At 63.0% G+C, this 108,553-nt stretch carries 122 protein-coding genes, 1 tRNA gene, 1 pseudogene and 2 riboswitches (1 of these 126 cut by a window edge); of the genes and pseudogenes, 72 read left to right on the top strand and 52 right to left on the bottom strand.

Features of this window, described 5'->3' with window-relative positions:
- On the top strand, positions 1-379 hold the 3' portion of the coding sequence (locus FHW92_RS21010) for an MAPEG family protein (protein ID WP_210428624.1). The gene continues 35 nt to the left of window position 1, outside the view; only the last 379 of its 414 coding nucleotides appear in the window; its start codon lies off the left edge, out of view; it ends in the stop codon at positions 377-379.
- A 28-nt stretch (positions 380-407) separates the two neighbouring features.
- On the opposite strand, the gene FHW92_RS21005 is transcribed toward FHW92_RS21010, so the two are convergent.
- Positions 408-1,094, bottom strand: coding sequence for an MBL fold metallo-hydrolase (locus FHW92_RS21005; protein WP_282599813.1), 687 nt, complete (start codon positions 1,092-1,094; stop codon positions 408-410).
- 94 nt (positions 1,095-1,188) lie between these two features.
- Between FHW92_RS21005 and FHW92_RS21000 the strand changes: the two genes are divergently transcribed.
- Positions 1,189-1,689 (top strand): thioredoxin family protein, encoded by a 501-nt coding sequence (locus tag FHW92_RS21000; protein ID WP_168605238.1) that lies wholly within the window; start codon positions 1,189-1,191, stop codon positions 1,687-1,689.
- A 19-nt stretch (positions 1,690-1,708) separates the two neighbouring features.
- Here FHW92_RS21000 and FHW92_RS26270 read toward each other — a convergent pair whose 3' ends face one another.
- The gene (locus FHW92_RS26270) at positions 1,709-2,119 is read right to left on the bottom strand and encodes a S24 family peptidase (protein WP_349237729.1); all 411 of its coding nucleotides are present in this window, start codon (positions 2,117-2,119) and stop codon (positions 1,709-1,711) included.
- Between the two features lie 353 nt (positions 2,120-2,472).
- Here FHW92_RS26270 and FHW92_RS20990 point away from each other — a divergent pair, with 353 nt between their 5' ends.
- Both FHW92_RS20990 and FHW92_RS20985 read left to right on the top strand, forming a co-directional pair.
- Complete coding sequence (locus tag FHW92_RS20990) at positions 2,473-2,661, top strand: hypothetical protein (RefSeq protein WP_168605236.1); 189 nt, start codon at positions 2,473-2,475, stop codon at positions 2,659-2,661.
- Complete coding sequence (locus tag FHW92_RS20985; RefSeq protein ID WP_246870328.1) at positions 2,651-3,076, top strand: hypothetical protein; 426 nt, start codon at positions 2,651-2,653, stop codon at positions 3,074-3,076. The genes FHW92_RS20990 and FHW92_RS20985 overlap by 11 nt, the downstream gene beginning before the upstream one ends.
- A 118-nt stretch (positions 3,077-3,194) precedes the next feature.
- Here FHW92_RS20985 and cysS read toward each other — a convergent pair whose 3' ends face one another.
- The 5 genes from cysS to fsa all read right to left on the bottom strand — a co-directional run bounded on the left by cysS (position 3,195) and on the right by fsa (position 8,405).
- On the bottom strand, positions 3,195-4,664 hold the full coding sequence (cysS, locus tag FHW92_RS20980) for a cysteine--tRNA ligase (RefSeq protein ID WP_168605235.1): 1,470 nt from the start codon (positions 4,662-4,664) through the stop codon (positions 3,195-3,197).
- A gap of 77 nt (positions 4,665-4,741) precedes the next feature.
- Positions 4,742-5,260 (bottom strand): DUF2846 domain-containing protein, encoded by a 519-nt coding sequence (locus FHW92_RS20975; RefSeq protein ID WP_168605234.1) that lies wholly within the window; start codon positions 5,258-5,260, stop codon positions 4,742-4,744.
- A gap of 44 nt (positions 5,261-5,304) precedes the next feature.
- Complete coding sequence (locus FHW92_RS20970) at positions 5,305-5,895, bottom strand: hypothetical protein (protein WP_168605233.1); 591 nt, start codon at positions 5,893-5,895, stop codon at positions 5,305-5,307.
- Between the two features lie 25 nt (positions 5,896-5,920).
- A complete protein-coding gene (gene cobT, locus FHW92_RS20965; RefSeq protein WP_168605232.1) occupies positions 5,921-7,735 on the bottom strand; it encodes a cobaltochelatase subunit CobT in 1,815 nt (604 codons plus the stop codon).
- 19 nt (positions 7,736-7,754) lie between these two features.
- The gene (gene fsa, locus FHW92_RS20960; protein WP_168605231.1) at positions 7,755-8,405 is read right to left on the bottom strand and encodes a fructose-6-phosphate aldolase; all 651 of its coding nucleotides are present in this window, start codon (positions 8,403-8,405) and stop codon (positions 7,755-7,757) included.
- 142 nt (positions 8,406-8,547) lie between these two features.
- Between fsa and FHW92_RS20955 the strand changes: the two genes are divergently transcribed.
- Positions 8,548-10,719 carry a primosomal protein N' gene (locus tag FHW92_RS20955; RefSeq protein WP_168605230.1) on the top strand — a complete coding sequence of 724 codons (2,172 nt, stop codon included), beginning with the start codon at positions 8,548-8,550 and terminating at the stop codon, positions 10,717-10,719.
- Here FHW92_RS20955 and ada read toward each other — a convergent pair.
- Positions 10,704-11,732 carry a bifunctional DNA-binding transcriptional regulator/O6-methylguanine-DNA methyltransferase Ada gene (gene ada / locus FHW92_RS20950; RefSeq protein ID WP_168605229.1) on the bottom strand — a complete coding sequence of 343 codons (1,029 nt, stop codon included), beginning with the start codon at positions 11,730-11,732 and terminating at the stop codon, positions 10,704-10,706. The genes FHW92_RS20955 and ada overlap by 16 nt on opposite strands.
- A gap of 286 nt (positions 11,733-12,018) precedes the next feature.
- Between ada and FHW92_RS20945 the strand changes: the two genes are divergently transcribed.
- From FHW92_RS20945 to FHW92_RS20925, 5 genes are all read left to right on the top strand, one after another.
- Positions 12,019-12,573 carry a F0F1 ATP synthase subunit delta gene (locus FHW92_RS20945; protein ID WP_168605228.1) on the top strand — a complete coding sequence of 185 codons (555 nt, stop codon included), beginning with the start codon at positions 12,019-12,021 and terminating at the stop codon, positions 12,571-12,573.
- Between the two features lie 66 nt (positions 12,574-12,639).
- A complete protein-coding gene (gene atpA / locus FHW92_RS20940) occupies positions 12,640-14,169 on the top strand; it encodes a F0F1 ATP synthase subunit alpha (protein ID WP_168605227.1) in 1,530 nt (509 codons plus the stop codon).
- A gap of 30 nt (positions 14,170-14,199) precedes the next feature.
- The gene (locus FHW92_RS20935; protein WP_168605226.1) at positions 14,200-15,072 is read left to right on the top strand and encodes a F0F1 ATP synthase subunit gamma; all 873 of its coding nucleotides are present in this window, start codon (positions 14,200-14,202) and stop codon (positions 15,070-15,072) included.
- Between the two features lie 29 nt (positions 15,073-15,101).
- Positions 15,102-16,538 (top strand): F0F1 ATP synthase subunit beta, encoded by a 1,437-nt coding sequence (gene atpD, locus FHW92_RS20930; RefSeq protein WP_168605225.1) that lies wholly within the window; start codon positions 15,102-15,104, stop codon positions 16,536-16,538.
- A gap of 3 nt (positions 16,539-16,541) precedes the next feature.
- Complete coding sequence (locus FHW92_RS20925) at positions 16,542-16,799, top strand: ATP synthase F1 subunit epsilon (protein WP_168605224.1); 258 nt, start codon at positions 16,542-16,544, stop codon at positions 16,797-16,799.
- 355 nt (positions 16,800-17,154) lie between these two features.
- Here FHW92_RS20925 and FHW92_RS20920 read toward each other — a convergent pair whose 3' ends face one another.
- Positions 17,155-17,493, bottom strand: a complete 339-nt coding sequence (locus FHW92_RS20920; RefSeq protein WP_168605223.1) for an HNH endonuclease — start codon at positions 17,491-17,493, stop codon at positions 17,155-17,157.
- A gap of 130 nt (positions 17,494-17,623) precedes the next feature.
- Here FHW92_RS20920 and FHW92_RS20915 point away from each other — a divergent pair, with 130 nt between their 5' ends.
- Entirely contained in the window at positions 17,624-19,141 is a 1,518-nt protein-coding gene (locus tag FHW92_RS20915; protein ID WP_168605222.1) for a CpaF family protein, read from the top strand.
- 79 nt (positions 19,142-19,220) lie between these two features.
- A complete protein-coding gene (locus tag FHW92_RS20910; protein WP_349237728.1) occupies positions 19,221-20,126 on the top strand; it encodes a DMT family transporter in 906 nt (301 codons plus the stop codon).
- A 51-nt stretch (positions 20,127-20,177) separates the two neighbouring features.
- Here the strand turns inward: FHW92_RS20910 and gcvPB are convergent, their stop codons facing one another.
- From gcvPB to FHW92_RS20860, 10 genes are all read right to left on the bottom strand, one after another.
- On the bottom strand, positions 20,178-21,731 hold the full coding sequence (gcvPB, locus tag FHW92_RS20905; RefSeq protein ID WP_168605221.1) for an aminomethyl-transferring glycine dehydrogenase subunit GcvPB: 1,554 nt from the start codon (positions 21,729-21,731) through the stop codon (positions 20,178-20,180).
- Complete coding sequence (gene gcvPA, locus FHW92_RS20900) at positions 21,731-23,086, bottom strand: aminomethyl-transferring glycine dehydrogenase subunit GcvPA (RefSeq protein WP_168605220.1); 1,356 nt, start codon at positions 23,084-23,086, stop codon at positions 21,731-21,733. The genes gcvPB and gcvPA overlap by 1 nt, the downstream gene beginning before the upstream one ends.
- A gap of 6 nt (positions 23,087-23,092) precedes the next feature.
- Positions 23,093-23,464, bottom strand: coding sequence for a glycine cleavage system protein GcvH (gene gcvH / locus FHW92_RS20895; RefSeq protein ID WP_168605219.1), 372 nt, complete (start codon positions 23,462-23,464; stop codon positions 23,093-23,095).
- Positions 23,461-24,648 carry a glycine cleavage system aminomethyltransferase GcvT gene (gcvT, locus tag FHW92_RS20890; RefSeq protein WP_168605218.1) on the bottom strand — a complete coding sequence of 396 codons (1,188 nt, stop codon included), beginning with the start codon at positions 24,646-24,648 and terminating at the stop codon, positions 23,461-23,463. Before gcvT ends, gcvH begins: the two co-directional genes overlap by 4 nt.
- Before the next feature lie 33 nt (positions 24,649-24,681).
- Positions 24,682-24,798, bottom strand: a riboswitch (glycine riboswitch).
- Positions 24,799-24,899: riboswitch (glycine riboswitch) on the bottom strand.
- Positions 24,900-25,002: 103 nt separating this feature from the next.
- A complete protein-coding gene (locus FHW92_RS20885) occupies positions 25,003-26,163 on the bottom strand; it encodes a deoxyguanosinetriphosphate triphosphohydrolase (protein ID WP_168605217.1) in 1,161 nt (386 codons plus the stop codon).
- Positions 26,164-26,435: 272 nt separating this feature from the next.
- On the bottom strand, positions 26,436-26,741 hold the full coding sequence (locus FHW92_RS20880; protein ID WP_168605216.1) for a hypothetical protein: 306 nt from the start codon (positions 26,739-26,741) through the stop codon (positions 26,436-26,438).
- Positions 26,742-26,753: 12 nt separating this feature from the next.
- Complete coding sequence (locus tag FHW92_RS20875) at positions 26,754-28,319, bottom strand: NAD(P)(+) transhydrogenase (Re/Si-specific) subunit beta (protein WP_168605215.1); 1,566 nt, start codon at positions 28,317-28,319, stop codon at positions 26,754-26,756.
- On the bottom strand, positions 28,319-28,615 hold the full coding sequence (locus FHW92_RS20870; protein WP_168605214.1) for a proton-translocating transhydrogenase family protein: 297 nt from the start codon (positions 28,613-28,615) through the stop codon (positions 28,319-28,321). The genes FHW92_RS20875 and FHW92_RS20870 overlap by 1 nt, the downstream gene beginning before the upstream one ends.
- 12 nt (positions 28,616-28,627) lie before the next feature.
- Positions 28,628-29,758: an NAD(P) transhydrogenase subunit alpha gene (locus FHW92_RS20865; RefSeq protein ID WP_168605213.1), complete on the bottom strand. Its 1,131-nt coding sequence runs from the start codon at positions 29,756-29,758 to the stop codon at positions 28,628-28,630.
- Positions 29,759-29,768: 10 nt separating this feature from the next.
- A complete protein-coding gene (locus FHW92_RS20860; RefSeq protein ID WP_168605212.1) occupies positions 29,769-29,894 on the bottom strand; it encodes an aa3-type cytochrome c oxidase subunit IV in 126 nt (41 codons plus the stop codon).
- Between the two features lie 234 nt (positions 29,895-30,128).
- Here FHW92_RS20860 and FHW92_RS20855 point away from each other — a divergent pair, with 234 nt between their 5' ends.
- Complete coding sequence (locus FHW92_RS20855) at positions 30,129-31,553, top strand: sigma-54 dependent transcriptional regulator (RefSeq protein ID WP_168605211.1); 1,425 nt, start codon at positions 30,129-30,131, stop codon at positions 31,551-31,553.
- A gap of 221 nt (positions 31,554-31,774) precedes the next feature.
- On the opposite strand, the gene folP is transcribed toward FHW92_RS20855, so the two are convergent.
- The 3 genes from folP to FHW92_RS20840 all read right to left on the bottom strand — a co-directional run bounded on the left by folP (position 31,775) and on the right by FHW92_RS20840 (position 34,870).
- Positions 31,775-32,860: a dihydropteroate synthase gene (gene folP, locus FHW92_RS20850; RefSeq protein WP_168605210.1), complete on the bottom strand. Its 1,086-nt coding sequence runs from the start codon at positions 32,858-32,860 to the stop codon at positions 31,775-31,777.
- Between the two features lie 20 nt (positions 32,861-32,880).
- Positions 32,881-34,074 (bottom strand): site-specific DNA-methyltransferase, encoded by a 1,194-nt coding sequence (locus tag FHW92_RS20845; RefSeq protein ID WP_168605209.1) that lies wholly within the window; start codon positions 34,072-34,074, stop codon positions 32,881-32,883.
- A gap of 217 nt (positions 34,075-34,291) precedes the next feature.
- Positions 34,292-34,870, bottom strand: coding sequence for a ribonuclease HII (locus FHW92_RS20840; RefSeq protein WP_168605208.1), 579 nt, complete (start codon positions 34,868-34,870; stop codon positions 34,292-34,294).
- Between the two features lie 96 nt (positions 34,871-34,966).
- On the opposite strand from FHW92_RS20840, the gene FHW92_RS20835 reads away from it, so the two are divergent.
- From FHW92_RS20835 to FHW92_RS20810, 6 genes are all read left to right on the top strand, one after another.
- Positions 34,967-35,482: an N-acetyltransferase gene (locus FHW92_RS20835; protein ID WP_168605207.1), complete on the top strand. Its 516-nt coding sequence runs from the start codon at positions 34,967-34,969 to the stop codon at positions 35,480-35,482.
- A gap of 59 nt (positions 35,483-35,541) precedes the next feature.
- On the top strand, positions 35,542-36,111 hold the full coding sequence (locus FHW92_RS20830; protein WP_168605206.1) for a DUF1285 domain-containing protein: 570 nt from the start codon (positions 35,542-35,544) through the stop codon (positions 36,109-36,111).
- Complete coding sequence (locus FHW92_RS20825) at positions 36,108-36,704, top strand: CoA pyrophosphatase (protein WP_168605205.1); 597 nt, start codon at positions 36,108-36,110, stop codon at positions 36,702-36,704. Before FHW92_RS20830 ends, FHW92_RS20825 begins: the two co-directional genes overlap by 4 nt.
- A 10-nt stretch (positions 36,705-36,714) precedes the next feature.
- The gene (locus FHW92_RS20820) at positions 36,715-37,881 is read left to right on the top strand and encodes a CCA tRNA nucleotidyltransferase (protein ID WP_168605304.1); all 1,167 of its coding nucleotides are present in this window, start codon (positions 36,715-36,717) and stop codon (positions 37,879-37,881) included.
- Positions 37,882-37,890: 9 nt separating this feature from the next.
- Positions 37,891-38,661: a TIGR02281 family clan AA aspartic protease gene (locus FHW92_RS20815; RefSeq protein WP_246870327.1), complete on the top strand. Its 771-nt coding sequence runs from the start codon at positions 37,891-37,893 to the stop codon at positions 38,659-38,661.
- A gap of 69 nt (positions 38,662-38,730) precedes the next feature.
- Positions 38,731-39,381 (top strand): TIGR02281 family clan AA aspartic protease, encoded by a 651-nt coding sequence (locus FHW92_RS20810; RefSeq protein WP_168605204.1) that lies wholly within the window; start codon positions 38,731-38,733, stop codon positions 39,379-39,381.
- Here FHW92_RS20810 and parC read toward each other — a convergent pair.
- From parC to FHW92_RS20790, 4 genes are read right to left on the bottom strand one after another with little or no spacing between them, the layout of a single operon-like run.
- Positions 39,372-41,663 carry a DNA topoisomerase IV subunit A gene (parC, locus tag FHW92_RS20805; RefSeq protein WP_168605203.1) on the bottom strand — a complete coding sequence of 764 codons (2,292 nt, stop codon included), beginning with the start codon at positions 41,661-41,663 and terminating at the stop codon, positions 39,372-39,374. The genes FHW92_RS20810 and parC overlap by 10 nt on opposite strands.
- Positions 41,664-41,704: 41 nt before the next feature.
- On the bottom strand, positions 41,705-42,037 hold the full coding sequence (locus tag FHW92_RS20800) for a 2Fe-2S iron-sulfur cluster-binding protein (protein ID WP_168605202.1): 333 nt from the start codon (positions 42,035-42,037) through the stop codon (positions 41,705-41,707).
- A gap of 35 nt (positions 42,038-42,072) precedes the next feature.
- Entirely contained in the window at positions 42,073-43,134 is a 1,062-nt protein-coding gene (locus FHW92_RS20795; protein ID WP_168605201.1) for a cysteine desulfurase family protein, read from the bottom strand.
- Complete coding sequence (locus FHW92_RS20790) at positions 43,131-44,159, bottom strand: aminotransferase class V-fold PLP-dependent enzyme (RefSeq protein ID WP_168605200.1); 1,029 nt, start codon at positions 44,157-44,159, stop codon at positions 43,131-43,133. Before FHW92_RS20790 ends, FHW92_RS20795 begins: the two co-directional genes overlap by 4 nt.
- Before the next feature lie 158 nt (positions 44,160-44,317).
- On the opposite strand from FHW92_RS20790, the gene FHW92_RS20785 reads away from it, so the two are divergent.
- On the top strand, positions 44,318-44,974 hold the full coding sequence (locus FHW92_RS20785) for an alpha/beta hydrolase (RefSeq protein WP_168605199.1): 657 nt from the start codon (positions 44,318-44,320) through the stop codon (positions 44,972-44,974).
- 53 nt (positions 44,975-45,027) lie between these two features.
- On the opposite strand, the gene FHW92_RS20780 is transcribed toward FHW92_RS20785, so the two are convergent.
- The gene (locus FHW92_RS20780) at positions 45,028-45,213 is read right to left on the bottom strand and encodes a hypothetical protein (protein ID WP_168605198.1); all 186 of its coding nucleotides are present in this window, start codon (positions 45,211-45,213) and stop codon (positions 45,028-45,030) included.
- Positions 45,214-45,216: 3 nt separating this feature from the next.
- On the bottom strand, positions 45,217-45,579 hold the full coding sequence (locus FHW92_RS20775; RefSeq protein WP_168605197.1) for a hypothetical protein: 363 nt from the start codon (positions 45,577-45,579) through the stop codon (positions 45,217-45,219).
- A gap of 493 nt (positions 45,580-46,072) precedes the next feature.
- Between FHW92_RS20775 and FHW92_RS20770 the strand changes: the two genes are divergently transcribed.
- The 7 genes from FHW92_RS20770 to FHW92_RS20740 all read left to right on the top strand — a co-directional run bounded on the left by FHW92_RS20770 (position 46,073) and on the right by FHW92_RS20740 (position 51,592).
- Positions 46,073-46,828 (top strand): response regulator transcription factor, encoded by a 756-nt coding sequence (locus FHW92_RS20770; RefSeq protein ID WP_210428622.1) that lies wholly within the window; start codon positions 46,073-46,075, stop codon positions 46,826-46,828.
- Complete coding sequence (locus tag FHW92_RS20765) at positions 46,825-48,414, top strand: ATP-binding protein (protein WP_168605195.1); 1,590 nt, start codon at positions 46,825-46,827, stop codon at positions 48,412-48,414. The genes FHW92_RS20770 and FHW92_RS20765 overlap by 4 nt, the downstream gene beginning before the upstream one ends.
- A complete protein-coding gene (locus tag FHW92_RS20760; protein ID WP_168605194.1) occupies positions 48,411-48,863 on the top strand; it encodes an HPr kinase/phosphatase C-terminal domain-containing protein in 453 nt (150 codons plus the stop codon). The genes FHW92_RS20765 and FHW92_RS20760 overlap by 4 nt, the downstream gene beginning before the upstream one ends.
- A gap of 67 nt (positions 48,864-48,930) precedes the next feature.
- Positions 48,931-49,905, top strand: coding sequence for an RNase adapter RapZ (gene rapZ / locus FHW92_RS20755; RefSeq protein WP_168605193.1), 975 nt, complete (start codon positions 48,931-48,933; stop codon positions 49,903-49,905).
- A 91-nt stretch (positions 49,906-49,996) separates the two neighbouring features.
- Positions 49,997-50,401: a PTS sugar transporter subunit IIA gene (locus FHW92_RS20750; RefSeq protein ID WP_168605192.1), complete on the top strand. Its 405-nt coding sequence runs from the start codon at positions 49,997-49,999 to the stop codon at positions 50,399-50,401.
- A 36-nt stretch (positions 50,402-50,437) separates the two neighbouring features.
- Positions 50,438-50,716 carry an HPr family phosphocarrier protein gene (locus FHW92_RS20745; RefSeq protein WP_168605191.1) on the top strand — a complete coding sequence of 93 codons (279 nt, stop codon included), beginning with the start codon at positions 50,438-50,440 and terminating at the stop codon, positions 50,714-50,716.
- Positions 50,717-50,791: 75 nt separating this feature from the next.
- Positions 50,792-51,592, top strand: a complete 801-nt coding sequence (locus FHW92_RS20740) for an RNA methyltransferase (protein WP_168605190.1) — start codon at positions 50,792-50,794, stop codon at positions 51,590-51,592.
- Between the two features lie 17 nt (positions 51,593-51,609).
- On the opposite strand, the gene rmuC is transcribed toward FHW92_RS20740, so the two are convergent.
- The 3 genes from rmuC to recR all read right to left on the bottom strand — a co-directional run bounded on the left by rmuC (position 51,610) and on the right by recR (position 54,322).
- Positions 51,610-53,013, bottom strand: a complete 1,404-nt coding sequence (gene rmuC / locus FHW92_RS20735; RefSeq protein ID WP_168605189.1) for a DNA recombination protein RmuC — start codon at positions 53,011-53,013, stop codon at positions 51,610-51,612.
- A gap of 52 nt (positions 53,014-53,065) precedes the next feature.
- Entirely contained in the window at positions 53,066-53,635 is a 570-nt protein-coding gene (locus FHW92_RS20730) for a peptide deformylase (RefSeq protein ID WP_168605188.1), read from the bottom strand.
- A gap of 90 nt (positions 53,636-53,725) precedes the next feature.
- Positions 53,726-54,322 (bottom strand): recombination mediator RecR, encoded by a 597-nt coding sequence (recR, locus tag FHW92_RS20725; RefSeq protein ID WP_168605187.1) that lies wholly within the window; start codon positions 54,320-54,322, stop codon positions 53,726-53,728.
- A gap of 53 nt (positions 54,323-54,375) precedes the next feature.
- On the opposite strand from recR, the gene fmt reads away from it, so the two are divergent.
- Together fmt and truA are read left to right on the top strand one after the other, a co-directional pair.
- Positions 54,376-55,308: a methionyl-tRNA formyltransferase gene (fmt, locus tag FHW92_RS20720; RefSeq protein WP_168605186.1), complete on the top strand. Its 933-nt coding sequence runs from the start codon at positions 54,376-54,378 to the stop codon at positions 55,306-55,308.
- Positions 55,305-56,051, top strand: a complete 747-nt coding sequence (gene truA / locus FHW92_RS20715; protein WP_168605185.1) for a tRNA pseudouridine(38-40) synthase TruA — start codon at positions 55,305-55,307, stop codon at positions 56,049-56,051. The genes fmt and truA overlap by 4 nt, the downstream gene beginning before the upstream one ends.
- A gap of 255 nt (positions 56,052-56,306) precedes the next feature.
- On the opposite strand, the gene FHW92_RS20710 is transcribed toward truA, so the two are convergent.
- Together FHW92_RS20710 and cobS are read right to left on the bottom strand one after the other, a co-directional pair.
- Entirely contained in the window at positions 56,307-56,564 is a 258-nt protein-coding gene (locus FHW92_RS20710; RefSeq protein WP_168605184.1) for a hypothetical protein, read from the bottom strand.
- Positions 56,565-56,804: 240 nt separating this feature from the next.
- Entirely contained in the window at positions 56,805-57,797 is a 993-nt protein-coding gene (gene cobS, locus FHW92_RS20705; RefSeq protein ID WP_168605183.1) for a cobaltochelatase subunit CobS, read from the bottom strand.
- 88 nt (positions 57,798-57,885) lie between these two features.
- Between cobS and FHW92_RS20700 the strand changes: the two genes are divergently transcribed.
- Positions 57,886-58,530 carry a glutathione S-transferase family protein gene (locus tag FHW92_RS20700; RefSeq protein WP_168605182.1) on the top strand — a complete coding sequence of 215 codons (645 nt, stop codon included), beginning with the start codon at positions 57,886-57,888 and terminating at the stop codon, positions 58,528-58,530.
- Here FHW92_RS20700 and FHW92_RS20695 read toward each other — a convergent pair.
- Positions 58,527-59,192 (bottom strand): helix-turn-helix domain-containing protein, encoded by a 666-nt coding sequence (locus tag FHW92_RS20695; RefSeq protein WP_168605181.1) that lies wholly within the window; start codon positions 59,190-59,192, stop codon positions 58,527-58,529. The genes FHW92_RS20700 and FHW92_RS20695 overlap by 4 nt on opposite strands.
- Before the next feature lie 89 nt (positions 59,193-59,281).
- On the opposite strand from FHW92_RS20695, the gene FHW92_RS20690 reads away from it, so the two are divergent.
- Genes FHW92_RS20690 through FHW92_RS20670 form a run of 5 tightly spaced genes read left to right on the top strand, consistent with a single transcriptional unit; the run spans position 59,282 to position 62,369 of the window.
- Positions 59,282-60,067 carry a VOC family protein gene (locus FHW92_RS20690; RefSeq protein WP_168605180.1) on the top strand — a complete coding sequence of 262 codons (786 nt, stop codon included), beginning with the start codon at positions 59,282-59,284 and terminating at the stop codon, positions 60,065-60,067.
- A gap of 52 nt (positions 60,068-60,119) precedes the next feature.
- The gene (locus tag FHW92_RS20685; RefSeq protein WP_168605179.1) at positions 60,120-60,770 is read left to right on the top strand and encodes a glutathione S-transferase N-terminal domain-containing protein; all 651 of its coding nucleotides are present in this window, start codon (positions 60,120-60,122) and stop codon (positions 60,768-60,770) included.
- A complete protein-coding gene (locus tag FHW92_RS20680; RefSeq protein ID WP_168605178.1) occupies positions 60,767-61,273 on the top strand; it encodes a VOC family protein in 507 nt (168 codons plus the stop codon). The genes FHW92_RS20685 and FHW92_RS20680 overlap by 4 nt, the downstream gene beginning before the upstream one ends.
- Positions 61,273-61,920, top strand: coding sequence for a glutathione S-transferase family protein (locus FHW92_RS20675; RefSeq protein WP_210428621.1), 648 nt, complete (start codon positions 61,273-61,275; stop codon positions 61,918-61,920). Before FHW92_RS20680 ends, FHW92_RS20675 begins: the two co-directional genes overlap by 1 nt.
- A gap of 11 nt (positions 61,921-61,931) precedes the next feature.
- Positions 61,932-62,369 carry an SRPBCC domain-containing protein gene (locus tag FHW92_RS20670; RefSeq protein WP_168605176.1) on the top strand — a complete coding sequence of 146 codons (438 nt, stop codon included), beginning with the start codon at positions 61,932-61,934 and terminating at the stop codon, positions 62,367-62,369.
- On the opposite strand, the gene FHW92_RS20665 is transcribed toward FHW92_RS20670, so the two are convergent.
- Positions 62,366-62,956: a DnaJ domain-containing protein gene (locus FHW92_RS20665; RefSeq protein ID WP_168605175.1), complete on the bottom strand. Its 591-nt coding sequence runs from the start codon at positions 62,954-62,956 to the stop codon at positions 62,366-62,368. The two genes, FHW92_RS20670 and FHW92_RS20665, sit on opposite strands and share 4 nt — an antisense overlap.
- A gap of 59 nt (positions 62,957-63,015) precedes the next feature.
- Here FHW92_RS20665 and FHW92_RS20660 point away from each other — a divergent pair, with 59 nt between their 5' ends.
- The 3 genes from FHW92_RS20660 to FHW92_RS20650 are packed head-to-tail and all read left to right on the top strand — an operon-like array spanning position 63,016 to position 64,533.
- Entirely contained in the window at positions 63,016-63,294 is a 279-nt protein-coding gene (locus FHW92_RS20660; protein WP_168605174.1) for a BolA family protein, read from the top strand.
- A complete protein-coding gene (locus tag FHW92_RS20655; RefSeq protein WP_168605173.1) occupies positions 63,291-63,734 on the top strand; it encodes an NUDIX domain-containing protein in 444 nt (147 codons plus the stop codon). Before FHW92_RS20660 ends, FHW92_RS20655 begins: the two co-directional genes overlap by 4 nt.
- A gap of 19 nt (positions 63,735-63,753) precedes the next feature.
- On the top strand, positions 63,754-64,533 hold the full coding sequence (locus FHW92_RS20650) for a slipin family protein (RefSeq protein WP_246870326.1): 780 nt from the start codon (positions 63,754-63,756) through the stop codon (positions 64,531-64,533).
- On the opposite strand, the gene FHW92_RS20645 is transcribed toward FHW92_RS20650, so the two are convergent.
- A complete protein-coding gene (locus tag FHW92_RS20645; RefSeq protein ID WP_168605172.1) occupies positions 64,517-65,581 on the bottom strand; it encodes a DUF2332 domain-containing protein in 1,065 nt (354 codons plus the stop codon). The genes FHW92_RS20650 and FHW92_RS20645 overlap by 17 nt on opposite strands.
- A gap of 41 nt (positions 65,582-65,622) precedes the next feature.
- Here FHW92_RS20645 and hisG point away from each other — a divergent pair, with 41 nt between their 5' ends.
- The 4 genes from hisG to thiL are packed head-to-tail and all read left to right on the top strand — an operon-like array spanning position 65,623 to position 68,942.
- Entirely contained in the window at positions 65,623-66,285 is a 663-nt protein-coding gene (gene hisG / locus FHW92_RS20640) for an ATP phosphoribosyltransferase (RefSeq protein WP_168605171.1), read from the top strand.
- Positions 66,282-67,577 (top strand): histidinol dehydrogenase, encoded by a 1,296-nt coding sequence (hisD, locus tag FHW92_RS20635; RefSeq protein WP_168605170.1) that lies wholly within the window; start codon positions 66,282-66,284, stop codon positions 67,575-67,577. The genes hisG and hisD overlap by 4 nt, the downstream gene beginning before the upstream one ends.
- Before the next feature lie 40 nt (positions 67,578-67,617).
- Positions 67,618-68,067 carry a transcription antitermination factor NusB gene (gene nusB, locus FHW92_RS20630; RefSeq protein ID WP_168605169.1) on the top strand — a complete coding sequence of 150 codons (450 nt, stop codon included), beginning with the start codon at positions 67,618-67,620 and terminating at the stop codon, positions 68,065-68,067.
- A 5-nt stretch (positions 68,068-68,072) separates the two neighbouring features.
- Positions 68,073-68,942 carry a thiamine-phosphate kinase gene (gene thiL / locus FHW92_RS20625; RefSeq protein ID WP_168605168.1) on the top strand — a complete coding sequence of 290 codons (870 nt, stop codon included), beginning with the start codon at positions 68,073-68,075 and terminating at the stop codon, positions 68,940-68,942.
- Positions 68,943-68,950: 8 nt separating this feature from the next.
- On the opposite strand, the gene FHW92_RS20620 is transcribed toward thiL, so the two are convergent.
- Both FHW92_RS20620 and FHW92_RS20615 read right to left on the bottom strand, forming a co-directional pair.
- The gene (locus FHW92_RS20620; RefSeq protein WP_168605167.1) at positions 68,951-69,145 is read right to left on the bottom strand and encodes a hypothetical protein; all 195 of its coding nucleotides are present in this window, start codon (positions 69,143-69,145) and stop codon (positions 68,951-68,953) included.
- A gap of 4 nt (positions 69,146-69,149) precedes the next feature.
- Positions 69,150-70,172, bottom strand: a complete 1,023-nt coding sequence (locus FHW92_RS20615; RefSeq protein WP_168605166.1) for a fatty acid desaturase — start codon at positions 70,170-70,172, stop codon at positions 69,150-69,152.
- 279 nt (positions 70,173-70,451) lie between these two features.
- On the opposite strand from FHW92_RS20615, the gene FHW92_RS20610 reads away from it, so the two are divergent.
- Both FHW92_RS20610 and FHW92_RS20605 read left to right on the top strand, forming a co-directional pair.
- The gene (locus FHW92_RS20610; protein WP_168605165.1) at positions 70,452-72,557 is read left to right on the top strand and encodes a sodium-translocating pyrophosphatase; all 2,106 of its coding nucleotides are present in this window, start codon (positions 70,452-70,454) and stop codon (positions 72,555-72,557) included.
- A 127-nt stretch (positions 72,558-72,684) separates the two neighbouring features.
- A complete protein-coding gene (locus tag FHW92_RS20605; protein ID WP_349237727.1) occupies positions 72,685-73,890 on the top strand; it encodes a GNAT family N-acetyltransferase in 1,206 nt (401 codons plus the stop codon).
- A 243-nt stretch (positions 73,891-74,133) separates the two neighbouring features.
- On the opposite strand, the gene uvrC is transcribed toward FHW92_RS20605, so the two are convergent.
- Both uvrC and FHW92_RS20595 read right to left on the bottom strand, forming a co-directional pair.
- Positions 74,134-76,071, bottom strand: coding sequence for an excinuclease ABC subunit UvrC (gene uvrC, locus FHW92_RS20600; protein ID WP_168605164.1), 1,938 nt, complete (start codon positions 76,069-76,071; stop codon positions 74,134-74,136).
- An 84-nt stretch (positions 76,072-76,155) separates the two neighbouring features.
- Positions 76,156-78,804, bottom strand: a complete 2,649-nt coding sequence (locus FHW92_RS20595) for a TonB-dependent receptor (RefSeq protein ID WP_168605163.1) — start codon at positions 78,802-78,804, stop codon at positions 76,156-76,158.
- Positions 78,805-79,043: 239 nt separating this feature from the next.
- Between FHW92_RS20595 and infA the strand changes: the two genes are divergently transcribed.
- From infA to FHW92_RS26125, 7 genes are all read left to right on the top strand, one after another.
- Entirely contained in the window at positions 79,044-79,289 is a 246-nt protein-coding gene (gene infA / locus FHW92_RS20590) for a translation initiation factor IF-1 (protein WP_168605162.1), read from the top strand.
- Positions 79,290-79,316: 27 nt separating this feature from the next.
- Entirely contained in the window at positions 79,317-79,907 is a 591-nt protein-coding gene (locus tag FHW92_RS20585; RefSeq protein ID WP_168605161.1) for a Maf family protein, read from the top strand.
- Positions 79,908-79,913: 6 nt separating this feature from the next.
- A complete protein-coding gene (locus FHW92_RS20580; protein WP_168605160.1) occupies positions 79,914-80,870 on the top strand; it encodes a ribonuclease E/G in 957 nt (318 codons plus the stop codon).
- Complete coding sequence (gene yacG / locus FHW92_RS20575; RefSeq protein ID WP_168605159.1) at positions 80,867-81,028, top strand: DNA gyrase inhibitor YacG; 162 nt, start codon at positions 80,867-80,869, stop codon at positions 81,026-81,028. Before FHW92_RS20580 ends, yacG begins: the two co-directional genes overlap by 4 nt.
- A gap of 114 nt (positions 81,029-81,142) precedes the next feature.
- A tRNA-Phe gene (locus FHW92_RS20570) sits at positions 81,143-81,218 on the top strand.
- Between the two features lie 172 nt (positions 81,219-81,390).
- Positions 81,391-81,828 carry an Arm DNA-binding domain-containing protein gene (locus tag FHW92_RS25880; protein WP_246870325.1) on the top strand — a complete coding sequence of 146 codons (438 nt, stop codon included), beginning with the start codon at positions 81,391-81,393 and terminating at the stop codon, positions 81,826-81,828.
- Between the two features lie 10 nt (positions 81,829-81,838).
- Positions 81,839-81,967, top strand: coding sequence for a hypothetical protein (locus tag FHW92_RS26125; protein ID WP_282599812.1), 129 nt, complete (start codon positions 81,839-81,841; stop codon positions 81,965-81,967).
- 497 nt (positions 81,968-82,464) lie between these two features.
- Here FHW92_RS26125 and FHW92_RS20560 read toward each other — a convergent pair whose 3' ends face one another.
- Positions 82,465-83,322 (bottom strand): TonB-dependent receptor, encoded by an 858-nt coding sequence (locus FHW92_RS20560; RefSeq protein WP_246870324.1) that lies wholly within the window; start codon positions 83,320-83,322, stop codon positions 82,465-82,467.
- On the opposite strand from FHW92_RS20560, the gene FHW92_RS20555 reads away from it, so the two are divergent.
- A complete protein-coding gene (locus FHW92_RS20555) occupies positions 83,240-83,812 on the top strand; it encodes a hypothetical protein (protein WP_168605157.1) in 573 nt (190 codons plus the stop codon). The genes FHW92_RS20560 and FHW92_RS20555 overlap by 83 nt on opposite strands.
- Positions 83,813-83,979: 167 nt before the next feature.
- Here the strand turns inward: FHW92_RS20555 and FHW92_RS20550 are convergent, their stop codons facing one another.
- Positions 83,980-84,321 carry a hypothetical protein gene (locus FHW92_RS20550; RefSeq protein ID WP_349237726.1) on the bottom strand — a complete coding sequence of 114 codons (342 nt, stop codon included), beginning with the start codon at positions 84,319-84,321 and terminating at the stop codon, positions 83,980-83,982.
- 107 nt (positions 84,322-84,428) lie between these two features.
- Positions 84,429-85,364, bottom strand: coding sequence for a LysR family transcriptional regulator (locus FHW92_RS20545; protein ID WP_210428620.1), 936 nt, complete (start codon positions 85,362-85,364; stop codon positions 84,429-84,431).
- Between the two features lie 38 nt (positions 85,365-85,402).
- Between FHW92_RS20545 and FHW92_RS20540 the strand changes: the two genes are divergently transcribed.
- From FHW92_RS20540 to FHW92_RS20530, 3 genes are read left to right on the top strand one after another with little or no spacing between them, the layout of a single operon-like run.
- Positions 85,403-86,401 (top strand): polysaccharide deacetylase family protein, encoded by a 999-nt coding sequence (locus tag FHW92_RS20540; protein ID WP_210428619.1) that lies wholly within the window; start codon positions 85,403-85,405, stop codon positions 86,399-86,401.
- Between the two features lie 22 nt (positions 86,402-86,423).
- Positions 86,424-87,134, top strand: coding sequence for an SDR family oxidoreductase (locus FHW92_RS20535; protein ID WP_168605156.1), 711 nt, complete (start codon positions 86,424-86,426; stop codon positions 87,132-87,134).
- 10 nt (positions 87,135-87,144) lie between these two features.
- On the top strand, positions 87,145-87,693 hold the full coding sequence (locus FHW92_RS20530; RefSeq protein ID WP_210428618.1) for an ester cyclase: 549 nt from the start codon (positions 87,145-87,147) through the stop codon (positions 87,691-87,693).
- A gap of 63 nt (positions 87,694-87,756) precedes the next feature.
- On the opposite strand, the gene FHW92_RS20525 is transcribed toward FHW92_RS20530, so the two are convergent.
- A complete protein-coding gene (locus FHW92_RS20525; protein ID WP_168605154.1) occupies positions 87,757-87,975 on the bottom strand; it encodes a hypothetical protein in 219 nt (72 codons plus the stop codon).
- Between the two features lie 192 nt (positions 87,976-88,167).
- Here FHW92_RS20525 and FHW92_RS20520 point away from each other — a divergent pair, with 192 nt between their 5' ends.
- Positions 88,168-88,434, top strand: coding sequence for a hypothetical protein (locus tag FHW92_RS20520; protein ID WP_168605153.1), 267 nt, complete (start codon positions 88,168-88,170; stop codon positions 88,432-88,434).
- A 180-nt stretch (positions 88,435-88,614) separates the two neighbouring features.
- Here the strand turns inward: FHW92_RS20520 and FHW92_RS20515 are convergent, their stop codons facing one another.
- Together FHW92_RS20515 and FHW92_RS20510 are read right to left on the bottom strand one after the other, a co-directional pair.
- Positions 88,615-88,872: a hypothetical protein gene (locus FHW92_RS20515; RefSeq protein WP_168605152.1), complete on the bottom strand. Its 258-nt coding sequence runs from the start codon at positions 88,870-88,872 to the stop codon at positions 88,615-88,617.
- On the bottom strand, positions 88,869-89,153 hold the full coding sequence (locus FHW92_RS20510; protein WP_168605151.1) for a hypothetical protein: 285 nt from the start codon (positions 89,151-89,153) through the stop codon (positions 88,869-88,871). Before FHW92_RS20510 ends, FHW92_RS20515 begins: the two co-directional genes overlap by 4 nt.
- A gap of 25 nt (positions 89,154-89,178) precedes the next feature.
- On the opposite strand from FHW92_RS20510, the gene FHW92_RS20505 reads away from it, so the two are divergent.
- The 3 genes from FHW92_RS20505 to FHW92_RS20495 all read left to right on the top strand — a co-directional run bounded on the left by FHW92_RS20505 (position 89,179) and on the right by FHW92_RS20495 (position 90,732).
- The gene (locus FHW92_RS20505; protein WP_210428617.1) at positions 89,179-89,733 is read left to right on the top strand and encodes a hypothetical protein; all 555 of its coding nucleotides are present in this window, start codon (positions 89,179-89,181) and stop codon (positions 89,731-89,733) included.
- Between the two features lie 67 nt (positions 89,734-89,800).
- Complete coding sequence (locus tag FHW92_RS20500) at positions 89,801-90,115, top strand: hypothetical protein (protein ID WP_210428616.1); 315 nt, start codon at positions 89,801-89,803, stop codon at positions 90,113-90,115.
- Positions 90,116-90,198: 83 nt separating this feature from the next.
- Positions 90,199-90,732 (top strand): SOS response-associated peptidase family protein, encoded by a 534-nt coding sequence (locus tag FHW92_RS20495; RefSeq protein ID WP_246870335.1) that lies wholly within the window; start codon positions 90,199-90,201, stop codon positions 90,730-90,732.
- A 149-nt stretch (positions 90,733-90,881) separates the two neighbouring features.
- Here FHW92_RS20495 and FHW92_RS20490 read toward each other — a convergent pair whose 3' ends face one another.
- Both FHW92_RS20490 and FHW92_RS20485 read right to left on the bottom strand, forming a co-directional pair.
- Complete coding sequence (locus FHW92_RS20490) at positions 90,882-91,472, bottom strand: PRC-barrel domain-containing protein (protein WP_246870323.1); 591 nt, start codon at positions 91,470-91,472, stop codon at positions 90,882-90,884.
- Between the two features lie 4 nt (positions 91,473-91,476).
- Positions 91,477-92,803, bottom strand: a pseudogene (locus tag FHW92_RS20485) (MFS transporter).
- A gap of 172 nt (positions 92,804-92,975) precedes the next feature.
- Between FHW92_RS20485 and cyoA the strand changes: the two are divergent.
- From cyoA to FHW92_RS20455, 6 genes are all read left to right on the top strand, one after another.
- Complete coding sequence (gene cyoA, locus FHW92_RS20480) at positions 92,976-94,046, top strand: ubiquinol oxidase subunit II (RefSeq protein WP_246870322.1); 1,071 nt, start codon at positions 92,976-92,978, stop codon at positions 94,044-94,046.
- A 29-nt stretch (positions 94,047-94,075) separates the two neighbouring features.
- Positions 94,076-96,049, top strand: a complete 1,974-nt coding sequence (gene cyoB / locus FHW92_RS20475) for a cytochrome o ubiquinol oxidase subunit I (RefSeq protein ID WP_168605296.1) — start codon at positions 94,076-94,078, stop codon at positions 96,047-96,049.
- Positions 96,046-96,678, top strand: coding sequence for a cytochrome o ubiquinol oxidase subunit III (gene cyoC, locus FHW92_RS20470; RefSeq protein ID WP_168605149.1), 633 nt, complete (start codon positions 96,046-96,048; stop codon positions 96,676-96,678). The genes cyoB and cyoC overlap by 4 nt, the downstream gene beginning before the upstream one ends.
- 5 nt (positions 96,679-96,683) lie before the next feature.
- Positions 96,684-97,031 carry a cytochrome o ubiquinol oxidase subunit IV gene (gene cyoD / locus FHW92_RS20465; protein WP_168605295.1) on the top strand — a complete coding sequence of 116 codons (348 nt, stop codon included), beginning with the start codon at positions 96,684-96,686 and terminating at the stop codon, positions 97,029-97,031.
- A gap of 147 nt (positions 97,032-97,178) precedes the next feature.
- Positions 97,179-97,928 (top strand): Crp/Fnr family transcriptional regulator, encoded by a 750-nt coding sequence (locus tag FHW92_RS26265; RefSeq protein ID WP_168605148.1) that lies wholly within the window; start codon positions 97,179-97,181, stop codon positions 97,926-97,928.
- Between the two features lie 151 nt (positions 97,929-98,079).
- Entirely contained in the window at positions 98,080-99,336 is a 1,257-nt protein-coding gene (locus FHW92_RS20455) for a carbohydrate porin (protein ID WP_282599811.1), read from the top strand.
- 212 nt (positions 99,337-99,548) lie between these two features.
- On the opposite strand, the gene FHW92_RS20450 is transcribed toward FHW92_RS20455, so the two are convergent.
- The 3 genes from FHW92_RS20450 to FHW92_RS20440 are packed head-to-tail and all read right to left on the bottom strand — an operon-like array spanning position 99,549 to position 101,636.
- On the bottom strand, positions 99,549-100,439 hold the full coding sequence (locus FHW92_RS20450) for an NAD(P)H-hydrate dehydratase (RefSeq protein WP_349237725.1): 891 nt from the start codon (positions 100,437-100,439) through the stop codon (positions 99,549-99,551).
- Entirely contained in the window at positions 100,432-101,190 is a 759-nt protein-coding gene (locus FHW92_RS20445; protein WP_168605145.1) for a histidine phosphatase family protein, read from the bottom strand. The genes FHW92_RS20450 and FHW92_RS20445 overlap by 8 nt, the downstream gene beginning before the upstream one ends.
- The gene (locus FHW92_RS20440) at positions 101,187-101,636 is read right to left on the bottom strand and encodes a hypothetical protein (protein ID WP_168605144.1); all 450 of its coding nucleotides are present in this window, start codon (positions 101,634-101,636) and stop codon (positions 101,187-101,189) included. Before FHW92_RS20440 ends, FHW92_RS20445 begins: the two co-directional genes overlap by 4 nt.
- 422 nt (positions 101,637-102,058) lie before the next feature.
- Here FHW92_RS20440 and tenA point away from each other — a divergent pair, with 422 nt between their 5' ends.
- Positions 102,059-102,721 (top strand): thiaminase II, encoded by a 663-nt coding sequence (gene tenA / locus FHW92_RS20435; RefSeq protein ID WP_168605143.1) that lies wholly within the window; start codon positions 102,059-102,061, stop codon positions 102,719-102,721.
- Positions 102,722-102,997: 276 nt separating this feature from the next.
- Here the strand turns inward: tenA and FHW92_RS20430 are convergent, their stop codons facing one another.
- Positions 102,998-103,912, bottom strand: coding sequence for a LysR substrate-binding domain-containing protein (locus FHW92_RS20430; protein ID WP_168605142.1), 915 nt, complete (start codon positions 103,910-103,912; stop codon positions 102,998-103,000).
- Between the two features lie 93 nt (positions 103,913-104,005).
- Here FHW92_RS20430 and FHW92_RS20425 point away from each other — a divergent pair, with 93 nt between their 5' ends.
- The 6 genes from FHW92_RS20425 to FHW92_RS20400 form a co-directional block, all read left to right on the top strand.
- Complete coding sequence (locus FHW92_RS20425; RefSeq protein WP_246870321.1) at positions 104,006-104,782, top strand: SDR family oxidoreductase; 777 nt, start codon at positions 104,006-104,008, stop codon at positions 104,780-104,782.
- A gap of 3 nt (positions 104,783-104,785) precedes the next feature.
- A complete protein-coding gene (locus FHW92_RS20420; RefSeq protein ID WP_168605141.1) occupies positions 104,786-105,439 on the top strand; it encodes a cupin domain-containing protein in 654 nt (217 codons plus the stop codon).
- Positions 105,436-105,927: a DUF2938 family protein gene (locus tag FHW92_RS20415; RefSeq protein ID WP_168605140.1), complete on the top strand. Its 492-nt coding sequence runs from the start codon at positions 105,436-105,438 to the stop codon at positions 105,925-105,927. The genes FHW92_RS20420 and FHW92_RS20415 overlap by 4 nt, the downstream gene beginning before the upstream one ends.
- Before the next feature lie 20 nt (positions 105,928-105,947).
- Positions 105,948-107,048, top strand: a complete 1,101-nt coding sequence (locus FHW92_RS20410; protein ID WP_168605139.1) for an NAD(P)/FAD-dependent oxidoreductase — start codon at positions 105,948-105,950, stop codon at positions 107,046-107,048.
- 305 nt (positions 107,049-107,353) lie between these two features.
- Positions 107,354-108,262 (top strand): tyrosine-type recombinase/integrase, encoded by a 909-nt coding sequence (locus tag FHW92_RS20405; RefSeq protein ID WP_168605138.1) that lies wholly within the window; start codon positions 107,354-107,356, stop codon positions 108,260-108,262.
- A 4-nt stretch (positions 108,263-108,266) separates the two neighbouring features.
- The coding region (locus tag FHW92_RS20400; RefSeq protein WP_172249361.1) for a transposase zinc-binding domain-containing protein at positions 108,267-108,553 on the top strand (287 nt) is incomplete at its 3' end.

The following is a 108,553-nucleotide window of genomic DNA, read 5'->3' as shown; positions in this document are numbered from 1 at the left end:
CACAACTCTGTGCCTTTGCGCGGCGGCGGCCGTCATCAATTTCTGGCTTGGGGTGCGCATCGGGCGCCTGCGCATGGCTCGAAAGATCGAAATGGGCGATGGCAACGACCCGCTTTTGTATGCCCGCATGCGTGCCCAATCGAACTTTATCGAAAACACGCCCATCACCCTGATTCTCGTTGCCGTGGTCGAACTGGCGGGCAAGGGCGGCTGGTGGCTGCCGGTGGCGGGCGCGGTGTTCATGGCCGGGCGCGTAATGCATGCCTTTGGCATGGACGGAAATTTCAAGCCCGGCCGCCCGTTCGGCACAGCCAGCGCCTATCTGGTGCAACTGGCCCTTGCCGTGGTGGCGGTGCTGACGGCGGTTCGCGTGATCTGAACCGCCGCCTGCCCATGATTAAACGATGTCATCCATAGATGCTGCCGACAAAGGGGTTGGTCAGCATCTCATGGCCGAATGTGCTGCATGGCCCATGGCCGGGGACAAAAGTGATGTCCTTGCCCAAGGGCCACAGCTTTTTGGTAATCGAATCGATCAGTTGCTGATGATTGCCGCGCGGGAAATCGGTGCGCCCGATGCTGCCCTGAAACAAAACATCGCCCACGATGGCCAGACGCGAAGGCTCGTGAAAAAACACCACATGGCCCGGCGTATGGCCTGGACAGTGGATCACCTGAAACACCAGTTCGCCCACCGTGACCGTATCGCCATCGACCAGCCAGCGGTCGGGCTCAAAACTTTTGCCCGCCAATCCCATCCGCATATTAGGATTGTCCAGCCCCTCGATCCAGAAGCGGTCATCCTCATGCGGCCCTTCGATGGGCAGCCCCAGATCCTGCGCCAGCACGCCCGCCAGCCCGCAGTGATCCATATGCCCATGCGTCACCAGCAGCTTTTCAAGGGTCACGCCACGCGCCGCAACCTCGGCCTTCAGCTTGTCCAGATCGCCGCCCGGATCGATCAGCGCCCCGCGCATGGTTTTCGTACACCACACCAGCGAGCAATTCTGCTGGAACGCGGTGACGGGGATGAGGTGGATGCGCAGCGGCGGTTCTCCGCTTGCACGCGTGTCAGTAGGTTTGCTTTCAGCCATGACGGAAATCCTAGGGCCAGTCGGCCGCGAAGGCCAGTAGAGATAGGCGCAGGCTTCGCTATATATACTCTATCGACTTAGTAAGGATTACCCGATGCGCCTTCTCCTCGCCGCCGCCGCGCTTGTTGCCGCCCCCGCCATGGCCGCCCCCGCCCCGCGCCTGCCCGAAGCCAGCTTTGCCGCCCTGCCCCAACCGCTGCCCCTGCCCTATGACGAGGCCGCCGATGCGCACAAGGATGTGGCCGCCGCAATCGCCCGCGCGAAAAAGGCGCATAAGCTGGTGATCGTCGATCTGGGCGGCAATTGGTGCGCCGACTGCCGCATTCTGGCCGCCACCATGGCTCTGCCCAGCCTGAACCCCTGGCTGAAGAAGCACTATGAACTGGTGACGGTCGATGTGGGCCGCTACACCAAGAATCTCGACATTGGCGCCACCTATGGCGTGACGCGGCCCAAGGGCGTGCCTGCATTATTCGTGGTCGATCCGCGCACCAACAAGCTGCTCAACCCCACCACCTCGGTGACGGCGCTCTCGGATGCACGCTCGATGACGCCTCAGGCGCTGGCCGACTGGCTGGCGCAATGGACCAGGTAAAAGAGGCTGGCGGGCGGTTTCAGAGCCGCCCGCCCTTCCACACCACACGGCCGATCACGGCCACGTCCTCGGGCGCCAGATCAATCGGATCATAGGCCGGATTGTCGCTTTTCAGCCGCACCCGCCCCGGATGCCCCATATCGATTCGCTTGACCAGCACATGGTCTCCCACGCGCACCACATGGATGCCATCGCGCAGGGCGCGGCGTGAGCGGTCGACCAGAATTTCATCGCCGTCATTGAGCACGGGATGCATCGAATCCCCGGCCACCGCGATCGTCGTCAGATCGGCCGAATTCAATCCCATGCTCCGCAGCCAGTCCTGCGAAAAGCGCAGCGCGCCAAAGGGCTGCTCGCCCCCGGCCGTCGCCCCCGGCCCGGCCGATGCATCAAGCGCAAGGCGCGGAACATCAACCCAATGCGCTCGCACAGGTTTTCCTATAGGGGCGACAGATTTTTCCTCCATCCCGCCCAGCCGTGATTCGTCCACGCCAAAGAACTGAGCCAGTTTCCGCCGGTCCCTCTCCTCCAGCCTGCGCGGACTTCTTTTCTTAACAAACTGCTGTAAATAGCTGGGATTACGCCCAATTAGTGACGACAGAGCCGCCAGGCTGACCCCTCGCTCGGTGGATAGAGCCATCAAAGTGGTTCGGGCATTTTCCTGTTCCATGTCCAAACTCTTAGCATAGGAAATTTCCTAGACAAGAGGGCGGAATAATGAGAACAAATGGACAACAGATTTGCCGAATCGGACGAATCACCAACGGAGTAAAGGGGGGTTTCATGCTGTTGCGAATGATTGAGGATTTCCTGCGCCGGACGGGCATGCCGTGGACCAAGTTCGGGCGCATTGTCGCCCATGATCCGCGCCTTGTCGGCGACATGCGCAATGGGCGAAGCCCGCGTCCCGATCTGGCCAATCGTATTGAAATTTATATCAACACCTATTCGGAGATGCCTCATGCGCTTTGATTTTCGCACCAGCAACGACATTGATGCCCAGCGCGTCGCCCTTTTCAGCCCCGCCGCCCGCCTGAACCCCGGCAAGGGCGTTGGCGCCCCCCGCGCCCGTGTCCGCCACCCTTCGGTGCAATTGCTCGATGCGGTGATGCGTCTGGCGGGCGAATATGGCGAACTGATTTCGCATGGCGAACGCCCTTGGGCCAGCGCCACTTTCCACGGGACGCGCCATACGATCACACTGCTTTTCAACGGCAAGGAGGGCGCGGCGGGGGCCGATGAATTCATCGCCGCCCTGCCCGAGCATGAATTCACCATCCGGGGGCAACTGGTCGCCGACGCGGTGGTGTCCGAAGTCACGCATGTGACACTGCCCACCGAACGGATGGTGGTGGAAGCCGAATTGCTGATGCTGGCGGACGACTGACGCGCAATTTAACAGCGCAACTCTCCGGCGGGCAAGGGGCGTGGCGCCCCTTGCATAGCCATCAGATCAAGCAGTTTTGACAATAAAACAAAGCCGATAGAACAAAGACTGCGGCGCTTCAGCCCAGCTTCCATTCCCATCCCAACGGGTCGCCATCCATTGCCTCCACGCCGCGCGCGGCCAGTTCATCACGCAAAGCGTCGGAACGGGCAAAATCCTTCTCCACCCGCGCTTCCTTGCGCTGGGTCAGCACCGCTTCGATCTCTCCCTCGGTGATCGTCGCGGATTTGGGCCGCAGCCGCAGATCGGCCCGCTCCAGCCCCAGCAGATTGAGGCCCAACACATTGTCCATCGCCGTGATCGCGCCCATCTTTTCCACCGCGGGCACCTTCTTCATCGATGCCACCTCTTCCAGCAGCGTCAGGGCTACCGAAGTGTTGAGATCATCGCTGATCGCGGCATCGAAACGCTCCATCAAGGGCGCGATCTTCTGACCCCAACCGCCGATCGCGGCATAACCGGCGTCCGCGCATTGCGCCTTCACCTGCGCCGTGGCCATCAACAGGCGCTTCAGCCGCACCAGCGCGGCGCCCAAGCCTTCCCAGCTAAACTCCAGTTCGCTGCGATAATGCGCCTGAAGGCACATCAGGCGATAGGCCAGCGGGTGATAGCCCCGGTCGATCAGCAATTGCAGGCGCAGAAACTCGCCCGAGGATTTCGACATTTTCCCGCTGCGCTCGACCAGGAAATTGTTGTGCATCCAGAACTGCGCGCCCGAATGAGACGCCACATCCAGCGAACCACACCCGCACACCGCCTGATTCTGCGCAATTTCATTGGGATGGTGGATTTCGCGATGGTCAATCCCGCCGGTGTGGATGTCGAACGGAAAGCCCAGTACCTTGCCGCTCATGACCGAGCATTCCAGATGCCAGCCCGGCGCGCCGCGGCCCCACGGACTGTCCCATTCCATCTGGCGCGTCTCGCCCTCGGGCGTCTTGCGCCAGATGGCGAAGTCGGCGGCATTGCGCTTGCCGTCCACCTTTTCGATCCGGCCCTCGCCCTCCTCGGTATGGGCGCGGGCAAGGCGGCCGTAGTCGGCCACGGTCGACACGTCGAAATAGAGCCCGCTTTCCAGCTCATAGCAATGGGCGGTCGCGATTTTCTTCGCAAATTCAATCATCTGCGGCACGTAATCGGTGGCGATGGTCCATTGCGCGGGCTGACGGATATTCAGCGCGCGCACGTCGGCCCAATAGGCCTGCTTGTAATGCTCGGCGATGTCCCAGATCGAGCGGGCCTCTTTCGCGGCCATCTTCTCCATCTTGTCCTCGCCTGCATCGGCATCATCGGTCAGATGGCCCACATCGGTGATGTTGATCACATGGGTCAGCCTCAGCCCCTTGAACGAGAGCGTCCGGCCCAGAATATCGGCAAAGACATAGGCGCGCATATTGCCGATATGGGGATAATTATAAACCGTCGGCCCGCAGGAATAGACCCTCGCCTCGCCCGGATGAACGGGGGTGAAGGTTTCCATCTGGCGGGTCAGGCTGTTGAACAGCTTGAGAGGATTCTGCTCGGTCATAACCGGGGGCGTATGCGCGCGCTCCGGCAAAGGTCAAGAGGGCGCGGGCGTGCGTAAAGCCACCCGCGCCATTTTCATTAATGCGCGGCAGCCGGCGTGGTGACGGTAACCCCGGCAAGCGTGGCGATCTCTTCAGGCTTGAGAACACCTTCGCCATAGGACTTGGGATCGGACAGCGAGAGCTTCTTGTTGCCTCGAAAATCGGCTTCTTTGGCGGGGAACAGGTCGGGCCGCCCGGCCATGATCCCCATCTTGATCCGACAGCCGACATACTGAACCTCGTCGGCTTCCAGCTCCAATGTCACCTGATCCTTCGCTTCGCTGGACACCGAAAAGCTGTGCTTGCCTGGCTCGGCGGCATAGACGAAATAGCGCCCAACGCCCATCGAGCTGATCTTCTTGTCATTTTCCGACACCGCACAGCTGATGGCCGCGCCGAAGATCGAAGCGCTGCGATAGAACACAACCAGGCCCTTGCCCTTAGGAGCGGGAGGCACCACCATCATCAATTCAGGCGGGGTGTCGTAGGCCATTGCCGGAACGGACAGGCCACCGACAGCAACGGCGGCAAAAATGGCCAGGTGTTTTAAACGCATCAAAATCCACTCCCTTTGTGAAACGTTGTTGGGCCGGGCCGAATTCAGGGCTCGACTGAAAAATCAGCCGCCAACTTGGCCTCGGCATAGGTGCCGGAGGGCACAACCACTTCCTTGCCCTTCATGAACCAGCCGAGCATGGCGGCAACCGGAACCGTTGCTGCCGACGCGATCATTATGCGATTGACGTCCTTGATCGAACTTTTCCCGTTTTCCGACAAATGCATCGAACGCAGGCGCACCTGATGCCCATTTACATCCAGCCAACGCGCGGCAAGGATCAGTTCGCCCGGCCCGCCGCTCATGCTCGACTTCTTCGCATGGACCACCTCACCCTCGCCGGTGGCCCCTGCCGGAATGATGGTCTTGCCGTCCAGCAGAACGGGATCGACAAGGCGAATAGGGAAATGGGCATCGGGCTTGGAAATGGCGCTTCCCTGCGCCTCAAGGATCTCGATACGTACAGGCGTAAGCGCAGGGACAACGCGAGGCGTGGCCTGTACTGGACCGGACGACGCATCCTGCGCGAAAAGAATACCGGAAGGAAGCGCAAGACAGCACACTGCCAAGCGCAAAAATGCCCTAGTCATGAAATGATAACCCCCAGATTGTTGGAGGCTATCGCCCAATCTCATCTTTGGCAATTAGCAAAAATGCAGATCAGGCATCCTCGAACAGGCCCGCCAATTGTTCGATCATCGTGCCGCCCAGTTGCTCGACATCCATGATCGTCACCGCGCGGCGATAATACCGCGTGACATCATGGCCGATGCCGATGGCCACCAGTTGCACCGGCGATTTATTCTCGATCCAGCCGATCACGCGGCGCAGGTGGCCTTCGAGATAGCCCGCCGCATTGACCGAAAGCGTGCTGTCATCGACCGGCGCGCCGTCCGAAATCACCATCAGGATTCGCCGATCCTCGGGCCGCGAGAGCAGGCGGTCATGCGCCCATTTCAGCGCCTCCCCGTCGATATTCTCTTTGAGCAGCCCCTCACGCATCATCAGGCCAAGATTCTTGCGCGCGCGGCGCCAAGGCTCATCAGCCTTTTTGTAAACAATGTGGCGCAAGTCGTTTAGACGGCCCGGATGGGCTGGCTTGCCCGCCGCCAGCCACGCCTCACGCGATTGCCCGCCCTTCCACGCGCGTGTGGTAAAGCCGAGGATCTCGGTCTTCACCCCGCAGCGCTCCAGCGTGCGCGCCAAAACGTCGGCGGAAATGGCGGCGATGGAGATCGGCCGCCCGCGCATCGACCCCGAATTGTCGATCAGCAGCGTGACGATCGTGTCCTTGAACTCGACATCGCGCTCGACCTTATAGCTAAGCGAAGAACCGGGCGCGACGACGATGCGCGACAGGCGCGCAGCATCGAGAATGCCCTCTTCCTGATCGAAGTCCCAACTGCGGTTCTGCTGCGCCATCAGGCGCCGCTGAAGCCGGTTGGCAAGCCGCGTGACAATGCCCTGCAAGCCCTTCAACTGCGCATCCAGATAGGTGCGCAGGCGGGTCAGTTCATCATCGTCGCACAGGTCATGCGCGGCGACCACTTCGTCATATTTCTCGGAAAAGACCTTGTAATCAAAGTCATTGGGCAATTCGGTCCAGGGGCGGTTCGGACGGGTGGGCAGCATGCCCTCCTCGCTGTCCTCGCCCTCGTCGTCCATCTCGCCCTGATCTTCGATCTCGCTCTGCTGGTCGCTGTCGCCCTGCTCGTCGCCCTGGCTGCGGTCGGCGGCCATTTCGACGGGCTGTTGCTCCTGGCCCGGCTGATCCTCGTCCTGCTGCTCTTCCTTGTCCTGCTCAGCCTCTTCGTTGTCCTCATCCTCGCCGGGCTCGTCCACGGCTTCGGGTTGGGTCAATTCCAGATGGCGCAGCATGTCCAGAGCAAGGCTTTGAAAAGCCTTCTGATCGCCTAGCTTGTCGGCCAGCGCGGCAATATCGCCGCCCGCCTTTTCCTCGATAAAGGCGCGGCGCATTTCGACACCGCCCTTCGCCATTTCCGGGATCGGCTGACCGGTCAGCTTCTCACGCAGGATCAGCGCCAGCGCGGTATGCATCGGCACCTGCTCTGCGCGTTCGGCGCGGGCGATGGCGTCTGTTGCCATCCGCATATCCAGCGCCGCGCCCAGATTTTCGCGCATTCCGGCATAGTCATTGGCCCCGAGCGCCTCAAAGCGCACGGTCTCGACCGCATCATAGGCGGCGCGGGCCACCGGTTCCTGAGGCGCATTCTTGCGGTGAAGCACCTCATTGTGGTGCTTCAATCGCAGCGCATAGGAATCGGCGAAACCGCGCGCCTCCATGGCGGCTGCGCGCGGGATGCCCCGCCCCGGCATCGGGACACGAAAGGTCGTGCCCGTCTGGCTCGGGTTATCGGGGCTCCAGTTCACCTCAATGTCGCCCCGCTCGGCAATTGCCCGCGAAGCGCCGGTCAGCGCAGCCTTGAAGCGGTCGAGAGGAGTGTCCTCGGCCAATGTCTATCCCTTGATTCTATTAGAGGCTTTGGCCCGTCTTGGCCCAGTCCGCCATGAAGCCTTCAATGCCCTTGTCCGTCAAGACATGCTTGACCAGACCCTTGATGACGGCCGGCGGTGCGGTCATCACATCGGCGCCGATGCGCGCGCATTCCAGCACATGCACACCGTGACGGATCGAGGCCGCCAGAATTTCGGTGGCATAGTTGTAGTTGTCATAGATCAGACGAATGTCGCGGATCAGTTCGAGGCCATCAAAGCCATTGTCGTCATGACGGCCGATGAAGGGCGAGATGAACGAAGCGCCCGCCTTGGCGGCCAGCAGCGCCTGATTGGCCGAGAAGCACAGGGTCACGTTGACCTTGGTGCCGTCGCCCGTCAGCGCCTTGCAGGTCTTGAGGCCGTCGATGGTCAGCGGAACCTTGATGCAGACATTGTCGGCGATCTTGCGCAGGATTTCGGCTTCGCGCATCATGCCTTCGTGGTCGAGAGCGATGACTTCGGCCGAAACCGGGCCATCGACGATGCCGCAGATTTCCTTGGTGACTTCAAGGAAATCACGGCCCGACTTGGCGATCAGCGAAGGGTTGGTGGTCACGCCGTCAAGCAGGCCCGTGGCGGCCAGTTCCTTGATGTCGTTGATTTCTGCGGTGTCGACGAAAAACTTCATGGGTGGTCCCCTGATTGGCGCGCGCCCACGGAGGGTGCGATTCTGTAAAGCGGCTGAGGACCGCCTATAGGCAGGTGCGGCGCGATACCCAACCCCCTTTACTGGCCTTGCGGTTCCTATGCACCCGCCCCATAGGGAAGCCATGACCCGCGCCCGCCTGCTTGTGATGAATTCCGCCCTGCCGGTGCTGGATTACCGCGTACCCCATGGCATGGAGGTCGAACACGGCAGCGTGGTGATCGCCCCACTGGGGCCGCGTCAGGTGATGGGCATCGTGTGGGAGGCCGACCGCCTGCCCGGTGAGGAAGTGGGCGACAATCGCCTGCGCCCCCTGCTCTCGGTGCTGCCGGTGCCGCCTTTGCCCGCGCCCTTGCGGCGGCTGATCGAATGGACGGCGGATTATTATTGCGCCTCGCTGGCCTCGGTGGCGCGTATGGCGCTGTCCTCAACTGCTGCGCTTCAGGGCGGGCGGATGATGACGGAATATCGGTTAAAACCCGATGCCGAACCGCCAAAGCGTTTAACGCCCCAACGCGCCGCCGCGCTGGAGGCTTTGCAAGGCGCGCAGGGCACTTTGCGCGAACTGGCCGAGGCGGCTGGTGTGACCGAGGGCGTGCTGCGCGGCATGGTCAATGGCGGGATGATGGAAACGGTGCGGGTCGATCTCGACCGGCCCTATCCGCCCGCCGATCCTGAATTTGATGTGCCCGATCTGTCGGATGGGCAACAGGAGGCCGCCGATCAGGTGGTCGATGCGGTGCGCGGCGGATTGTTCGCACCGTTCCTGCTCGACGGCGTGACCGGATCGGGCAAGACCGAAACCTATTTCGAAGCCGTAGCCGAGGCGATCCGGCTGGGGCGGCAGGTGTTGGTTATGCTGCCTGAAATCGCGCTGACGCAGAATTTCCTGCGCCGTTTTGAGGCGCGCTTCGGGGTGGAGCCGGTGCTGTGGCACTCCAGCCTCAAATCCGCCGAACGTCGCAGGGCATGGCGCGCGATTGCCGGGGGTCAGGCGCAGGTGGTGGTGGGCGCGCGTTCGGCGCTGTTTCTGCCCTTTCCGCGTCTCGGCCTGATCGTGGTGGATGAGGCCCATGAGGTCTCGTTCAAGCAGGATGATGGCGTGCGTTATAATGCGCGCGACGTGGCGGTGATTCGCGCAAGGTTTGAGAAGATCCCCGTTGTGCTGGCCTCGGCCACGCCTGCGCTCGAAAGCCTGACGCTGGCCGAGGCGGGCGTATACAAGCGGATCATCTTGCCCGACCGTTTCGGCGGGGCGCAATTGCCCGATATTCAGATCGTCAATCTGATCCAGCATCCGCCCGAACGGAACCACTGGATTTCCCCGCCTCTGGTCAAAAAGCTGGTGGAGCGGCTTGAGAAGGGCGAGCAATCGCTGCTCTTCCTCAACCGGCGCGGTTATGCGCCTTTGACGCTGTGCCGGGCATGCGGCCATCGGTTTCAATGCGATACGTGCAGCGCGTGGCTGGTCGAACACCGCCTCTCGCGCCGCCTCGCGTGTCACCATTGCGGACAGGAGCAGCCGATGCCCACCGCCTGCCCCGAATGCGGCGAGGCGGATTGCCTTGTCGCCTGCGGGCCGGGGGTGGAACGCATTGCCGATGAGGTGGCGCAGATCCTGCCCGAGGCCCGCGTGGCGTTGGTGACGTCGGACACGATGAATACGCCAGATAAGGTGGCCGAATTTGTGGCGGCGGCCGAGAACAAGATGATCGACGTGATCGTCGGCACGCAATTGGTCACCAAAGGCTATCATTTTCCCGACCTGACGCTGGTGGGGGTGATCGACGCCGATCTTGGCCTTGAGGGCGGCGATCTGCGCGCAGGCGAGAGGTCCTATCAGCAGATCGCGCAGGTGGCCGGGCGCGCCGGGCGCGGCGAAAAGCCGGGTGAGGTGTTGATCCAGACCCGCCATCCCACTGCCCCGGTGATCGCCGCCTTGGCGGCTGGCGACCGCGATGCCTTCTATGAGGCCGAGGCGGAAGGGCGCCGCCATGCGGGCGCGCCGCCCTTTGGCCGCTGGGCCGCGATCATCGTGTCGAGCGAAGAGGAATCCGAAGCCAAGGAGGCCGCCCGCGCGATTGGCGGCACGCGGCCCAACCTGCCCGATGTGGCGATCCTCGGCCCTGCGCCCGCGCCTTTGTCCTTGCTGCGCGGACGTTATCGCTATCGGTTGCTGGTCAATGCCAAACGCAGCGCGGAATTACAGAAGGTGCTGCGCGAATGGCTGGGCGCGCTCAAATTCCCGCAAGGGGTGCGCGTCAGCATCGACATCGACCCTTATTCTTTTGTGTAAACCCCTTCCCGGGCCAACAACTCCTTCTTCACCCCCTCGCCCCAGGCATAGCCGCCCAGCGCGCCATCGCCCCGGATGACCCGATGGCAAGGGATCAGCACCGCGACGCGATTGGCCCCATTGGCGCTGCCCGCGGCACGGCAGGCGGCAGGGCGACCGATCGCGGCGGCCAGTTCCGCATAGGAGCGCGTCTCGCCCGCCGGGATCTGGCGCAGGGCGGCCCAGACGGCCTCCTGAAAGGCGGTGCCGCGCACATCGAGCGGAATGTCCGAAACCTCGCCGGGCGTCTCCACGGCGCTTAAAACCCGCGCAAAAAGGGTTTTGAACGCCTCGTCGCCCTCCACCAGTTCGGCCTTGGGAAACAGCGTGCGCAGATCCTCCACCCCCACGCCAAAGGCCAGACGGCAGATCCCGCGATCCGTGGCCGCCACCAGCATTGCGCCCAAAGTGGTGGGCATCACCGCCCAGTGAATGGTGACACCCTCGCCACCCTTGGCCCATGCCGACGGGGTCATGCCCATGCGCTCCTTTGCATTGCGATAGAAAGTGGATGGTCCGCCAAAGCCCGAGGCATAGATCGCATCGGTGACGGATTGCTGCCCCAGCACCTGTCCCGCGCGCTCGATCCGGCGGGCGCGGGCATAGGCGGCGGGCGAGAGGCCGGTGGCCCGTTTGAAGATTCGCTGGAAATGCGACGGGCTATATCCGGTCGCCTCGGCAAGATCGGTTAAAGAGGGCGCATCATCGCCCATCATGCGCAGCGCGGCCTCGACCGCCGCCGCGTCGCGCCCCGCCTCATCCGGGCGACAGCGCAGGCATGGGCGAAAACCATCGGCGCGCGCCGCATCGCCATCGGCAAAGAATCGGACATGACCGCGCAAGGGCCGCCGCGCCGGACAGGACGGGCGGCAATAGATGCCCGTGGTCGCAACCGCGAAAACGAAGCGGCCATCGGCGCCCTTGTCGCGCGCCACCACGTTTTCCCAAAAAACTTCTGTTTGATCGTTGCCCATGGAAAACTGCCTAGCACAGGTGCGCAGGCGATACTTCCCACCCCTTGCGATCAAAGTTTTTTCGGGCAAACTGACGCATAGGAATGCATCGCGCATTTCTCAGACAAACGGGCCGACTTTGCGCTCGACCATGGACTTTGGAATCAGGTGGCAATGGGCCGCTTGCATCGCGCGGTAATCGTCGCTATGCGCGCCGCCCAAGGGGGACAGATACGCAGTTTAACCCTGCGTGTCCTTTCCTTTGCGAACCGGCATAGAGCCTTCCGGCAAGAGGGGACGTAAAAGCGTGGACAATTCCGCCGGCATTACTGCCAGTCTTCAGGGGCGCTACGCGTCCGCCCTGTTTGAACTGGCGCAGGATTTGGGCGTGGTAAGCGCCGTGGAAGCGGACCTTGAGGCGCTGGGTGCGGCAATTGCCGAATCCGACGACCTGTCCGCCCTGATTCGTAATCCGCAGATCAGCCGCGATGCGGCTGGCCGTGCGGTCGAGGGTGTGGCCGGGGTCCTTGGCCTTGGCGAGGTTACCCGCAAATTCCTTGGCGTGCTGGCTGCTGGCCGCCGCCTTTCGGCCCTGCCCGACATTCTTCGCGCCTTTTCCGCCATCGCGGCGGCCGCGCGCGGCGAAGTGACGGCGCAGGTGACCAGCGCCCACCCGCTGAGCGACGATCAGTTGGCCGCCCTTTCGGGCAAGCTGGCTGCTCGTGAAGGCAAGGCCATCAAGCTGAAGACCAGCGTCGATCCGGAACTGCTTGGCGGTCTGGTCGTGCGCATCGGCAGCCAGCAGATCGACAGCTCGATCCGCACCCGTCTCAATTCTCTCGCCCAAAAGATGAGGGGCTAACAGGCCCCTCCTAAAGGGTCGATTGCGGGGCCACGGCCCCCAACAAGGTTCGATGAAAGGCTGAACATGACAATTCGCGCCGCTGAAATCTCGAAGGTCATCAAGGACCAGATTGCCAACTTCGGCACCGAAGCCCAGGTTTCGGAAGTCGGCTCCGTGCTCTCGGTGGGTGACGGTATTGCCCGCATCCACGGTCTGGACAAGGTTCAGGCCGGTGAAATGGTGGAATTCGCCAATGGCGTTCAGGGCATGGCCCTGAACCTCGAAGCCGACAATGTCGGCGTCGTGATCTTCGGCTCGGACAGCGAGATCAAGGAAGGCGACACCGTCAAGCGCACCGGCACCATCGTGGACGTTCCGGTGGGCAAGGGCCTGCTGGGCCGCGTGGTTGACGCTCTTGGCAACCCGATCGACGGCAAGGGCCCGATCATTTCCGACACGCGCAGCCGCGTCGAAGTCAAGGCTCCGGGCATCATCCCCCGCAAGTCGGTGCATGAACCCGTGCAGACGGGCCTCAAGGCCATTGACGCTCTGGTTCCGGTTGGCCGCGGCCAGCGCGAACTGATCATCGGCGACCGCCAGACCGGCAAGACCGCCGTGGCGATCGACACGTTCATCAACCAGAAGGCCGTCAACGCCGGTGATGACGAATCGAAGAAGCTGTACTGCATCTACGTCGCCGTGGGTCAGAAGCGTTCGACCGTTGCGCAGATCGTGCGTCAGCTCGAAGAAAACGGCGCGATGGAATATTCGGTCGTGATCGCCGCCACCGCTTCGGAGCCCGCTCCGCTGCAGTATCTGGCGCCCTACACCGGTGCGGCCATCGGCGAATTCTTCCGCGACAATGCCATGCACGCCGTGATCGTGTATGACGACCTTTCGAAGCAGGCTGTGGCCTATCGCCAGATGTCGCTGCTGCTGCGTCGTCCCCCGGGCCGTGAAGCCTATCCCGGCGACGTGTTCTATCTCCACTCGCGTCTGCTGGAACGCGCGGCCAAGCTGAACGATGACATGGGCGCCGGTTCGCTGACCGCTCTGCCGATCATCGAAACGCAGGCGGGCGACGTGTCGGCCTACATTCCGACCAACGTGATCTCGATCACCGACGGCCAGATCTTCCTTGAAACCGGCCTGTTCTATCAGGGCGTCCGTCCGGCCATTAACGTTGGTCTGTCGGTGTCGCGCGTGGGTTCGTCGGCTCAGACCAAGGCGATGAAGAAGGTTGCCGGCTCGATCAAGCTGGAACTGGCCCAGTATCGCGAAATGGCCGCGTTTGCCCAGTTCGGCTCGGACCTCGACGCTTCGACCCAGAAGCTGCTGAACCGCGGTGCGCGTCTGACCGAGCTGCTCAAGCAGGCTCAGTTCTCGCCGCTCGGTTTCGAAGAGCAGACCTGCGTGATCTTCGCGGGCACCAACGGTTATCTGGACTCGGTCCCGACCAACCGCGTGACGGAATATGAAGCCGAACTGCTCAGCTTCCTGCGTTCGCAGCATGGCGATCTGCTCGACCTGATCCGCAACACCAAGGATCTGGGCGACGAAGCCAAGGGCAAGCTCAAGGCCGCTCTGGACGCTTTCGGCAAGCAGTTCGCTTAAGTCAGGTCTAGCTACGAAAGGTAGTTGGCAATGGCCAGCCTTAAGGAACTCAAAGGCCGGATCAACTCGGTCAAGTCGACCCAGAAGATCACCAAGGCCAAGCAAATGGTCGCGGCGGCGAAACTGCGCAAGGCGCAGTCCGCTGCCGAGGCCGCGCGCCCCTATGCCTCGCGGCTGGCGGGCGTTGTCGCCAGCCTCGCCTCGCGCATCGTGGTCAGCGAAAGCAGCCCCAAGCTGCTGGCCGGCACCGGCAAGGATGCAGTGCATCTGCTGGTGGTGGCCAATTCGGATCGCGGTCTGTGCGGCGCCTTCAACTCGAACATCGTCAAGGCGGCTCGCCTGAAAGCCAAGGCTCTGGAAGCCGAAGGCAAGAAGGTGCAGTTCTACCTGATCGGTCGCAAGGGCCGCGCGGTTATCCGTCGTGAATTCCCCAATGCGATCATCGGCGGCTTCGACACCACCACGGTGCGTGAAGCGGGCTATGCCGAAGCCGATGCGATCGCTGCCGAACTGGTGGCGCTGTATGATGCAGGCAAGTTTGACGTAGCGCATCTCTTCTTCAGCCGCTTCCGCAGCGCGCTGTTGCAGGAGCCCACGACGCAGCAGATCATCCCCGTTCCCGCTCCCAAGTCGGAAGTGGCGGCGGACTCGGTGGTCGAATATGAGCCGGAGGAGGAGGAAATCCTCGCCGCTCTGCTGCCGCGCTATCTGAAAACGCAACTTTTCGGCGCTCTGCTGGAAAATGCGGCCAGCGAACAGGGTGCATCCATGACCGCCATGGATAACGCCACCCGCAACGCCGGCGACCTGATCAGCAAGCTGACCATCCAGTATAACCGCAGCCGTCAGGCCGCGATCACCACTGAACTCATTGAAATCATCGCGGGCGCCGAAGCGCTCTGACGACGACACAGCAGGCAAGGAAGAAACCCATGTCCACCAGCACTGGCAAAATTGCCCAGGTTATCGGCGCCGTCGTCGACGTTGCCTTCGACGGGGAACTCCCGGCGATTCTGACCGCTCTGGAAACCGACAACAACGGGAACCGTCTGGTTCTCGAAGTTGCTCAGCACCTTGGCGAAAACACCGTCCGCACCATCGCGATGGACGCCACCGAAGGTCTGACCCGCGGCCAGGCCGTGACCAGCACCGGCGCGCAGATCTCGGTGCCGGTCGGCCCCAAGACGCTGGGCCGCATCATGAACGTCGTGGGCGATCCCATCGACGAACGTGGCCCGGTCGGCGCCGATCAGGTTGCCCCGATCCACGCCAAAGCCCCGGAATTCATCGACCAGTCGACCGAAGCCGCGATCCTCGTGACCGGCATCAAGGTCATCGACCTTCTGGCCCCCTATGCCAAGGGCGGCAAGATCGGTCTGTTCGGCGGCGCGGGCGTCGGCAAGACGGTTCTCATTCAGGAACTGATCAACAACATCGCCAAGGGCCACGGCGGCGTGTCGGTGTTTGCGGGCGTTGGTGAACGCACCCGCGAAGGCAACGACCTCTACCACGAATTCCTCGACGCCGGCGTTATCGCCAAGGACGCCGAAGGCAACCCGACCCCCGATGGTTCGAAGGTTGCTCTGGTGTTCGGCCAGATGAACGAACCGCCGGGCGCCCGCGCTCGTGTGGCTCTCTCGGGTCTGACCATGGCTGAATACTTCCGCGACCAGGAAGGCCAGGACGTGCTGTTCTTCGTGGACAACATCTTCCGCTTCACGCAGGCCGGTTCGGAAGTGTCGGCTCTGCTGGGCCGTATTCCTTCGGCCGTGGGTTATCAGCCCACCCTGTCGACCGACATGGGCGCGCTGCAGGAACGCATCACCTCGACCACCAAGGGTTCGATCACCTCGGTTCAGGCCATTTACGTTCCCGCGGACGACCTTACCGACCCGGCGCCGGCTACCTCGTTCGCCCACTTGGACGCAACGACCACGCTGAACCGTGCGATTTCGGAACTCGGCATCTATCCGGCGGTTGACCCGCTCGACTCGACCTCGCGCGTGCTGACGCCCGCCGTTGTCGGTCAGGAGCACTACGAAACCGCCCGCCGCGTTCAGGAAACGCTGCAGAAGTACAAGTCGCTGCAGGACATCATCGCGATCCTGGGCATGGACGAGCTTTCGGAAGAAGATAAGCTCACCGTCGCCCGCGCCCGCAAGATCCAGCGCTTCCTGTCTCAGCCCTTCCACGTGGCCGAAGTGTTCACCGGCATCAGCGGCAAGTTCGTGCAGGTCGAAGACACCGTGCGTTCGTTCAAGGCGGTTGTTGACGGCGAATACGACCACCTGCCCGAAGCGGCCTTCTACATGGTTGGCGGCATCGACGAAGCGGTCGAAAAGGCCAAGAAGCTGGCTGCGGAGGCGTAAGCCATGGCGCTGCATTTCGAACTCGTCACGCCTGCAAAGCTGGTCCGGTCCGAGGAAGTCCACATGGTGGTCGTCCCCGGTTCGGAAGGCGAGTTCGGCGTGCTGGAAGGCCATGCGCCTTTCCTGTCGACCATCGCCGATGGCACCGTGAAAGTGTACAAGAGCGAAAACGCGGCTCCGGAAGAAATCGCCATCGCCGGCGGTTTCGCCGAAGTGACGCCCAAGGGTCTGACCGTGCTGGCTGAAAAGCTGGTGGGTTGATCGCGGGCTGACCGACTTCGTCGGTCGCTTTGACGGATAACAGATTGAGGGCCGGGAAAAGGGTTTGCGCCTTTTTCCCGGCCCTTTTCTATTGGGATGGGGTGCCTCCGGCGGGCAAAGGGACTCGTCCCTTTGCAATCCCCTTATTGTCGTTGTTGCGCATCGGGTTCGGCCAAATCCTATCGAAGGCCATGTTTGGAGTATAAAGCCTGCGGCGCCAAACAGCATAAGATCCCTGCGCCGCAGGCTATTAAACCGCTTCGCGGATCGGCATTTCTTAACCGACCTCGCACTTCCCCCTTATCGGGATTGCAAAGGGCACCCGCCCTTTGCCCGCCGGAGGCAAACCTCCCCCTTACACCCTCCTCCGCGCGGTTGGCGCATGAAAATCAGGATCCTTCCCCGCCACCCAGTTCAGAAATCGCGCCACCACCTCGACCCCGCGCAGGACCGCGACATCCTCGCCGATGCGCGCCAGTTCGGCATTGGTAAAATTGGCATGCAGCGCCCGGTGGCAGATCGGATGCACGCCGACCACGCTCCGGCCGCCCCATGATTTGGGGACGGGGTGGTGCCATTCCACCCTTCGCCCCAAGGGTCTCTCGCAAAGCCAGCAAGAGGCCGGCGGTGGGGGCACCGGCGCCTCATCCGCATCATCAAAATCGGTATTTGCCCGTGATCGGCGCTTGGCCATTAGCAAATCCTCAAAGTTTCCGTTCTATTCACCTTGCTCAATTGGCACAGGCTGATCGTGTTCTCAAACGGTCGATGCCCCAGATGGTCGCGGGCAATGTCTGTGTGGTTTGTGAAGGAATAGACGGACGATGAGCGCATTCGGGCGACGCACTGGCCCCGGCAGCTTTGGCGCAGGCGCAAGGCCACAGTTCGGCGTAGCGCGCCCGATGCGAGCCGATGGTCTGCCCGCCGGTGCTCCTCCTCCGCCGCCTTCGGGCGGGGATCAGTTTCCGCCTTTGCCCGCCGAAGCCGAAATGACGATGGATTCCAAGGGCGGCGACGCGATGGCGCGCCTGGCCGAGCGGATGAATTCCACCGTCGAATCCACCCGGCAGGCTGAGGGTTTTGAGGCCAGCGTTCACAAGATCAAAGAGCAGGTGCTGCCCCGCCTGCTCGAGCGCGTTGACCCCGAGGCCGCGGCCACGCTGACCAAGGATGAGCTGGCTGAGGAATTCCGCCCGATCATCATGGAGGTGCTGGCCGAGTTGAAGATCACGCTGAACCGGCGCGAGCAATTTGCGCTGGAAAAGGTGCTGATCGACGAACTGCTCGGCTTTGGTCCGCTCGAGGAATTGCTCAACGACCCCGATGTGTCCGACATCATGGTCAATGGCCCGGACCAGACTTATATTGAAAAGAAGGGCAAACTTCAGCTTTCCACGATCCGTTTCCGCGATGAACAGCACCTGTTCCAGATCGCCCAGCGCATCGTCAATCAGGTCGGCCGCCGCGTTGACCAGACCACGCCGCTGGCCGACGCCCGTTTGAAGGACGGCAGCCGTGTGAACGTGATCGTGCCGCCGCTGTCTTTGCGCGGCACGGCGATCTCGATCCGTAAGTTTTCCGAAAAGCCGATCACGATCGACATGCTGCGCGATTTCGGCTCGATGAATGACCGCATGGCCACCGCGCTAAAAATCGCGGGTGCGTGTCGGATGAACATCGTGATTTCGGGCGGCACGGGTTCGGGCAAGACCACCATGCTCAACGCCCTGTCGAAAATGATCGATCCGGGCGAGCGCGTGCTGACTATCGAGGACGCGGCCGAACTGCGTCTGCAACAGCCGCATTGGCTGCCGCTGGAAACGCGCCCGCCCAATCTTGAAGGACAGGGCGCGATCACCATCGGCGACCTTGTGAAGAACGCCCTGCGTATGCGCCCCGACCGCATCATCCTGGGCGAAATTCGTGGTGCTGAATGTTTCGACCTGCTGGCCGCGATGAACACCGGCCATGATGGTTCGATGTGTACGCTTCACGCCAACAGCCCGCGTGAATGCCTTGGCCGTATGGAAAACATGATCCTGATGGGCGACATCAAGATCCCCAAGGAGGCCATCAGCCGCCAGATCGCCGAATCGGTCGACCTGATCGTTCAGGTCAAACGCCTGCGCGATGGCAGCCGCCGCACCACCAACATCACCGAGGTGATCGGGATGGAGGGCGATGTGATTGTCACGCAGGAATTGTTCAAATTCGAATATCTGGACGAAACCGACGACGGCAAGATCATCGGTGAATGGCGTTCCTCGGGCCTGCGCCCCTACACTTTGGAAAAGGCGCGCCAGTTCGGCTTCGACCAGACCTTCCTTGAGGCATGCCTCTGACCGGCGGATGCACGCGCGGCATTGTTTCATGCGCAAAATAGCGGTGCAACAATCGGCCCCGATGGGTTAAGGGCCGCGCGTGCCTCAACATCAACGCCCCTTTCTGGCGCTGGGCCTGCGCCTTGCTGCCACGCTCGCGCTGGCCACGCTCTATATGATGGTCAAGCTGCTGCATCAGCGCGGCGTCGCCCTGCCCGAAATCATGTTCTGGCGTCAGGCTTTGACTCTGCCCTTGCTCGGCGGTTGGCTGGCGGCGCGGGGGCGGCTGTTTTCGCTCTATACGCGGCGGCTCAAAACCCATGCTTTGCGCACGATCACCGGCTCGATCGGCATGGTCTGCCTGTTTGGCGCGCAGGTGCTGCTGCCTTTGCCGGTGGCGACTGTGCTGGGCTTTACCACGCCGCTGTTTGCGGTGCTGCTGACGGCGATCGTCTATAAATCTCCACCGGGGCGGCTGCGCTGGATGGCGGTGGCGCTGGGTTTTGCCGGGGTGATCATCATCACGGCGCCGGGCGATGGGGCGTCCATTGCGGGCGGCATTTCGCCGCTGGGGCTGGCGGCAGGGCTTTGCTCGGGCTTTCTGGTGGCGGTTATCAGCCTGCAAATCCGCGATCTGACCAGCACCGAGACGCCGATTGCGGTGGTGTTCTATTTCGCGCTTTTCGGCACGCTGCTGCTGACCCCGACGATGCTCTATTATATGACCCCGCATTCGCCCGCGCTCTGGGCCGAAATCATTGCGATGGGCGTGGTGGGCGCGCTGGCGCAAGTGCTGCTGACGGCGGCGCTGCGCTTTGGTTCGGCGGCCAGCGTGCTGGTGATGGATTATGCCACGCTGATCTGGACGACGATCTATGGCTGGACGATTTTCGACCAATTGCCGCCCGCGCATACCTGGGCCGGGGCGCCGCTGATCGTGGTGGCGGGGATGATGATTGCCCTGCGCGAGCATCGGCGAATTAAAGCGGCCCGCGAAACCGCATAGAAAAAGGGCCGCCACGCGAAACGCGGCGGCCCCCTCCTGCGACCCTATAGCTTAGTCCTTCCAGACCAGCTTGGGCTTGCGCGCCGCCAGCGTTTCATCAACGCGGCGCCGCGGTGTATAGTGAGGCGCGCTTTTCAGCGTCACATCCCCTGCCCGCCCACGCTCGGCCAGCGAGCGCATCGAGGCGATCAGGCGGTCGGTGCCCGCCTTGCTCTCGGTTTCGGTTGGTTCGACCAGCATCGCGCCATGGACCACCAGCGGGAAATAGACCGTCATCGGGTGGAAACCCTCGTCGATCAGCCCCTTGGCGATATCCAACGTCGAGAAGCCCTCGGCCATGCCATTGTCACTGAACAGCGCCTCATGCATGCAGGGGCCATAGGCGGCAAAGGGCGCGTCCAGCACATCTTCCAGCTCGCGCAGGATGTAGTTGGCGTTGAGCACAGCATCCTCGGACACCTGACGCAGACCATCCGCGCCGTGGCTGAGGATATAGGTCAGCGCGCGGGTGAACATGCCCATCTGGCCATGGAACGCGGTCATGCGGCCAAAGCTGTTGGGATGGCCGTGGTCGTGGGCATCGCCTTCCTCGACCAGATGCGCGACGCCATCGGCATCGAGCGTCGCGAAGGGCAGCGGGGCAAACGGAGCCAGCGCCTCGGACAGCACCACCGGACCCGAACCCGGACCGCCGCCGCCATGGGGCGTCGAAAAGGTCTTGTGCAGGTTGATATGCATCGCGTCGACGCCAAGGTCGCCGGGGCGCACCTTGCCGACGATGGCGTTGAAATTGGCGCCGTCGCAATAGACATAGCCGCCCGCCGCATGGACCGCGTCCGAGATCGTCTTAAGATCGCGCTCGAACAAGCCGCAGGTGTTGGGGTTGGTGATCATCACGCCCGCGATATCCGGCCCCAAACGAGCCGTCAGCGCGGCCACATCGACGCGGCCATCCTCGGTTGCGGGGATGTTTTCCACGCGGAAACCGGCGAAGGCGGCGGTGGCCGGGTTCGTACCATGCGCGCTTTCAGGCACCAGCACCACAGGGCGTTCCTCACCGCGCGCGGTCAGGGCAGCGCGGATGCAGAGCAGCCCGCAAAGCTCGCCATGCGCGCCCGCCTTGGGCGTCATGGCTACGGCGGGCATCCCGGTCAGCGCCATCAGCCAATCAGCAAGCTGCGTGATGACCTTCAAAGCGCCCTGCACCGTCTGCGTCGGCTGCAACGGGTGGACATCGGCGAAGCCCGCCATCCGCGCGACCTTTTCATTCAGGCGCGGATTGTGCTTCATCGTGCAGGAGCCGAGCGGGAAAGGCCCCAGATCGATGGCATAGTTCTGACGCGAAAGGCGCGTGTAGTGGCGCACCACCTCCGGCTCGGTCAGGCCCGGCAGAGCCGGAGCCGCCTTGCGCAGAAATTTGCCCAGCGCGGGCGCTGGAGCCACATCGGCATCGTCGAAATCGACGCCATAGGTGCCGGGCGCGGCCAGTTCAAAGATCAGCTTTTCCTCAAGGTTGAGGCCATGATCGCCGCTGACCGTGGCGGGCAGGATCGCGCCTGCCTCACCCATTTCCGGGCGCCATCCCGAAGCGTTGGGAGCGTTCATCACAGCACCTCCTTCAGCGCCGCCACAAGGGCCGCAATATCTTCATCGCTCGTGCATTCCGTGGCGGTCAGCAGCAGGCCATTGGCCAGCGCGGGCGTTTCGGCATAGAGGCGACCAAGCGGCACGCCGCCCAGAATGTCCTTGGCCGCCAAGGCATCGACGACTTCGCGCGCATCCTTGGGCAGGATCACGGTGAATTCGTTGAAATAGGCATCATTCAGGACGCTGACGCCCGGAATGGCCGCCACCGCCGCGGCCAAAGCCTGCGCCTTGCCATGGTTGATGCGGGCCAGGCGCTCCAGACCAGCGCCGCCCAGCAGGCTCACGTGAATGCTGAAAGCCAGCGCGCAAAGACCTGAATTGGTGCAGATATTGCTGGTCGCCTTTTCGCGGCGGATATGCTGTTCGCGCGTCGAGAGCGTTAGCACGAAGCTGCGGCGCCCTTCGGCGTCCAGCGTCTCGCCGCACAGGCGGCCGGGGATCTGGCGCAGGAACTTTTCGCGGCAACCGAACAGGCCAAGATACGGCCCGCCAAATTGCAGACCCACACCCAGCGACTGCCCCTCACCCACAACAATATCCGCGCCCAGCGCGCCGGGAGCCTCCAGCAGACCCAGCGCCACCGGCTCCGTCACCACCGCGATCAGCAGCGCGCCATGCGCCTGCGCCGCCGCCGCAATCGCGGCCAGATCGGGAATGCGGCCCAGAATGTCGGGGTACTGCACCACAACCGCGCTGGTTTCGCCGTCGATGGCGGCGATGATCGCGGCATCCTCGGCATCGCCCGACAGCACCGGGGCCTGCGCCACCAGCACGTCATCGGTGAAACGCGCCATGGTCTGCGCGGTCGCCACATAATGCGGGTGAAGACCGCCGGTCAGGATCGACTTCTTCCGCTTGGTCACGCGATGCGCCATGGCGATCGCTTCCCAGCAGGCGGTCGAGCCGTCATAGAGGCTGGCGTTCGCAATATCGGTGCCCAGCAGGCGCGCGACCTGCGTCTGGAACTCGAACAGCACCTGCAGCGTGCCCTGCGCGATTTCGGGCTGATAGGGCGTATAGGCGGTCAGAAACTCGCCGCGCTGGATCAGGTGATCGACGCTGGCCGGGATATGGTGCTTATACGCGCCCGCGCCCAGAAAGAAGGGCGCCGCGCCCGCCGAGAGGTTTTCTCCGGCAAGGCGGCCCATATGGCGTTCGACCGCCATTTCGCTGGCATGGCCCGGCAGGCCCGCAATGGGTCCTGCCTGCAACGCCTCAGCGGGCACATCGCAAAACAGCGCGTCAATATTGTCCACGCCGATCCGCGCCAGCATCGTGGCGCGATCGGCCGGGGTGAGAGGCAAATAACGCATGGGCGATTAAAGCTCCGCAATATAGGCGGCGTAGGCGGCCTCATCCATCAGATCGGCCAGCTCGCCAGCGTCCGAAACGCTCATGCGCCACAGCCAGCCTTCGCTCTCGGGCGAGGTGTTGACCAGCTCGGGGGCTTCTTCGAGCGCCGCATTGCCTTCGGTCACTTCGCCCGAAACCGGGGCGTAAACGTCGCTGGCGGCCTTCACGCTGTCCACCACGCTGGCCGTGTCGCCCTTGCCCAGCGCCTTGCCCGCTTCGGGGACTTCGACAAAGGTGATGTCGCCCAGCGCGTTTTGCGCAAAATCGGTGATGCCGACGGTCGCCACATCGCCGTCAACGGAAATCCACTCGTGGTCCTTGGTGAAATAACGGGTCATTTTGCGGCTCCTTTGCGGAAATAGCGATGGGGAACAAAAGGCATGGCAGCGACGGTGGCTGGCAGCTTCTTGCCGCGCACGTCGATGAACAATTCAGTGCCGGGCGCGCCCAGAGCGGCGGGCACATCGGCCATGGCGATGGGGCAGCCCAGGCTGGGCGCGAAACCGCCCGAGGTCAGCACGCCGACCTTGTCCTCGCCGCTGTACACCTCGGCGCCTTCGCGCGCGGCCTGACGGCCCGAGAGCTTCAGGCCGACGCGGACCGTTTCGGTGCCCTGCGACAGGCCGGTCAGGATGCGGTCGGCGCCGGGGAAGCCGCCTTCGGCGCGGCGGCGCTTGGAAATGGCGAAGGAAAGGCCAGCGCTGATGGGGTCGATGTCCTCATTCAGATCATGACCATAGAGCGGCAGGCCCGCCTCCATGCGCAAGGAATCGCGTGCGCCAAGGCCGATTGGCTTGACCGCTTCGTGGGTGCAGAGCATCTCGGCCAGCGCTTCGGCGCTTTCGGCCGGGACGGCGATTTCATAGCCATCCTCGCCGGTATAACCGCTGCGGCTGATGTGCAGTTCAACCCCGTTCCAAACATAGGGACCGGCCTGCATGAAGGAGAGTTGATCCACGGGCACAATCTGCGGTTGGGCGGGCGCGATGCCGAAAGAGGCCAGCGCCTCGGCTGCGCGGGGGCCTTGCAGCGCCAGCAGCGCGAAATCGTCGCGGTGAGTCAGCGTGATGTCATCAGGCAGGAATTCGCGCAGATGGCCAATATCATCCCACTTGGTCGCGCCATTAACGATCAGGAAAAAGCCGCCGGGCCAGCGCGTGATCATCAGATCGTCGATGATCCCGCCGGTTTCATTCAGCAGCAGCGAATAGCGCTGGCGGCCAACCTTGAGTATCGAAAGATCGGCGGGCATCAGCGCTTCCAGAGCGGTGACGGCGTCCTGCTGATCCTCATCCTCGCTCGACACGACCAGCTGGCCCATGTGGCTGACATCGAAAAGACCGGCGTTTTCGCGGGTCCACAGGTGTTCGCCCATGATGCCTTCGTATTGCACCGGCATCCAGTAACCGGCGAATTCGACCATGCGGCCGCCGCGCGCGCGGTGCCAGGCATCGAGAGGAAGGGTGAGGGTTTCGGGGATCTCGGCTTCTTCGCCCGAGTCAAAATTGTATGTGTCGCTCACAAATCAGCCTTCCGCACAGCGTTGCACCATTCCGGTGCCCCCTCTGTCACGGAAACCTGAGAGCTTAGCCCGCGCATGGGAATGCACAGATTTACCCCTTCGGCGGCCCCCGAACCCATTGGTCCGATTGCACTTTCCAGAGCGTCGCTATTGACCGACACGGTCCTTATTGCCTGAGAGATTCCGGGGCGGTTGCTCCTTCGGCGCCGGGCAATTCTTGCGAATCACCCGAACTCTCCCGCATCGTTCAGCGACTGATGTTCGCCATCTCTTTTTGCGGCGCAAAAGTCAAACAGCCTGTCAGAAATTCTACCCCAATACGTAATCCGCTCCATAAATCCGGCGTAATCACGGTCAGACGTTGCTCAATCCTTCGGGGGCGGTGCCGTGGATCTGGCGATATTGCGCGATGGCGAAACGGTCGGTCATGCCTGCGATATAGTCGGCGATATGGCGGCTGCGCTGGGGCTCTTCCTGTGGCAGGCGGGCGGCCCATGCCTCGCCCATGCGCGAGGGGTCCTCGCGATAGGCGGCAAACAGGCCCGAGACGACCTGATGCGCCTTTTCCGCCGTGGCCAGTTGATCGGGATGGTAATAGAGCCGGTCATACATGAAGCGCTTCAAGGTCCGCTCGGCCTCGGCCATCGCGGGCGAAAAGGCAGCGCTGGCGCGGGTGGCGGCGCGGATGTCGGCAATGCTGGCCATCCCCTGCGTGCGGCTCTGCGTTTCGGCGATCACATCATTGACCATGATGCCGATCTGGCTGCGCACCAGTTCGCGCAACTTGCGGTCATGAGGGGCATTGGGGTGCTTGGCCTCAACCGCGCGCCATTGCTCGGCCACAAAGGGCTGGGTCAGCAGATCGTCGAGATGGAGGAAACCGGCGCGCAACCCATCGTCAATGTCATGATTGTCATAGGCAATATCGTCAGCAATCGCGGCCACCTGCGCCTCAAGGCAGGACCATTCGCCCAGATGCAGCGGATAGGCCGCGTCCAGCTCGGCCAGAGCCCAGTTAGGGTTGCGGACCGGTCCATTATGCTTGGCCAGCCCCTCCAGCGTCTCCCATGTCAGGTTCAGCCCCTCATGCTCGCAATAGGGGCTTTCCAGACGCATGAGCGTGCGCAAAGTGTTGGCATTGTGATCCCATCCGCCCTGCTCCTTCAGCGCCTCGTCCAGCGCGTCCTCGCCGCTGTGGCCAAAGGGCGGGTGGCCGATGTCATGGGCAAGACAAAGCGCCTCGGTCAGATCCTCGTCCAGCCCCAGCACGCGGGCGATGACGCGACCGATCTGCGCCACCTCGAGGCTATGCGTCAGGCGGACACGGTAGTGATCACCATCGGGGGCGACGAAAACCTGCGTCTTATGCCGCAAGCGCCGGAACGCAATCGAGTGGATGATCCGGTCGCGGTCACGCTGATAGGGGCTGCGCGGGCCGCGGGCGATCGAGCCTTCGAGCGCGAATTCACGGCCAAGGGATTGCGATGGGTCGCAGGCCAGAGGGGATAGGGGCATAGATTTGGGGTAGGCGGATTTTGTTTGAAGAAAAAGGGGAAAATGCGAGGGACTTGTCCCTCGCGCTCCCGTTACCGTCTTTGTTGCGCCACGGGTTCTGCCCCCGGTGTCGGACGCGATGGCGAAATGATAAAGCCTGCGGCGCGGATAGGATAACCTCACCGCGCCGCAAGCTTTAAAAATCATCAACTGCGGACGGATCAACCCCCACCCCATTCATGGGATTGCAAAGGGTCGAGACCCTTTGCCCGCCGGAGGCATCCCTTCAAATCTTACCTTTCCCACCCGGACATGCACAACCCAGCCGCCGCCGCCGTCACGCGGATCACTTCAGGGTCCTGGATCCGGCGCACCGCCATCACATAATCGAACAGCGACCGCTTGGGGCCCTGCAACGCCTCCAATTGGCGCAATTGGCTGATGGTCAGCTTGTCCACCATATGTTCGGCCATGCAGGCCGAGACCGGTTCGGACAGCCCCGCCCCCACAAGGGCCGATTTCACCCGGCCCCGGGCGATCCCCTGAACACAGCCCGAGAGGGCAAGGGTAAGGGCAAGGACTGTCAGAACTTTACGCATTAAATGGACCCCTTAGTGGGCCAGCGCCTTGACGATGTCTTCCACCATCTTTTTGGCGTCGGCCAGCAGCATCATGGTCTGGTCCATGTAGAAGACATCATTATCAACACCTGAATAACCCACGCCGCCCATCGACCGTTTGACGAACATCACGGTCTTGGCCTTGTCCACGTCGAACACGGGCATGCCGTAGATCGGGCTGGACTTGTCGGTCTTGGCGGCGGGATTGACCACGTCATTGGCGCCGATGATGAAGGCAACATCGCACTGGCCGAACTCGGAATTGATGTCCTCCAGCTCGAATACCTCATCATAAGGCACATTGGCTTCGGCCAGCAAGACATTCATATGGCCCGGCATTCGTCCGGCAACCGGGTGAATGGCATATTTGACGCTGACGCCTTCCTTCTTGAGCACATCGGCCATTTCGCGCAGCGCGTGCTGAGCCTGAGAAACCGCCATGCCATAGCCGGGGATGATGATGACGCTTTCGGCTTCCTTCATCAGGAAGGCCGCGTCCTCGGCGCTGCCGCGCTTCCACGGACGCTGTTCCTTGGGCGCTCCGCCCGATGCTTCAGGCGCGGCGCCAAAGCCACCCGCAATCACCGAGATGAAGCTGCGGTTCATCGCCTTGCACATGATATAGGACAGGATGGCGCCCGAGGAACCGACCAGCGCCCCGGTGATAATCATCGCGCTATTATGCAGCGTGAAGCCCATCGCGGCCGCCGCCCAGCCCGAATACGAGTTGAGCATCGAGACCACCACCGGCATATCCGCCCCGCCGATCGGAATGATCAGCAGGAAACCGATGATGAAGGCCAGCAGCGTAATCACGCCGATCACCCATAGCGACTGATCCATCGTGAAATAGCCGACAAGGCAAAGGATCGCGATGATCGTGCCAAGGTTGATGACATGGCGCCCCGGCAGCATGATCGGCGAACCCGACATCTTGCCCGCCAGTTTGAGGAAGGCGATGATCGAACCGCTGAACGTGATGGCGCCGATGGCGATGCCAAGGCCCATTTCGATGCAGGATTGGGCGTGGATGTGCAGAGCGGTGGCCTCGGGAACAAGCTGAGCACCCGCCACCGCATTGAGCATGTTTTCGAGCGGGATGGCTTCCGCAATCCCGAAAGCCTGCGGATTGAGATAGGCCGCCCAGCCCACCAGCACAGCCGCCATGCCGACCAGCGAGTGAAACGCCGCCACTAATTGGGGCATCGCCGTCATGGCAATGCGCCGTGCGATGACAAAACCGATGCCGCCGCCGATGGCGATGGCGGCCAAGATCAGGCCGAAGCTGCCGCTATCAAATGCAGTCGGAGCACTTGGATCGCCATCGAGACTAAGAGAAATACGTGGTACATGCGTCACCAACGTCGTGGCCACCGCAATCGTCATGCCGATTATGCCATAGCGGTTGCCAGCCCGGCTGGTGGCAGGGCTGGACAGCCCGCGCAAAGCCAAAATGAACAGCACGCCCGACACCAGATAAGCAAACATTGCCCATGACGGCGTTGCCGCATGTTCGACAGCGCCCGCCGCGCCCGCGCTAAGAAGCTGGAGAACCATCACTTCTTCTCCTTCTTCTTATACATGGCCAACATGCGCGCCGTAACCGCAAAGCCGCCAAAGATATTGACCGAAGCCAGCACCACCGCGCCCAGCCCCAGCCACTTCGACACGCCACCCGCAGCGCCCAGCCCAGAGGCCGCCGCCGCGATCAACGCGCCCACCACGATGACCGAGGAGATCGCATTCGTCACCGCCATCAAGGGCGTGTGCAGCGCAGGCGTGACCGACCACACCACATAATAGCCGACGAAACACGCCAGCACGAAGATCGACAGGATCGAGATAAAGTCCATTACGCCCTCCCCTCAGAGCAGTCGCGGATTGACGACCTGGCCGCCTTGCGTCAGCCGGATCGCATTGCCGATTTCCTCGTCCAGAACAGGCTTGCCCTGCTCCTTGTCCCAAAAGGCCGAGAGGAAGTTGTAGAGATTGCGCGCAAACAGAGCCGAGGCATCTGCCGCCAAATGCGCGGGCGTATTGGAATAACCGATGATCCGGACGCCGTGCCGCTCCACGATCTGATCGGGAACCGAACCTTCGACATTGCCGCCCTGCGCCACGGCAAGGTCGAAAATGACGCTGCCCGGCTTCATCGTGGCGATCTGCGCATCGGAAATCAGGCGCGGCGCCGCCCGTCCGGGGATAAGCGCCGTGGTGATGACGATGTCCTGCTTGGCGATATGGCTGGAGACCAGTTCGGCCTGCGCCGCCTGATATTCCGGGCTCATTTCGGTGGCATAGCCGCCCGCGCCCTCGCCCTCGATGCCCGCGACATTTTCCACGAAGATCGGCTTGGCGCCTAGTGATTGGATCTGCTCCTTGGTCGCGCTGCGCACGTCGGTGGCCGAGACCTGCGCGCCCAGACGCCGCGCGGTGGCGATGGCCTGAAGCCCCGCCACGCCCACGCCCATGATGAACGCCTTGGCCGCCGAGATCGTGCCCGCCGCCGTCATCATCATCGGAAAGGCTCGGCCATAAACGCCCGCAGCATCAATCACGGCCTTATACCCCGCCAGATTGCTTTGCGAGGAAAGGATGTCCATCGACTGCGCACGCGTGATACGCGGCATGAATTCCATCGCCAGCGCCTCAACCCCGGCCGCCGCATAGGCATCAACCCGCCCGCGCTGACCAAAAGGATCAAGCCCCGCCGCAACCCACACGCCCGGCTTCGCGCCCGAGAGCAGGCCTACATCCGGCCCCTGAACCCCCAGCACAATATCCGCACCCGCCACCACCGAGGCCGCATCGCCCATGATTGCGCCCACCGCGGCATAATCGGCATCGGCAATCGAGGCGGCATGTCCCGCCCCGTTTTCCACCGCCACAATCGCACCAAGGTTTGTGAATTTCTTCACCGTTTCCGGCGTCACGCAGACGCGCGTTTCCCCCGCCGCTCTTTCCTTAAGAGCGGCGATGCGCAATTTATCCGTCATTCCAGACCTTTCAGCGGGAGATGAGATAGACGACGAAAGCGGCCACGATGGCGATGACCGGGGTGCTGACCTTGATCAGGCGAATGAAACCCTCATAGGTTTGCCGCGCGGCGGTAATATCCTGAGTGTGAGTCATTGATTTTTCCCCTGTCCCATTAAATTCTTGGCCAATTCTTATCATCCTGAGACGTCAGCACAAGATAAAACATGATCCGCGGCAAAACATAAATTGCACCATAGGTTAAATTTCATTTTCGCCACCATGGTTGACGCGCGGCCCGAAAAATCCGGATGCCGGCCGGGTCAGGTTTAAGCAGGTCTTTACCCAATTTGGCTAAATTCAGCCTCTATGACGACAGACCGCGCAAATATGGCAGAGACCGAACAGCGCCTGCTGATGCTGATCGACGATGAGCCGGCCCAGAGCCGCCTGATCACCGCGCTGGCCGCGCGTGAGGGCTGGCGGACGCTGGTGGTGGGCGATGCCGAAACGGCCGTGGCCATGCTGGGCACGCGGCAGGGCATGCAATTGGGCGCGGTGATCCTTGATCAATGGGTGCCGGGCGATGAAGCCTGCTCGCTGATCGCCGATCTGCGCAGCCGCCGCCCCGCCCTGCCGATCCTGATGCTGACAACCTCGGCCTCGCCGCTGCTGGCGGTTGAAGCGATGCGCGCGGGCGCAACCGATTACCTCATCAAGCCCATCGCGCCCGACCGGCTGATGAGCGCCCTGCGCAACGCCACCACGCGCGAAACGCCGCGCGATGAATTGCAGCCGTTGACCGAAAAGATGAACGGTCCGGCCGATTTTGAATCGATGATTGGTGCAGCTCCGGCCTTCCGCACGGCGCTTGCCATCGCCGCCAAATCCGCGCGCGGTCAGGGCCATCTGCTGATCGAGGGCGAGAGCGGCACCGGCAAGGAAATGCTGGTGCGCGCCATCCACGCCGCATCGCAGCGTGCCAAAATGCCGCTGCGCATCGTCAATGCGGGATCGACGCCGGGCAATTCCATCGAATCCGCTCTGTTCGGCCATGAAAAGGGCGCCTTTCCCGGCGCTTTCGACCGCCAGATGGGCGCGATCCAATATTGCGACGGCGCCACGCTGGTGATCGACGAAATCGACCGCCTGCCGATGGGCGTTCAGGAGCGGCTGGCCGAATATCTGACCACAGGATCATGCCGCCCGATCGGCGCGCGCCATGCCTTCCGGGTGGATGTGCGGCTGATCGCGGCGTCGAATTATCCGCTCAAGGATCTCATCGTCCATGGCGATTTCCTGCCCGAACTCCACGCCGCGATCTGCGCGACCACGGTGTCGCTGCCGCCGCTGCGCGCGCGGCTGGGCGATATTCCGGCGCTGGCGCGGCATTTTCTCGCCCGCATCGGCGAACAGCCGGGCCTGCGCGAACTGGGCATCACCGATGGCGCGCTGTCGCTGCTCTCGGCCTATGACTGGCCCGGCAACGTGCGCCAGCTTCAGGCCGTCCTATTCCGCGCCGCCGTCTTCTGCGATGGCGACGCGCTGACTGCCGACGATTTCCCCCAACTCTCCAGCATGATCTCCGCCGAGCCGATGAGCCCCAGCAATGGCGTGGCCCACGAAAGCGCGGGCGTGATGCTGTTTACCGCCGATGGCAATCTGCGCCCCCTGGAGGACATCGAGGCGGACGTGATCCGGCTGGCCATCGGGCATTACCGGGGCCGCATGACCGAAGTGGCGCGGCGGCTGGGGATCGGGCGTTCGACACTGTATCGAAAGTTGAGCGAGCTTGGGATTGGGGACGCGGCGTAAGGGCTTTCGGGTTTTTGCCTCCGGCGGGCAAAGGGTCTTGACCCTTTGCAATCCCCATATTGTCTTTGTTGCGCTATGGGATCAGCTTCGCGCAACCTTGCAGCGCCGCAGGCTTTAAAACCGCTTCGCGGATCGGCGCAGGCTGGCAAACCGAACGCCAAATAATGGGATTGCAAAGGGTCAAGACCCTTTGCCCGCCGGAGGCAAACCTTCTTACCCCCTCAATCCACCAACTGCCCAAAATCCGTCAAAGCCGCATCGCGCAAACCGCGCCACACATGCAGCGCCTGGACCGTCTGCGCCACATCATGCACGCGGATGACCTGCGCCCCGGCATCCATCATCCGTACGGCCAGCATCAGCGACCCGCCCAAACGCTTGTCGGCAGGAGCCTCATTGGACAAAGCCCCGATCATCCGTTTACGGCTGGCCCCAACCAACAGGGCGCAGCCCAGCGCATGAAACAGCGGCAGCGCGTTCATCAGCGCAAGGTTTTCCTGCAATGTCTTGCCAAAACCGATGCCGGGGTCGAGCAGGATGCGGCTCCGCGCCACGCCCGCCGCCTCGGCCGCATCGCGCCGGGCGCGCAGCCAGTCGAACACGTCCAGCACGACATCGCCGTAATGGCCATCCTCGTGGAGATCTTCACCCTTGCCCGGCGCATGCATGATGCAGACGGGCGCGCCGCAATGGGCGGCAAATTCCAGACTGCGCGGATCATGACGCAGGCCCGAGACATCGTTCCACAGATGCGCGCCTGCCGCCAGCGCCGCCTCGAACACGCCCACGCGGCGAGTGTCCACGCTGATCGCCGCGCCCGTGCGGGCCAACTTTTCGATCACCGGGACCACGCGCTCGATCTCGTCGCCCTCCCACACCGGGGGCGCTCCGGGGCGTGTGCTTTCGCCGCCAATGTCGATCATCGCCGCGCCCGCCTCCAGCATCGCGCTCGCATGGATCTTTGGCACATCCGGCCCGGAAATATTGCGGCCGCCGTCGGAAAAACTGTCCGGCGTGACGTTGAGGATGCCCATCACCTGCGGCTGATCCAGCCGCACCGTCCGCGCGCCCATCTGCAACGGCACGCGGGGGGCACGCAGCGCTTCCCATTGTTCCTCGGCCTCGCCCTGGATGACGCGGCCCGCCTCGGCCATGCCAAAGCGGGTGCGTTCGACCACCTTGCCGCCTTCGCGCCGGATCAGCGCGAAACGGCTGGCATAGGTCAGCCCGCCCGCCAGACGAAGAGCTTCGCCTTCCTCGGACTGGGGGCTGTCGGCAAGGGCGATCGGGCGCAGGTAAACAGTCATAGACCCGCGCTTAGACCCGATCAGTCCTCGTTTGCCAGCAGATAAAGCTGACGGATGGCGTCGAGAGGCTTCATCTGCCCCTCATGCTCGATGTTCCAGAAGGTCCAGCCGTTACAGCTGGGCGCGCCCTGCAATTGTGCGCCGCAGGAATGGATCGAGCCCTCGGTCTTGCCCGAAACCAGCGAGCCATCGGCGCGCACGGTTGCGGTGAAAGCCGGGCGGTTGCGCCCCTTCTTGCCGGTCAGCACGGTGCCGGGCTTGACCCAGCCGGTTTCGATCAACGTGCCGAAAGGAACCTTGGGCGCGGCGCGCTTGCTCTTCATCGTGCTGATGGCGGATTCATCGAGCGGCAGCGCCATCTCGATACGCTCCATGGCGGCATCGCGATAGTTCTGCTCACGCTCGCAACCGATCCATTCGCGGCCAAGGCGCTTGGCCACCGCCCCGGTGGTGCCGGTGCCAAAGAAGGGATCGAGCACCACATCGCCCTTGTTGGTCGTGGCCAGCATCACGCGATAGAGCAGGCTTTCGGGCTTCTGCGTCGGGTGGACCTTCGATCCGCCCTTCTTCAGACGCTCCGAACCATTGCAGATCGGCAGCACCCAGTCCGAACGCATCTGAAGTTCGTCATTGAGCGTCTTCATCGCGCGATAGTTGAACGTGTACTTCGCCTCCTCGCCCATGCTGCACCAGATCAGCGTCTCATGGGCATTGGTAAAGCGCGTGCCCTTGAAATTGGGCATCGGGTTCGACTTGCGCCACACAATGTCGTTCAGGATCCAGAAGCCCATATCCTGAAGGATCGCGCCAACGCGAAAGATGTTGTGGTACGAACCGATCACCCAGAGCGAGCCATTGGGCTTCAAAACGCGGCGAGCTTCGGCCAGCCAGGCGCGGGTGAAACGGTCATAGGTGCCAAAGCTGTCGAACTTGTCCCAATCATTGGTGACGGCATCGACATGGCTGCCATCGGGGCGGGCCAGATCGCCGCCGAGCTGGAGGTTATACGGCGGATCGGCAAACACCATATCGACGCTGGCCGTGGGGATCGAGCGCATCGCCTCGATGCAGTCGCCATCCAGAATGCGGCCCAGCGGCAGTTCGCTGCGCGGGGTTTCGACCGGCTTGAGGACAAGATCCTTCCTGATGCGGCTGGCCAGTTTGCGCGGCGCCGGGGTGGAGCGGGTGCGCTCCTTGAGAAGGACAGTGCCCATGAGGATTCCTGTGAATAAGTGCGTTGAACGGCCCCCTCAATGAGTCATTCGCAGACTCACGTCAAGGCCCGACTCGTGGAGTCAGCACGAGTCGCGATGGTAACACCGAGTCAAGGACAGGAGAACAGAAAGAGTCTGACACAAGGGATAGAGTCAGGCGCGACTCGGCAGACTCAACATCTAGTGGCGTGACAATCGGGACTCAGGGGGCGATTTTTTACAAAAGGGACAATTGCGCGACTGGCGCGAAAGTCCGCCGATGATGCTCGCAAGGCCCATGTTCGCGCAAACCCGCCAGATGCTGCGCCGTGCCATATCCGGCATTGCGCTCCCACCCATAATGGGGGTGCGCCAGCGCCAGTTCGCGCATCACGCGGTCGCGGTGTTCCTTGGCGATGATGCTGGCAGCAGAGATCGCCGCCTCTGTGGCATCGCCCCCCACAATCGCCCGCGCGGCCCAGCACCAGTCGCCCACGCGCCCCTGCGGCGTCTTGTTGCCGTCGATCAGCACCATCGCGGGTTCACCCACCTTGGCCACCAGCGCGCCGACCGCCCGCGTCATGGCCAGCATCGTGGCGGCAAAGATGTTGATCCGGTCGATCTCGTCGGCCTCGACCACGCCGATGGCCCAATGCGCCTCGGCCATGATCCGCGCCTCCAACGCCGCACGCCGCTTGGCCGACAATTTCTTGCTGTCGGCCAACCCCTCGATCGCACTGTCGCAAAGCCACACCGCGCCCGCCACCACAGGCCCCGCCAAGGGGCCGCGCCCCGCTTCATCCACGCCAAAGATCATGACGCCCCGATTGCCGCCCCAGCAGCCCGCCCGCAAGCATTTCCTTGCATAGCTTGCTTGCATCTGGCGCCCCCCTGCCCTAACGCGCCCGGCATTATGGCTATCGAACCCTCGCTCATTCCGCTGGACAATGTTGACCCCTCGCTGGTCGAGGAATTGCTCGATCGCGCGTTTGAGCCGGAACGACGCGGGCGCACCGCCTATAAGGTGCGCGGCGATGCCGAATGGCTGCCCGCCCTGTCCTTTGCCGCAGTGGACGAGGAACAGCATGTGGTCGGCTCGATCCAGTGCTGGCCGGTGGCGCTGACCGATCCCGATGGCCGCCGCCATCCGATGGTCATGGTCGGCCCCGTCGCCGTCCTGCCCGAGGCGCAGGGGCGCGGCTTTGGCAAGGCGCTGGTCACGGCCGCCATTTCGGCGATGAACCCCAAGGCGCCCTTGCCCATGGTGATGATCGGCGATCCGGAATATTACGGCCGCTTCTGGGGCTTTACCAATGCGCCCACGGGGGAATGGGATCTGCCCGGACCGTTTGAACAGCGCCGCCTGCTGGTGCGCTGCGACAATACCGCCATCCTGCCGCAAAAGGGCATGCTGGGCCCTTGGGGCTAAACAGAATTAGGGCAGGCGAAGCACTGGCGCACAGCGCCCGCCTGCCCCATATTGCCGCCATGCCCTATACGCCCCCTCCCGATCTTGCCGCGCTCTCGCTTGAGGACATCGCCCGCATGGTGGCCGAGCGCCGCCTGCCCCCGGTCGATCAATGGCATCCGGCCGAGGAACTCGACAGCCAGATGGAGATCCGCGCCGACGGATCATGGTGGCATCAGGGCGGGCCGATCACCCGCCCGGCCATGGTGCGCGCCTTCTCCACGCTTCTGATGCGCGACGATGCGGGCCAGCACTGGCTGGTGACGCCGCAGGATCGCCAGAGGATCGCGGTGGTCGATGCCGCCTTTGTCGCGGTGGATGTGGCGCGGATTGACGGGGCGCTGGTGTTTCGGCTCAACACCGATGACACGGTGGTGGCCGGCCCGGACCATCCCCTGATCGCGCGGGGCGATGCGGAAACGCCCGCGATCTATCTGGCCGTGCGTCATGGCTGTCTGGCCCGGATCAACCGCTCCACTTGGGGACAATTGGTGGATATGGCGCTGGAAAAAGCGGGGATGGATGGGGGTACAGACGGTGGACTGTCTGTGGATAGTTTGGGGATAAGTTTCCCCCTTACGCCTCAATGAGCAATCTGCGGTACAAGCTGGAGCGGCTGTATCACACCGGGATGGCGGGGCCTGTCCCTGCGCTGTTTCCCGACCCGCGCACGGCGGGCATCGAGGAATTCAAACCCGCCGCCGTGCTGATCGCCGTGACCGAGCGGGCCGCGCCCGGCGTGCTGATGATCCACCGCCCCGGCACAATGCGCGCCCATGCCGGACAGGTTGCCTTGCCAGGCGGGCGGCTCGATCCGGGCGAAACCGACATAGACGCCGCCGTGCGCGAGGCACAGGAGGAGTTGGGCATTGACCCGCGCCATGTCGATGTGATCGGCCCGCTCGATGTGTTCCTGACCGGATCGGGCTATGCGGTGACGCCGGTGCTGGCGCTGATCCCGCCCGATCTGCCGCTGGTGCCCAACCCGGACGAGGTTGCCGAATGGTTCGAGGCCCCCTTCGGCTTTGTCATGGACCCGGCCAACCATCAGCGCCGCGCCATCGAATGGGAGGGCAAGACCCGCCATCTGGTCGAAATTCCATGGAACGGGCATCGCATCTGGGGCATCACCGGGGCCATTCTCGCCAATCTTTCCAAACGCCTGAACTGGCCAAATGACTGAACAGCACGGTATGACGGAATTTCTGAAACGCGAAGGCTGGCTGGTCCGGCCGGACCTGGCCGAACTGGTGGCGGCGGTCGGCCCCTTGCGCTGGGTGGGCGGAGCCGTGCGCGATACGCTGCTGGGCCTGGCGGTCAAGGATATGGATGCGGCCACGCCCCTGTTGCCCGAAGAGGTGATTGCGCGGTGCAAGGCCGCAGGCATCCGCACAGTTCCGACCGGCATAGAGCATGGCACCGTGACCGCGCTGACCGAAGGCGGGCCGGTGGAGATCACCACACTGCGCCATGATGTGTCGACCGACGGGCGGCGCGCGACCGTGGCCTTTGCGCAGGACTGGCGCGACGATGCGGCGCGCCGCGATTTCACGATCAACGCGCTCTATGTCGATCCCGCCACGGGCGAAGTGTTCGATTATTTCGGAGGGCTGGCGGATCTGGCGGCGCGGCGGGTGCGCTTCATCGGCGATGCGGCCCAGCGCATCCGTGAGGACCACCTGCGTATCCTGCGCTATTTCCGTTTTCAGGCCCGCTTTGGCCTGACCCCCGATCCGGAGGCCGAACAGGCCTGCGCCGCGCTGGCCGCCACGCTCAAGGGCCTGTCGCGCGAGCGGATCGGGATGGAGATGATGAACCTGCTGGGCCTGCCCGATCCGGCGCCCACTGTGGCGCGGATGGCGGAGCTGGGCGTGCTGGCGGTGGTTTTGCCCGAGGCTTGCGTAGAGGCGCTTGCCGATCTGGTCGCGCAGGAGCGGGCGCAGGGTGTGGCGCCCGATGCGGTGCGGCGGCTGGCGGCGCTGCTGCCTGCGCAGAGCGGATTGGCCGAACAGGTCGCCTCGCGCTTTCGCCTGTCGGGGGCGCAGAAGAAGCGCCTTTCCCAAGCCGCCGCGCGCGGCAAGGATACAGGTGATGCGCGCGCCATGGCCTATGCGCTGGGCATGGAGGGGGCGATGGATCGCCTGCTGCTGACCGGAGGATCGATTGCGCCTTTGGGCGGCTGGACCATCCCGGTTTTCCCCCTAAAAGGCGGCGATATCGTCGCGCGCGGCGTTGCTGCCGGGCCGCGTATCGCCCATATTCTCCGCTCGGTCGAAGGGCGGTGGGTGGCCGAAGGGTTCCCCGATGCCGCCCGCGTCGAGGCGTTGTTGAACGAGGCCCTGTTGAACGAGGCCCCTTGAGGAGAGATTATGACCGCCGCCAAAACAGGCGCTCATGCAGATAAGGCCGGCGCGGCGCTCGATCGGTTGATCGAGGCAGGTTCGGCCCTATGGGCGCAGGCGGTCCAACTGGTGATGACCCAGCCGGTGCTGGGCTGGGCGCTGGTTTGCGCGGGTCTGTTGATCTTCGGCAATCTGATCCGCTACCGGCTGCCGATGCTGGGCGGGTTGCTGCGGTTTTTCGGCAATCTGGGGCTGATTGTGGCCCTGATCGTGGCGCTGATGGGGGTGGTCGACCTGCGCCGCTTTGGCATCACCTCCGCCCTGCCCGATGCGATCACGCGCCATTTGCCCAAGGGCGAGGAGCCGCAAGTGGTCGAGGGCAAGGTGACGCGCGTGCCTCTGGCCGATGACGGGCATTTCTGGGTGCGGGCCTCGATAGACGGGACGCCTCGGCGGTTTCTGGTCGATACGGGCGCTACGCTGACCACCATCTCGCCCGAAACGGCGCAGGAGGCAGGACTGCATATCGCGCGCGATGGGCCCAAGATCGAATTGCGCACCGCCAATGGCAACGCCACCGGGCGCATCGTGCTGATCCATGAATTGAAAATCGGCAATGCCGTGGCCCGCAATATCGAGGCGGTGGTCGCCCCCGGCCTTGGCGAAACCAATGTGCTGGGCATGAATTTCCTGACCCGGCTCAAGGGCTGGCGGGTCGAGGGGCGCGTGATGGTGCTGGAGCCGCATCATCCGGCAAAAACCGATCCGTCCCAAGCTGGCACGGACGAGGTTGGTTAACACAATTGCCGCGCGCGGGGGCGGTGGGAATAGTGGCGCATCATCCGATTGTTTCGAGAGCCTTGCGCGATGCCCCTGTTCGACCTCCTGCTGGAATTGCCCAACCATCTGGTGCTGGCCTCGGCCTTTGGCTTTATGGCGCTGTTGCTGGTGGGCGGGATCATCCGGGCCGAGGCCAGCGGCGCGCTGGGCGCCACGATCCGCATGGTGGGCAGCGCGGGGCTGACGGTGGCCTTTGGCATTACGCTGGTGCAACTGGGCGGGGCGTTTATCGGCGTGCCGCTGGTGGCGGGGGTAGCCATGGCGGCGCAGGCTTCGGCGCCGGTCCTGCGCGGGGGCGAAACCCGCGTGCCGCTGAGCGAGGATGGGCACTACTGGGTGGACGCCGCCGTCAACGGCACGCCGCAGCGCTTCCTGATCGACACCGGCGCGACCTATACCACCCTGTCCTCCGAAGTGGCGCGCGAGGCGATGGTCGAGCCGGGCGCGCATTCGGGTCAGGTCAACCTGCACACCGCCAATGGCGATACGCCCGCCAGAATGGCGCAGATCGACAGTCTTGACGTCGGTTCGATCCACGCCGCCGACATGACCACCATCATCGCCCCAGCCATCGGCACGACCAATGTGCTGGGGATGAATTTCCTCTCATCCCTCGAAGGATGGCGGGTTGAGGGCAAGGTGATGATCCTTACCCCCAAGAGTTCCGATCAGCTCTGAAACTTGTTGTCGCGGGGGAAGCCTTGCGGCGCGAAACTACCCGCCGCGCCGCGCGCCACGCGCCATTGACGCAGGTCCTTTTCCACCCGCGTCCGGCCCGTCTCGCCGCCCATCGTCCAGCTTAGCCCGTCCTCAAACTTCAGTGTGATGATGTCGGACAGGCCGCCGTCGCGGTAACGCTGCAGCGTCACGCCCTGCCCCTTGGCCAGCACCGGCACCTCGACCAGGCCGAAGATGACGATGCGGCGGTTTTCCCCGATCACCGCCACGTAATCATGCTCGGGCGGGATTTCGCGCACCACCATCAGCTTGACGCCATCCTTGACCGTCATCACCGCCCGGCCCTTGCGGGTTTCGGCCAGCAATTCATCCGCCTCGGCGGCAAAGCCGCGCCCGGTGTTGGCCGCCAGCAGCAATTGCGCCTTGGGATGATAGACGATCATGGCCACGATATGCGCGTCGGCATCAATATCGACCATGGAGCGCAGCGGCTCGCCAAAACCGCGCGCGCCGGGCAATTTGTCGCAGCCCAGCGTGTAAAAGCGCCCATTGTCGCAGGCGATCAGCAGCTTGTCGGTGGTCTGCGCATGAAGCACAAAGGCCGGGCCGTCGCCTTCCTTGAACTTGTATTCCTTGTCCAGCGGCTCATGCCCGCTGGCCGCGCGGATCCAGCCGCGCGCGGAAAGGATCACCGTGAGCGGCGCCTTTTCGATCATCGCGTCCATGCTGAATTCGCGGGTGGGCGCGGCTTCCTCGATGGTGGTGCGGCGGCGGCCCAGTGCTGTGGTTTCCGCATAATCCTTGCGTAGCGCGGTAATGTCGCGCTTCAACCTTGTACGCTGGCGGGCGGGGTTTTCCAGCAGCTTCTGCAGCTCGTCCTGCTCTTTGAGCAGATCGTCACGCTCGCCGCGCAGCTCCATTTCCTCCAGCTTGCGCAAGGAGCGCAAGCGCATGTTGAGGATGGCTTCGGCCTGCCGGTCGGTCAGGTTGAATTCGGCCATCATCACCGGCTTTGGCTCATCCTCGGTGCGGATGATCTCGATCACCCGGTCAAGGTTGAGATAGGCGATGATATAGCCTTCGACCAGTTCGAGCCGGTTGGCGATCTTGTCCAGCCGGTGGCGCGCGCGGCGTTGCAGGATGTCGATCTGCGAGACGATCCATTGCAGCAGCAAGGGCTTGAGCCCCAGCACGCCCGGCGTGCGCTGCGCATCCAGAACGTTGAGGTTCAGGCTGAACCGGCTTTCCAGTTCGGAGAGCTTATAAACGCTTTCCTTGAGCAGGTCGGGATCGACATTGCGGCTCTTGGGCACCAGCACGATGCGGATCTGGGTGTCCGATTCGTCGCGCACATCCTCAAGGATCGGCAATTTCTTGTCCGCGATCAGACCCGCAAGCTGCTCGATCAGCTTGCCCTTCTGGACCATGTAGGGAATTTCCGAGATGACCAGTTGCCATTGGCCGCTGCCCAGCTTTTCGATGCCGGTGGGTTCCCATTGGCCCGCCTCGTCGCGCCCTGTCGAGAAACGCGCGCGCACCCGGATCGAGCCCTTGCCATTGGCATAGGCATGGGAAATCGCCGCCGGACTGTCGACCACGATGCCGCCTGTGGGGAAATCGGGGCCGTGGAACACCTTCATCAGATCGGCATGTTCGGCCTGCGGATTCTCGATCAGCAACAGCGTGACGTCGAGGATTTCCGCGACATTGTGGCTGGGAATGCTGGTGGCCATGCCCACCGCGATGCCCGTCGCGCCATTGGCCAACAGGTTGGGGAACAGGCCGGGGAAGATCTCCGGCTCCTCATCCTCGCCATTATAGGTCGGGATAAAATTGACCGTGCCTTCTTCAAGGCCCGCCATCAATTGCATTGCCGTCTTGGTCAGCCGCGCCTCGGTGTAGCGATAGGCTGCGGCATTGTCGCCGTCGACATTGCCGAAATTGCCCTGCCCCTCGACCAACGGATAGCGCAGCGAGAAATCCTGAGCCAGACGCACCATCGCGTCATAGACGCTGGCGTCGCCATGCGGATGGTATTTACCGATGACATCGCCCACCACGCGGGCCGATTTCTTGAACGCCTGCGCCGGGTCCAGCTTCAACTGGCGCATGGCCCAGAGCAGGCGGCGATGGACCGGCTTCAGTCCATCGCGCAGATCGGGCAGCGAACGCGCCGTGATAGTGGAGAGCGCATAGACCAGATACCGCTCGGACAAAGCGGCGTCGAAAGGCGCATCGATGATGGCGTCAAACGGATCGGGTTCGGTGATGTCGCTGGGCATATCGCACCTTCCCTAACAGGCCGACGCGCATATCCCAAGTATTACCCGCGCTGCATATCCCGGCTTTCACCCGGAATTTTTACGGTCAGGCCATCCAGATCGGGTTCGATGGTGATCTGGCATGACAAACGACTGGTAGCGGCGACGCCTGCGGCCAGATCGAGCATATCCTCTTCATCGGCGCTGGCCGGTTTGAGGCGCGAAAACCAATCGGGAGAGATCAGCACATGACAGGTCGAGCAGGCCATCTGGCCCTCGCATGTCCCTTCCAGAGGCATGCCTGCGGCCTGCGCCACTTCGAGCAGACGCTGACCTGCACTGGCCTGCGCTTCCACACGTTGCCCCCCGGCGGTGATGAATTGCACCTTGATCACTATTCTTCGACCCCTATCCGACTTGTGCGGCCGCCCTATTGGGCATCGGCTGCGGCATCGATTCGCTTCAAGGCCTCGGCAAACTCTCCGCTTTGCGTATAGCGCCCGAAACCGAGGCGGATAGAATTTTTTGCCTGTTTCGCCGAAAGTCCCAAGGCGGTCAGCACATGGCTGGGCCGCCCGGAACCGCTGGCGCAGGCTGACCCTGCGGAAAAGGCAATGTCGCGGCAATCGCTCATCAAACGCGCGACATCAAGGCCATCGCGCCGGATATTGAGATTGCCATGCCAGCGCGCCGCCTCGCTGCCATTCAAGGTCCAATGGGGCAGGATGGCGCGGGCAATTTGCCACAGCGCCTCCACATGTTCCCCATCCTTTATCCACAGATCCTTGCACAGGGCAGCCGCCACACCAAATCCAGCGCAAAGCGCGGGGCTGAGCGTGCCGGAACGTATGCCGCCCTCCTGCCCCCCGCCATGGATCAGCGGGTTCAACGACACCCCATCGCGGGTCCAGAGCGCGCCGATCCCCTTGGGGCCATAGATCTTATGCGCGGAAATGGCGACCATATCGGCACCCTCAGGCGCGGCCATCTTGCCCGCCCCCTGCACCGCATCGCACAGGAACAGCGCGCCAGCCTCATGCGCCCGCGCCGCCAAAGCGGCCACGGGCTGCACCGTGCCGATCTCATTGTTCACCTGCATCACGGCCACCAGATCGGTCCCGGGCGCGACCTCCGCATCCGCCGCCACCAGCCCCTCGGCCGACACCGGCAGCACATCGACCACCGCCCCGCAGGCCCTTGCCGTATCCAGCACGGCGGCATGTTCGATGGCCGAAACCGCGATGCGGCGAGGGCGCAGGCCCTGAATGGCCAGATTGATCGCCTCGGTCGCCCCGCCGGTAAAGGTCACGCGCCCACCCGGGGGCAGGATGCCCGCGACAGACTCGCGCGCCACCGCAACCGCCGCCGCCGCCGCGCGGCCGGGGCGATGCGGGCTGTGCGGATTGGCGAAACCGGCCCCCAGCCAGTAGAGCATCGCCTCACGCGCCTCGGGGGCCAGCGGCGTCGTGGCCTGATAATCGAGGTAGATCACCGGCGAAGCCCGCACAAAACCTTGAGCAGCGCGGCCAGATCATCGCGCGTCGTCTCGCGCCCGATGGAAACGCGGAACACTTCCCGCGCCTCCTCCTCGCTGCGCCCCATGGCCAGAATGACCGGGCTGGGCTTGAGGCTGCCGCTGGAACAGGCCGAACCGGCGGAAATGGCGATGCCCGCCATATCGGCGCGGATCAGCACCGTGGTCGCGTTCACGCCGGGCAGGCGATAGGCGCCGATCGTGGCGATGCGCTCGGCCCCCTCGCCGATCACCTCGCCGCCCATAGCGCGGATCTCATCCTCAAACCATCCGCGCAGCACCGCCGCCGACAGCAGCCATGAACGATCCGCTTCAAGAGCCGTCGCCAAGCCCATGATATAGGGCAGGTTTTCCGTCCCCGCACGATAGCCGCGCTCCTGCCCCCCGCTGGGCTGGATCAGGCCAAAGTTGCGCACCAGCAGCGCGCCGACGCCCGGAGGCGCCCCGACCTTATGCCCGGCAATCGCGATCATATCGGCATCGGGCAGCGACAATTTCCCCGCCCCTTGCGCGCAATCGGCCAGCCACACCGCGCCCTTCGCCCGGATCGCCTCGCCAAGGGCAGGCTGGATCACGCCGGTTTCATTGTTCACCTGCTGCACCGCGATCAGATCGACTGAGGGCAGCGCGCCCGGATCAACCCGGCCAAGGCGATCCACCGGGATCACTGTATCGCGCTCGACAAGCCGGGAGACGGCGGGATGCTCGACGCTGCTGGCCGCGCGGCGCAGCGCCTGAGCGCGGGTATAGCCGATAGCCAGCGCCTCGGTCGCTCCGCCGGTAAAGATCACCTCGCCCGGCCAGTTCAGCGCCTGTTTCACCCTTTCGCGCGCCGCCTCCAGTTGCGACCGCGCGGTGCGGCCCGATCCGTGCTGGCTCGACGGATTGGCCCATTCGCGCAGGCCTTCGCCGATCGCATCGCGCACCTGAGGCAGGATCGGCGTGGTGGCGGCATGGTCGAGATAGATCGTGGACTTGGGCATTATCGAAGCTCTTTTACCGCGCGTTGTCTGAAAACATTGCTTTCGCTTGATGGCTTTCTATATAGCGCATCGCTTCCAATCACAGTCCCTGCCGCAGATTTTGCGCTAGATTTGCGTATTTGCCGCCGGTTCTGTCCACACGATCAGGGATTTGATACATGCCCGCAGTGATCTTTCCCGGCCCCGAAGGCCGCCTCGAAGGCCGCTTTCAGCCCGGCTCGCGCCCGCGCGCGCCCGTGGCGATGATCCTCCACCCGCACCCGCAGGCCGGCGGCACGATGAATGACCGCGTGACGCAGGCTATGTATAAAACCTTTGTCGCGCGCGGGTTCGCCACGCTGCGCTTCAATTTCCGCGGGGTTGGCCGTTCGCAGGGCAGCTTTGACAATGGCATCGGCGAATTGTCGGATGCGGCTGCCGCGCTCGACTGGGTGCAGTCGATCCACCCGGAATCCAGCACGACCTGGGTGGCCGGTTACAGCTTTGGCGCGCTGATCGCGATGCAGCTCTTGATGCGCCGCCCGGAAATCCGGGGCTTCATCAGCGTGTCGCCGCCCGCCAACATGTATGATTTCAGCTTTCTGGCCCCTTGCCCGGCCAGCGGCATCATTGTGCAGGGCGCGGCCGACACGGTTGTCACGCCCAATTCGGTGCAGAAGCTGGTGGATAAGCTGCGCACGCAAAAGCACATCACGATCCACCACGACGAAGTGCCCCGCGCCAACCATTTCTATGAGAACGAACTCGACGAGATGATGCGCGCGGTCGACAATTACCTCGACATGCGGCTTTCGCCGGATTGCCCGATCCGCTGATCGGATTTGGCTGCCTAAAACGCCCGATCCGCTGATCGGGCGTCAGGCTCCCGTCATGGTTTTCCTGAAAGCGCGGCGGGAGGCGGCAGGCTCCAGATCGCAACATTGGCGCCCAGAATCACCGCCAGCACGATCATCAGAATCGCCTGTTTGCGCACCCCGCGCCGCCATAGGGCGCCCGAGCCGATCACCAGCAGGATCACGGCCAGCACAGCCATCGAAAGCGCCGTACTCAACATCGTTCAGGACCGCCCGAACAGGCCCTTGGCCATCCCCAGCACATCGTGGAGCGCGCTGCCATCGCCATCGCGGTCAAGGAAGCTGTTGATGGACGAGAGGATCTGCGGGTTGTTCTGCAGGATCTGCGAGACCTGCCCCAGTCCTTCAACGCCGCCCAGCGCGCCCACCACCTGATTGAGCGTATCGGGGGCGATACCGGTCTGCGCGGCGGCGGTTTCCACCGTGTCGCCTTCCTGCGCATGGGCCTGACCCAGCGCGGTGATCGCGTTTTGCGCGGTGGCGGGGTCAATGCCCACCTTGGCCGCGATGGCCGCCACATCGACGTTACCCGACAATTGCCCCAGCAGGGAATCAAGCAAGCTCATCGTTTCACCCTCCGATTGGTTAACCGAATGCATGACACGGGTTTATGACGGGGCCAAGCAAAAGGCGCCGGTGACATAGCCACCGGCGCCCCTCCTCTCACCAATCTTCCGTGGTGTATGCGCGAAACCGAAATTATCGCCGGACGGGCCGCGACAGAACGCACCGACCCGACAGGCCAGAGCGATCCACGTTTCCATCAAACAGCTTGGTCAAAACCGAACACTCCGCAAGAAGGGCCAACAGGCCGCAACAACAAACGGTCGATTCAAGAATGCCCCCTCGCAATAATCGCCGTGCCGGAAGGCCCCCTTTGTCAATTACATACGAATTGACGAGAGAATTCATAGACCAGCCCCCACACTACGTCAAATGGCAGATTGCAATTCCTCCTATTTTCCTACGTTTGATGTAAACCTGTCACGCTTGCGCCCGGTCCCGCCACAGGCTACCGCTCAGCCTTGGTTCAGCCGCGCCATGCAGGTCGCTATGTCGATGAGCAACAACGAGAAAGCCGCATCTTCTGCCACGCCGCGCCACACGATCGCGCTGGTGGATGATGACCGCAATATTTTAACCAGCGTTTCCATAGGCTTGCAGGCCGAAGGCTTTACCACGCGCGTCTATGCCGATGGTGCCAGCGCCTTGAAAGCCTGCCTTGAAAATCCGCCCGATCTGGCGATTTTCGATATCAAGATGCCGCGTATGGACGGGCTGGAACTGTTGCAGCGATTGCGCGAAAAATCCGCGCTGCCGGTGATTTTCCTGACCAGCAAGGATGAGGAGCCCGACGAGGCGCTGGGCCTTGCCATGGGCGCGGATGATTATATCACCAAGCCCTTCAGCCAGCGGCTGTTGGTGGCGCGAATCCGCGCGATTCTGCGCCGGGTCGAGGTGGCCCGCGCCGATGCCGCCGAACCTGCGCAGGATGACACGCCCACCCCCGATCTGGTGCATCGCGGCCGGTTGAGCATGGACCCGGCCCGCCATGAGGTGCGCTGGGATGACCGGCCCGTCTCGCTGACCGTGACCGAATTTCTGATCCTCGAAACGCTGGCCCAGCGCCCCGGCGTCATCAAGAGCCGCAACCAGTTGATGGATTGCGCCTATAATGATGACACCTATGTCGATGATCGCACTATCGATTCGCACATCAAGCGCCTGCGCCGCAAATTCCGTCAGGTGGACCCGACATTTTCGGCCATCGAAACGCTGTATGGCGCAGGCTATTCCTTCAGCGAGGGCGGATGAACGCGGCGGAAATGCCCCCGCGCCGCCCGGCCCATGCGCGCGGCGGTCCATGGCGCGGCGTTTCGCTGACCACGCGCATTCTGGCGGTCAATGTGATCGTGCTGGCGCTGATCGCTTTCAGCCTGCTCTATATCGATTCCTATCGCCGCGAGGTGCTGGGCGAACGCTTCAAACGCGCCAGCGGCGAGGCCGAGATCGCCGCCGAGGCGCTGGCGCAGGCATCGGGCGATACGCGCGCGCAGGTGCTGACCACGATTGGCCGCCGTCATGCGCTGCGCCTGCGCCTCTATCGTGCCGACGGGTCGCTGGAGGCCGACAGCTTCCTGCTGGCCCCGCCATCGTTCCATCTGGCCGATCCGGCCACCCAGCCGTGGTATATGCAATCGGCGCGCCTGCTCGACCGGGGCATGGACGCCATTCTGGGCGCGCCCGAGGTCCCCGCCTATGTCGAGCCGCCCGCCCCCACCCACGCCAATGACTGGCCCGAGGTGATCGAGGCGCGCCGATCGGGTCAGACCGCCGTGCGCGAACATTATGCCCCGGACCGCACGCCCATCATCAACGCCGCCACGCCGGTCGGGCGGCGCGGACAGGTGCTGCTGGTCCAGCAGAACGCCCGCGATGTGACGCAAAGCGTGCGCGATGCGCGTCAGACGCTGGCGATTGTCGTGGCGATTGCTTTGCTGCTCACGGTCTATCTCTCGCTGTTTCTGGCCCGCACGATTGTGCAGCCGCTGCGCCTGCTAGTGCGCGCCTCGGTCCGGGTGCGGCTAGGGCGCGACCGAACGGTGGTGGTGCCGCGCCTGCCGGATCGCGGGGATGAGATCGGGCTGCTGGCGCGCGCGCTTTCAGACATGACCGAGGCGCTGCGCACGCGCATGGATGGGGTGGATCGGTTTGCCGCCGATGTCGCCCATGAGATCAAAAACCCCTTAGCTTCCTTGCGCAGTGCCTTGGAGTCGCTTGATAAAATCGACGATCTCGATCTGCGCCGCCAATTGATGGACATTGCCAATCACGATGTTCAGCGCATGGACCGCCTGATCAGCGAAATTGCCGAGGCGAGCCGGATCGACGCCGAACTGGCGCGCAGCACGTTTGAGCCGGTCAATCTGCGCGTGCTGGCCGAGGCGATGGTGGGCGCACGCGGGCGGCGCGGGGCCAATCGCGATTGCCGGCTGCTGCTGCACCATATCGGCAACCATGAGGCCGTGGTGGCGGGCGTGGCGACAAGGCTGGAACGGGTGCTGGAAAACCTGCTGGACAATGCCGTGTCCTTTTCGCCGCCGCATGGCGCGATCCGCATCGAGATCACCGGCACCAACGAGCATGTGGTCGTCGAAATCCGCGACGAGGGCCCCGGCATCCCGCCGCAGGCGCGCGAACGCGTGTTCGAGCGCTTCCACTCGCTGCGCCCGGCGGGCGAGGATTTCGGCGCGCATTCAGGCCTTGGCCTGGCCATCGCCCGCACGATCATCGAGGGCCATGACGGCACCCTGACCGCGCGCGATCCCTTGCCCGGCGAGCGGGGCGCGCGACTGGTGATCGAATTGCCCACCTATCATCAGGAGGTCGAGGAGGAATGAGCAGCCCGACCAACCCCCACTGGGCCAGACAGGCGACCTGTGTCAGCATCGGGGACCGCGCGATCCTGATCGAGGGGGCGCCCGGGGTCGGCAAATCCTCGCTGGCGCTGGGGCTGATTGACCGGGGCGCAGTGCTGGTGGGCGATGATGGGGTGATGCTCTGCGAGGATCAGGATGCCCTTTACGCCCTGCCCCACCCCAACACGCGCGGGTTGATCGAGGTGCGCGGGGTCGGGCTGGTGACGATGCCGGTGGCCGAGCGCGCAAGGGTGGCGTTAATGATTCGGCTGGAGGCGGGCGGGCCGCGCCATATCGAGGTCGCGCCCAGAATCACGGTGGGCTCGCTGGTAATTCCCTGCATCACGCTCTGGCCCGACAGTTCGGCGCTGGTGCTGCGCGCCGAACTCGCCCTAAAGTACCATGGCCTTTGGGAACCAACGGAAATCTGAAGTGTTGCCCCAAATTGCATAGGCGCGCCCTCTTCACATTTTAACGCTCTGGGCGCAGAGAAGATTTATGACAGCCTCCGACACATCCCCTGCCGCTTCGGACAGCCTCACCCTGCATGGCGATCCGGACAAGCAGCGCATCCTGCTGGTGACGGGGGTGCTGGGCGCGGGCAAATCCACGGCGCTGCGGGCGCTGGAGGATCTGGGATGGGAAACCATCGACAATTTCCCGATCCGCTTTCTCGAAAGGCTGCTCGACACCAATCAGGAGGACCAGCATCTCGATGGTCATCCCATGGGCGGGCCACTGGCCATCGGCTTTGATTCGCGCACGCGCGGCTTTGATCCGCAGGCGGTGATCGCGCTGGTCAAACGGTTGAGCCTGCGCCCCGATATCGAATTGACGACGCTCTACCTCGACTGCGGCGTTGGCGAACTGGAACGGCGCTATAACGAGACGCGCCGCCGCCATCACCTCGCCTCGGACATGCCGGTCGCCACCGGCATTTCGGCCGAGCGCGACATGATGGAACCGCTGCGCCGATGGGCAGACATCGTCATCAACACCACCGCCTTTACCACCAACGCGCTGCAACAGGCGATGCGGGAACAATTCGCACCCGATTCGGGCCCCGCGTTAACCTTGACGATCACTAGCTTCGGCTTTTCCAAGGGCATGCCCCCGCTGGCCGACTTTGTTTTCGACATGCGCTTTCTGAACAATCCCCATTGGGACAAGGTGTTGCGCCCGATGACCGGCCGCGAAGGCCCCGTGGGCGACTTCATCCGCGAAGATCCGGCCTTTGACGAGGCATTTACCCGTATTCGCGACCTGCTCCTGCTATTGCTTCCACGCTTTCAGGCGCAGGGAAAAGCCTATGTTCACATCGCTTTTGGATGCACAGGAGGGCGCCATCGGTCGGTTTTCATGGCCGAACAAATCGGCGCAGCCTTGCGCGCATCCGGATTTTCGCCCACAATGATTCACCGTAATCTGGGCTCACGCGCGGCCGACCTTGTTGAAGGAAGCGCCGCGCGATGAGTGGCCATAAATGTCTGCCTGCGAAAGGTCTTGCTCCCCACATGCCCGGCGCCATTATTGTCATGATGCAACAAATGTCTGGGATGCGGGCATGATCGGCCTTGTTCTGGTGACGCATGGCCATCTGGCCGAGGAATTCGTGCGCGCGATGGAGCATGTTGTGGGCCGTCAGGAAGCGGTGGCCACGGTCTGTATCGGCCCCAATGACGATGTCGAACGCCGCCGCAAAGAAATTGCCGAGGCGATCAAGACCGTCGACAGCGGCGAAGGCGCGATCATCCTGACCGATCTGTTCGGGGGTACGCCCTCCAATCTGGCGATTTCGCTGATGGAGGCAGGCCGGGTCGAGGTGATCGCCGGAATCAATCTGCCGATGCTGATCCGTCTGGCCGGTGCGCGAAAGGGCGCGACGGTACGGGCGGCGGTTGGCGCGGCGCGTGATGCTGGACGCAATTACATAACCATAGCGTCCGAGTTTCTGGGCCAGGAAGCCTGATAAACCGGGATTCCTGTACACAGGTGAGAGGAAAGCATGGCTGAAGCACGGGAAACCGTTGAGATCGTGAACGCAAAGGGCCTGCATGCCCGCGCGAGCGCGAAATTTGTCAATATGGTGGCGATGCTGCCGGGCGGCCTCAACGTCAAGGTGCTCAAGGACGGCACCGAGGCGGCGGGCGGCTCGATTCTGGGCCTGATGATGCTGGGCGCGGCGCGCGGCGACAGTGTGGATATTGTCGTGGCGGGCGATGGCGCGGATCAGGCGCTGGCGCGGCTCTCCGGTTTGGTCAAGGACGGTTTCGGCGAGGATTGAAGGGTTCGACAGGGGCGCATGGCGTGGCTATAGGCGGCGCAGTTTCCCTGTTTTGCCATAAGGCTTGCCTCTGACATGCGCCGCACCATCACCGGCTTTTCCAACCCCACGGTCAAATTCCTGCGCTCGCTGCGGGAAAAGAAGCTGCGCCGCCGCGAGGGTTGCTTTCTGGCCGAAGGATTGCGGCTGCTGACCGATGCGCGCGAAAGCGGGCGTTTGCCCGAGACGCTGGTCATGGCCGAGGGGCGTGAGGCGCATCCCCTGCTCGATACGCTGGAACAGGCCGTACTGGACGCGGGCGGCGAGGTGATCGAGACCAGCGAAGATATTCTGGCCAAGATTACCGGCAAGGATAATCCGCAGGCCGTTTGCGGCGTATTTCGCGAATTTGACACATCGCTGGCGGGTGTGGATCGCCATGCCGCGCCGATCTGGCTGGTGGCGCAGGCGATGCGCGATCCGGGCAATCTGGGCACGATGCTGCGCACGGCCGATGCGGTGGGCGCGGGCGGGCTGATCTTGCTCGACGATTGCGTCGATCCCTTCAGCGTCGAGGCTGTGCGCGCCAGCATGGGCGCGATCTTTACGCAGAAGCTGGCCGTGGCGCGGTGGGAGGAATTCCTGCCCTGGCTGCGCGGCGGAGATGGGCAGTTGGTGGCGGCCTCACTGCGTGAGGCGGTGCCTTATCGCGGTGCCCCCTATGCCGCGCCCTGCTTCATCATGGTGGGCAACGAATCGCGCGGACTGCCCGAGGAATATGAGCTCGCCTGCGACCTGCGCGTGACCATGCCGATGAAGGGGCGAGCCGATTCGCTCAATGCCGCGGTGGCCGCCGCCGTGCTGGCCTATGAGGTGCTGGCCACGCTGGAGGGGTAATCCCCCCCTCCCCCTGCTTACTCCCCATCAGGCCATGGCAGCGCCGAAGGCTCAGTCACATCGCCATGGCGCGGCTGGCTCTCGACCAGCGCGACATCCTCGATCTCGCGCTTGCCGATCTCGATGCCCTTGTCGCGCAGGCGCCGTCCACTGGCCATGACATTGCGCTCAAAGCTGCCGACGAACTTGTTGTAATTGTCCACCGCGCTGGTGAGGCCACCGCCCACGCGCTTGAGATGATCGCCCGCCACGGCCAGACGATCGTACAACTCGCCGCCCAGACGCCCGATCTCGCGGGCCTCCTGCGCCAGCATGTCCTGTTTCCACACCATCGCCACCGTGCGCGCAATCGCCACCAGATTGGTAGGTGTGGCCAGCAAGACTCTATTACGGAATGCAAAATCCCAAAGTTCCGGGTCCTTTTCCATCGCCGCCGCGACGAAATGCTCGCCCGGCACAAACATCACCACATAATCGGGCGTTTCGGCAAACTGGCTCTGATAGGACTTGGTGGCCAGAGTCTGCACATGGCCGCGCATACTGGCTACATGGCGGGCCAGCGCGATATCGCGCGCGCCCTCATCGCTAGCCTCGAACGCCTCCTGATAAGCGTTGAGCGAGACCTTGGCGTCGATCACCAGTTTCTTCTGGCCCGGAATCGAAACGATCGCATCGGGGCGCAGCCGCCCTTCCTCGGTGTCGATCGAATGTTCGGTCACGAAATCGGTATGTTCGGAAAGGCCGCATTGCTCCAGCACATTGCGCAGTGCCTGTTCGCCCCAGCGCCCGCGCGCCTTGGGCGCATTGGTTAACGCATTGCCCAGACGCGCCGCTTCCTCGCGCACCTTTTCCTGCCCATCGCGGATCGACTGGATCAGGCCAGTGAGCTGCCCAAAGGCATCGACCCGCCCCTTTTCCAGCGCGCTCACCTGATCCTCATAGGCCTTCAGCCGCGCCCCCACCGGGGCCAACACGGAATTGATCCGCTCGGCCTGCTTTTCCTCGCTCTGGGTAAAGCGGGCCTCGGCGCGGGACAGAAATGCCTCCTGCGCCCGTTCCAGCACGCGGGCGCCGGCCACTTCAAACTCGCGGCGCAGTTGATCCTGCGATTCGAGCAGCAGGCGCTTTTGCTCTTCGAAATGCTCGGCTTGCGCGCGCAGGGTCGCCAAGTCGCGCTGGGCACGCAGCATATCGGCGCGCGCATCCTCCAGCGCCTGCGCCAGCCCGTCGGCCCGCGTCGCACGCTCGCCCGCAGCAGCCAGATCGGTGATCGCGCGGCGGAAACGCTCGTCCAATTCGGCAAAAGCCTTTTCGCGCTCGGCCAGCCTTGCCTGCGATTCGGCCACAGGGCGCAGGCCGAGAAACCAGCCCAGCCCCAGCCCGACCACCAAAGCAACAATCACAAACAAGGCAGAATCCACGGCTCACTCCAGTCAGAACGAACCGTGAACCTAGAGGGCAATCGCCCCCGAATCAAGCCAGCTTGCGCGCCTTTTCCAGCTTCTTGAGCGCCATGCTGCGCTTCAGCCGCGAAAGGTGGTCGATAAACAGGATGCCTTCGAGGTGGTCAATCTCATGCTGGATACAGGTGGCCATCAGGCCCTCCATCGCTTCCTCATGCACATTGCCGTCGACATCCTGCCAACGCAGGCGGCAGGTGGCGGGGCGCTCAACCTCGGCATAGATATCGGGGACCGACAGGCAGCCCTCCTGATAGACCGAATGTTCTTCCGAAGGATCAAGGATTTCCGGGTTGATGAAGGTGCGCGGCTCGCGCTTCACCGGCTGATGCGTATGCTCATGCCCGCCATGCGAGGTGCAGACTTCGGGCTCGGCATCGGGATCTTCGGGCTGAAGATCGACCACCACCACACGCAGCGGCACGCCCACCTGAATGGCGGCCAAGCCAATGCCCGGCGCATCATACATCGTCTCGTACATATCGGCGACGAGCACCTTGAGCTCATCGTCAAACACGGTGACAGGGGCAGAAATCTGCTTCAGGCGCGCATCGGGCGCTTCGAGGATCGGTCGGATAGCCATAGGGCGCAGATAATCGCACCCTGCCCCGCGCGCAAGGCGCCGTGTCCGATTTCTGTAATCGTCAGGAAACCGGGCGTCTCGCGCGCGTTTTTAAGAAACGGGCCGCCTGGCCCGGAGCGCCTGCGCCAAAGTCCCCTCGTCCAGATAGTCCAGCTCGCCCCCCACCGGCAGGCCATGCGCCAGTTGCGTCACGCGCACGGGCATCCCTTCCAGCCTCTCGGCAATATAATGCGCGGTGGTCTGTCCCTCCAGCGTGGCATTCATGGCCAGCACAACCTCGTCAATCCCGCCCGCGCCCACACGCTCTATCAAAGGCGCGATCGACAGGTCCTCAGGCCGCACCCCATCCAAAGCCGACAGCCGCCCGCCCAGCACATGATAGCGCCCGGTAAACAGCCGCGCCCGGTCCAGCGCCCACAGATCCGCCACATCCTCCACCACGCAGATCGAGCGCGCATCACGGCGCGGATCGGCGCAGATCGCACAAGGATCGCTGGTGTCCACATTGCCGCAGGTGGTGCATTCCACCAGCCGGTCCTGCAACACCTCCAGCGCATCGCGCAATTGCCCCAGCGAGGTGTCGCGCCGCTTAATCAGCCACAACACGGCCCGACGCGCGCTGCGCGGCCCCAGCCCCGGCAGGCGCGCCAAAACCTGCGCCAGTGTCTCGATCTCTTGCGATGCCATGCGCCTCCAGATAGGGCGGCGCAGAGCAAAGGCAAAGAGCCGGAAAGTGACTTATGCGCATCATCTATATGGGCACGCCCGAATTTGCCGTTCCGGCGCTGGAGGCTTTGGTGGCCGCAGGCCACGATGTGGTGGCCGCCTATAGCCAGCCCCCCCGTCCCGGCGGCCGTCGCGGGCGCGAATTGACGCCCAGCCCGGTGCATAAACGCGCCTTGGAACTGGGGATTGAGGTGCGCCATCCGGTATCGTTGAAGGGCGAGCAGGAACAGGCCGATTTTGCCGCGCTGAAAGCCGATGTTGCGGTGGTGGCGGCCTATGGGCTGATCCTGCCGCGTGCGGTTCTGGTCGCGCCGGTGCATGGGTGCATCAATCTGCATGGCTCGCTGCTGCCGCGCTGGCGCGGGGCCGCGCCGGTTCAGCGGGCGATTTTGGCAGGTGACCCGCAAACCGGCATCGGCATCATGCAGATGGAGGCAGGACTGGACACCGGCCCGGTGCGGCTGGAAGGGCGCACGGATATTGCCAACAAGACGACCGGCGAACTGACCGAGGAACTGGCGCAAATGGGCGCGCGATTGATTGTTCAGGTGCTGGGCGATCTGGACGCTTATCCGCCGAAGCCGCAGCCCGATGAAGGCATCACCTATGCCCACAAGATCGACAAGGCCGAGGCGCTGCTGGATTTTACCGCCAACGCCGAACAGGTGTTGCGCCAGATCTGCGCCTTCATGCCCGCGCCCGGCGCGTTCTTCGAACTGGAGGGCGAGCGTTACAAGGTCTTGTCCGCCGATCTGGCCCCAGAAGCTGACGACGCTGCGGTCGCCCCTCCGGCAGGTCCGGGCGTGACGCTCGACGATGCGCTGACCGTCGCTTGCGGCACCGGCGCCATCCGCGTCAACACCATTCAGCGCGCAGGCAAACCCGCCATGGCCGTGGCCGACCTGCTGCGCGGACGGCCCATTCCCGCCAGGACGCGCCTTTCGTGACCCGTTTCGCCTTTACGCTGGAATTTGACGGCACGCCCTTCATGGGCCTGCAGCGGCAAGCGCATGGCCCCAGCATCCAGCAGGCCGTCGAGGAAGCTATCGAACGCGTCACCGGCGAGCAGGCCGTGATGTTTGCCGCCGGGCGCACCGATGCCGGGGTCCACGCGCTGTTCATGCGGGCCCATGTCGATATTCAAAAGGACATCGCCCCCTTCCGCCTGATGGAGGCGATGAATTACCATCTGCGCCCCGATCCGATTGCGGTGCTGGATTGCAGGGTCGTGGCCGATGACTGGCATGCGCGCTTTTCCTGCATCGGGCGCAGCTATATCTATCGCATCGTCAACCGCCGCGCGCCGCTGACCATCGGACTGAACCATGCGTGGCAGGTGGCCAAACCGCTGGACGCCGAGGCGATGCATGAGGCCGCGCAGGCGCTGGTTGGCCACCATGATTTCACCACTTTCCGCTCGGTCCATTGTCAGGCCGCCTCCCCCCTTAAGACGCTCGACAGCCTGACCGTGCGGCGGCAGGGCGATCAAGTGATCATCGAAACCGCCGCGCGGAGTTACCTCCACCATCAGGTGCGATCGATGGTGGGGGCGCTGTCTTTTGTCGGCCTGGGGCAATGGCCGGTGGAGCGGGTGGGCGAAGCCTTGGCCGCGCGCAATCGGCAGGCGTTGCCGGTGAATGCGCCGCCTGATGGGCTGTTTTTCAACCGGGCGTTTTATCCGGGGGAATAGATAATGCGAGGGTCGAGACCCTCGCGCTCCCATTACTGTCTTTGTCGTGCCAAGGGTTCAGCGGGTTCAGCGGGTTCAGCGGGTTCAGCGTCAGGTGTCGGACGCGACGTATCCAATAAAAAGCCTGCGGAGCTTTCTAATTGCGCCGCAGGCCATCAACTCCAAAACACCCCAGCTTGCGGTCCCACCCAAAATTAATGGGATTGCAAAGGGACAAGTCCCTTTGCCCGCCGGAGGCCCCTCCTACCTCAAAACTCAACGCGACGCCTTGATGCAGCCATATCGCATGACAACCGCCCCATTCCTTCGCGCCACCAAACCCGCAAAAGGCATGGACGAAAGATTGACGTATTTCGGCCAGTCGAGAAAACTATCTTCGCGCCCGGCCGTCTCACGCTTCTTCTTTTCGGCTGCACTTGGCTGGGTCAGCATCAGCTTGCCTTTGGCATCAGAGCGATAGACGGCCGTCCAAAACGGGTCATTGATGTAATGGCCATGCCTAGCCAGCGCCACCGTCCGTCCTGTCGTGTCCAGGCTATAAGTGTCCTCGACGTAATAATCTTCGCTCTCGGTGGCATAAAACAGACGGGTTACTGCCCCGCCCTGCTATCGCATCTCGGCCCACTGTCCGCTCGTTTCGCCCGATCCGACCGCTTTTTTTCATCTCGGCGGACGTGCGATAGGCACACCAGCGCTGCGGGCCTTCTTCCAGATCACCAAAGGCCAGAAAGAAGGCCAGCGCGGCAACGGGCATCAAGCCCGCGCCACCACGCTCTCGGGCAGATCCGTCCCAAACACGCGCTGATAATACTCAGCCACCAGCACGCGCTCGGTCTCATCACACTTGTTGAGGAACGAGAGGCGGAAGGCGAAACCGGCGTCCTTGAAGATTTCGGTGTTCTGCGCCCAAGTGATGACGGCGCGGGGGCTCATCACGGTCGAGATGTCGCCATTGATAAAGCCCGCACGGGTCAGGTCGGCCACGCGCACCATGTCGGCGATGGTGCGTTCGGGCAGGCCGGGCACCTTCTTGTGGACAATGCCGGTTTCCGTCGCATGAGGCAGATAGTTCAGCGCCACGACCATGTTCCAGCGGTCCATCTGGCCCTGATTGATCGCCTGCGTGCCGTGATAGAGGCCCGACGTATCGCCAAGGCCCACCGTGTTGGCGGTGGCGAACAGGCGGAACCACTTGGACGGGCGGATCACGCGGTTCTGGTCCAGCAGGGTCAGCTTGCCCTCGGTTTCCAGCACGCGCTGGATCACGAACATCACGTCGGGGCGGCCAGCATCATATTCGTCGAACACCAGCGCCGTCGGCGTCTGCAGCGCCCAGGGCAGCAGTCCTTCGCGGAATTCGGTGACCTGCTTGCCATCCTTCAGAACGATGGCGTCGCGCCCGATCAGGTCGATACGGCTGATATGCGCGTCAAGGTTGATGCGGATGCAGGGCCAGTTCAGACGGGCGGCCACCTGCTCGATATGGGTCGATTTGCCGGTGCCGTGATAGCCCTGAACCATCACGCGGCGGTTATAGGCAAAACCGGCAAGGATCGCCAGCGTGGTGTCCGGGTCGAACACATAGGTGTCGTCGCGGTCGGGCACGCGTTCGTCCGCCACCGAAAAGGCGGGGACTTTCATGTCGATATCAATGCCGAACACCTCGCGCACATCAACGGTGATGTCGGGTGCGCTCAGGATGGTGGTCGAGCGGCTGTCGGGCTGAATGTTCTGAATCTCGGTCATCGCACAAAACTGCTAGCCGCTGCTTCTCGCGGCTGCAATATGTTTGCAGGGTTTGAGAACCAGATTCACCTTGGGGAGAGAAATTATTATGGAATTGTTCGGCGCCCTGTTTTCGCCTTTCGTGCGCAAAGTGGCCGTGGTGGCGGCGGAAAAGGGGCTTGCATTCGACATGCCGCCTTTCAGCTTTGCCGATCCTTGCGAGGATTTTCTGGCTGCCAGCCCGTTCCGCAAGATCCCGGCGATCAAGGACGGCGATTACCGGCTCTGCGATTCCACCGCGATCTGCGCCTATTTCGACGCGCTGGCGCCCGATGCCCCGATCTATCCGGTCGAGGCCCGCGCGCGCGGCCGCGCGGTGTGGTTCGAGGAACTGGCCGATACGATCATGGTGCCCGCGCTTGGCCCTGCGATCTTCAACCGCTTTGTCCTGCCCCGTTTTCGCGGCGTGGCGGGGGATGAGGATGCGGCGTTGGCCGCGATCGAAAAGTTCAACGAGGTGCTGTCCTATCTGGAAGGCGTGACGCCCTCCGATGGCTGGCTGGCTGGCGAATTCTCGCTGGGCGATGTGGCCGTGGCCAGCCTGCTGCGCACGGCCGAATATATTGGCGCGGGGCTGGACAGGGCGCGTTTCCCGGCGATTGCGGCCTGGTATGACCGCGTGACTGCCCGGCCGGCATGGCAAAGCGTGGCCGCAATGGAAATCGCACAGGCCAAGGCCGCAGGATTGGCCTAAACCGTATCAGGAAGCGCAAAGCAGCGGGCGAACATCATGGCCATATAGGCATCGCCCGCCAGCGCCAGATCCGGCAGTCCGGCCAAGGGCGCCTTGCCATAGATGAAGCGCTTGAGCGGCGCGGTGTTGGGGGCGGTCAGGATGAAATCGCCCCCTGCCCCTCCCCGCGCAATGGTCAGCACGCCCAATTGCAGTGTCAGCGAAAAACTCTCGCGCGCGATGATGATGGCGCAGGTCATGTCCATATCCGCCGCCCGTTCCGCCACGATCAGAGCCCGCAGCGAGAGCATCAGCGCCACCGGCGAGATCGCCAGCGCCATATCCCGATCCGGCGACATCAGCGCCCAGCGGCACATGGCCAGCAGCACCGGCTCAACCGCCCGACCCCAAGGCGTGAGGCCATAGAGCCGCTCCTCCTCATCACGTCGGACAAGGCCGGCTGCCTCCAGCCCGTTCAGCCGCTCGGTCAAAACACGGGCACTGATCCCCGGCAGGGCAAAGCGCAGATCGGTGAACCGCCGCGCGCCCAGCATCAGCTCGCGCAGCACCAGCCCGGCCCAGCGTTCGCCCAGCAATTCCATGCCAAACGCCGCCCCGCAGGCATCGCCATACCAGCGTCCATGACTGTTCTTGGTTTCAGAGGTTACTTTTCCCAACTTCATGGTTGTAATTTGTAACCATACTGCCACCCTCTGTCGATACGAATCACGTCAATACAGAATCACAAGGGATGCCCCAAAGGGAGAGCGAGATGGACAAGCTGCTGGGAAGCTGGATCTGGTATGAGCTGATGACCAAGGACGCCGCCGGGGCCAAAGCCTTCTATGAGGACACCATCGGCTGGACCATCGCGCCGGGGAACGAGCCGCCGCTGTTCTACGGTCATATCGCCCGCGCCGATGGGCGTCAGGTCGGCGGGGTGCTGCCGCTGTCGGAGGATATGCTGGCGCAGGGCGCGCATCCGATGTGGGTCGGCTATATCGGCACCGATGATCTGGACGCCACGCTGGCGCAGGTGATCGCGCGCGGCGGGCGGGCGCTGATGCCCCGCATGGATATTGCCGAGGGCAGCTTTGCGATGGTCATGGACCCGTGGGGCGCCAGCTTCTATCTGATGCAGCCCAATCCGGGGCCGGACGCCACCCCTTCGGTCGCCTTTTCCCCCACCGAGGCGCAGAGCGTGGGCTGGAACGAACTCTACACCGGCGATTTCGACGCCGCGCTGGCCTTCTATACCGAGATCTTCGGCTGGGAACCGGCAGGGTCGATGGATATGGGCAGTTTCGGCACCTATCAGTTCCTTGCCCATAATGGCGTGACGATTGGCGCGATGATGCCCAAGCCGCCCCATGTATCGATGGGCGGGTGGAACCACTATATACGCGCCGCCGATTTCGACGCCGCGCATCGGGCCGCGGTGGCGGGCGGGGCCAATGTGCTGCACGGGCCGGTCGAAGTTCCCGGCGGAGACTGGATTATCAACGCGCTGGACCCGCAAGGCGCGGCTTTTGCCATCGTGGGCCAGAAACTGGTTTGAGGGCGCCCCTTTTCGCGATATTGTTCCATCAATGTTCTCGTGAGGATGCGTTATGGCCAGCTATACGTTTTTCACCAATCCGATGTCGCGCGGGCAAATCGCGCGATGGGCGCTGCATGAGGTCGGGGCCGATTACGAACAGGTGATCGTCGAATATGGCGCACCCAAACCGGCGGCGCTGCTGGCGGCCAATGGTCTGGGCAAATTGCCGACGCTGGTGCATCACAGCGCCGATGGCGATTATCCGATTGCCGAAACCTCGGCCATCTGTGCCTATCTGGCCGAAACCGAGGGCGGCGGCGCGCTGGCCCCCACCGCGCGGGAGCGGGCGGCTTATTATCGCTGGCTGTTCTTTGCCGCAGGGCCATTGGAACAGGCGATCACCGCGCGATCCATGGGCTTTGAACCGACCGAGCGCCAGCGGGTGAGCGTCGGATTTGGCTGCTATGACATGGTGGTGGACACGCTGGCGGCGCATTTGCGCGGGGTCGATTATGTGTGCGGCGATCGCTTCACGATGGCCGATGTCTATGTCGGCAGCCATGTATTGTGGGGCACGATGTTCAAGACCCTGCCCGAATTGCCGGAATTTGTGGCCTATGGCGAACGCCTGACCGGACGGGCGAGCTATGTCGAGGCCAAGGCTATCGACCATGCCCTGATCGCGGCGGCACAGGCGGCATCATCGGAGGCAAAAGTATGAGCCAGTGGGGGAAAGCCAAGGGCACGCTCTGCCTGTGGTATGACAAGGCCGTGCATGGCGGGGCCGAGGCGGCGGCGGTCTTCTATGCCGGTCTGTTTCCCGATACGGCGGTGGGCCATGTCATGCGCTCGCCCGGCGATTATCCGGGCGGCAAGGCAGGCGATGCGCTGGTGGTGGAATTCACGCTGCTGGGCTTTGCCTGCATCGGCCTGAATGGCGGCGGGCATACAAAGCATACCGATGCCTTTTCGATCCAGGTGACCACCGAAACGCAGGAAGAGACCGACCGCTATTGGGATGCGCTGATTTCCGGTGGCGGGGGGCCGATGGCCTGCGGATGGTGCGTGGATCGCTGGGGTGTGCGTTGGCAGATCACGCCGCGCGCCTTGATCGAGGGCATGGGCGATCCCGATCCTGCGGCGCGCGGGCGGGTGTTTGCCGCAATGCAGACGATGGTGAAAATCGACATTGCCGCCATTGAAGCGGCGCGAAAGGGCGCGTGATGCTCGAACTCTATGGCCACCCCTTCTCGTCCTATACATGGAAGGCGCTGATCGCGCTTTACGCCAACGAAACGCCTTTCACCTTTCGGATGCTGGACGGCCAGAACCCCGAATTTTACACTAGGGTTCAGGCAGCCGGGCCGATGGGAAAATTCCCCCTGCTGGTCGATGGCGAAACGCAGGTGTTCGAGGCCAGCGCGATCATCGAATATCTGGCGCTGCATTACCCCGGCCCGGCCCCGCTGTTGCCCGCCGATCCCGATGCGGCGATCCGCACCCGCATGATCGACCGGGTTTTCGACAATTACGTGATGAACGCCATGCAGGAGAGCGTCGATGAGGCGATCCGCCATGGCGCCGTCTCGGACGAGGTGCAAAAGCGGGTCGATGAGCGCCTGCTGCGCACCTATCGCTGGATCGAGAAATGGCTGGAGGACTATCAGGCCGGGGATGCGATCACACTGATCGAATGCGCGGCCGCGCCCTCGCTGTTCTATGCCGATTGGGTCACGCGTATTCCAGAGGATTGCCCAAATCTGCGCGACTGGCGGGCGCATCTGCTGGCCCTGCCCCCTATCTCGCGCTGTGTTGAGAATGCGCGGCCCTTTCGCGCCTATTTCCCGCTGGGCGCGCCCGATCGCGATTGAGGAAACGTGTCATGCATGAATTGTCGATCTCCCGCTATATTGCCGCCGCGCCGGACAAGGTCTGGGACATCATGGTCAACCGCCAGAACGAATGGTGGTGCCCCGCGCCATGGCGGGCCGAGGTGGTGCATCAGGATCGCCGCCCGGGCGGGGCCTGCGAAATGACCATGTTCGGCCCCGATGGCGAGGTCATGCCGATGCGCGGCATCTATCTGGCGTGGGACGAAGGGCGGCGTTTTGTCACCACCGATGCGGTCAATGGCGATCTGGAGCCCTCCGGCCCCTTTATGATCGGCATCTGGCAGGTGGACGCCGAAGGCGAAGGCACCCGCTATACCGCCAGCGCCCGCCATTGGAGCGCCGAGGCGATGAAGCAGCATGAAGCGATGGGCTTTACCAATGGGTGGAGCGCGTGTGCCGACCAACTGGCCGCGCTGGCCGAGGCTTAGGCAAACCCCGGCAATTTGCGCAGCATCTGATAGGCCTCGACCACCTGTTGCAGTTTGCTTTCATGGCTGCGGTCGCCGCCGTTGCGGTCGGGGTGATAGCGGTGGACGAGGTCGGAATAGCGCACCCTTAATTCGCGCCGATCCGCGTCGACCCCCAGCCCCAGCGTATCGAGCGCGCGTTTTTCCTCTTGGCTGGCGATGCGGCCATCGGGCCATGCCATAGGGCGCATCGCTTCCCTGGCGCGGCGGGCGCGCTGGCTGATCGCGTCCAGCGGATCGGCGAAATCGGCCCAGCGCGGGGCCGAATCGATGCCCGCTGTTGGGCGAAAGGCTCGCGTTTCCTGTTCCCAGCCATGGATCGGCGATTGCGCCGCCCAGATTTCCTCCGGGCTCATGCCCTCGAAATAATCGTAACCGGCGTTGAAGGCACGGATATGGTCAAGGCAGAACCAGCGGTAATTACCCGGCCCGTCAAAGCCCGAAGCCTTGGCGCCGGGCGCGCGAAATTCGCCCGCCTGATCGCATCCGGGCCATTCGCATGGACGCTGCGAGTCCCTAACCCTGCCGTGAAATCTGTCCTGAACCATCTTTTCCCCTTGGCGACAAATGGGCTAGGAGGAAAGACCCTGCTTTAAGGAAACCTTCTATGTCCGGCCCGCTTGCCACGGAAATCACCCAACGTCTGACCGCCGCTTTTGCTCCCGCGCGGCTCGATGTCATCAACGATTCGAGCAGCCATGCCGGACATATGGGCGACGACGGAACGGGGGAATCGCATTTCACCGTGGTGATTGAAAGCGCCGCCTTTGCCGGCGTCAATCGCGTGATGCGCCAGCGGATGGTCAATCAGGCGCTGGGCGATATTCCGGGTCAGCGGGTTCATGCGCTGGCGATCCGCGCCTTTGCCCCCGGCGAGGCGGCGTGAATCAGCGCCGGATTCGCCGCGCCTCGCGCATTCTCTTGCTCAATGAGGCGGAGGAATTGCTGCTCTTCCGCTTCACTCCCGATGATCGCGCGCCCTTCTGGTGTGCGCCCGGCGGCGAGGCAGAGGATGGCGAGACCTATGAGGAAGCCGCCACGCGCGAATTGCACGAGGAAACCGGCATTCACGCTGATTGCGGGCCGGAAGTCACCCGCGTGATCAGCGATTTCGTCACCCTTGCCGGCGAGCCGGTGACAGGTGACGATCGCTATTTCCTGCTGCGTGTGGCCGATCCCGCCATCGACACGGCGGGCCATACGCCGACCGAACAGGCCATGATGCGCGAATATCGCTGGTTTGCGCGCAAAGAGATCGCCGGTTGGCCCGAAACGATCTATCCTGAGGATATGAGTGAAATGCTGGGGCGCGTGCTGGGCGCCTGAAACGGGAAAGGTGCCTTGTATGGATTCCCTGTTCGAGATTGCCGCCTATCATCCCATGCTGACGCTGCTGATTATCATCGCGGCGGTGCTGGCGCTCAAATCCTTTGGCATCAATCAGGAGTTTCAGCGCGCCGTGGTGTTCCGCCTCGGGCGTCTGGCCGAAACCAAGGGGCCGGGCTGGTTTTGGCTGGTGCCGTTGATCGACCGGGTGGTCAGGGTCGATCTGCGCGTCATCACCTTTGACCTCGCCACGCAGGAGACCGTGACGCGCGATGGCGTGGCGGTGCGGGTCAATGCGGTGCTGTGGTTTCGCGCGGTCGATCCGGCGCGGGTGGTCACGACGGTGGTGAACTGGCAAGGCGCGGTGATTCAGGCGGCCGAGACGGGGATGCGCGATGCCATCGGGCAAAGCGATCTGGACCAGATGCTGAAAGATCGCGCGGCGATCAATTCGCGGCTGCTGGTCTTGCTGGAGAAGACCTGCGCGCAATGGGGCGTGGCGGTGGATGCGGTCGAGATCAAGGATCTGGACATTCCCGAACAGATGCAGCGCGCCATCGCCCGCGAGGCCGAGGCCATCCGCGAGAAACGCGCCCGCATCATCAAGGCCGAGGGCGAGGCCGAAGCCTCGCTGCGGCTGAGCGAGGCGGCGCAGGTCATCGCAAAGGTGCCCGGCGCGCTGGAATTGCGCCGGTTGCAGACGCTGAGCGAGATCGGCGTCGAGCATAATTCGACAATCATCGCCATGTTCCCCACCGAGATCCTTGAGGCGGCCAAGGCGATCAGCCGCAAGGACTGAACCACTCCACCCAAGCGCCATGGGCATGGGCCGCGCCCAGCAAAGTCGGTTCCTCGCCGCCGGGCCAGTAGCGCACACGCAACTCATGGCGAAACGTGGTCCGATTCGTTTCCAGCATCACCCATGCCAGCGGGCGATCTGGCGTGGCGCGCGCCCCTGCGGCCTCCATCGCGGCGGTGATCCGCGCGCGGCGCTCATCGCCCAGATATTGCCAGACGATGGAGTGATAGAGCACCCGGCACACCCCCGCCTCCTGTGGCGCGGCAAGTCGGCGCTCGACCCAATCGGCGGCATCGGCCTGCGTCAGGATCGGCGCCCGCTCCTGTGCCAGCGCGATCACGCCATCGAGCCGCGCCATCCTCTCATGATTCTCTGCCCAGACATAGGCGCGCAGCCGCAGCGCCGCCGCCGGATCAGACAGGTCGATGGGCGCGCGGTCGCAACCTTCGATATGGGTGATCTCCACCTTGCCCGAGGGCGGAGGAGGCCCGCGCCATTCGGGACGGATCGAAACCGGGCTGCCTTCCTCACCAACGCGGACGCTGCCCAGATCATAGGCATAGCGCTCCATCATAGTATTGGCGCCTGCGCTGCACCCTATCTCATTCATTTCAAAGCGCGATCCCACGCGCCCGGAGAGCCATAGCAGCCCCGCCATGATGCCCGCCGAACGCCCTGCCTCATTGGTCTGGGGCGGCCCGTCGAACCATGGCAGCAGCTCTGCGTCATGGCGCGCCACAACCTCGGTCACAATCGCGCCCGCATCTTCCACCTCGCCGCGATAGACCGCCCCCAGAGCCGGTTCCGCCCCCGACAGCCACAGGTAATGCAGCCCGCCTGCCAGGCGCAGCGGCATTGCGTCCTCCAATGAAAGCCCCGGCCAACCCCGCATCCGCGCGCCCACCAGAGTCGGCCCCGACAGCAACCCCGCCATGCCGCGCAGCACGCGCGCGGTGATCGGCGCGCTGTTCTGATCGCAATGGCGCGCCTGCCATTCCAGCGTGTCATGGACATGGGCGATTTCCATGATCGGATTCTGTGCTGTCATGGCGGTTGCTCTGGGCTCCAATGCAAACTAATGCGGCGCGCATGTCATTCTCGTCCAAACCGCTCACCTTTGCGATCCCCAAGGGGCGCATCCTCGATGAAGCTCTGCCGTTGATGGCGCGCGCTGGTGTCGTGCCCGAAGCGGAGTTTCATGACAAGAAGTCGCGCGCGCTGTCCTTTGCCGTCGAAGGCTCGGACATGCGGCTGATCCGCGTGCGCGCGTTCGATGTCGCCACATTCGTGGCGCATGGCGCGGCGCAGGCCGGGATCGTCGGCTCGGATGTGGTGGAGGAATTCGCCTATCCCGACCTTTATGCGCCGGTTGATCTCAACATCGGCCATTGCCGCCTGTCGGTGGCCGAACCCGTCGATGCGGGCGATACGGCCAGCGCCAGCCACCTGCGCGTGGCCAGCAAATATCCGCATCTGACCCACAAGCACTATGAAGCCAAGGGTATCCAGGCCGAGGTGGTCAAGCTGAACGGCGCGATGGAACTGGCGCCGATGCTGGGTCTGTCGGGGCGGATCGTCGATCTGGTGTCCACCGGGCGCACGCTGAAGGAAAACGGCCTGCGCGAGACGGAAGTCATCATGCAGATCTCGGCGCGGCTGATCGTCAACCGGGCGGCGCTCAAGACCGATCCGCGCGTGGGCGAGCTGGTCGAACAGTTCCGCAAGATGGCGGCGGAAAAGGTCGAAGCATGATCCGGCTTAATTCGCGGGACGCCGGCTTTTCCGAGGCGTTCGAGAAAATCGTGGGCGACCGGCGCGAGAGCGATGCGGGCGTGACGCAGGTGGTGCTCTCGGTTCTGGCCGATGTGCGGGCGCGCGGCGATGCGGCGCTGGTGGATTACACCGCGCGCTTTGACGGCCATGCACTGGAAACCGAGGCCGACTGGCGGATCAGCGCGGAGGAATGCCGCGCCGCGTTTGAGGCTTTGGACCCGACCCTGCGCGATGCGCTGGAAACGGCCGCACGCCGCATTGCCGCCTATCATGAGGCGCAGAAACCGGAGAACCGCGACTATACCGATGCGGCGGGCGTACGCCTCGGCGCGGTGTGGCGGCCGGTGGACGCGGCGGGGCTGTATGTTCCGGGCGGTCGCGCGGCCTATCCGTCCTCGCTCTTGATGAACGCCATTCCGGCCAAGGTGGCGGGCGTTGAGCGGCTGGTGGTGGTCACGCCTACCCCGCGCGGCGCGGTCAACAGCCTCGTTCTGGCCGCCGCGCATCTGGCGGGTGTGGACGAGATCTGGCGCGTGGGCGGGGCGCAAGCCGTGGGCGCGCTGGCCTATGGCACGGATCGGATCAAGCCGGTCGATGTCATCGTCGGCCCCGGCAATGCCTATGTGGCCGAGGCCAAGCGCCAGCTTTACGGCGTGGTGGGCATCGACATGGTGGCCGGGCCTTCGGAAATTCTCGTGGTGGCCGATGGCAAAAATAATCCGGCGTGGATCGCGGCCGATCTGCTGTCTCAGGCCGAGCATGACCCGGTGGCCCAGTCGATCCTGATCACCGATGATGCCGATTTTGCCGATGCCGTGATCGCGGCGGTCGAGGTGGAACTGCAGGCTCTGGCCACGCAGACCACCGCGCGGCAATCTTGGAATGATTACGGCGTGGTGATCGTGGTCGATGATCTGATGGGCGAGGCCCCGGCCCTGTCCAACCGACTGGCCGCCGAACATATCGAAATCGCCATCGACGATCCGGACGCCATGTTTGCGCAAATCCGCCATGCGGGCAGCGCCTTTCTGGGCCGCCACACGCCCGAGGCGATCGGCGATTATGTCGCCGGGCCGAACCACGTTTTGCCCACCGGCCGCCGCGCGCGTTTCGCCAGCGGGCTTTCCGTGCTAGACTTTATGAAGCGTACCAGCTTCCTGCAACTTGACGAAGCGGCTCTGGCTGCTATCGGCCCGGCCGCTGTGGCCCTTGCCGATGCCGAAGGGCTGCCCGCCCATGGTCGCTCTGTCGCGATCCGGCTGGGTCAATAAGGCCGCCCCGATAAGGTCGGCCCCAATAAGGAATTTTTCGATGAGCAAAGCTCCCAAGTCCCAGTCCCGCTCGGTCGCCCGCCTTGGCGCGGTGCAGGCGCTGTATCAGCATGCGATGGAAGGCACGCTGCTGCCGGTGCTGCTTGATGAATTCCACCGCCACCGTCTGGGCGCGGAAATCGAGGACATCCAGTTTGCCGATGCCGACCGCATCCATTTCGACGATGTGGTCAAGGGCGTGCTGGCGCGGGCCGAGGAAATCGACGCGCGCATATCCGAAAAACTGGCCGAGGGCTGGCGGCTGGAGCGTCTGGACAAGACCATGGTGCAGATCCTGCGCGCGGGCACCTATGAGCTGCTGGCCCGCGACGATGTGGCCGCACCCACGGTCATCAACGAATATGTCGATGTGGCCCATGCCTTCTTTGACGAGCGCGAAGCCAAATTCGTGAACGGCGTGCTCGACGCCATCGCGCGGGCGGCGCGTTAATCCGCTTGGGGCGGGAACTGGCCTTTATCGAGGCGCTGCGCGCGCTGGCCAGCGACCCCGCCGCACGTGGGCTGGCCGATGATTGCGCAGTGCTGCCTTTTGGCAGCGAGACGCTGGTTTTGACCCATGACACGATGGTGGCGGGGGTGCATTTCCTGCCCGATCAGGACCCGGCCGATGTGGCATGGAAACTGGTGGCCACCAATATGTCGGATCTGGCCGCCAAGGGCGCGGTGCCGATGGGCGTGCTGCTCTCCTATCAACTGAACGGCGCCGAACCGCGCTTCCTCGTCGGCTTGGCCGAAGCGCTGGATGAATATGGCGCGCGACTGCTGGGCGGCGATACGGTCAGCAGCGATGGGCCGCAGGTGCTGGGCCTGACCGCCATCGGGCGCGCATCCTTTTTGCCGGTGCCGGGGCGCAATGGCGCGCAGGTGGGTGATCTCGTCTATATCACCGGGCCGGTGGGCGGCGCCATGGTGGGGCTGGAAGCCTTGCGCCTTGGGCTGCCCGAATCCCAAAGCCTCGCCTATCGCCGCCCTCAGGCCCATCTGGGCGAGGGTCAGGCACTGGCCCCTTTCGTTACCGCGATGATGGATGTTTCGGACGGGCTGCTGCTCGACGCCTCGCGCATGGCGCGGGCCAGCAAGGTGACGATCAGCCTTGAGAGCGCGGCAATCCCGCTGGCCTGTTCCGAAGACCGGCGCGATGAAGCCTTGCGCTGGGGCGATGATTATCAATTGCTGCTGACCGCGCCGCCCGAGCTGACGCTGCCTTTGCCGATGCACCAGATCGGCGTGGTGGTAAAAGGGCAAGAGGCGCCGGTGCTGATCGACGGCGCCCCTCCCCTTGGCTCACTGGGCTATCAGCATTAAATCCCCACTTAAACCCAGCGCCCGCGGATCACGGTCTGCAGGCCCCATGCCCCGCCGATAATCAGGCCAAAGGCGGTGGTCGACAGGCCAAAAGGCGCCTGCCAATGCCACAGGTTCATCGTCTGGGCGATCAGCGGCGCGATAAAGCCGATGCCGAAAAAGAACGGCATCCAATAGAAGACCTGCTTGAGCACATTTTCCATCGGCTTAGCTCCCCTTGACCGCAGGCCCGCCAACAGGCGGCAGCGGCGACACATCCACCCCGCGCGCCTCCAAAATATGGCGCATCGCGTAATAGGCATGTTTGGTGCGGTGGTTCGGGATGCCCGGATACATGTGATGGATGATGTGATACTGCATCCCCATCGACATCACATGGCCCAGCTTGCTCTTGAACAGATTGGTGTTCTCATAGCGGCCGGTCTTGCCCTCGCGCGGGTGATGCGGCGCCCAGCTCAGATAGAAGCGGATATAGGACAGGCCGACATGCCGCGGCAGCCACCAGAGCAAAGCCGCCTCGATCGCATAGCCATTCCACGACATGGTGAACAGCACCGCCATGAAGAACAATTGCAGCAGCATGGTTTCCTTGAGCGCCCGCTGGGCCTCGGGCGTGCCCATTTCGGCCAGGATGCGCTTGTAATGATGGATCGAGCCATCGACACCGGGCTGGCGGTTATACCAGGTCTTATAGATCGCCATCCACCAATTGGGCGCCTCGTCGGTATAGTCGGGGTCCTTCAGCGGATCATTGCAGTGGTAGTGATGCTCCAGATGCATGATGCGCGCCATCGAGAACGGAAACACGATGGGGATCGTCGAAACCGCACCCACCGCTTCGTTAAGCCAGCGCAGCTTTTCGCCCTTGCGCGCGATGTTTGAATGCATCGCCTCGTGGCTGGTCACATAGCCGCCCGTGGCGATCACGCAGGAGATCAGACAGGCCAGCGGAAGGTTAAGATAACCCATGATCGCCAGCGGGAAAAACGACACCCACAGCGCAAAGCAGCCAAAGGCCGCCACCGCATAGGGCCACATCCGCCCGCCGTGAAACTGACGCGCGATCTCGATCTCTTCCTTGCGCAGATTGCGGCGCGTGTGCCGGTCCAGCCCATCGTCGCGGCCCAGCGGAATGGCCCGCGCGCCGCCAGAATCCAGCGCGGGCTTATAAAGTGCAGGTTCGACAGGCGCCTTGATCGCGTCCTGAACGAGCTTTGGATCTTCCAGCATTTATCATGCCCCGTCTGATGCATTTCGGACCCGACTCAAGCTTTGGTGAATCGGTCGATAACCATTTGTAAACCATGATGCGCTTTGGAAAAATCCCTAACAGAATCTTAATGGACAATCTGTCCCATTCCGGGGCCGCGCGGATCAAATCACCCTTGCGCTGACTTTTCAGCCCCCTATACCTGTGCAAGCGATGGGCACTGTTTGATCGAACAAGAACAGGCCCGGACAGGAACTGCCGGATTTGCCCGACAGGACCGAAAAGCAGAGGGGATAGCTATGAACCTGGTGCTGATCGCCATGGGCCTTGGGGCCTTGGCCGTTGTTTACGGTTACATCACAAGCAGGCAAGTTTTGGGCGCGAGCGCCGGTTCGCCCCGGATGCAGGAAATTGCCGCCGCCATTCAGGAAGGCGCGCAGGCCTACCTTAAGCGGCAATATACCACGATTGCGATTGTCGGCATTGTAGCGGCGATCATCATTGCGCTGGCCTTGGGCAAGATTGCGGCGATCGGCTTTGTGCTGGGCGCGGTTTTGTCGGGCGCGGCGGGGTTTATCGGCATGAATGTGTCGGTGCGCTCGAATGTGCGCACGGCCGCCGCCGCGCAGCAGGGCCTGCAGGCGGGCCTGACACTGGCCTTCCGCGCGGGCGCGATCACGGGGATGCTGGTGGCCGGACTGGCGCTGCTGGCGATTGCCGGGTTCTTCTGGCATCTGACCTCGACGGGTGGCTTCGGCCATGGCCTTGCCCCCAATGACCGGACCGTGGTGACGGGGCTGACGGCGCTGGCGCTCGGGGCTTCGCTTGTGTCGATCTTTGCTCGGCTTGGCGGCGGCATCTTTACCAAGGCCGCCGACGTGGGCGCAGACCTTGTCGGCAAGGTCGAGGCGGGCATTCCCGAGGATGACCCACGCAACCCCGCCGTGATCGCCGACAATGTGGGCGACAATGTGGGCGATTGCGCCGGTATGGCCGCCGACCTGTTCGAGACCTATGTGGTGACCGTGGGCGCAACCATGGTGCTGACCGCGCTGCTAGTCAAAGGCACGGGCAATCTGATGGCGCTGATGAGCCTGCCGCTGCTGATCGGCGGCGTGTGCATCGTCACCTCGATCATCGGCACCTATTTCGTGCGATTGGGCGCGAGCAACAACATCATGGGCGCGATGTACAAAGGCTTCCTTGTCACCGCGATCCTATCGATCCCGGCCATCGGCTGGGCGATCCATACGGCGGTGGGCGATTTCGGCACGCCAATTGACGCATCGGGCCTGACTGGCGGCGCGCTGTTCCATTGCTCGCTGCTGGGTCTGGTCATCACCGGCCTCATCATCTGGATCACCGAATATTACACCGGCACCTCCTATCGCCCGGTCAAGTCCATCGCCAAGGCATCCGTGACCGGCCATGGCACCAATGTCATCCAGGGCCTTGCCATCAGCCTTGAGGCGACCGCCCTGCCCACGCTGGTGATCGTGGCGGGGATCATCATCGCGTTTAAGCTGGCGGGCCTGATCGGCATTGCCTATGCGGCAACGGCCATGCTGGCGCTGGCGGGCATGGTGGTGGCGCTCGACGCTTATGGGCCGGTGACGGACAATGCAGGCGGCATTGCCGAAATGGCCGATATGGAAGCCTCGGTGCGCGAAAGGACCGATGCGCTCGATGCCGTCGGCAACACGACCAAGGCGGTGACCAAGGGTTATGCCATCGGTTCGGCGGGGCTGGCCGCGCTGGTGCTGTTTGCGGCCTATACCACGGATCTGCGCGAGTTTTTCCCGCATTTGAGCGTCAATTTCAGCCTTGAAAATCCCTATGTCATTGTCGGACTCTTGCTGGGCGCTTTGCTGCCCTATCTGTTTGGCGCGATGGGTATGACGGCGGTGGGCCGCGCGGCGGGCGATGTCGTGGTCGATGTGCGCGAACAGTTCCAGAGCAACCCCGGCATCATGGCGGGCACGTCCAAGCCCGATTATGCCCGCACGGTCGATCTGGTCACGCGGGCGGCGATCAAGGAAATGATCGTGCCCAGCTTGCTGCCCGTGCTGACGCCGGTGCTGGTCTATTATGTCATCACGCTGGTGGCGGGGCAGGACAATGGCTTTGCGGCGCTGGGCGCGCTGTTGCTGGGGGTGATCGTGGGGGGCCTGTTCGTGGCGCTCTCGATGACCAGCGGCGGCGGCGCATGGGACAATGCCAAGAAGTATATCGAGGACGGCCATCACGGCGGCAAGGGCAGCGAGGCCCACAAGGCCGCCGTGACCGGCGACACCGTGGGCGATCCGTATAAGGACACGGCTGGCCCGGCCGTCAATCCGATGATCAAGATCACCAATATTGTCGCGCTGCTGCTGCTGGCGGCGCTGGCGGGGCATATGGGCTGATCGCTTTTGGCCCTGCGTCCGGTCATTACGCCGGGCGCAGGGTCAGAAAATATCCCGCTTATTCATACTTCCTTTCCGGCTTTCTCCTTAACCTTGGGCGCATATTTTCCGCGCTCACGAGGTAACTGTGGCGAGCCAGCCCAATTTTATTCGCGCCAAGCCTGTTGTCGCGCCTTCGCGCTTGCCACCCGGCCCCAACCCCGCGCCGCAATTGCCGCCCAAACCCGCGCCTGCGGGGGAAATCCGCAGCGTCGACTGGCGCGAGATGCAGGATATGGGGGCGATGTTGGCGTGGGATGCTCTGGCCATGTGGGCCAGCGAGCCGAACCCGTTTTTCGAAAGCTGGTATCTGCTGCCTGCGCTGCGCGGGCTCGATCCCGATGGACGGGTGCGGATATTGCGCTTTGAAATGGGCGGCGATCTGGCCGGGATCATGCCCATTGTGCGCCAGAGCCGCTATTACACCCGCCCCATCCCGCATTGGGCCGGCTGGACGCATCCCAACGGCTTCCTTGGCGCGCCGCTGGTGGCGCGGGGGCTGGAAAGGCCGTTCTGGCGGGCGCTGCTGGCCTGGGCCGATGCGCAGGGCGGGCTGGGCCTGTTCCTGCATCTGGGCGAATTGCCGCTGTCGGGGGCGGTGGCCGATGCCTTGCGCGATGTGCTGAACGAGCAGGGGCGCAACGCCGCGCTAGTGGGGCGCAAACAGCATGTGATGCTGCAGAGCGACCTGTCGCCCGAGGCTTATTTCGAAGCGACGGTTTCGGGCAAGAAGCGCAAGGAATACCGGCGTCAGGCCAACCGATTGGGCGAATTGGGCACGCTGGAATTTGTGCGCCATGAAGGCGAGGACGACCTTTCGGCCTGGTGCGAGGATTTCCTGAAGCTGGAAGCCGCAGGGTGGAAGGGCGAGGCCGGATCGGCGCTGGCCTGCCTGCCCGCGACCACGGCGCTGTGGCGAGAGGCGCTGCATGGCGCGGCGGCGCGGGGGCGGCTTGAACGGCTGTCGATGACGCTGGACGGGCGGCCTATCGCCATGCTGGCAACCTTTATGACCAAGCCCGGCGCCTTCATGTTCAAGACCGCCTATGATGAGACGTTAAGCGCCTATTCCCCCGGCGTGCTGTTGCAGCGCGAAAATCTGGCGATGCTGGATATGCCGGGGCTGGGCTGGGTCGATAGCTGTGCGGATGAAACCCATCCGATGATCACCCACCTGTGGCATGAGCGCCGCCCGGTGGGACGGGTCTCAATCGAGATCGGCGGGGCGGTTCGGCGGGGCCTGTTTGGGGTTATGGCTCGGCGGGAATTGGGCGGGGCTGGGTTTGGGATTTAAGAAGGGTTTTGATGCGAGGGTCTAGACCCTCGCGCTCCCGTTACTGTCTGCGTTGCGTTATGGGTTCAGCCGCAAAGTGTCGGACGCGGCCTCGGAATTTTGAAAAGCCTGCGGCGCAATATACCAGCGCCGCAGGCTTTTAATAAAATAGAACGCCGCCGCAGGAACCCTCCCCATTAACGGGATTGCAAAGGGACAAGTCCCTTTGCCCGCCGGAGGCCCCCTTCATAATACCCCCACACATCACCCCCCCGGATGATAGAAATCATACACCGTCCGCGCCACCGCCTCTGACACACCGGGCGCGCGCATAAGGTCATCGAGCGCCGCCGCCCTCACCCGACTGGCGGTGCCGAAATGCAGCAGCAAAGCCCGCTTGCGCGCAGGCCCGATGCCGGGGATTTCGTCCAGCGGCGAGGCCGTGATCGCCCGGCTGCGCTTTTCGCGGTGGGCGCCGATGACGAAGCGGTGGACCTCGTCGCGCATGCGTTGCAGGTGGAACAGGACGGGCGAATTGACAGGCAGCATTTTCTCGCGCCCATCGGGGAAATGGAACACCTCGCGCCCATCGCGACCATGGTGCGGTCCCTTGGCGATGGCGATCAGCGGCACGTCCTCAACGCCCAGTTCCTCCAGCGCCGCTTTCACCGCGCTCATCTGTCCCTTGCCGCCGTCGATCAGCACGCAGTCGGGCCACTGGCCCTTATCGCGGTCGGGATCTTCCTCCATCGCGCGGCCAAAGCGGCGGGTCATCACCTCGCGCATCATGGCGAAGTCGTCGTTGGTCTGGGCCTCGCGGATGTTCCATTTGCGGTACTGGTTCTTGATGAACCCGTCCGGCCCGGCGCAGATCATCGCGCCCAGCGCATGGGTGCCCTGAATATGGCTGTTGTCGTAAACCTCGATCCGCTGCGGCTCGTCCAGTTCGAGGAAATCGGCCATTTCACGCCAGACTTTGGCCTTGCTGCCGCTCTCGGCCATGCGGCGGTCCAGCGCCTCGGCCGCATTGCGCTCGGCCTGTTCGACAAGGCGCTTGCGGTCGCCGCGCTGCGGGATGGTAATTTCGACCTTGCCGCCTGCGGCCTCCTTCAAGGCCTCGGCCAGCAGATCGGCCTCGGGCAAGGCGCGGTCGAGCAGGATGACGCGCGGGGGCGGCACTTCCTCATAGAATTGCGCCATGAAGCTTTGCAGCACCTCGCCCATCTCCATCCCCTCGGTGCGGGCCGGAAAGAAGGCGCGGTGGCCCCAATTCTGGCCGCCACGGATGAAGAAGGCCTGGATCGCGATCTGCCCCGCCTTTTCGGCGCAGGCAAAGATGTCCGCATTGGGCAGGCCCTCGGCATGGATGGCCTGCGAGCCTTGGATAAAGGTGGCCGCGCGCAGACGGTCGCGCAACATGGCGGCGCGCTCGAAATCGAGATCCTCCGCCGCCGCGCTCATCTGCGCCTCTATCTCGCGCTGAACCGCGTTCGATTTGCCGCCAAGGAAATCCTTCGCCTGACGCACCAGTTCGCCGTAATCCTCCTTGCTGATCCGGTCCACACAGGGCGCGCTGCACCGCTTGATCTGATACAGCAGGCAGGGCCGGTCACGCCGACTGAAGAAGGAATCGGTGCAGCTTCGCAGCAGGAAAAGTTTCTGCAAGGCGTTGATCGTGGTGTTGACCGAACCGGCGCTGGCAAAGGGGCCGTAATAATTGCCCTCGGCCCGGCGCGCGCCGCGATGCTTCATAATTCGCGCAAAATCATGATCGGAACGCAGCAAAATAAAAGGAAAACTTTTATCATCGCGCAACAGCACATTATAAGGCGGGCGAAACCGCTTGATGAGCTGCGCTTCCAGCAACAGCGCCTCGGCCTCGCTGTTGGTGGTCACGATGGTCATGCTTCGCGTCTGCGACACCATGCGTTGCAGACGCAGAGGCAGCCGATCCACCTGCGTATAATTGGCCACGCGGTTGCGCAGCGCCCGCGCCTTGCCGACATAGAGCACGTCGCCGCGCGCGTCCTGCATCCGATACACGCCGGGCCGCACCGGCAAGGTCGCCAGCACCTCGCGGATCGCCGCCACACCCGCGTCCAGATCGGGCCGCTCGCCCCCGCCCCGGATCAGGCTTACCGCCTTGTCCTCATTAAACCGGTCCGCCGCGCGGTCGGGCGGATTGTTCGCATCATCAACCATCCCGCCCAGATAGGCCCCATCACGCAAAAAGGGGAGAGGTGCGCTGCGCCTCTCCCCCAACTTTTGCCCAGCCATCAGGCCCGATCAGAACATCTTGCGGAATTCCACCTCGATGACCCGCCCCTGCGCATCCATATAGAGCGGCTGATAGGACAGCGGGGTGTTGCCATTGCTGTCGGTCACGCGCTGGCGCTGGTTGAAGATGTTCTTGGCCCCGATGCTGAAACGCGCATCCTTGAAGAAGGGCGTTTCCTTCACCAACCGCTTCTGCTGCCCCAGATCGAAGAACAGGCGCGTGTTCAGCTTAAAAAGCGAGCCAAAGCGCAGATCGGTCGAACCGGGCGCGCCGCTGCCGTTGACATGGGTGGGCGCGGTCCACGTGCCGTTCATGCGCAGGCCGATGCCCTTGAAGAAGAAGCCGCCCTCGCCCTCCAGCGAGTGCCGCGCCGTGCCCCCGCCCGACAGCGCATCGCCGCCCAGCAGATCAAGCGATGGCCCACTGGCCGCGACCTGAACCCGGTTTACGAAATAGACAGTGTGATAAAGCGAGAGGTTCCAGCGGCCTTCATAACGACCGCCACGCCCACCACCCGGAGGGCCACCCGGACCGCCCCCGCCCGGCGGAGGACCGCCCATGCCGCCGCCCGGCGGCGGACCACCCGAACCACCGCCACCCGGACGCCCTCCGCCCGGTCCATTACCGCCCGGACGCCCGCCTCCCGGAGGTGGGCCACCGCCGAACATGCCCATCGGCCCGCGCCCCTGCGACCGGATTTCCTTGCCCAGATTGCCGCCGATGTTAAAGCCCCAGCGCACATGCTCATCGCGCGTTTCGGCCAGAGTGATCGCGCGGCGGTCGATCTGGGTAATGGCGCCTGTAGTGGGATCGCGCGTCACGCGTCCCGGATAGGCCCCCTCGATCGCCGTGGTCAGCGTGGTCGGGAAGGCGCTGGTGACATTGCTGGACTGGTTGTTGAAATATTCCACCACCAGATTGGACTTGCCCTTCAGGATGGGCGGGGTCCAGTTCAGGCCCAGCTTGATATCATTGCGATGCTCCTTCACCAGCGCTGAATTGCCTCCGGTGATGACCGTGGCCAGCACGGTCTGGCTCTTCACAAAGTCATAGACCGATACGTTATAGGTGGCCACCAGCGGCGAGCCCAGATTGGACAGCGAAGGCGCGGCCTCGTCATAGAGATAGCTGGCCTGAAGCCCCAGTTTGTCGGTGACATTCCATGTCAGGCCCGCGCTCCAGTCCACCAGTTCGCCGAAATCGGACAGGTGATCGGCCGAGGCCGAGAGGTTGAGCGTGATATCGCCCAGCGCCTCGCCCACATGCTCGCGGCGGCTGGTGAGCGGAATGCCCAGATTGACGCCCAGCGAAGCATCGCCGCGCTTCAGGTTCGAAGCGGGGCTGAGCGTGCTGGTGCTGCTGGCGTTCAGAGCGGTGTAATTGAAGCCGCCCTTGACCGTCACCGCCATCTTGCCCGCCGGCAGGGCAACCGGACGCCCGACAAGCGTGACCAGCGTGGTGACTGTGTCGGTCTTGCTCTTGGCGGTGGTAAAGCCGCCGCTGGGCGCAATGCCGCTGGCCAAAGCGGCGGCCAGAACCGCATTGTCGGTCACGCGATTGGCCGTGGTGGTCGTGGCGTCGACATGGCTGATGTCGGTGGTGGCCGACAGGTTCCAGTCGAGCAGGCGCTTGTTCAGCCCCGCCCCGGCCGAATAGGTGTCGGTCAGCGTGCGCCGCGTCAGAGCCCCGTCAAAGGTGCGCAGCACATCGGTGGCGGGCGAATAGGTGTTGAGCCCCGCCAGCCCCGTCACATCCGCGCGCGAAGCCAGCGCGTTGAACGTCATATTGCCGCCCATGCCGTCCTTGCCCAGCGGCGCGGTATAGGTGCCGTTGAGCGAATAGTCCTTGGTATTGGACACGAGCGTACGGTTGGCCGCCGGGCTGGGATCGGTCGAAAAGGTGGGGATGGTGTTGCGCGCCTGAAGGACTTTCGCCTGCGCCTCGGTGACCGGATTGGTGCGGTCGGCCTTGGCGGTCAGGTTCATCCGCTTGCCCTTATCGATTTTCAGCACCGATGCCATGCCTTTCAGCGTATTGGCGCCGATGCTGTCGGACAGGGCCAGTTCGGCCTCGACCGTGCGGGCCTGATAGTGATCCTTGAGGATGATGTTCACCACCCGCTGGTCGGCGCTGTAGCCAAAGCGCAGCGCGACTTCCTCGGGCAGGACCTCGACCCGACGGATCGATTCCGGCGGATAATTCATCATTTCGCGGAAATTGGTGATGCGCTGGCCGTTGACCAGAATGACCGGGCCCGAAGAACCACGCCCGCGCCCGCTGCCCGTCTGCGGCGAAATGGCGGTGATCAGGTCATCCACCGTGGTTGCGCCATAGGCGGCAATGTCTTCCTCGTCGAACACCGCCACGGGGGGCTGGGGCGCCTCGACCTGCCCCTTGATGCGGTCGGCCACGACCACGATCTCGCGCCCGCGGGTCACCGGCGTTTTGGGGGCGGTGGCGGTTGCGGTGGCATCGTCGGATGCACCCTCTGCGGCGGTTTCGACCACTGGCGCGTCGGCGGCGGCCAGCGGCGCGGCCTCTGCGGCAGGCGCAGATTGCGTTTGGGCCAGCACCGACCCACCGGACGCCATCACCCAAACCAGCGATACCGGCACAAAGGCAAACCGGGGGCCAAACTTGCGGGCAATCTTGCGCAAAACGGATACTCCCTGAGACAGAACCTTATGATTGGCATGGCTGTCAGGGCTATGCGGATGCCGATTGGACCGCCTGTTCGCAAGCGCGGCAAGGTAACATATTGTCGCATTGGCGCTACATTTCGGCGGCATGTTGGCATATCTGGCCAAACCTTGCGCGAGTTTGGCTTTCCTTTTGCCGTATCTGCGTCTATGGCGCGCGCCAATCTCCCCTCTTATTAGAGAACCGAAGTTTACGGATGGCGAAAGAAGAACTGCTCGAAATGCGCGGCCAGGTGGTCGAACTGCTGCCCAACGCGATGTTCCGCGTGCGGCTGGAGAACGATCATGAGATCCTCGGCCACACCGCAGGCAAGATGCGCAAGAACCGCATCCGCGTGCTGGTGGGCGACGAGGTGCTGGTCGAGCTGACCCCCTATGACCTGACCAAGGGTCGCATCACCTATCGCTTTATGCCCGGTCGCGGCGGCCCCGGCAGCTATTAAGCGCCTGGCTGCACCCTAGCGATGGCTATGACCGATCAGGCCGGCAAACCGCTTCTGGTGCTGGCCTCGTCCTCGCCCCGGCGGCGGGACCTTTTGGCGCGTCTGGGCATTGTGCCCGACCGCATCGCCAGCCCCGACATCGACGAAACGCCGCTCAAAGGCGAATTGCCGCGTGCCTATGCCCGCCGCCTTGCGGTGGAAAAGGCACGCGCCGTCGACCGTGCGCCCAACGAGATCGTGATCGCGGGCGATACGTCGGTGGCGCTGGGGCGGAGGGTTTTGCCCCCGGCCGATACGGTGGAATTGCAGCGCGAAATGTTGCGCGCGATTTCCGGGCGGCGGCAAATGTGCATCTCCTCGGTCTGCGTGATCGACACGGCGGGGCGCGAACGCGTCAAGCAGGTCGAGACGCTGGTGATTTTCAAAAATCTGACCGATCAGGAAATCGAGGCCTATATCGCCAGCGGCGAAGGTCTGGGCAAGGCGGGCGGCTATGCCATCCAGGGCCGGGCCGAAGCGCTGATCCGGCGCCTGTCGGGCAGCCATTCGGGCGTGATCGGCCTGCCTTTGTATGAAACGCGGGCGCTGCTGCGCGCCGCCTCCTATCCTCTGGATTAAACGCCCATGTGGTTGATCGAGCAAGGCATCGGCGAGGATCGCGCGGTGCTGCTCGATGGAGCCGAAGTGGTGGCCGCCAAGATCGACTGGCCCGGAAGCGCCGCGCCGGGGCAGGTTGAGAACGCGACCCTGATCCGCCGCGCGGGAGGTTCGCGCCGGGGCCTGTTGCGCCTGAAGAGCGGCGAGGAAGCGCTGGTCGACCGCCTGCCGCGCGAGGCGAGCGAGGGCGCGCCGATCCGCGTCGAGATCTTGCGCAGCGCCATGGCGGAAACGGGCCGCTATAAATTGGCCCAGTCGCGTCCGTGCGATGCACCGCTGCGCCCTGCCCCGCGCCTTGCCGATATCCTGCCCGATGCGCGCGTGGTGCGCCAATTCCCCGCCGGTGTGTGGGAGGATGTGTGGGGCGAAGCATGGAGCGGTGCGGTCGCCTTTTCCGGCGGAGCGCTGGTGCTGTCGCCCACGCCCGCGATGACGGTGATCGACGTCGATGGCCCCCTGCCCCCGCCCGCGCTGGCCGTGGCGGCGGCCGGGGCGGTGGCCTCGACCATCAGGCGGCTCGATCTGGGCGGTTCGATCGGCATCGATTTCCCCACTCTGGAGACCAAGGCTGATCGGCAGGCGGTGGACGGCGTTCTGGCGCAGGATCTGGAAGGCTGGCCCCATGAACGCACGGCGATGAACGGCTTTGGCTTTGTCCAGATCGTTTCGCGGATGGAGCGCCCTTCGCTGCTGGCGCGGCTGACCCATGCGCGGGCGGGCGCGACGGCGCGGCTTTTGCTGCGCCGGGCCGAGAGGGTTGCGGAGGCCGGACTGCTGCTGCTGCGCGCCCACCCTTCGGTGATGGCGGCCATCACGCCCGCATGGCGCGAGGAACTGGCCCAGCGCAGCGGACGGCGGCTGGATTTTCAGGAAGATGCGGGTCTTGCTCTCGACGGCGGATTCGCGCAGGCGGTGACATTATGACCCAACAAAATCGCAAATGCCCGGTCTGCGGCAAGCCCCGCAACGAATCACATAAACCATTTTGCTCAACCCGTTGCCGTGATCGCGACCTGATGCAGTGGCTGTCGGACGGCTATGCCCTGCCCGGAAACCCCGCAAATGGGGAGGATGACAAATAAGTTTCATCGAATGTGTTTTTTTGGCTTGCCAAGACCGATCCGGTTAGCCATAGGCCCGTCCACCGGCAGCGAGGCGATGGCAACATCCTCTGCTAAACGGTAACAAATGGTAATGCCTGGGTAGCTCAGTTGGTAGAGCACGTGACTGAAAATCACGGTGTCGGCGGTTCGATCCCGTCCCCAGGCACCATTACCGCCTTCCAAACACATTCTAGACCGTCTGAGGACATCCGGCAATGGCGGAATTGCGCCATTTCTGCTGGATCACCAGTCCGGTAGAGTCGGGCGGGTCCGGTTGTACCCGGACCATCTGATGGTACTCTTGTTGGTATGCGCAATCATACTATCAGGACGATACCATCATGGCTATCACCGCACTGACAATTAATGCCGCAAAACCAAAAGATAAGCCCTACAAATTGAGCGATGAGCTAGGGCTTTGCCTGCTCATCATGCCCACGGGTGGACGGCTCTGGCGATTTAATTATCGCTTCGGGGGCAAGCAGAAAACTCTGTCTCTCGGGAACTATCCCGACCTGCCCCTCGCCAAGGCCCGGGCCATGAGGGCAGCCGCCCGCGAGGCCTTGGCGGAGGGCCGTGATCCTGCCCAAATCCGCAAGGACAAGCAGCGCGAAGAACGGGCCCGCTCGCAGGATACGTTTCGGGCGATAAGCAAGGAATGGCTCGGCAAGCTTGAGAGAGACGGCCGTTCGACCGACCATATCCAAGCTGCGCTGGCTGCTCGATTTTGCCAAACCCGATATCGGCGACCGCCCTATCACGGAACTGACGGCGCCTGAATTGCTTGATGTGCTTCGAAAAATTGAATTGCGCGGACGCCATGAGACCGCCAATCGCCTGCGCAGCACGTTCGGCACGATCTTCCGCTATGCGATCGTCACGGGCCGCGCGCAGTATGATATGTCTCGGCCAATCTGAAAGGGGCGCTCGTCACACCCAAGACGAAGCATCACGCGGCGGTCACCGACCCCGACATTCTGGGCGGCCTGCTTCGGTCCATTGATGCCTATGATGGGGCAGTGCCCCAATGGCTTGCTCTCCCGGCAAACCGCCTTACGCTGCCCGGCAGCGCCCGGGGCTCAGACCGCGCCATCAGGGCGCGCCGGCTCCTGACCGACCGGCGCGCCCACTTCTTCATCAACATGCCCTGTCGGCATGCAGCGGGCCCTATGACGACCGGCCTGGCGGGCTTCCTGCGGGTTCGCCGCCCTTCCCGCCGCCGCCCTTGATCCGCCCCGCACGGCGGCTTCTCCGGCGGTCCCGGCGCTTGAAAGGTCCCGGTCCCCACATCGCGGTTTGCTCTCAAGCAGCCGCAGAACCCTGATCGAGCGAACTGGCCTGCACGATCGTCCGACAGGTTTCGGAAAACTCAGGATGACGGGTTCAAGGCATAACAACTCAGGCTGTACAACTGGTCAGTCGTGAACCCGCAAGGTGAGATACCACTGGCGAGGCGGACTATAGGTTGCGGATACAAAGCCTACACTGCCGGGGGAGGATTGATCAAACCCGCCAACGACAAAGCGCTTATCGGTCAGATTGCGCACGCCCAAGGTCAGGCTCCAGCGCTCATCCCTGCCGGTATACCCAATCGAGCCATCCAGCATGCCGACATTGCCCGACTGAAGGTAACGCGAATTTTCCGCATCAGGATGAACGTTGCTCTTGTAGCTATAATCGGCAGCCAGAGAGAGTGCGCTGCCGTTTGCCAGAGTGTGCCGCCAAAACCCACCAAAAGCGGCCGACCATTCGGGGGTATTGACCAGCTTGTTGCTTGCCGCGAATGTCACGCCGGGGCTGAGCTGGCGATAATAGGCATCCAGATAGCCGACGCTGCCGTTGATCGACAATTCGCCCAGCTTCGCCTGCGCCTCGGCCTCAAAGCCGCGGATCGTGGCCTTGCCGCCATTTTTGAATACGGGTGAAAGGCCATTGTAGACCGTAACCTGCATGTTGTCATAATCGGTGCTGAAGGCCGCCAGATTGAGACGCAGCTTGCGATTGAGGAGCGTGGATTTCAGACCAAGCTCATGCGTATTGGCCGTCTCGGGCCGGAAGGTCAGCTGACTGATGTCGTTCGGCGGTGATATGACGTCAAGCAAACGCGTGGTCCAACCACCCGACTTAAACCCCTGCGAGAACGAATAATACGTCATCAGATCGGACGAGAATTTGTACTCAGCCCCGGCCTTGAACGACAATGACCGTGTTTCCGCATCACTTGAATTCAAGCTGGCTCCCGCCCTGGCTCGCAGCTTCGGCAAAGAGGGCATTGCAGCGGTGCAGAAAGCTGCGGGTAAGCTGGTCGATTCCGAAATCACCGGAGAAGACGCAGCCGCCAAAATCTCAGCGTCCCAGCAGCGCAGTCAATCGATCCAAAGCCAGATCGCCGAGCTTGAACGCAAGCTTGCCGCCATGAAGCCCAATGATCCCGAAAGGGAAACGTTGCGGTCTGAAATTGCAAAGCTGCGGGGTCAGATCACACAGGAGAAGTCCGCACAAGCCGATAGCGCGGAGCAATTGGCCAATACTCCCATGAGTTTCAACTATCGCGGTGAAGGCGGGTTTGCTTTCGGCAACAACCTCATTCGCGATGCCGCTCATGCCGGATGGATCAGCATGACCACTATGATGAGTACCGTGCTCCTCGGTCTTGCTTACGGCATGCCTTGGGCTGTTCTTGGGCTGGGCCTGATCCTGCTGTGGCGCTGGAGGTATTTTGCGAAGTTACGCCGGAAGCTCTTTGGCCCTCCCGCTGATTGAGACGGCAACGTGGGGCCTGCAAGCTTTTGCTTCTTGCATACCTGCCCGTTACGTGATCGCGTAACGGGCTTGATTGAGTGACATCCGTCCGAATTGAGTGATTGCTGTAGCTTACGCCCTTAAAGGAGACGTTCAACGCCTCCGGTGGAGCCACCCAAACTTGTCGTTCATTCATGATCATGCTGGCGGAAGATGCCGCGCCATGCGTGCCTTGAGCAGTTCCACCAGTTCCGGCTGCATGAAGGGATAGTCGTCCGAGATATTGAGGCAGATGATCCGTTGCCCACGTTGCAGGCCGCGCGGAACCGCCGTTGCACTTTGGCGCGGTGCTGCTTTTCCATCACCACGATGATGTCGGCCCATGACACCAGTCCTGCGGTCAGGGGGTTTTCGGCATCATGGTTGGTGCCGGCTGAGGACACCTCAAGGCCGGGATAGTCGGCAAACACCTGCTCGGCCGTTGGGCTGCGCAGGTGGTTCTGGCTGCAAATGAACAGGATGGTTGTCAAGCAACGCCTCTGAAAAAAATCCTCCCCTGTTTTTGAGCGCCTTGCGCGACAGGTCAATTCGAAGTAATGCGCCGCTCAGCCAATACAGGCCTGTTCTTAAGCTAGCACTACTTTGGCAAACCCGCCATATGCGCGGACAGCTCATCGAGAAAAACGCGGGTCTTGAGCGGCAGGTATTGTGCTGTAGGATAAAGTGCGACAATCGGCGCTTCGCCGCAATCCCAGTTAGGCAGTACGCGCTCCAGCCGTCCAAGTGACATATCTTCGACGACGTCGACCTCCGATTTGAGCATGATGCCGAGGCCAGCGAGCGCCCAGTCGTGGACCGCATCGCCATTATCGACACGCATTCGTGCTGCCGCAGCGACATGAGCGGTTGCCCCGCCCGGCCCCTTGAGATGCCAGGGCTCGGCCGCACTGCCGTAGCGCAGGAATTCGTGCTCAGCAGCCTGTTCCGGCGTTTCGGGCCGACCCGCGCGATCAAGATAACCAGGCGATGCCACGAGGATGCGCCGATTGTCGGCAAGTTTCCGCATCATGGCCGAACTGTCGGTCAAAGTGCCGATGCGGATCACCAGATCCAGCCCCTCCCCGACGAGATCGACCAACCGATCATTGAGGTACAGGGACACGGCAAGCCTAGGATAGCGCGTAGCGAGGCGACCGAGCACCGGCGCGACGTAGCGCCGGCCGAACGAGATAGGTGCACTGACGCGAAGAGTGCCGACCGGCTCGTCCCGGCCGCCAGCGAGCCTTTCCTCGCCGGCTTCGATTGCGTCGAGCGCCCGTTCGACGTCGATCAGCAGCCGCGCGCCTTCCTCAGTGGCGCTGAGCGAGCGTGTACTACGATGGATAAGGCGCACCCCGGCACGACTCTCCAAGGTTGCCAACCGCTTACTGACCACCGCCAGCGTCAGGCCCATTCGCCGAGCCGCTGCCGATAGACTGCCTTCGCTCAGGATGGCGCGGAATGTCTTCAGTTCGTTAAGATCATCCAGCATTGCATTATCAACCTTGATGCGAGTGTGCATGAAATTATTCACAGCTTATCGCCCGGGGCGCAAGAGCCGATATCTGCGCTATGACAACGCAGCTTCCCCTTACCCGCCGAACCCTTCTCGGCAGCGGCTTCGCCGCTGCTGCGGTTACCTTGTCGCCGACGCTCAAAGCTCAGGAGGTCATCATGCCTGCTTCCGGACCTTTCTGGCCGAACGATGCCCGTCTCGCCGTCAGTTTTTCGCTCATGTTCGAAGCTGGCGGACAGCCCATTTCGGGCGCGGGTGGCATCATTCCCGACCCTATCGAAAAGGGTTTGCCCGACCTTCCTACCAACGCTTTCTTTCAGTATGGCATTTACGAGGGCATACCGCGCATCCTCGACCTGATGGACAAGTACCAGGTCAAACTCTCGTCTTTCATGGTCGGCCAAGCGATCGAGAAGGCGCCGGATCTGGCCCGTGAGATCGTTCGCCGGGGACATGAGGCCGCTGCGCATGGTCGCGCCTGGCAAAACAGCTATGCTCTCGATCCCGATGCCGAACGGCGTTTCATCGCCGAGGGCGCAGCAAGCATTGAGAAGATCACAGGCCAGCAGCCGCTCGGGTGGAACGCCTATTGGATGCGCAACTCGCAGCATACGCTCGACATCCTCCAGTCGCTCGGCTTCCAATACCATATCGACGAGCCGAGCATGGACCAGCCGTTCATCATCAAGCTCAAAGGCGGCGACTTCGTCACCGTTCCTTACACACTTCACATGAACGACATCGTCTCCTTTCCCTTCGGGAGCTGGAATCCAGATGCTTATGAGCAGGCGTTGAAGGACGAATTCGACCAGCTTTACGAGGAGGGCGCGCACAAGCGGCGGATGATGGTCGTGTCATTGCACGATCGCATCTCCGGCCATGCGAACCGTGTTCGCGTCCTCGACCGTTTCCTGGCCTATGCCAAATCGAAGGCCGGCGTCTGGTTTGCCCGCAAGGACGAGATCGCCGCCTACGCCCTCGCCCACCGCCCTCAGACGCCTGTCTTTGATCGCGGAGCGCCCGCGATCAGCGGTCTGCCGGGGTCCTCGGCCTGATCCCTCTTGAAGGAGAACAAGAATGACTATCGAACTCAAGGGCCAACACGTCCTCGTGGTCGGTGCCGCTGGCGGGATCGGCGAAGCGACCGTCAAGGCCTTCGCCGCCGTCGGCGCGCAGGTTGTCGCAACAGGCCGGAACACCGACAAGCTCATCTCGCTTGCCGCTGTGACGGGTGCTGAAACGGCTCTAGTCGATTTCCTCGATAATGACGCGGTGGAGGCTTTCTTTGAGAGCACCGCTCCGTTCGATCATGTTGTGATCGCGGCTGCCGCCACGAAATCCGGCGCGATAAGCACACTGGCGATCGAGGATGCCAAAGCGTCGATGGAGAGCAAGTTCTGGGGCGCATACCGGATCGCACGGGCCGTCCGGATTAATACCGGTGGTTCGTTGACCTTTGTCTCGGGCTTTCTGTCCCATCGGCCGAGCGCGACATCGGTGCTTCAGGGTGCGATCAACGCCGCACTCGAGGCGCTGGGGCGGGGACTTGCACTCGAAAGGGCGCCCGTTCGCGTCAACACCGTATCACCGGGTATGATCGACACGCCGTTGTGGAGCGGAATGTCTGAGGCGGACCGGCAGCGGCTGTTCGAACAAGCAGCCGCGAAGCTTCCCGCACAACGCATCGGCCAGCCCGAGGATATCGCGCAGGCCATCCTGTTCCTCGCAACCAACCCTTTCGCCACCGGCGCCACCGTCATGATCGACGGCGGCGGCACGATCGCGTGAGGAGATGATCATGCGCCTGTTCCCTCTGATAGCCTTGACCGTGGCCGCCGCGGCACCCGCCGAGGCTGCACAGGTCGATGATGTCGCCGCACTCGCCATGGCAATACCGCAGGAACTGATTGTCGCATCAGGCATGTCGCCGACGACGAGAGATGCCCTGCTTAAGCCGGTCGATGCCTTTTATGGTTTCTGGGAGAATGGCAGCCCCGCTCTGCTACGCCGGGCGCTCTCGCCGCGCTTCGTGGACCACACCCTGCCGCCGGGCCGGCCTCAAGGCCCCAGCGGACCCGTCGCTGCCTCGAAAGCGTTTCTCGCCGCCGTTCCTGATCTCAGGATGGACGTCGTTCAGCGGCTTGTGGTCGGGGACCGGGTGGTATCGCATTTGCACTTCACGGGCCATTTCACCGGCAGTCTCGACGGCGTGCAGGGCAAGGGCCAAGCGATCGACTTCATCGCGACCGACATTCTACGCATCCAGAAAGGACAGATTACCGACAACTGGCACCTAGAAGACAATCTCACATTCCTCAGACAGGTCGGCATCGTACCTGCGCGCTAATGCGCGCAGGTACGATGCCGGGGGCTGATCAAAGTCGAGGGCGGGGTAGATTCGACGTGGACTTCAGACGTCGATCACCCGCTGGATGGCTGCGCTGATCGGACCATCACCATGTGGCTTGCCCTTTATGACCACTAGCACGCCAGAGACGCCTACGCACGCCTCTTGGCGCAAGGCTGGACCGATGCCTTGCGCCACCAGCATCCCGCCAAATTGATCTGTACGTTTTGTGATTACTTCCGCCACGCCTACAGCCGCATCGCGAGCCTGCGGATCGACCATTTGCTGCTCAGCCCTCTGCCAAAAACTGGTCGATGGTCAGGTCGATACCCATGCGCCTGTGTGAGTAAAGCTTGGCGACAAGCCGAAGCCGCGACGCAGCAAGGCATATCCGGGTCCGAAGGAAACCAGGCGACGCTTTGACCATTTCATCGGCACCGGCCGCAGGAGGTCGACAGCGCAAAGGAAGGTGATATGCCCATTTCGGAATTGAGCGCGGTGGAACGGATTGCCCGGGTTCTCGCCGCCGAGCGCCTCAGCGTGAACGGGGAAGGCTACGAACCCTCGGCGGGCGATGAGGTCGAAGCGGAATGGCCCCTCTACATAGGCCAGGCGGTCGCCATCCTCAAAACGCTGCGCGAGCCCGATATCGTGATGGCCAATGCCGGCGATGCTGGGGTCTGGCAGGCGATGGTGGAGGCAGCTCTCGCCGATTACGAAGGCGATCCATCCGACGAATAAGATGGCGCCGGGTAACGCTAGCTCGAGCCGCGCGGCGATGCCGCGCGATCCTGCTCTTGCGGAACATCGGGGCCAGCATGTTCGATGGGAATCGCCGACAGAGGATTGCTGCGATGAAAATCGGTCATGCTTTGCACACGCGCCGGGATGTCGAGGATGCACCACGCCCATGGCTTTGGGCTAGCCCTGCCAGTCCGCCAAGGCCCTGCGGTAAAGGCGCTCTTGGTCCTCGACGCGTTCTCGCAGGCGAGCAAGCTCCTTGCCGTTCTCGCGCTTGCGTTCAGCCAACTGCGCTTTGAGCACCTCAATCTGCTTCACCAGTTTCGTCTCTGCCGTTTCGAACTCCTTCTGCCTGCGCTCCACCCCCGCGCGGGCAGCGTCCAGCTTTTCGCGACTGGGCCGAGGCTTTGGGTTGGGCGGGCTCGGCTTTTCCTTCACCCTCTCCGACGGAGTTGCTTTCGCCTTCGTTGCTTTCGACGTTCCCCCGCCGCCAGATGTTCGGCGGTTGTGCCGCGTGGGACGCGCAGCACTTGGCCGGGACGAGCTAGCGCCGCCTTCGCGAGTTCAGGGTCCGTCACAAGCTCGGCCACCCCCTGCGCGAAGAGGTTGCGCCTGGCGCCCCATGCCTCGAGCGCCGCCTTTTGGCTGGGCGCGGCAATATAGGTGTCCTCGAAGCCTGCAGAGGTACGGAAAACCTTGAGTGCGCGTTTGTTGGCCATAGGGACTAAACAATCCAAACGCCGCTTGGATGCCAATCCGCCGGTCGGCGCGGCGAACTCACCGCATGAACCAAACGCCCACTTGAACGTTATCGCCTGCATGGACTCACTGCGCTATCCCACGCCCGACCTTCCCGGCTTCCAACTGCCGGGCGACAATGCCCCTCGCGACGTGTGGGAGCATGCTTTCGAACAGATGCGGTCTGTCGATCTGACTTGGGAACAGGTCCAGCAGGGCTATGCGGCGAGCCTGGGCCCGGATGGCGCTTTTGGCGACATCGTGCGATTACGGGCATGGTGCGAAGCCCAAGGCCTCGTGCCCGCCGATGTGGCCGCCGAGGCGATCCTGGTGCGAATGTCGCCCGTCATCGAACATATGTCCGAAGCTGAAGACTTTGATGAAGCTGCGCAGGAAGAGATGGCCATGCGTGAGCTGGACGTGCGGTTCGACGTCCTGGAGTTCGTCGGCGCCTCCGTGGGCTGGGCCGCAGAAGACCTGAACAGCCGCGATCTGGCAGCACGGATCAGGACCGCAAGGAGAGTTCCCGTCGACCTTTCTCCGAAAGGCTGCGCAAGGTGATCGACCAACGCGTCTTCTCCATCTTGGCGATGCTGTGCTCCCAGCCATGGCGCGCTTCCCCGCTCAAATGATAAATCGAGCGCGGCGCCAGCGGGGCGGACAGGTCCAGGGCGAGGTGATCCATGTGGTGGCTCAGCGGCTCGACGATCTCTCCCCGCTGCTCGCCAGCGTTGGCGGGCGTGGGGACACCAGCGGGATGGATCCCGTGGCCCGCGCGGATGTGGTCAAGCATGGCAGCGGGCCAGATCGTCGCGATCCGGAGGAGCGGGTGCTGGGCCGCCCGGCGCGCAATATGTTTGATCCCGACCTTGCTCTTGGCTCCGGCATCATCCCGGGCCAGCCCACTGAGGGGATCAAGGTAAGGACGCGCGACTTTCGATGAGGTGGGATGCTTGCCCTTCCCCTCCCCGCTGATAGGATTTGCCCATGTGTAATCGTGCCCGTTTCGCTGATTAGCCGGAAGCCCTGTTTGGGGCCGCCAACAAGCTGTTTGGCGAGCGACCGCGCGACAATGGCGAGCGAGGCTGGGACGTGATGATCTGGGATGTGCTGGGCGGCAAGGCGGCCTGGCCGATGACCAATGTGCGTCAGCTTGGTCTGCCCCACTGGCGAAGGCTCGCCGAGAAGCCGGCTAACCGCTGTCTCGTTCCGCTCACCGAGTTCGCCGAGTTCACGCCCGAAAAGCATGATCTGGGCGACGGTAAGCCGCCGCTTAAGAGCGAGATGTGGTTCTCGGTTACAGATCAGCCTGTCTTTGCCGTGGTCGGCTTCTCGCAGGCGACAGTCGACGGCAGTGCCTCCGCGATGGTGACATGCGGTGCCAATGAGCTGGTTGCGCCTATCCATCCCAAGGCGATGGTGACGATTCTGCGGCCCGAAGACCACAACACCTGGCTGCGTGGCAGTTATGAAGAGATCGTCGCCCTGCAGCGACCCTATGACGCGGCGGCGATGGCGATGCTGGGGCCAGTCTTTCCGACGCGGGGTGGACCAGCATAAGCTCCGGAAAAGCGCTCGTTCGGTGTAGTCACGCTCCAGTCCCTATGTGATCGGTTTTCGCGAAAGTCTGCATTCCGGTCGGATTACGGCACGATGCCGACCTCATGGGGCTTGCAGACCTACCAACACACTGGCGTCCGACCCAAAGCTCATTGATCGTCTGGTCGGGGAGGTTCTATCGGCCATTCCTCGCCATCAAGCACAGGAAGCGCCTCGAACCAGAATCTGTCATGGCGCAACCGCCCGCCCTCAACCGAAAAATGAAATTCCTCACTAGGGACGGCGCGCAGTTTCTCGTTCACGCCGCCAAGTCCTCCAGAAGCGACCACGACATAACTGATCCGCCCTTGCGCGCAGCTGATCAGGGCTTCGATCATTGTCCCCAGCATCGCACCGTCGCAATCTGTGACCTTGGTCCCCGCGATCTGCGTGGCGGCAAACAGCGTGGGAGTCGTTGCTCGGCAGCTGGCATCCTGAGCCCGCCGGCTTCCCTCCTCATACGCACTTTGCCGCCCCAGCCAGCGCCATATGCCCAATGCATTTATCAGCGCGAGAAAGCCGTTGGTGGCAAGCAGGTTGCTCTGACCGGAGGACAGACCGATCCATGACCATGCCAATGATCCGATCAGAAACACAACAAAACCCCAGCCCGTAACGCGCGCACCCAAGTTGAGCGCCGTCATCACGGCCGCGATCATTGTCGCGGCCGGCGCGATCCATCCGGCCCAGTCGTGCCCCATCCCGTTATTCCCCGCGCTGTCCCCACTCCCGGTTCAGCCCGAGCGCTAGCAGCGTGCAGACTGCGCCCGAGAGCAAATAGGCCCCCACCGCCAGCAGGCCGAAATGGCTGGCCAGAAACAGCGCTGCCAGCGGAGCAAAGGCTGCGCCGATGAACCATGATGCGGTTGCGGTGGTTCCGGCGCCGGTGTAGCGATGCCGGGAAGAGAAACTGCCGTTGACCGCCCCGGAGGATTGCCCAAAGGCAAGGCCGAGGAGGACGAAGCCCAGAATCATATAGGTCCATTCACCCGACGGTCCACGACCCAGCAATTGCGGGGCAAAACCGCTGTAGATCGCGATGGCTGCCGCAGAAGATCCCAACAGCATTCGTCGCCCGACCCGGTCCGCGATCATGCCCGAAACCATCACCGCGCCAATTCCGACAACTGCCCCCACCATCTCGATGATCAGAAAGCGGATCGGGCTTTCCCCGGTCGAAAGTGTGATCCAGGAAAGCGGAAATACCGTCACCAGATGGAAAAGCGCAAAGCTGGCAAGCGGGGCAAAGGCGCCCAGCAGCACCGTACGCCATTCCTCACGAAACAGGTCTCCCACGTATGAAGGCTGCAATTCCCGGTTTTCGTAAAGAGCTTCGAATTCAGGCGTCGAGATCAGGCGCAACCGGGCAAAGAGCGCCACCACATTGATGACGAAAGCGACGAAGAAGGTGTAGCGCCAGCCCCAATCGAGAAAATCCGCCGGTTTGAGCGTATAGAGCAAATAAGCATAGACGCCTGAGGCCACCAGCAGCCCCACAGGCTGCCCCCAATTGCGGGATCATAGCAAACCAACCTCGCCGCCGGACCGGCGCGTTAAGCGAAAGCAGCGCAGGCAGGCCGTCCCACGTCCCGCCCTGGGCGAAACCCTGCCCCAGCCGGAACAGTGCCAAAATAACCGCAGCCATAGGCCCTGCCTGGTCATAACCGGGCACGAAGGCAATAGCCGCGGTCGATCCGCCGAGCAAAAACATGGCCAGTGTCAGCTTAACTCCGCGCCCATGTCGCCGGTCGATCCAGATGAAGAGCAAAGCCCCCAGCGGCCGTGCGACAAAAGCCAGCGAGAAAATGGCGAAGGAATAGAGCGTGCCCTGCAATGGAGACGCGTAGGGAAACATCAGCGAAGGAAATACCAGTACCGAAGCAATGGCATAGACGAAGAAATCGAAGAACTCCGTCGAACGGCCGATGATGACGCCTACGGCTATATCGCGCGGGCTGATCCGGGGATCGCGTGCGTTGATCAGTCGAGCGTGGTGCTCCAGAGTGGTCGAGCTTGCCGGTGCGCCAGTCATACTCATTCCTCTTTGGCAAATTGCTTGGCCATAAATTTTTGGAAAAACCTGTCCTTTGGTGCAACGATTCAGAGCTGCGATTGTTTCAAGGCCAAATCCTCTTTGCAGTCCGGGAGCTATGGTCCCGAACTGCGAACGCCTTGATGAACCGCCCCCAGGGGACAGCATCTGATTGGACAGCCTTGCCATGCGCGTGTCGGACCAGCCCTTGCCCCGCCCCCCGTCGCATCGATCCGGCTATGCGCGATGGTTAATCGCCGTTCCGACACTGATGCTGGGCGGATGCGACATGGTGGTGATGAACCCGACCGGCGATGTGGCGATGCAGCAGCGCAATCTTATCCTGTTCGCCACAGGGCTTATGCTGCTGGTCATCGTGCCGGTCATGGCGACGACGGTGTGGTTTGCGTGGAAATATCGCCGCGGCAATCCCGACAAGGTCTACGACCCCGATTTTGATCATTCCACCACCCTGGAACTGGCGATCTGGTCGATCCCGATGCTGATTATCATCGCGCTTTCGGCCGTGACATGGACCAGCACGCATCTGCTCGACCCCTTTCGCCCGCTGGAAAGGACCAGGCCGGGCGTGCCGGTTACGCCTGCAACACGGGTACTGGACGTACAGGTGATCGCGCTCGACTGGAAATGGTTGTTCATCTACCCCGAACAAGGCGTGGCCACCGTCAACGAACTGGCTCTGCCGGTGGATGTCCCGGTCCGCTTTTCCATCACATCGGCCAATCAGTTCAATACTTTCTATGCCCCCACTATGGCCGGGATGATCTACGCGATGCCAGGAATGAACTCGCGCATGCATGCCGTGTTGAACCGTGCCGGGGAAAGCTGGGGTTATTCGGGCAACTATACGGGGCGCGGCTATTCAGACATGCGTTTCCGGCTTCGCGGGCTCAGCGCGTCCGATTTCGGGCGCTGGCTGGTCCAGGTGAAGCAGAGCAGGGCCGCGCTCCTGCCCGCCACTTATCTGTCCATCGAAAAGCCGAGCGAGAAAGCGCCGGTCATGCATTTCGGCAGCGTGACCCCCGGCCTGTTCGATCTTGCGGTCAACCGCTGCGTGGAACCGGGGCGCCCCTGCATGGCCGATATCATGCGCGGCGACATGATGCGCGGTGGCGGCAATCCCCATAGGTCGGGCGCGCATGATCCGGGAATTGGCGGCGGCACGGCACCCGGCCACGGCTCCATGCCCGCCGCACCCCATCAGGAAGGCCATCCGCTGTGAGCAACACCGTGATCCCGCCGGACACCGGCATGGCAATTTTCGGACGGCTCAGTCCGCAAGCCCTCCCCCTGCATGAACCGATCCTGCTGGCCACGTTTCTGATCGTGTTGCTGGCGGGTGCGGCGGTTTTGGGGCTGATCACCCGCTATCGCCTGTGGACTTACCTGTGGCGCGAATGGATCACCAGCGTCGATCACAAGAAGATCGGGATCATGTATGTCATTCTGGGCATCATCATGCTGCTGCGCGGCTTTGCCGATGCGATCATGATGCGCCTGCAACAGGCCGTCGCCTTTGGCGCCAATCAGGGCTATTTGCCCGCGCATCATTACGACCAGATATTTACCGCCCATGGTACGATCATGATCTTTTTCGTCGCCATTCCGCTGGTGGTGGGCATCATCAATTTTGTCATGCCGCTTCAGATCGGCGCGCGCGATGTGGCCTTTCCCTTTCTCAACAATCTCAGCTTCTGGCTGACGGCGGCGGGGGCGGGACTGGTGATGATATCCCTGTTTGTGGGCGAATTTGCGCGCACGGGCTGGCTTTCCTACGCGCCGCTGGCCGAACTGGCCTACAGTCCTGACACCGGGGTCGACTATTATCTGTGGTCGCTCCAGATTGCAGGCGTGGGCACGACGCTTTCGGCGATCAATATGGTGGCCACCATTATCAAGATGCGCGCGCCGGGCATGACGATGATGAAGATGCCGGTGTTCTGCTGGACGGCGCTATGCTCGAATGTGCTGGCCATCGCCATTTTTCCGGCGCTGACGGCGGCCTTTTTCCTGCTGCTGCTCGACCGCTATGTCGGCACCAATTTCTTCACCAACGATCTGGGCGGAGCGCCCATGATGTATTGGAATATGGTCTGGATCTGGGGGCATCCCGAGGTCTATGTGCTGGTCCTGCCCGCTTTCGGCATCTATTCGGAAATCACCTCGACCTTCACCGGCAAGCGGCTCTTCGGCTATTCCTCGATGGTCTATGCCACGGTGGTCATCACGATCCTGTCCTATCTGGTCTGGCTGCACCATTTCTTTACGATGGGATCGGGACCCAGCGTCAACAGCTTCTTCGGCATCGCCACGATGGTGATATCCATTCCCACCGGGGCCAAGATCTTCAACTGGCTCTTCACCATGTATCGCGGCGACATCCGGTTCGAACTGCCGATGCAATGGGTGGTGGCCTTTATGCTGACCTTTGTGGTGGGCGGGATGACAGGCGTGCTGCTGGCCATTCCTCCGGCCGATTTCGTGCTGCACAATTCCCTGTTTCTGGTGGCGCATTTCCATAATGTCATCATCGGCGGGGTGGTGTTCGGCCTGTTTGCGGGGATCGTCTATTGGTTTCCCAAGGCGTTCGGTTTCAAGCTTGATCCATGGTGGGGCAAGGTGGCCTTCTGGGGCTGGGTCATCGGCTATTGGGTGGCCTGGACGCCGATCTATTTTGCCGGACTGATGGGCACGACGCGACGGGTCCGCCATTTCGAGGATGTCGCCCTCCAGCCCTATTTCGTGCTCGCGCTGGTGGGCGCCTTTATCATTCTGGTGGGCATCCTCGGCTTTGTGATGAGCATCGTCATGGGTTTTCTGCGCCGCCGCGAACTGGCCGACACGACCGGCGACCCATGGGACGGACGGACGCTGGAATGGTCCACCACCTCGCCGCCGCCCGCCTACAACTTTGCCTTCACCCCCGTCATTCACGATCTGGACGCGTGGTATGACATGAAGTCGCGCGGCTATCAGCGGCCGGTGTCGGGTTTCCGACCCGTCCATATGCCGCGCAACACCGGGGCCGGCTTCATCCTTGCCGTTCTCGCCGCGGTCATGGGTTTCGCCATGATCTGGTATATGTGGTGGCTGGCGCTGATCGCCTTTGTCGGGCTGCTGGTAGTGGCCGTGGGCCATACGTTCAACATGAAACGCGACTTCTTCATCCCGGTCGAGACCGTCACCCGCATAGAGGAAGCACGCCTGTCGGGGGGCGCCCAGTGACCGATCACGCCGATGATCCCGGCCGCAGCATCACGTGGCATCGGGTGGATGAGGATGGCCACGACCACGAGGACGGCAACGCGACACTGCTGGGCTTCTGGATCTATCTGATGAGCGATGCTCTGATCTTCGCCTCGCTTTTCGCCATGTTCGGCGTGGTCAGCACCAGTTATGCCGGGGGGCCGGTGCCGCGCGAGATTTTCAACCTGCCGCTTGTCGCGCTTAACACGGGCCTGCTGCTGGCCTCCTCCATCACCTTTGGCGAAGCCATGCCGCATCTGGCGGCGGGGCGAGCCGCGCCGGTGCGCGTGTGGCTGGCCATGACCGGCCTGCTGGGGGCCGGTTTTGTCGGCGTCGAACTCTATGAATTCGGCCATCTTGTCAGCGAGGGAGCCGGACCGCAGCGCAGCGCATTTCTGTCGGCTTTCTTCACGCTGGTCGGCACCCATGGCGCGCATGTCACGGTGGGCATGATCTGGATTGCGGTCATGCTGGCCCAAATTGCCCGAAACGGCCTGACCCCGGCGATGCGGCGGCGGGTGATGTGCCTTTCGATGTTCTGGCATTTCCTCGACATCATCTGGATCGGGGTGTTCACCTTCGTCTATCTCTATGGAGTGGTGCGGTGACAGATATGCAGGCTATGGATGGATCTTCCCAGGCTCATAGGGCCGAGAGGCATCGCTTCTACTGGGCGGGCGTGCTTCTGGCCGCAGCGCTCACGGTGCTGCCGTTCTGGCTTGTCATGACCGGTCAGGCCGACCGTTCCACTACAGCCTTGTTGATCTTTGCCATGGCGCTGGTCCAGATCGTCGTGCATGTGGCTTTCTTCCTGCATGTCGATACACGCTCCGAAGGCGGTTGGACCCTCTTGGCCTTTCTGTTTACGGCTGTGATCGTGGTGCTGACCATCGGCGGATCCGTTTGGATCATGTATCATCTCAACACCAACATGATGCCCGGCGCCATTACGGGCCATTAGGTTCATCGACCAGGAAGAGCATCGACGGCACGGAATTCCAGAGCCGTTGATACTAATAAAACAGAACCTGGAGAGATCTGGAAATCTTTCCCAACACAGGTCCGATGCAATTCTCACGTAGGAAAGTAACTGCAGGAGGGACAGGAAGTGCGAGAGATTCTGGCTCCCATTCTCAGCAAGCTGAACCAGTTGAAGCCGCTGGAGCCGGCCGATAAGGAAGCCTTTTTAAAAATGCCATGCCGAATAAAAGAGGTTGATTCAGGACAGGTCCTTATTGACGAAGGCATTCGCACCGTAAACTGCATAGGTCTTCTCTCCGGCTTCGCCTACAGTCATCAGATACTGCAGGATGGCAAACGACAAATCATTTCCGTGCATATACCCGGTGACTTTCCCGATCTTAAAAGCGCGATTCTAGGGAAAGCCTGCGATACGCTCCAAATGCTGTCTCCGGGCAGGATCGCGCTGTTCAACATGGCCGATGTCCAGCGACTCCTGACGGAAAGACCAGCAATTCAGACCGCTCTCTGGCGCGAAACTCTGGTGACCACATCAATCGTTGGTGAATGGCTGACCAACGTCGGACGTCGGGACGCACGGGGCCGAATTTCCCATCATTTGTGTGAATTTGCCGTGCGGTTGCGCTTCGCCGGCTTGCTGGAGGGAAATGCCTATGAATTTCCCCTGACCCAGGAACAGATCGCCGATGCAACAGGATTGACTGTCGTTCATGTCAATCGCACGCTGCAGGACCTTCGGCGCGCAGGGGTGATCCGCACAAAGCGGCGCGCTGTTCAGATTGTCGATTGGCAGCGCCTGGTGCAATTGAGTGATTTCAGCCCGCGATATCTTCACGGCAAGTCCGAGATGCGGCAGGGAGACCGGCCGGATCAGTAAAAGCGACCATCCTCAGCACCGCCCGCCACGCCTGCAGCACCGACGAGACGTCCGTCCTTGATAATCGGCTCCCCCCGTCTGCGGGAAGGGTATTCCTGCTTAGTGTCGAACTGTCGGCGGAACGAGACCAGTTATGGTTTCTTTATAGGTCATGGTCGTCCGCGCTCCCCGTTGGTTTTTATGGCTGCCTGCCGCGGTGGTCTGGTTGACACCGTGCGCGGCGAACGCCGATGACGATCCGCCTCCTGTGTTCACAGGGACACTGCGAGATAATCTGGATGGCTGGCTCATTCCAAGCATAGGCTCTCCAGATCCCGTGGTCCTTAATCGCCTCCAGATTTCCGGAACAATCGCTGGGGACCGCCTCGGGGCTCCCGGCCTTGCCATCCACGCCCAGGTGTTCAACCTGTCCGGAAGCAGCCTGAGGGCCCGAACGCAAGACATTCAGGCCGCCGACGCCATCGATGCGGTGCCGATGACCCGCCTCTTTGAGGCGTGGGTTGAAAAACGTTTCGGTTCAGCTGAACGCAATGTCGCGATCCGCTTGGGATTGATGGACGCCAATGCTGATTTTGACACTATCGTCGCGGCCAATTGGTTGGTCAATTCCTCGCAAGGTATTGGCGCCGATATCGCACGTAGTGGTCTCAATGGACCTTCCGTTTACCCGGTCTCTTCGCTGGGAGCCCGGATCAGTTGGACCCCCAACAAGCATTGGACCGCGCGCCTCGCTGTGCTGGATGGCGTTCCCGGTGACATGGACCACCCTCGGGTATTCGTCGCTGCCAGCCTTGCGCCGCGTGACGGGGCTCTCACCATAGGTCAGGTCGATTACCGCTGGTCGGAGGAAGGCCGCGCTGCGGTAGGGTTTTGGAATTACTCCCTAGCCAGACCGGGGCTCGATGACGCGGGATTGCATCGTGACCAGGGCTTCTACGCCGAGGTCGAAAGCGCCTTGCCTGGCTCGAAACACTGGAGCGGTTGGCTGCGATACGGTCGCGCCCGCGGCGATGCGCAGGATGTTGACGGCTATTGGGGCGGCGGCGTTGTGGGCAAGGGCTTGCTCGCGGGGCGAGACGAAGACCGGCTTGGCCTTGCCTTTGCCCGCGCATCGATCAGCCCGCTGGCGGTCGCCCTGAATAAGCTGCCTCGGGCGGAGGCATCGTTCGAAGCCAGCTATCAGGTCAAATTAAGCGAGCGCTGGGCTTTCCAGCCTGACGCTCAGTACATTCGCCACCCCGCCGCCGTCGCCGGTGCGCCTGATGCGTTGGTGGTCGGAGTGCGTCTGATCCTGTCGGTTGGCGGGCCCAAGCCTGCTCCCGCCACGGATGCATCTGACACGACGGTGCCGTCCGACACGCCTGAAACAAAAGATGGCGATACAAAAAAGGACCCATCGGCTGCTTGACGTATAATCCGCGTATGAAGGAAAGAAGGTTAATGATCACAATCGCAAGGGCTGCCTAGGCGGATGCTCAAACTTTCGGCAATTCCGTTTGTTGCCACCTCGCCCAAGCATAGGAATCAAATCAGGCGCAGGCAGTCGGGGTCTTATTTCCGAGCCTTCATTGAAACCGGAAATGTTGGTAGGCGTGCCGCCAGTCAGCAAGCGTAGGCCGTCTAAACCCCGCGCATGAGCGCGGGCACATGCGCCAGCAGTTCGCGGGCGAGGAAGCCAAGTGGGCCAATCTGCTCTGCGCAGCGTCGCCCGGCTTCGCCATGGAGCCACACGCCCCAGAGCGTCGCCGTCAACGGGTCAGCCCCCCGTGCCGCGAGGCCCGCGACAATCCCCGCAAGCACATCGCCCGAGCCGCCGGTGGCCAGACCTACCCCGCCGCCAGCGAAAACGTGCAGCGAACCGTCGGGCGCGGCCACCAAGGTGGTGGCTCCTTTGAGGGCGACCACTGCACCGAAAGTCTCTGCGGCGCGACGCACGCTGCCAGCGGGGTCGGCGCCCACATGGCCGGCTTCGCAAGCAAGCATTGCTGCCATTTCGCCAAGATGTGGCGTGAGGATCAGCGGCCGGGGATAGGCGTGCAACAGGCGTTCACGGCCAGCGCAGGCAATCAATGCGGCTGCATCGAGTACCAGGGTGGCCCTTGTTCCGGCAGCCTTGACAAACTGGTCCACAATGCTGCCGGCGGCATGAGCATCGACAATTGCCGGGCCGATGATCGCCACATCGAAGTGCGACAGGTCGGCCCGGGCAGGTCCCGCGTCGGCAATTTCGCCGCCTTCGGTTTCCGCCAATGGGATAATCCCCACTTCCGGCATCGCCACGCCGATCGCGAGGGCTGCACCGGCAATGGTGCCGATCTGCACTTTGCCCGCGCCCGCGCGCAGCGCGGCTTCGGCGGTGAGTTGGATGCCGCCGGGCACCTTTTGGCAACCGCCAATCACCAGCACACGGCCTCGGGCGTTCTTGTCTGTGTCCTGCCTTGGATGAGGCAGCGGATGGTCTCGCAGCCAAGTGCTGTCGAGCGGGACGCCGTGAGTGGGCACGTCAGCCACGCGCAGCGACCATCCGGTCAGGTGCAGCGGTGACCGGGGTATGGTCGCGGTCCATCGGTGCGGTGGCGTTGTAACGCGAAAGAACCAGCCCGCCGTTATGTCCATAGTCAGAATCGAAGTAGTATTCAGTTATTGCGCAATTCGCGACATCGCCAGCCTTGTCGATCGCCAGGATTTCGGCCTCCGACAGATTCTCAATGACGTAACGCAGGCACAGCACCACCACTTGGTGCGCCACGATCATGACATGCCGTCCCCCGTAATGGAGCGAGACGGTGTCCATCAGCGCGCGGAGGCGGAAGATTACGTCGACCCACGATTCGCCACCAGGTGGGCGGTGGTAGAACTTGCCGAGATTGCGGCGGAAAGCGGCTTGGTCGGGCTGCAATTCACGGATCCCCGTGGAGGTGAGCCCGTCGAGGATGCCAAACTCCTTCTCGCGCAGGCGTTCGTCAGTACAGATGCGCTCTGCCGGGCTACAGCCACCTGCGGCGCGAAACAGTTCGGCGGTTTGCACAGCGCGGACGTATGGAGAGGCAAGTATGACCTCGGGCTGCGCGTCCGCCCCGGCGAACCAGCGGCCCAAGGCGGTCGCCTGTTCCCGCCCAAGGTTCGAAAGCGGCACATCGACATCGCGCTGTTCGAGCGCGATGCGTGTAAGCCCCTGTTCGTTGGCGAGATCGCGGGCGATGTTTCCGGCGCTCTGCCCATGGCGAACCACCCATAATGTCGCGGGCCAGCGCGGGGTCATAAAGCGTTGAGATCCAGCTGGTTCAACTTCGCGTCGATCACGGCAAAGGCTTCCTGCCAGTCGCGCGGCACGGACTTGTCAGCCACCGAATCATAACGCAGCGGATACGTAAGCCAGCCCTTCTTCTCGAAGTCGTGGTCCTTCCACTCGCGCAGATCAGCAAGCGTGTGACCGGTAAAAAGCTTTGGCGTGCAGGGTCCGGACGCCACTTCCCTCAGCGTTGCATTAGTCCCGCTCTCGCTGAACTCGAGCGAGAGTGGGTTCGCTGGCTTGCCCCTTCCATCGAACACACACATGAACCCGCCGACCTTATGCTGCCGCCGCAACGGGTCCAACGCGCCCTGAGTCGGCCGCTCGCGCCCTGCGCTCTGGGCAATGCCGAGGAACAAGCCCCACGCTCCTTTCGCACCTTTGTCGGGGACGATCTCATCTTCGTGCTTTGCCATGGCGATCTCCCGCCGCAGGGCACCACTGCGCGATGGCGCCGGTGCGGCTCGCTGTTTTTAACGTCGCTGGCGGTGGATGGTTGCCACGGGATCGATGAAAGTTGGGTTCCGAATGCCCGAAAGGAGGCATCGACAAGTGCTATGTCCTGCGAACCCACCGGGATGCCCGGCCCGATCCCGACGACTGCTTTTATCAGACCAAAACGTTCAACAGAGCCGATCCGAAAGGCTAGCTCTGGTCGCCATCTGCCTCAACCTCGAACGCGCTGACGTGATACAACGCGGTCCGCTGTTGATCAGCAGGTCATCCTACGATTATGCGCCTGTGGCCCAAATGGCCCGTTCGACAGCTTAATGATCAACACCGGCCACTAGGTCAGCCTCGGCGCCACACGCCGTTTCCAAGGGAAGAGAACCAGCCCATGAGCTTCTGCAACACGATCTGGCAGGACGTTACCCCGCTGCGCCGCGCAATCCTTGCCCAGCCCTTCCTTGCCGAGCTTGCCGATGGCTCGCTCCCGCCCGAGAACTTCAGGCACTACATGCTGCAGGACAGCCTCTACCTTGCTGAATATGCCCGCGTGCTGGCGATTGCGGCCGCGCGCGCGCCCACGGCCGCAGGACGTCTCGAATTCTCGGACGGTGCCAAGGTCGCGGTGCAGGTGGAACAGGCGCTGCACCAGGCCTTCTTCGTACAGTTCGGTGTCACCCCCGAAATGGGGCGGGAGGCCGAGGCGACGCCCGCGTGCCTTGGCTACACCAGCTACCTCGCCAGCCTTGCCGCAACGCGCAGCTACGAGGAACTGATCGCGGGCATCCTCCCCTGCTTCTGGGTCTATTGGGAAGTCGGCTGCAACATCAAGCCGCGCGCTGTCTCGCCCAATCCGTACGAAGCATGGATCGATACCTATGCCGCACCCTCCTTCGGCGAGGCAACCGATCGCGTTCGCGCGCTGGTGGACGAGGCCGCCGACAACGCCACCCCGGCAACCCGCGCCGCCATGGCGACTGCCTTCCGAACCGCCACGCGCTACGAATGGATGTTCTGGGATTCCGCCTACCGGCGGGAGACCTGGCCGATCTGAGCGGTCCCTTCGAGATTTCCGTTCAACTGAGATGTGTGGCCCAAGCTACCGGGCCAGTCGCCACTAACGTGACTTCCCATGGCGGAGCCATCCCCGCTGGCCTCCTCACCACAACGAGCCACAACTGCCGCTTCTGTCACGAGCAGCCAGTGAGGGTCGGCGGACGAACGGCCGAGATCGTGAAGGGTTTCGGGCGCTTGCGTCCGATTACGCCCCAAAAAGCAGACGTTTAAGAGCTGCAATCCCGCCATCGAGAGCCGACTGCATTCACATCCGCTAGCTGCTGAAATTGGCCGTCTGCACCAGCCAGTCATGAAACGCCTTGACTTCGTTGCGCCGCAGCGCCTTGGGGGCCGCTGCCGCAAAATAGGCCCATGCCACGGGCCAGCGACAACCAGGCAACAGATGCACCAATCTTCCTGCCTCCAGATCTTGCCTCACCAAAGCCTTGCGCACCAAGGCCACTCCGCGCCCGGCCAAGGCGGCCTGAATGACGGCAGAGGTGGAATTGATCTTCAATTCACGCGACGCGGTCGTTTGATTGGCCCCGCTGCGCGCCAACCAATCAGACCAGGAAGGAAAATCCCCGCCCGGATGCGGCGTGGCGTCATGCACCAGCACCTGCTCGGCAATCCAGCCGGCGGTGGGGGCATGATCGTCGGGCAACAGGCGCGGATGACAGACAGCGATGATCTCTTCGCCCATCAGCCGCGTTGCGCGCACGCCTTTCCAATCGCCAAGGCCGCAGCGAATGCCGATGTCCGCCTCGCCATGGGCCAGATCGATCACCCGATCCGACACATCGAGGCGAACATCGATGGAGGGATGCAGCGCGGAAAAATCCTCCAGCCGAGGCAGCAGCCAGTTGGCCACCAAGGCCTGAGATGCCGTGACCAGCACCACCGAGCGCGCATGGCGACCGCGCAACTTGCTCAAGCCCGCTTCAAGCAGATCAAGACCCTTGGCGATATCCTCAAGCGCCTCGCGCGCCTCGTCCACCGGGGTCAGACGTTCGGCCCCCGAGCGCGAGCGGCGGAACAGGCGATAGCCCACCCAATCCTCCAGCGAGCGCACCAACTGGCCCACGGCGGGCGGCGTCACATCCAGTTCGGCGGCGGCTCCGACAAAGCTGCCGTGACGAGCGGCGGCCTCGACGGCCTGAAGCGATTTAAGGCGGGTAAGATGGCGCATGTCATGGCCCATAGACCTTGCGGACCTCACGAGAAAGTTTTTCTTTCTTTGCGATGTCGCTCGATTGCCTCGTCTAAGGTCGCCCCATCCCCCATGGCGGGCCACCACGACAAGGGTTTGACCATGACGCTCAAGGACAAGACAGCACTGATCACCGGGGGATCCAGCGGCATCGGACTGGCGGCTGCCCGCGCGTTGCGACGCGAAGGCGCGCTTGTGGCGATCATGGGCCGCCGTCGTGATGCTCTGGAGACGGCACGGGCCGAACTGGGTGACGATATCGTGATCGTCGAGGGGGATGTATCCAATCTCGCTGACCTGCAGCGGATGCGTGACGCGGTGGGCGCGGCATTTGGCCATCTCGACATTCTGTTTGCCAATGCGGGTCTCGCCATCGCAACTCCTTTGGAAACATGCGACGAAGCCACCTACAGCCGCATCATGGACATCAACGTGAAGGGAACCTTCTTCACGGTGCAGGCCGTGCTGCCCCTCATGCGTGAAGGCGGCTCGATCATCCTCAACACCTCATGGCTCAATCAGGTGGGCGCACCGGGCCGGGCATTGCTCAGCGCCTCCAAGGCGGCGGTGCGCAGTTTTGCCCGCACCATGGCGTCCGAATTGCTGCCCCGCCGGATCCGCGTGAACGCCATCAGCCCTGGTTCCATCGAAACCCCGCTGCACCGTCAGAACGGCCAGAGCGAGGAAGCGTTTCGCGCTTACACCGAGAGGGTTGGCGCGCAGGTGCCCCTAGGCCGGATGGGCAGGGCCGAAGAAATCGCGGCGGGCGTCCTGTTTCTGGCCAGCGATGCATCATCCTATATGCTGGGCGCCGAAATCGTGATGGATGGCGGCCGGGCGGAGTTGTGACCCATGCGGATCCATGATGACCTTTCGATGCGAACAGTCGTGCATGGCGGCCAGATGGACTGGGTGCCCAGTCCGTCCCCGGGGGTAGAACGCCGCATGCTGTTTCGCCAAGGCGGTGAAAAGGCCCGCGCCACCTCGATCGTGCGCTATGCGCCGGGCAGCCACTTTGCCGCCCATTCCCACCCCGGCGGGGAAGAGTTCCTTGTGCTGGAAGGGACGTTCCAGGACGAGCGCGGCGATTATCCGGCGGGCAGCTATGTCCGCAACCCGCCGGGCAGCAGCCACGCGCCCGCCAGCGCACAGGGCTGCATCATCTTCGTGCGCCTATGGCAATTTGCAGAGGGTGATTCCGAAAGCGGGGTCTGCTGCGAGAATGCGCCCACACGGCAATTGTATCTTGCGCCGGGCGAATGGGTCTCGATCGAGAACTGGGCACCCGGCACCTTGCTGGACCTGCCCAACCCTGACGGCATCGAGCTGTTGGTTCTGTCCGGCGCCTGTGCTGCAGGAGAAGATCTTCTCTCCCGCTGGAGCTGGCTGCGCCTGCCCGCAGGCGAAAGGTTGACGGGCAAGGTCGGTGATGAAGGGGCGCAGGTCTGGATCCGCCGCGGCCCCCTGATCCATCCGCATGTTGTGTCTTTTGGAGGCAACCCATGAGCGCCTTGATCGCGGCCCTCACCGGTGTCGGAGCAACCACCCTGCTCGATCTGTGGGCGCTTGCACTGACGCGCGGGTTTGGCGTGAAGGCAACCGATTGGGCGATGGTGGGGCGCTGGCTGGGGCATATGCCGCGAGGCCGGTTTGTGCAGCCCGATCTGTCCGGCGCAAAACCAGTGGCGGCAGAGGCCGCTCTGGGCTGGGCCGCCCATTATGTGATCGGCGCCGGTTATGGCCTGCTGCTGCTGGTGTTGGCAGGGCGCTCATGGTTTGACCATCCATCGGTCCTTGCGGCAATGCTGCTGTCATGGGCTTTGCTTGCGGCGCCATTCTTCGTGATGATGCCCGGCATGGGAATGGGCATCGCCGGGGCTGGAACACCTAGCCCCGGCATAGCCCGTCTCAAGAGTTTGGCCGGGCACACAGTCTTTGGCCTTGGCCTTTATGCGACAGCCAAGGGGCTGGCCGCTACGGGATTTTCGCAATGACCGCGAGTGGGGATGAGAGAATGATGCAAACAGATGTCGCGATCATCGGTGCGGGCGTAGCAGGGCTGCGGGCGGCTGGAATGCTGCAAAAGGCAGGGGTTTCCTGCGCCATTCTGGACGCGCGCGACCGCATCGGAGGGCGCATCGTCACGGTGGACGCCGATGGGCAGCCCAGCGAGGATGGCTTTGATCTTGGCCCTTCGTGGTTCTGGCCCGGCACGCAGCCCGACATCGGCAGACTGGTCGAGGAACTGGGCCTTGCCTCCTTCCTTCAGCACAGCGACGGTGACGTGGTGTTTGAGCGCATGGCGCGCGAACCCTCGCACCGCTTCCGCCCGATCAATCAGGAACCGCAATCGCGCCGTCTGGTGGGCGGTTCGGCCACGCTGATCCGCGCTCTGGCCGCGCAAGTGGCTCCGGACAGCATTCGCCTCAACACACGGGTGATCGAGGCGCGACTGACCGATGAAGGCGCGGTATTGACCACGCTGGATGCCGATGGACGAACAGATATTCTGCATGCAATGCGGATCGTGGCGGCGTTGCCGCCGCGCCTGTTGGCGGCCCATGTGCAATTCCTCCCCGCGCAACGGGCCGACACCATAGTCCGCTGGCAGGCCACACCGACATGGATGGCGCCCCACGCCAAATTCTTCGCCTTTTACGACCGTCCCTTCTGGCGCGAGGCGGGCCTGTCCGGCACCGCGCAGAGCATGGTGGGGCCGATGGTGGAAATGCACGATGCCACCACCGCCACGGGCGAGGCCGCGCTGATGGGGTTCATCGGGGTGCCCGCAGAGCAACGAGCCGCGCGAGGCGAAGCGGATTTGACCGCTGCTTGCCTTGCCCAGTTGGCGCGGATCTTCGGCGCGGAAGCGCAGGCCCCGCAGGCCACATTGATCAAGGATTGGGCCGCAGATCCTCTGACCGCCACCAGCGCGGACCGTTTCGCGGGCGGCTATATCGCACCGTCAGACCGACCGTGGGTGGCTGGCCCGTGGGCGCAACATCTCTTCCTCGCAGGCAGCGAGACGAGCGCTGTCGAACCCGGCTATCTCGCGGGCGCTGTCATGGCGGCGGAGCGCGCGGCGCGGGTCATACTGTCAACAGGCCAAGTTTAATGCAAAGCCTGCGTTACAGGCGTGCGCCACGGTTCAAGATGTTGTAAGCGCAGAACATGCTGTCGCCAGCACCCTGCGCCTGCATTGCTGACGTTCAGGGGCCCAAGCCGCGGCATAGAAACCGGTCGTTGCTTCACCGTCATCCGGTGCGCTGGAATGCCCAGGCCTGGGACTAGTACGAACCCGCTGACGCGGGAGTGGCGCTTGTTTTGAGGCCTGGCCAGTGATCGGCGGTCTGGGTCTAAGTTGAGGTCTGGTCCAGGTAGGCAGACGATTGTGGCTCCTTTCAACCAAGGAGTCGTATCATGACCAATGTTCTGTCTGATGCCCCCGTCACTTCCCTGCGTCAGCGCATGATCGAAGACATGAACATGCGCCGGTTCACGCGGAAGACCCAGTTCGATTACGTGCGGCATGTCGCGAGGTTCGCCACATATCTTGGGCGTCCCCCCGATACTGCGACGGCAGAAGAACTCCGGCAATTCCAGGTCGAACAGCGCGAGGCGGGCATAGGGATCCCGACCATGAACAGCATCGTTTCTGCGCTGCGTTTCTTTTTCACTCATACCATTGATCGCCCGGATCTGTCCCGCAAGCTCTACACGGTCAAGAATCCGCGCTCCTTGCCCATTGTCCTCAGCCGCGAAGAGGTCGTGCTTCTCCTTGGCGCGACCAACTGCCTGAAGCACAAGGCTGCACTGTCCGTTGCGTATGGCGCTGGCTTGCGCGCCGCCGAAGTGACGATGCTGAAGGTCCGCGATGTCGACAGCAAGCGCATGCTCCTGCGGGTAGAGCGCGGTAAAGGCGGGCGCTATCGCAATGCGCTCCTGCCCGCTGACCTTCTTGCCCTTTTGCGTGAGTGGTGGACGGTCGGCCGCAAGCAGGGCGTCATGCACGCCGATGGCTGGTTGTTCCCGGGCATGCACTATCTCAAGCCGCTGAGTACCCGACAGCTCCATCGCATCGTTGTCGATGCTGCCGAGTCCGCGGGGATCAAAAAGCGGGTCGGCCCACACACTCTGCGGCACAGCTTCGCCACGCATCTGTTGGAAGACGGCGTCGATATTCGGATCATCCAGGCACTGCTCGGGCATGCGAACCTCGAGACCACCGCTTTCTACACCACGGTCGCAACTCGAACGGTGCGCGCGGTCATCAGTCCGCTGGACAAGTTGACGACGCTGCTCGAGCCGCAGGTGGCTCCTCCCGGCTGAGCCGGTGCGCAGCCATCTCGAGGTCGCCGATATCTTCCGTAGCGCCGGGCCCGCGTATCGCTCAGCCCACGCCGGGCATCTGAGCCTCGGCCAGTTCAAGGTCATGACGGCGATTGAGAATTGCCGCACCGCCGCGCTGGGCGGTCACGTCGAGGCCTGCGACGACTGCGGGCACTGGCGGATCGCCTACAACTCATGCCGCAACCGGCACTGTCCCAAGTGCCAGGGCGCTGCCGCGCGCACCTGGCTGGCCGCGCGTGAGGCCGATCTGTTGCCGGTCGGCTACTTCCA

The sequence above is a fragment of the Novosphingobium sp. SG707 genome, assembly GCF_012275515.1.
Taxonomy (GTDB): Bacteria; Pseudomonadota; Alphaproteobacteria; order Sphingomonadales; family Sphingomonadaceae; genus Novosphingobium.
Note: the sequence above shows the minus strand (reverse complement) of the source record. Positions and strands in the feature narration are given on the sequence as shown.

Excerpts from the sequence above, each read along its gene's own strand:
- FHW92_RS21005 (WP_282599813.1), bottom strand. The coding sequence starts at position 1,094 with ATGGCTGAAAGCAAACCTACTGACACGCGTGCAAGCGGAGAACCGCCG.
- FHW92_RS21000 (WP_168605238.1), top strand. The coding sequence starts at position 1,189 with ATGCGCCTTCTCCTCGCCGCCGCCGCGCTTGTTGCCGCCCCCGCCATG.
- FHW92_RS20990 (WP_168605236.1), top strand. The coding sequence starts at position 2,473 with ATGCTGTTGCGAATGATTGAGGATTTCCTGCGCCGGACGGGCATGCCG.
- FHW92_RS20985 (WP_246870328.1), top strand. The coding sequence starts at position 2,651 with ATGCGCTTTGATTTTCGCACCAGCAACGACATTGATGCCCAGCGCGTC.
- cysS (WP_168605235.1), bottom strand. The coding sequence starts at position 4,664 with ATGACCGAGCAGAATCCTCTCAAGCTGTTCAACAGCCTGACCCGCCAG.
- FHW92_RS20975 (WP_168605234.1), bottom strand. The coding sequence starts at position 5,260 with ATGCGTTTAAAACACCTGGCCATTTTTGCCGCCGTTGCTGTCGGTGGC.
- FHW92_RS20970 (WP_168605233.1), bottom strand. The coding sequence starts at position 5,895 with ATGAGATTGGGCGATAGCCTCCAACAATCTGGGGGTTATCATTTCATG.
- fsa (WP_168605231.1), bottom strand. The coding sequence starts at position 8,405 with ATGAAGTTTTTCGTCGACACCGCAGAAATCAACGACATCAAGGAACTG.
- FHW92_RS20955 (WP_168605230.1), top strand. The coding sequence starts at position 8,548 with ATGACCCGCGCCCGCCTGCTTGTGATGAATTCCGCCCTGCCGGTGCTG.
- ada (WP_168605229.1), bottom strand. The coding sequence starts at position 11,732 with ATGGGCAACGATCAAACAGAAGTTTTTTGGGAAAACGTGGTGGCGCGC.
- atpA (WP_168605227.1), top strand. The coding sequence starts at position 12,640 with ATGACAATTCGCGCCGCTGAAATCTCGAAGGTCATCAAGGACCAGATT.
- FHW92_RS20935 (WP_168605226.1), top strand. The coding sequence starts at position 14,200 with ATGGCCAGCCTTAAGGAACTCAAAGGCCGGATCAACTCGGTCAAGTCG.
- atpD (WP_168605225.1), top strand. The coding sequence starts at position 15,102 with ATGTCCACCAGCACTGGCAAAATTGCCCAGGTTATCGGCGCCGTCGTC.
- FHW92_RS20925 (WP_168605224.1), top strand. The coding sequence starts at position 16,542 with ATGGCGCTGCATTTCGAACTCGTCACGCCTGCAAAGCTGGTCCGGTCC.
- FHW92_RS20920 (WP_168605223.1), bottom strand. The coding sequence starts at position 17,493 with ATGGCCAAGCGCCGATCACGGGCAAATACCGATTTTGATGATGCGGAT.
- FHW92_RS20915 (WP_168605222.1), top strand. The coding sequence starts at position 17,624 with ATGAGCGCATTCGGGCGACGCACTGGCCCCGGCAGCTTTGGCGCAGGC.
- gcvPB (WP_168605221.1), bottom strand. The coding sequence starts at position 21,731 with ATGAACGCTCCCAACGCTTCGGGATGGCGCCCGGAAATGGGTGAGGCA.
- gcvPA (WP_168605220.1), bottom strand. The coding sequence starts at position 23,086 with ATGCGTTATTTGCCTCTCACCCCGGCCGATCGCGCCACGATGCTGGCG.
- gcvH (WP_168605219.1), bottom strand. The coding sequence starts at position 23,464 with ATGACCCGTTATTTCACCAAGGACCACGAGTGGATTTCCGTTGACGGC.
- FHW92_RS20885 (WP_168605217.1), bottom strand. The coding sequence starts at position 26,163 with ATGCCCCTATCCCCTCTGGCCTGCGACCCATCGCAATCCCTTGGCCGT.
- FHW92_RS20880 (WP_168605216.1), bottom strand. The coding sequence starts at position 26,741 with ATGCGTAAAGTTCTGACAGTCCTTGCCCTTACCCTTGCCCTCTCGGGC.
- FHW92_RS20875 (WP_168605215.1), bottom strand. The coding sequence starts at position 28,319 with ATGGTTCTCCAGCTTCTTAGCGCGGGCGCGGCGGGCGCTGTCGAACAT.
- FHW92_RS20870 (WP_168605214.1), bottom strand. The coding sequence starts at position 28,615 with ATGGACTTTATCTCGATCCTGTCGATCTTCGTGCTGGCGTGTTTCGTC.
- FHW92_RS20865 (WP_168605213.1), bottom strand. The coding sequence starts at position 29,758 with ATGACGGATAAATTGCGCATCGCCGCTCTTAAGGAAAGAGCGGCGGGG.
- FHW92_RS20860 (WP_168605212.1), bottom strand. The coding sequence starts at position 29,894 with ATGACTCACACTCAGGATATTACCGCCGCGCGGCAAACCTATGAGGGT.
- FHW92_RS20855 (WP_168605211.1), top strand. The coding sequence starts at position 30,129 with ATGGCAGAGACCGAACAGCGCCTGCTGATGCTGATCGACGATGAGCCG.
- folP (WP_168605210.1), bottom strand. The coding sequence starts at position 32,860 with ATGACTGTTTACCTGCGCCCGATCGCCCTTGCCGACAGCCCCCAGTCC.
- FHW92_RS20845 (WP_168605209.1), bottom strand. The coding sequence starts at position 34,074 with ATGGGCACTGTCCTTCTCAAGGAGCGCACCCGCTCCACCCCGGCGCCG.
- FHW92_RS20840 (WP_168605208.1), bottom strand. The coding sequence starts at position 34,870 with ATGATCTTTGGCGTGGATGAAGCGGGGCGCGGCCCCTTGGCGGGGCCT.
- FHW92_RS20835 (WP_168605207.1), top strand. The coding sequence starts at position 34,967 with ATGGCTATCGAACCCTCGCTCATTCCGCTGGACAATGTTGACCCCTCG.
- FHW92_RS20830 (WP_168605206.1), top strand. The coding sequence starts at position 35,542 with ATGCCCTATACGCCCCCTCCCGATCTTGCCGCGCTCTCGCTTGAGGAC.
- FHW92_RS20825 (WP_168605205.1), top strand. The coding sequence starts at position 36,108 with ATGAGCAATCTGCGGTACAAGCTGGAGCGGCTGTATCACACCGGGATG.
- FHW92_RS20820 (WP_168605304.1), top strand. The coding sequence starts at position 36,715 with ATGACGGAATTTCTGAAACGCGAAGGCTGGCTGGTCCGGCCGGACCTG.
- FHW92_RS20815 (WP_246870327.1), top strand. The coding sequence starts at position 37,891 with ATGACCGCCGCCAAAACAGGCGCTCATGCAGATAAGGCCGGCGCGGCG.
- FHW92_RS20810 (WP_168605204.1), top strand. The coding sequence starts at position 38,731 with ATGCCCCTGTTCGACCTCCTGCTGGAATTGCCCAACCATCTGGTGCTG.
- parC (WP_168605203.1), bottom strand. The coding sequence starts at position 41,663 with ATGCCCAGCGACATCACCGAACCCGATCCGTTTGACGCCATCATCGAT.
- FHW92_RS20790 (WP_168605200.1), bottom strand. The coding sequence starts at position 44,159 with ATGCCCAAGTCCACGATCTATCTCGACCATGCCGCCACCACGCCGATC.
- FHW92_RS20785 (WP_168605199.1), top strand. The coding sequence starts at position 44,318 with ATGCCCGCAGTGATCTTTCCCGGCCCCGAAGGCCGCCTCGAAGGCCGC.
- FHW92_RS20780 (WP_168605198.1), bottom strand. The coding sequence starts at position 45,213 with ATGTTGAGTACGGCGCTTTCGATGGCTGTGCTGGCCGTGATCCTGCTG.
- FHW92_RS20775 (WP_168605197.1), bottom strand. The coding sequence starts at position 45,579 with ATGAGCTTGCTTGATTCCCTGCTGGGGCAATTGTCGGGTAACGTCGAT.
- FHW92_RS20770 (WP_210428622.1), top strand. The coding sequence starts at position 46,073 with ATGAGCAACAACGAGAAAGCCGCATCTTCTGCCACGCCGCGCCACACG.
- FHW92_RS20765 (WP_168605195.1), top strand. The coding sequence starts at position 46,825 with ATGAACGCGGCGGAAATGCCCCCGCGCCGCCCGGCCCATGCGCGCGGC.
- FHW92_RS20760 (WP_168605194.1), top strand. The coding sequence starts at position 48,411 with ATGAGCAGCCCGACCAACCCCCACTGGGCCAGACAGGCGACCTGTGTC.
- rapZ (WP_168605193.1), top strand. The coding sequence starts at position 48,931 with ATGACAGCCTCCGACACATCCCCTGCCGCTTCGGACAGCCTCACCCTG.
- FHW92_RS20750 (WP_168605192.1), top strand. The coding sequence starts at position 49,997 with ATGATCGGCCTTGTTCTGGTGACGCATGGCCATCTGGCCGAGGAATTC.
- FHW92_RS20745 (WP_168605191.1), top strand. The coding sequence starts at position 50,438 with ATGGCTGAAGCACGGGAAACCGTTGAGATCGTGAACGCAAAGGGCCTG.
- FHW92_RS20740 (WP_168605190.1), top strand. The coding sequence starts at position 50,792 with ATGCGCCGCACCATCACCGGCTTTTCCAACCCCACGGTCAAATTCCTG.
- FHW92_RS20730 (WP_168605188.1), bottom strand. The coding sequence starts at position 53,635 with ATGGCTATCCGACCGATCCTCGAAGCGCCCGATGCGCGCCTGAAGCAG.
- recR (WP_168605187.1), bottom strand. The coding sequence starts at position 54,322 with ATGGCATCGCAAGAGATCGAGACACTGGCGCAGGTTTTGGCGCGCCTG.
- fmt (WP_168605186.1), top strand. The coding sequence starts at position 54,376 with ATGCGCATCATCTATATGGGCACGCCCGAATTTGCCGTTCCGGCGCTG.
- cobS (WP_168605183.1), bottom strand. The coding sequence starts at position 57,797 with ATGACCGAGATTCAGAACATTCAGCCCGACAGCCGCTCGACCACCATC.
- FHW92_RS20700 (WP_168605182.1), top strand. The coding sequence starts at position 57,886 with ATGGAATTGTTCGGCGCCCTGTTTTCGCCTTTCGTGCGCAAAGTGGCC.
- FHW92_RS20695 (WP_168605181.1), bottom strand. The coding sequence starts at position 59,192 with ATGAAGTTGGGAAAAGTAACCTCTGAAACCAAGAACAGTCATGGACGC.
- FHW92_RS20690 (WP_168605180.1), top strand. The coding sequence starts at position 59,282 with ATGGACAAGCTGCTGGGAAGCTGGATCTGGTATGAGCTGATGACCAAG.
- FHW92_RS20685 (WP_168605179.1), top strand. The coding sequence starts at position 60,120 with ATGGCCAGCTATACGTTTTTCACCAATCCGATGTCGCGCGGGCAAATC.
- FHW92_RS20680 (WP_168605178.1), top strand. The coding sequence starts at position 60,767 with ATGAGCCAGTGGGGGAAAGCCAAGGGCACGCTCTGCCTGTGGTATGAC.
- FHW92_RS20675 (WP_210428621.1), top strand. The coding sequence starts at position 61,273 with ATGCTCGAACTCTATGGCCACCCCTTCTCGTCCTATACATGGAAGGCG.
- FHW92_RS20670 (WP_168605176.1), top strand. The coding sequence starts at position 61,932 with ATGCATGAATTGTCGATCTCCCGCTATATTGCCGCCGCGCCGGACAAG.
- FHW92_RS20665 (WP_168605175.1), bottom strand. The coding sequence starts at position 62,956 with ATGGTTCAGGACAGATTTCACGGCAGGGTTAGGGACTCGCAGCGTCCA.
- FHW92_RS20660 (WP_168605174.1), top strand. The coding sequence starts at position 63,016 with ATGTCCGGCCCGCTTGCCACGGAAATCACCCAACGTCTGACCGCCGCT.
- FHW92_RS20650 (WP_246870326.1), top strand. The coding sequence starts at position 63,754 with ATGGATTCCCTGTTCGAGATTGCCGCCTATCATCCCATGCTGACGCTG.
- FHW92_RS20645 (WP_168605172.1), bottom strand. The coding sequence starts at position 65,581 with ATGACAGCACAGAATCCGATCATGGAAATCGCCCATGTCCATGACACG.
- hisG (WP_168605171.1), top strand. The coding sequence starts at position 65,623 with ATGTCATTCTCGTCCAAACCGCTCACCTTTGCGATCCCCAAGGGGCGC.
- hisD (WP_168605170.1), top strand. The coding sequence starts at position 66,282 with ATGATCCGGCTTAATTCGCGGGACGCCGGCTTTTCCGAGGCGTTCGAG.
- nusB (WP_168605169.1), top strand. The coding sequence starts at position 67,618 with ATGAGCAAAGCTCCCAAGTCCCAGTCCCGCTCGGTCGCCCGCCTTGGC.
- FHW92_RS20620 (WP_168605167.1), bottom strand. The coding sequence starts at position 69,145 with ATGGAAAATGTGCTCAAGCAGGTCTTCTATTGGATGCCGTTCTTTTTC.
- FHW92_RS20615 (WP_168605166.1), bottom strand. The coding sequence starts at position 70,172 with ATGCTGGAAGATCCAAAGCTCGTTCAGGACGCGATCAAGGCGCCTGTC.
- FHW92_RS20610 (WP_168605165.1), top strand. The coding sequence starts at position 70,452 with ATGAACCTGGTGCTGATCGCCATGGGCCTTGGGGCCTTGGCCGTTGTT.
- uvrC (WP_168605164.1), bottom strand. The coding sequence starts at position 76,071 with ATGGTTGATGATGCGAACAATCCGCCCGACCGCGCGGCGGACCGGTTT.
- infA (WP_168605162.1), top strand. The coding sequence starts at position 79,044 with ATGGCGAAAGAAGAACTGCTCGAAATGCGCGGCCAGGTGGTCGAACTG.
- FHW92_RS20585 (WP_168605161.1), top strand. The coding sequence starts at position 79,317 with ATGACCGATCAGGCCGGCAAACCGCTTCTGGTGCTGGCCTCGTCCTCG.
- FHW92_RS20580 (WP_168605160.1), top strand. The coding sequence starts at position 79,914 with ATGTGGTTGATCGAGCAAGGCATCGGCGAGGATCGCGCGGTGCTGCTC.
- yacG (WP_168605159.1), top strand. The coding sequence starts at position 80,867 with ATGACCCAACAAAATCGCAAATGCCCGGTCTGCGGCAAGCCCCGCAAC.
- FHW92_RS25880 (WP_246870325.1), top strand. The coding sequence starts at position 81,391 with ATGGCTATCACCGCACTGACAATTAATGCCGCAAAACCAAAAGATAAG.
- FHW92_RS20560 (WP_246870324.1), bottom strand. The coding sequence starts at position 83,322 with ATGCCCTCTTTGCCGAAGCTGCGAGCCAGGGCGGGAGCCAGCTTGAAT.
- FHW92_RS20540 (WP_210428619.1), top strand. The coding sequence starts at position 85,403 with ATGACAACGCAGCTTCCCCTTACCCGCCGAACCCTTCTCGGCAGCGGC.
- FHW92_RS20535 (WP_168605156.1), top strand. The coding sequence starts at position 86,424 with ATGACTATCGAACTCAAGGGCCAACACGTCCTCGTGGTCGGTGCCGCT.
- FHW92_RS20530 (WP_210428618.1), top strand. The coding sequence starts at position 87,145 with ATGCGCCTGTTCCCTCTGATAGCCTTGACCGTGGCCGCCGCGGCACCC.
- FHW92_RS20525 (WP_168605154.1), bottom strand. The coding sequence starts at position 87,975 with ATGGTCGATCCGCAGGCTCGCGATGCGGCTGTAGGCGTGGCGGAAGTA.
- FHW92_RS20520 (WP_168605153.1), top strand. The coding sequence starts at position 88,168 with ATGCCCATTTCGGAATTGAGCGCGGTGGAACGGATTGCCCGGGTTCTC.
- FHW92_RS20510 (WP_168605151.1), bottom strand. The coding sequence starts at position 89,153 with ATGGCCAACAAACGCGCACTCAAGGTTTTCCGTACCTCTGCAGGCTTC.
- FHW92_RS20500 (WP_210428616.1), top strand. The coding sequence starts at position 89,801 with ATGATAAATCGAGCGCGGCGCCAGCGGGGCGGACAGGTCCAGGGCGAG.
- FHW92_RS20490 (WP_246870323.1), bottom strand. The coding sequence starts at position 91,472 with ATGGGGCACGACTGGGCCGGATGGATCGCGCCGGCCGCGACAATGATC.
- cyoB (WP_168605296.1), top strand. The coding sequence starts at position 94,076 with ATGGCAATTTTCGGACGGCTCAGTCCGCAAGCCCTCCCCCTGCATGAA.
- cyoD (WP_168605295.1), top strand. The coding sequence starts at position 96,684 with ATGCAGGCTATGGATGGATCTTCCCAGGCTCATAGGGCCGAGAGGCAT.
- FHW92_RS20455 (WP_282599811.1), top strand. The coding sequence starts at position 98,080 with ATGGTCGTCCGCGCTCCCCGTTGGTTTTTATGGCTGCCTGCCGCGGTG.
- FHW92_RS20445 (WP_168605145.1), bottom strand. The coding sequence starts at position 101,190 with ATGACCCCGCGCTGGCCCGCGACATTATGGGTGGTTCGCCATGGGCAG.
- FHW92_RS20440 (WP_168605144.1), bottom strand. The coding sequence starts at position 101,636 with ATGGCAAAGCACGAAGATGAGATCGTCCCCGACAAAGGTGCGAAAGGA.
- tenA (WP_168605143.1), top strand. The coding sequence starts at position 102,059 with ATGAGCTTCTGCAACACGATCTGGCAGGACGTTACCCCGCTGCGCCGC.
- FHW92_RS20430 (WP_168605142.1), bottom strand. The coding sequence starts at position 103,912 with ATGCGCCATCTTACCCGCCTTAAATCGCTTCAGGCCGTCGAGGCCGCC.
- FHW92_RS20425 (WP_246870321.1), top strand. The coding sequence starts at position 104,006 with ATGGCGGGCCACCACGACAAGGGTTTGACCATGACGCTCAAGGACAAG.
- FHW92_RS20420 (WP_168605141.1), top strand. The coding sequence starts at position 104,786 with ATGCGGATCCATGATGACCTTTCGATGCGAACAGTCGTGCATGGCGGC.
- FHW92_RS20415 (WP_168605140.1), top strand. The coding sequence starts at position 105,436 with ATGAGCGCCTTGATCGCGGCCCTCACCGGTGTCGGAGCAACCACCCTG.
- FHW92_RS20410 (WP_168605139.1), top strand. The coding sequence starts at position 105,948 with ATGATGCAAACAGATGTCGCGATCATCGGTGCGGGCGTAGCAGGGCTG.
- FHW92_RS20405 (WP_168605138.1), top strand. The coding sequence starts at position 107,354 with ATGACCAATGTTCTGTCTGATGCCCCCGTCACTTCCCTGCGTCAGCGC.